We start from the raw sequence: 115343 nt of genomic DNA on the forward strand, positions 1-115343 counted from the left end.
GCATCGCCAGCACCAGGTCGACTTCCTGCTCCCCGGCGGGCGCCTGACCGAGGATGTGCAGGCCGTCACGGATCTGCACGTCCTTGATCTCACACAGCCAGCCGTCGACGTGCAGCAGCATGTCGTCGAAGGTGTCCTCGTCGGGACGTTCCGCCAGGCCGAGGTCGTGGTCCATCTTCGCCGCGCGCATGAGCGTCCAGATCTGCTGGCGGATGGCGGGCAGCTTGGCCGGGTCGAGGGCGGAGATGTTGGCGTGCTCGTCGAGCAGTTGCTCGAGGCGGGAGATGTCGCCGTAGCTCTCGGCGCGCGCCATCGGCGGGATGAGGTGGTCGACCAGGGTCGCGTGCGCGCGGCGCTTGGCCTGGGTGCCCTCGCCGGGGTCGTTGACCAGGAACGGGTAGATCAGCGGCAGGTCGCCGAGGGCCGCGTCGGTGCCGCAGGCCGCGGACATTCCGAGGGTCTTGCCGGGCAGCCATTCCAGATTGCCGTGCTTGCCGATGTGCACCATCGCGTCGGCGCCGAAACCGCCCTGGGCGGCGGGCACGGCCAGCCAGCGGTAGGCGGCCAGGTAGTGGTGGCTCGGCGGCAGGTCGGGATCGTGGTAGATGGCGACCGGGTTCTCACCGAAACCGCGCGGCGGCTGCACCATCAGCACCACATTCCCGAAACGCATTGCGGCGATGACGATTTCGCCCTGCGGATCGGCCGAGCGGTCCACGTAGAGCTCGCCGGGCGGCGGTCCCCACGCCTCGATCACGGCCTCGCGCAGTTCGTCGGGCAGGGTGTCGAACCATGCGGTGTAGGTCCGCGCGCCGATGCGGACGGGATTGCCCTCGAGCTGTTCGGCGGTCAGCCAGTCGGGGTCCTGGCCGCCCGCCGCGATGAGGGCGTGCATGAGCGCGTCGCCGTCGCGCTCCTCGAGGCCGGGCACCTCGCCCGCCTCGCCGAGGTCGTACCCGGCGCGCCGGAGTTCGTGCAGCAGGGCGATGGTGCTGGCGGGGGTGTCCAGGCCGACGGCGTTGCCGATGCGGGCGTGCTTGGTCGGATAGGCCGAGAGCATGAGTGCCAGGCGCTTGTCGGCGGCGGGGATGTGGCGCAGGCGGGCGTGCCGGACGGCGATGCCGGCGACGCGGGCGGCGCGCTCGGGGTCGGGCACGTAGGTCGACAGGCCGTCGGCGTCGAACTCCTTGAACGAGAACGGCACCGTGATGATGCGGCCGTCGAACTCGGGCACCGCGACCTGGGTGGCGACATCCAGCGGGGACAGCCCGTCGTCGTTGTCGTCCCACTGGGCGCGGGAGCCGGTGAGGCACAGGCCCTGCAGGATCGGCACGTCCAGCGCGGCGAGCGCGGCGACATCCCAGGCTTCGTCGTCGCCACCCGCCGAGGCGGTGGCGGGCTTGGTGCCGCCTGCCGCGAGCACGGTCACGATCAGCGCGTCGGCCTGTCCGAGCGTGGCGAGCAGTTCCGGTTCGGCGGTGCGCAGCGAGGCGCAGTACAGCGGCAGCGGACGCGCGCCCGCATCCTCGACGGCCCGGCAGAGGGCGTCGACGTAGCCGGTGTTGCCTGCCAGGTGCTGGGCGCGGTAGTAGACGACGCCGACCGTCGGCACGCCCTCGACCGGCTCCGGGTAGCGGGCCCCGCGCGTGAGTTCACCCCAGCTGGGCAGCTGCACCGGCGGCTCGAAGCCGTGGCCGGTGAGCAGCACGGTGTCGGACAGGAAGTTGTGCAGCTGGCGCAGATTGTCCGCGCCGCCGGCGGCGAGGTAGTTGTGCGCGTCGGCCGCGACACCGCCCGGCACGGTGGAGCACTCCATCAGCTCGGCGTCGGGGGCGATCTCGCCTCCCAGCGCCACCATCGGCACACCGCTGCCGCGCAGCGTGGCGAGTCCGTCCTCCCAGGCGCGCTTGCCGCCGAGAATGCGCACGATCACCAGGTCCGCGCCGTCGAGCAGGCCGGGCAGGTCCTCCACCAGCAACCGGGCCGGATTGCCCAGGCGGTAGTCCGCGCCGCTGGCGCGGGCGCTGAGCAGATCGGTGTCGGACGTGGACAGCAGCAGAATCACGAATGACCTTCCTCGGGTGACGCGCCCATCGGGTGTGGTGCTCGCCGGAGAGGGTCTGGCTGTTCACAGTGGCGCGACCGCACCGGAATTCCACCGGTTTCCTCGACGCCCGCCGAGCACCGGGGATGCTACCCGGCCGGGCTGTCACGGCCCGTACTCTGGGTATGCCATGACGCGAACGACTCCCGATTCCTGCCCCGGTGTACTGCGCCTGCATCAGGCGGCCGACGGTCCGCTGGCGCGCGTGCGCGTGCCCGGCGGCGTCCTGTCCCCGGATCAGCTGCGCGCGCTGGCCGAGGCCGCTGTCGAACTGGGCGACGGCGCGATCGAACTGACTTCCCGTGGCAACGCGCAATTGCGCCGGGTGCGCGACGCGGGCGAGCTGACCGCACGCCTCGAGGCGGCGGGACTGCTGCCCAGCCGCACCCACGAGCGGGTCCGCAACATCCTCGCCTCGCCGCTGTCGGGACGGGTCGGCGGACTGGCCGACGTGCGTCCGCTGGCCCCCGCCCTAGACGCCCGGCTCCGGGCCGACCCGCGTATGGCGGAGCTTCCCGGCCGCGTCCTGTTCACCGCCGACGACGGGCGCGGCGATGTCAGCGGGCTCGGTCCCGACATCGGTGTGCACGCGACCGGCGAGGAATTCGCCCTCCTGCTCGCCGGTTCCGACACCGGCATCCGGCTCGCCCCCGGTGACGTGATCGACGTCGTGCTCGCCGCCGCGCACGGTTTCCTCGACCTGAGTTCCGGTCAGTGGCGGCTGCACGAAATACCGGACGGCACAGCGCGACTGGTCGATCTGCTCGGCCTGTCCCCCACCGCCGACCGGCTCCCGACCGGCACCGCCCCGGAGTCCCCGATCGGCTGGCTACCCCAGGACGACGGCGCCGTGGCGCTGGGCGCGGCGGTCCCGCTGGGCTCGCTGCCCGCGCGGACCGCCCAATTCCTGGCCGCGGTGGAACGCCCGATCATCCTCACCCCCTGGCGAGGTGTCGTCCTCGCCGATCTCGACGAGTGGACCGCCGAGCAGGTCGTGCGTGTCCTCGCCCCCATGGGCCTGGTCTTCGACGCCGAATCCCCGTGGCTGCTGGTCAGCGCGTGCGCGGGCCGCCCCGGCTGCGCTAAGTCCCACACCGATGTGCGGGCCGATGTCGCCGCCGCGATCGATGCGGGCCGGGTCCTGCCCGACGGCGCGGGCACGACCACCTCGGGCTCCTCGCTGTCCGCCCGGCAGCTGACAGTCGCGGGCCGCCAGCACTGGTCCGGGTGCGATCGGCACTGTGGACGACCCCGAGGGCCGGTCGTCGAGGTGACGGCGAGCCCCGACGGATACCTCGTCGACGCGCCGTCGGTCTGACCAGGCCGGCGACGGCACGACCGAACACCGCCGATCGCGCCGAGCCGATCAGCCGAGGCCGAGTCTGCGGATGGATTCCTCTCGCATCTCGACCTTGCGTATCTTGCCCGTCACGGTCATCGGGAATTCGTCGACGATCACGACATAGCGCGGCACCTTGTAGTGGGCGAGCTTGCCGGCCGAGAACTCGCGCAGCGCATCCGCGTCGAGGCTGCCCGCACCCGGTCGCGGCCGGATCCACGCGCACAGCTCCTCGCCGTACCGGCGATCGGGTACCCCGACGACCTGAACGTCCTCGATGTCGGGATGGGTGTAGAGGAACTCCTCGATCTCGCGGGGATAGATGTTCTCGCCGCCGCGGATCACCATGTCCTTGATCCGGCCGACGATCACGCAGTAGCCGTCCTCCCGCATCACCGCGAGATCGCCGGTGTGCATCCACCCGTCGGCGTCGATGGCCTCGGCGGTCTTGGCGGGGTCGTTCCAGTATCCGAGCATCACCGAATAGCCGCGGGTGCAGAACTCGCCGGCGACACCGCGCTCGACGGTGACACCCGAGACCGGGTCGACGATCTTGATCTCGACATGGGGATGCACGGTGCCGATCGTGGCGGTGCGCCGGTCGAGGTCGTCGTCGACCCGGGTCTGGGTGGAGACCGGGCTGGTCTCGGTCATGCCGTAGCAGATCGAGATCTCGGTCAGATTCATGTCGTCGACACAGCGCTTCATGACCTCGACCGGGCAGGGCGAGCCGGCCATGATGCCGGTGCGCAGCGAGGACAGGTCGTAGGTGTCGAAATCGGCGACGCCCAGCATGGCGATGAACATGGTGGGCACGCCGTAGACCCCGGTGCACCGTTCGTCCTGGACCGCGCGAAGGGTGAGCTCCGGGTCGAAACCGGGAGCCGGGATGACCATCGTCGTGCCGTGGGTGACGCAGCCGAGGTTGCCCATGACCATGCCGAAGCAGTGATAGAACGGCACCGGGATGCACAGGCGATCCTCGCCTGTCAAGGCGAGAGTCTCGCCGGTGAAGTAGCCGTTGTTGAGGATGTTGCGGTGGCTGAGCGTGGCGCCTTTCGGGAAACCGGTAGTGCCCGAGGTGTATTGGATGTTGATCGGGTCGTCCGGCGTGAGGACTTCGGCGTGTTCGGCGAGGGTCCGGTCGGCGACAGCGGCGCCCGCGGCGACGAGGTCGTCCCAGTCGCCGGTGTCGATGAAGACCACGTGTTCGAGCATCGGTGTCCGGGCCCGGGACTGCTCGATCATCGCGCGATAGTCGCTGCCTCTGAAGCTGGACGCGGCCAGTAGCAGCCGGAGTCCGGACTGCTCGGCGGCATAGGTGTATTCGTGGGTCCGGTAGGCGGGGTTGATGTTGACCAGGACGGCACCGATCTTGGCGGTGGCGAACTGGACGATCGTCCATTCTGCGCAGTTGGGGGCCCAGATGCCGACTCGGTCACCTCGGGTGATGCCGACAGCCAGCAGCCCCCGGGCTACGCGGTCGACCGTCTCGTCGAGTTGGTTCCATGTCCAGCGCCGCCCGGTCGCGACCTCGACGAGCGCCTCCCGCTCACCGTAGGTGGCGACGGTGCGTTCGAAGCAGGCCCCGATGGTCTCCTCGAGCAGGGGGATGGTCGTGTCTCCCCGGGCGTAGGAGGCCTGGGCGGAAGGGTTCATCGTGGTCATGGCGTTCTCCGAGACGAAACGAGTCGGGTGGGACGGCTCCGGCACCGCCCCGGGGGATCGGTGCCGGAGCCCGGGATCAGGCAAGGAAGGTGTTGATCGATTTCTGTTCGGTGTAGGCATCGATCGCCGCGGCACCCAGCTCACGGCCCCAGCCGGACTGCTTGTAGCCGCCGAAGGGCAGCGCGGCGTCGAAGGCGTTGTGCGCGTTGATCCACACAGTGCCCGCCTTGATCTGGCGGGCGGTGCGATGGGCCTTCGACACATCGCTGGTCCACACCGAGGCCGCGAGCCCGTAGGGCGTGTCGTTGGCTGCCGCGGCGACCCCGTGTTCGGCGTTGAACGGGGTCGCCACCACCACCGGGCCGAAGATCTCCTCGCGATACACGCTGAACGAGGTCTCGACATCGACGAACACCGTCGGCTCGACGAAGTAGCCCTCCTCGCCATGGCGGCGACCGCCGGTCAACGCCCGCGCGCCCGAGCGCAACCCGGCCTCGACATAACCCATGACCCGGTCGAGCTGGGTCTGCGACACCAGCGGGCCGATGTCGGTGGCCGGGTCCAGACCCGAGCCGATCCTGCTGGCCGCGGCGACCTCGGCGACGCCCTGGGTGAACTCGTCGAAGATCTTGTCCTCCACCAGCAGCCGGGTGCCGCTGGTGCAGGCCTGGCCGTGGTTGAACAGGAACCCCGATGCCGTGCCGGGGATCGCGAGATCCAGGTCGGCGTCGGCGAAGACGACCTGGGGGCTCTTGCCGCCGAGTTCGAGGCTGACCTTCTTCAGGTTGCCCTTGGCGGCGTCGACGATGAGCTTGCCCACCTCGGTGGACCCGGTGAAGGCGATCTTGTCGACATCGTCGTGGGCGGCCAGCGCCGCGCCGGCGTCGCCGTAGCCGGTGACCACGTTGAACACGCCGTCGGGCAGACCGACCTCGGCCAGGATCTCGGCCAGACGCAGTGCGGTCAGTGGGGTGTCCTCGGCGGGTTTGAGCACGACGGTGTTACCGGTCGCCAGCGCCACCGGAACCTTGAACGCGGCCATCAGCAGCGGGAAGTTCCACGGGATGATCGCCCCGCACACACCGACGGGCTCGCGCAGGGTGTACGCGTGCCATTGGGTGCCCGGCGCCCACGGCACCGACACCGGGATGGTGCGGCCCTCGATCTTGGTGGCCCATCCGGCGTAGTACTCGAACAGCTCGGCCACCCAGGTCATGTCGACCGCCTGCGCGACAGCGGCGGACTTGCCGTTGTCGAGCGATTCCAGCTGTGCCAACTCCTCGGCGTGGGCGTAGATCGCCTCGCCCGCGCGGAACAGCAGGCGCTGGCGCTGCGCCGGTGTCCACAGCGCCCACTCCCCCTCGAACGCCGCCCGGGCCGCGCGCACGGCGCGGTCGACATCGACGGCTTCGGCGTGGGCCACCTCGGTGAGCACCTGCCCGGTGGCAGGGTCGCGGGTCTGGAAGGTGCGGCCCGAGGCCGCGGCGACCCAGCGGCCGCCGATGAACAGGTTCTTCGGGGTCGACAGCCAGTCACGGACCTGCGGCAGCACCGGAGTCGTGGTGGGATCGAATACTTCGGTCATCGTGTCGCCTCCGTGTCAGGAGTGGTCGTGCACGAGCACGCCACGGATATTCTGGCCGTTGAGCAGGTCGTCGTAGCCCTGATTGATTTGTTCGAGGGTGTAGGTACGGGTGATGAGCTCGTCGAGTTTCAGGTCGCCGCTCTGGTAGAGGCCGAGGATCCTGGGGATGTCCACGGTCGGGTTGCAGTCGCCGAAGAGGCTGCCGCGCAGCTCTTTCCGGAACAGCGTCATGATCGACCCCGGCAGCTGGATGTTGATCTCGTCGAGCTTGTTGAGCCCGGTCAGCACGACCTTGCCGCCCTTGCCGACAGCGTCGAAGCCGGCGCGCACGATCTCGGCGGTCATCAGGTCCGGGATCAGAATGGCCGCGTCGGCGCCCTGTCCGCGGGTCAGGTCGTGGATCGTGGCCAGCGCCTCACCGGCGTCGGCGAAAGCGTGCGTGGCGCCCAGTTCGAGCGCTCGCTCGCGTTTGTTGTGCAGCGGGTCGACCGCGACGACGTAGCGCGCGCCGGCGAAACGCGCGCCTTGCACCGCGTTGATGCCGAGCCCGCCGATGCCGAACACGACCACGACGTCACCGGGCTTGACCTCGGCGGTGTTGACCGCCGATCCCCAACCGCTGGGAACACCACAGCCCACCAGCACCGCCTTGTCCAGAGGCAGCTCGTCGTCGACCTTCACACAGGAGTTCTGGTGGATCACCCCGTACTGGCTGAACGTGCCCAGCATGCACATCGCGCCGTACTCCCCGGCCGGTCCCCGCAGCGGGAAGCGCTCGCCGGGCAGATAACCCTCGAGGATGGTGGCGCCCATATCGCAGATCGACTGCTGACCGTTGGAGCAGTACCGGCAGGTGCCGCAGTTCGGAATGAACGAGCACACCACGTGATCACCCGGCCGGACCCTGGTCACGCCGGGCCCGACCTCCTCGATGATGCCCGCACCCTCGTGACCGAGCACCATCGGCAGCCGTGCTTCGAGGTCGCCGTGGGCGATATGGACATCGGAATGGCACAACCCGCCGTAGAGGTACCTGATCAGCACCTCTCCCTCGCGAGGCTTGTCGAGTTCGAGCTCTTCGATCTCGATCGGTTTGCCGGGCTGGTAGACGACCGCGGCCTTGGTCTTCATGGCGGGTTCTCCTGATCCTCGTCGATTCGCACCATCTGGCGTGACGGGAACCACACTCGCAACGCCGGGCTCTCGCGACTGTTCAGAAATTGGACAACCGTGACCCCGGTCACTGTTGCTACGGTTCAGGCACGGTAATCCGAGGGAGATGGAGTGATCGCGGTGGTGAATACGGTCGAGGGTGAGACCAAGAGGGAACCGATCGCCGCGTCCTGGCATCGAGCGACAATGGCCGGCCTCGAGCCCGGCTCCGCGCTGGACACCATCACCTACGTCGATGTCGACGACGCCAGTCCGCTGATGGCCGCGGCCGCCGCGGTGCTCGACGACCTCAATCAACGACTGGCGGGCACCGACTTCACCACCCTCGTCGTCGACCGGGAAGGCCGCGTCGCGCACCGCTGGTGCGGCAACCGCCGCGCCCAGGAAGCGTTCGACAACCTCGGCGTCGACGTCGGCGCTTCACTGCTCGAAGAAGCGGTCGGCACCACCGCCCCGGGCGTGGTCCTGGAAACCCGCGCCAGCATCGCGGTCAACGGCGACGAGCACTTCGCCGTTCCGCTGCGGCGCCTGAGCTGCTACGGGCACCCGATCTTCCACCCCACGACACGGCGGATCGAGGGCGTGCTCGACCTGTCGGCCGTGGTCCAGGAGGCCAGCCCCCTGCTGCCACCACTGGTCGCCCGCGCTGTCGCCGACATCGAGCAGCGCCTGCTCGACGGTTCCCGCATGTCGGACAAGGAACTGCTCGCCGCGTTCCAGGCCGCGAGCACCCGCCGCCGCGCGGTGCTGGCCATCGGCCGCGACCTGCTGATGTCCAACCAAGCCGCCGCCGATCTGCTCGGCGCCACCGACTTCGCGTTGCTGCGCATGATGGCCGCGGATGTGCGCCGCAGCTCGGTCATCGACCTGACGCTGGAATCCGGGCTGGCCGTGCGCGTCGAAGCGACTCGCGTGGGCGGCCCGGCGGGCGGCACCCTGCTCAACGTCGAACCGAAGGAACAGGCGAGCGTCGCCTACTCCCGTGCGGCGCTGGAGCCCGGTGATCCGCTGCTGGTGGCGGGTCCGCCGGGCTCCGGGCGCTCGCACACCGCGCGCGAACACGCCACCGAGCAACCGGTCACGGTCCTGACCGCCGCCAGCGCCCTGCTCGACGGCAGCGAGGCGTGGGCCCGCGACTTCGCCGCCCTGGTGCGCGCCCGGCAGGGGACGGTCTGCATCGACGGCTTGGACCTGTTGTCCGACAGCCTGATCGATCTCGTCGCCACCCACGTCACGCACCGGCGGATGCCGCGCGTCGTGCTGGTCACCGGCGCGGTGGACACCCTCACCGGCCGCGCCGCCGCGCTGGCCGCGGAATGCACCGACCGCATCGAACTCGCGCCGCTGAGCAACCGTCGCGGCGAGATCCCGGCCCTGGTCGCCGCCATGCTGCGCGACATCGGCGCCGACAGTTCGCTGCACTTCACTCCGGGCGCGTTGACGGCGCTGTCGGCGCACCACTGGCCCGGCAATCTGCGCGAACTGCGCGCGGTCGTCACCGAGGTCATCCGCCATCGGCGCACCGGCGCCGTCGTGCTCAACGACCTCCCCGAGGCCTACCGCACGCAGCAGCCGATCCGGAAACTGGCGCCCATCGACCGCGCGGAACGTGACGTCATCGTCGAGGCCTTGCGCACATTCGAGGGCAACAAGGTCAAGGCCGCCCAAGCACTCGGCATTTCGCGCACCACGCTCTACGCGAAGATGCGCGCGTTGCGCATCACCGTCTACTGACCGTGCCCACCGAACAATCACTGCCACACCGGTGGTTCACTCCGGCGAGGACGACGTGATCCGGCATCCGTGCGTGCCGCCTGCCACCAGCGCCCGGTTCTCTCATCGAATTCAGGACAGGAACTGTCCTGTCTCCGCGACACACTCGAGTCATGAGCGAAACCGAAGCGACTGCGGGACAGCCGAATCAGGCCGACATCACCGACTACAACGATCCGAACGCACCGTGGAACCAGGCATGGGACGATCAGGCCGGCATCGCCCACTGGAACGATGATGTGATCAGGGAGTTCCGGGAGAACTCGGGCAAGGTGGGCGGTGCCTACGCGGGCACTGATCTCATCCTGCTCACCACCATCGGAGCCAGGAGCGGCAAGCGGCACACGACTCCGCTCGGGCCTCTGTACCGGGACGACACCATGTTCGTGAGCTCGTTCATCGAAGACAAGTACCCGGCCTGGTGGTACAACATCAAGGCGAATCCGCAGGTCACCGTCGAGCTCCGGGACAAGACCTACCAGGCGACCGGCACGGTGCTCCAAGGCGCGGACTACGACGAGTTCGCGGCCTGGGTGCTGGCCCACAACCCCCTGCTGGCGGATTTCCAGTCCAAGGTCGACCGACCGATGCCACTGGTCGTGCTGACCCTGGACCGCGAGGGCTGAGCGCCACCAGGAACCTACCGGCCACGGTGGCCGGGTCGACTCGGCCCATCCGGAACGCCGCCGCTCGATCCCGGCCGCACCGGTGGTTCACTCCAGCGAAGACGACATGATCCGGTCGTGGCGCCGGACGAACTCCAGCACCCGGCGCGTCACCTTCTCGGGGATCTGGTTCAGGAGGCCATGTCCCACACCCGGATATATCTCGGTCTCGGCCTGCGGGAGGTGTTCGGCCAGACGGCGCACCGCGGCCCCGGGATCGGTCACGATCGTCTCGGCCGCGAAGATCACCAGCGTCGGAACGCTGATCGAGCGGATCTCCGCATCGGTCAGCAGCCGCGCCCAACCGATCTTCATCCGATAGCTCAATGCCTCCTTGGCATAGGCCGTTTCGAGATCGTCGAGCGTCACCCCCGGTGTCAGCCACTCCGCGATCCGACGCATGTTCTCCTCGGACTTGCCACGCATCCCGAACGACAACATCTTCATCAGCACCCGCCAGGACGGTTTCACGAACACACCGCCGGGTTCGATCAACGTGACACTGTCCAGCCTGCTCGCATCGTGCAGCGCGACAGCGCCGGCATGCCAGGCGCCGTGCGAATAGCCGACCACGTGGACACGCTCGACGCCGAGCCCGTCGAGCACCTCGTTCAGCCACACCGCGAAATCCGCCTCACGCCGCACCGGTGCGGTCTGCACGCTGCGACCGGCAGTCCCGATGGTGTCCGGCGCGTACACGACCCGATCGCTCCCGAACTGCGCGGCGACATCGCGCCAATACAGACCGCTGCCGCCGATCGGATGCAGCAGCACGATCGGCGTCCGCGAACCGCTGCCCCACCGGTGCACATGCGTCGTCCCGAACGAAGTCGGGACATCCACCGTCTGCCTCGGCACCGACCAGGAGGCCGCCAGCGCCTCGTAGGCGCGCATGTACCGCTCCCGCGCCGCGTCGTTCCTGAACCGCCCGATTCCGGCCATCCGTCGACCTCCCCTTCACGTTGTTGATATCACCGTACCATTTATTTGGTATGCCTGTATTAACGAGGTCGCCGCGCAGAGAATCGTCGACGCGCGCCGCGACCACCACGCCAGACCGACGACATCGGGCTCACGCCGTGGCATTCGGCAGCCGCCTCGGCCCCAGCCGCCCACACCAGGCGCTACCGGGTGCTCATCCCCGCGGCGTCCGCCTTCTCGAGCCGTGCCGAATCCACCCGAGGGCGCCCATTAGGGTGGAGCGCATGTCCGACCTGCGTGCCAGCTACCTCACCGACGGGGCCGAGATCTATCGGCGCTCGTTCGCGACCATCCGCGCCGAAGCCGACCTGAGCGGCTTCCCGGCGGATGTCGCCCAGGTGGCGGTACGCATGATCCACGGCTGCGGGCAGGTCGACCTGGCCGGGGACATCGCCTTCTCCCCCGGCGTGATCGCGGCGGCTCGGGCGGCATTACGCGACGGCGCTCCGATTCTGTGCGACGCGAACATGGTCGCCTCCGGCGTCACCCGCAAACGGCTGCCCGCCGACAACGAGGTCGTCTGCCTGCTGCGCGACCCGCGCGTGCCGGAACTGGCCGCCTCGATCGGCACCACCCGTTCGGCGGCGGCGCTCGAGCTGTGGCGCGACCGGCTCGACGGCGCGGTCGTCGCCATCGGCAACGCCCCGACCGCGCTGTTCCACCTGCTCGACATGCTCGACGCGGGCGCGCCTCGCCCGGCGGCGGTGCTGGGTATCCCGGTCGGGTTCGTGGGGGCGGCCGAGTCCAAGCAGGCGCTGATCGAGCACGGCGGCGTCGAATATCTCACCGTCCGCGGCAGGCGCGGCGGCAGCGCCATCACCGCCTCGGCACTGAACGCGATTGCGAGCGAACAAGAATGAGCAGCGAAGTGACCGCCGCGGGCAAGTTGTGGGGCGTCGGGCTCGGTCCGGGCGATCCCGAGCTGGTGACGGTCAAGGCGGCCCGCGTCATCACCGAGGCCGATGTCATCGCCTTCCACAGCGCGCGGCACGGGCGCAGCATCTCGCGGGGGATCGCCGCGCCGTACATGCGCCCGGGGCAACTCGAGGAGCACCTGGTCTACCCGGTGACCACCGAGACCACCAACCATCCCGGCGGCTACCAGGGCGCGATCGACGAGTTCTACGCCGAAGCCGCCGAACGCCTCGCCACCCACCTGAGCGCGGGCCGCTCGGTCGCCCTGCTCGCCGCGGGCGACCCGCTGTTCTACAGCTCCTACATGCACATGCACCGCCGCCTCGCCGACCGGTTCGAGGCCGAGATCATCCCCGGCATCACCTCGGTCAGCGCGGCCTCGGCTGCGCTGGGCACCCCGCTGGTGGAAGGCGAACAAGTCCTCACCGTGCTGCCCGGCACCATGCCCACCGAGGAACTCACCCGCCGCCTGCGCGACACCGACGCCGCCGCCATCATGAAGCTCGGCCGCACCTATCCCGGCGTGCGCCGGGCTCTGGCCGACTCCGGCCGGCTCGATGACGCCTACTACATCGAGCGCGCCAGCAGCACCCGCGAGCGCGTGCTCACCGCGGCCGACGTCGACGACGCCGACGTGCCCTACTTCTCCATCGCCCTGGTCCCCGGCCCGCGCCCGACCACCCCGCTTCCGCGAGCGCGATCCGCCGGGGCGGGGCGACCCGACCCGACGGCCACCACAGCAGCCGCGACCACAAGAACGTCGGCCGTCGGCGGCCCCGGTAACTCGGCACCCGGAATCGGGACAGCCTCGCGCGCCGAGACGAGCGCACCGGGCGACGCGGGCACATCCGGCACCACCGCACCGGCCGCGACCGCACCGGCCGGGGCCGCCGGTGCGGGCTCCGCGCAGATCGACGCCGCCGAGGCCGGACTCGCAGCAGTCGGAGTCACGCAGATCGGCATTTCCCAGGCCGAGGCCGCCGGGACCGGCTCCGCTCGGGTCGGAACCGCTGAGACCAGGCCCGCGCCCACCGGCATCGCACCCACCTGCACCGGCGAGGCCGGGTCCGCCCAGCCGGAGCCCGCGACGGTGACCGGCGAGGTGGTCGTGGTCGGCCTGGGTCCGGGCAGCCCGGACTGGACCACCCCCGAGGTGCGCGAAGCCCTCGCCGAGGCCACCGATCTCGTCGGCTACACGACCTACATCGACCGGGTGCCGGTGCGTCCCGGCCAGCGCAGGCACGCCAGCGACAACCGGGTCGAATCCGAGCGCGCGGCGATGGCGCTGGATCTCGCCCTGCGCGGGGCGAAGGTCGCGGTGGTGTCCTCGGGCGATCCCGGCGTGTTCGCGATGGCCGCTGCGGTGCTCGAGGAATCGGCGGACCCACGGTGGCGGGCGGTGCCGGTGCGGGTCCTGCCCGGCCTGACCGCCGCGAACGCGGTCGCCAGCCGAGTCGGCGCGCCGCTGGGCCACGACTACGCCATGATCTCGCTGTCGGACCGGCTCAAGCCCTGGGACGTCGTGGCGCGCAGGCTGGCCGCGGTCGCGGCGGCGGACATGGCGATCGCGATCTACAACCCGGCCTCGTCGCAGCGCACCTGGCAGGTCGGCGCGATGCGCGATCTGCTGCTCGAACATCGCGCACCGGACACACCGGTGGTGCTCGGACGCGACGTCGGCGGACCGACCGAGAGCGTTCGGGTGGTGCGACTGGCCGACCTCGACCCGGCCGAGGTCGACATGCGCACGCTGCTGATCATCGGCGCGACCACCACCGCGGTCGTGGAATCCGATCACGGCACCCGCGTCTACACCTCACGCCGCTACAGCACCGCCGAGGCCCCTTCCCCGATCCGGTAATATTCCACTATGGAATATCGGATCGGGATCGTCTGACCGAAGGGAGTGCGCGTGCCCGAAACCGCGACCGCACGCAAGTCGCTGAACTCCACGGCCGCCTCGCTGCTGGGTTTCCTGCACGAGGGGCCGATGTCCGGCTGGGATCTGGTCACTCTCGCCCAGGACCGGATCGGCGACTTCTGGACCATCACCCAGAGCCAGGTCTACCGCGAACTGGCCGCCATGGCCGCCCACGGTCTGGTCGAAAAAGGCGAGGCGGGCGCCCGCGACCGCACGCCCTACCACCTGACCGACGCCGGACGGGAAGCATTCCTGGAGTGGGTCGCGCGCGACCCCGGCGCCGAGACCATCCGCGTCCCGCTGCTGCTGAGCATGCACTTCGGCGAGCACATCGCCCCCGAGCGCCTGGCCGTCATCATCGCCGCCAACCGCGAGATCCACCAGGAACGCCTGGCCCGCTACCTCGCCGACGAGGACAAGGACATGCCGGCGCACCGGCGCGCCACCCTCGAATTCGGCGTCGGCTACGAACGCGCGGTACTCGCCTGGTTCGACCGGCTGCCCGAGATCCTGGGGCACTGAGCCCGCCCGAACGCGGTTGTCCGTTCCACGGAGAACGCCGGTCCGTGGGTGCCGAGGGGATTCCGGCAGGATTCAGACCGCGATATCCGACGCCAGCCATGTCCACGCTTCACCGGCAGTTCCGACCACCGCTGTCGAAGCCGATGCCGGGGGCCGGTCGATCATGACGACCGGAATACGCAATTGCCTCGCGGCTTCGAGTTTCGCCTCGGTCTGATCGCCGCCGCTGTTCTTGGTCACCAGGACGTCGATGGCGTGGCGCGACAACAGCGCGATCTCTTCAGCCACGGAGAACGGGCCGCGCGCGAGCAGCAATTCGTGGTGGGGCGGCACCGCGGCGGTGGGCGGGTCGATGGCGCGGATCAGGAACCAGGGCTCGGTCAGTCCGGCGAATGCGCCGACACCCTGACGGCCGATGGTCAGGAATACGCGCGAATACCCCGCGCCGACGGCTCGAGCGGCCGCCGCGAGGTCGGGGACCGCGATCCAGTGGTCACCGGGACCGGCGATCCAGGCGGGACGCAGCAGACGCAACAGCGGCACCGCCGCGGCGGCGGCGGCGTGCGAGGCGTTGGCGCCGATGGTGGCGGCGAAAGGGTGGGTGGCGTCCACGACGCGGTCGATCGCGTTGTCCGACAGCCATGTTCGCAGTCCCTCGGCGCCGCCGAACCCACCGATGCGAACCTCCCCCTCGGGAAGCCGGGGGTCGCGCACGCGTCCGGCGAGCGAGGAGACGATGTCGACTCCGCGCTCGCCGGACGCGATTCGGGCCAGCTCCCGGGCTTCGCCGGTGCCGCCCAATATCAGGACTCTCAGTGGTCCATCTCCCGGTGACCGTGTCTCACTGGCCGCTGAAGTAGGCGCTGCCGGAGTCCAGCAACGCGGGACCACCCGCGACCAGCAGACCGATGACGGCGCCGATGGCCGCGCCGGGGATCACACCGACGACGAAACCGAACAGGCCGATCAGGCCGCCGATGACGGCGCCGACGGCCGCACCGAGCGAGGCGCGCTGCAGCTCGGCGAAGAACCACTGCTGGGCGCTGACGTCCTGCACGGCGATGGCCTCGCCCTGCGGGGTGAGGGTCAGCTTGTTGCCGGACTCGTCGACGGCGGCGACGAGCTGCACCTCGGTGCCGTCGGTGGCCTGACGCGCGGTCAGCGGGATGCGGGTGACTTCCTCGCCCGCGTCGTTCTTCAGCGTCACCGCCGAGCCGTCGGCATCGAGGGTGAACGCCCCGCCGGTGACAGTGGTGACGATGGAGCGGCCCGCGTCGGCGATGACCGCGGAGTACTCGACACCCTTCTCGGCGCCTTCGGCGGCCAGCGGCGCCTCTTCGGTGGCGGCGGGCGGGGTGGCGGGATCGGCGTAGCTGGTGCCGGTGGCGACGCCCATCGCGGCGACGGCCAGCAGCGCGGTGGCGGCGAATTGCTTGTACTTCATGAATCTCCCAGAACTCGATTTTCCGATAACGATCGGATCACGCGCTAGACCCTACCGCCGAATCGCCGGTGTTTCACCCCCGTCGCGTCACCCGGATTTCGTCCATACCCATTGCGCCACAGGCAAGTGCGGACGCCACGCGGTGAATCCGCCCAACGGTTCGGCGCGGTAGATCTGGAATTTGCGCAACTTCCCGCCGTACTGGGCCGCCGAGCGCACCAACAGCGCCTCGGTCTCGGCGGTGACGGCATTGGCGACCAGCCGGCCTCCCGGACGCAGCCGGTCCAGACAGGATTCGAGCAGTCCCTCCTGAGTGAGGCCCCCGCCGACGAATATCGCATCCGGCGTCCCGTCGGAATTCGCGGCGAGTTCGGTCATGGCTTCACCGCGCACCGTCACCTGCGGCACCCCGAGCGCTTCCGCATTCGCCGCGATGGCGGCCCGCCTGCGTTCCAGCCGCTCGAAACCGATCGCACGGCAGGCGGGGTGCGCGCGGCACCATTCGATGGCGATACTGCCCGAACCACCGCCGATGTCCCACAGCAGCTCGCCGGGCGCGGGCGCGAGCGCCGACAGCGTCAGGGCACGGACCTCGGCCTTGGTGAGCTGGCCGTCGCCACCGAAACTCTCGTCCGGCAGGCCGGGAACGCGGGTGCGCCGCGCGGCGCCCGGGCTCGCCACGGTGTCGATCGCGACAATGTTGAGCGGGTCGATGGCGCGGGGATCGATACCGCTCGCGCCAGCACCATCCGCGGACACGCCGGTCGCCTCGACGCTCGGCGCAACCGCGACGGGCTCGGCGGCGCGGCGCCGACCGGCATGACTCGGCTCGCTGCTGTGCCAGACGGAGTCGAGCAGTCCGCCTTCGTTCCGGTCGGCGCGATGCCTGCCCCGACCGGGCCGAACCACGCCGACCTGGTCGGCACGGGGCGGCTCGTCGCGACTGTCGGCGATCGGGTCGAGGTAGAGCGGATCGCCGATCGGCGCGGCCAGTTCCGCGGCTGTCGCTGTGCCGATCCGTTCGGACGGGCCGCCCAATTGCTCCAACACGGTCAGACGTGATCCCTCCAAGCCGTTGGCGCACAACAGCTGCGCCAAGGCCACGGGGGTCGTCTCGTCCGCGCTGAGTACCAGGACACGGCGGCCGTCGGTCAGCTCCGGAAGCACGCCCGCCAGCGGCCGGCCGACCACGCTGACCACCGGGGTGTCGGCCAGCGCCCAGCCCAGGCGGGCGCAGGCCAGCGAGGCCGAGGACGGTTGCGGCAGCACCCGCAGCGAGGCCGGGCCGAACAGCCGGGCCAGCGTGACGCCGATGCCGTAGAACATCGGGTCGCCGCTGGCCAGCACGCACACCCGACGGTCGGCGTGCCGGAGCAGGATGTCGGGCAGCGCGGGGAGCAGCGGCGACGGCCACGACCGGCGCTCCCCGCCGACGCGCGCGGGCAGCAACTCCAGTTGCCGGGCCGAGCCGAACACCACGTCGGCCCCCTCGATCGCCGCGCACGCGCCTGCTCCGAGTCCCGGCCACCCGTCCGCACCGATGCCGACGACGGCGATCGGCGAACCCGGCCATCGCGTCGCCGGGCCGGGCGCGGCGGCTTCGATCACCGCGCCCCCGGTCCGGAACCGATCCGCTCCCGCGCCGGTCACGGCCGATTCGACAGCGCTCGCGCGGCCGGCACCGGCCGCGTCCCTGCGCCGGCCACGGCTGTCGGTGACGCCGACGCTCTCGCCGGCGCGGCTGTCCCCGTCCGTGCGCCCCTCTCCGGTGCGCCCCTCTCCGGTGCGTCGCTCAGCAGCGCGTCGCTCAGCAGCGCGTCCGGTATCAGGGCGGCCGACATCAGTACGACCAACGTCAGAGCCGCCAACGTCAGAGCCGCCAACGTCAGAGCCGCCGACGTCAGAGCCGCCGACATCAGAGCCGCCGACGTCGGAACGACCGATGTCAGAGCGGCTCGCGGTCATGCGCGGCCCGTTCGCGCTCGCCTTGCCAGTACCCGAGCCGGGCACGGCACTCATCGACGCATCCGGGGTCACCGTGGCATCCGGCGCCAGACGAACCGGGGCAGCAGGCGCATGACGAAGAACATCGGCTGCAGCGCCCACGGCACCCACACCACCTCCGAGCGTCGGCGTAGGCCGCGCACGACCGCGTCGGCGACCTGGTCGGGAGTGCTCGACAGCGGGGCGGGGTCCATCCCCTCGGTCATCCGGCCGACGACGAAGCCGGGCCGCACCAACAGCAGCCGCACGCCGCTGCCGTGCAGTGCGTCGGAGAGTCCGCAGGCGAATCCGTCCAGGCCCGCCTTGGCGGAGCCGTAGACGTAATTCGCGCGCCGGACGCGAGCGCCCGCCACCGAACCGAACACGACGACGCGGCCGCTGCCCTGGGCGCGAAGGAGATTCGCGACGGTGGTCAGCACGCTCAGCTGGGCCACATAGTCGGTGTGCACGACCGCGATCGCGTGTGCCGGATCCTGTTCGGCACGCGCCTGGTCGCCGAGGATGCCGAAGGCGAGCACCACCACGCCGAGCGGTCCGTGTTCGGCGGCGATCTTCTCCAGCAGGGCCTGGTGGCTCGTGGTGTCGTCGGCGTCGAATTCGACGGTGTGCACGGCGGCGGCTCCCGCCTCGCGCACCGCGGCGGACTCGGCGGCGAGTTCACCGCTGCGGCGGGCGGCCAGGATCACCGTCCGGCCGGGGGCGAGCCGCTGCGCCACCCGCACGCCCATCTCACTGCGTCCGCCGAGCAGCAGCACCGCGCCGGCATCGATCTCTGCCGATCCCTTGGGCTCTCCCGAACCTCTGCGCTGTCCCGAACCTCTGCGCTCTCCCGATCCCATGCGGCCAGTCTGTCATCCCGTCGCGACGGCGCGATATGGGCGTCACGCGGTCGCCCACAGACATCGGCTACCGTCGACGGATGCCGACCACCACCGCGCAGTTGACGCCCGCCGCCATCGAATTCACCACCGAACGGCATCTGGCCACCCTCACCACCCTGCGCGCCGACGGCACCCCCCACGTGGTCGCCGTGGGATTCACCTGGGACGCCGAGGCCGGTATCGCCCGCATCATCACCAACGACGGTTCGGTGAAGGTGCGCAATGTGCGCCGCTCGGGATACGCGGCGGTCAGCCAGGTCGACGGCCCGCGTTGGCTCACGCTGGAGGGCCCTGCCACCGTGCTCGACGATCCGGACAGCGTCGCCGAGGCGGTTCGCCGCTACGCCGGTCGCTACCGGCAGCCTCGCGAGAATCCGACACGCGTGGTGATCGCCGTCCAGGTGCGCAAGGTGCTCTCCTCGAGCACCTTGCGCTGATCGGGCGTCCCCGCCGAACATCTCCGGCTACCGGATGCCGGGCGGCGTCCTTCCCCTGCGCGGTCACCGCAGCGCAATCCCCGCACATCGTCAGCGCCCGACGAGGCCGCAGCGCCATGCCGTCGGCCGGTTGCGGTAGACCGCCTGCTGGGCCGAACCAAGCCGGCTCCGCCACCGCTCACCGGCCGTCGAACATCCCGAGCCGCTCATCGGCGGGCCGAACACGCCATAGGGCGAAGAGCTCACCGCCCGGAGCGAATCACAGAACCGTGAGCCCGTGCGGGCGGTTGTTGACCGACTCGCAGCCGTCCTCGGTGACGATGACGATGTCCTCGATGCGCGCGCCCCACGAGCCGCGGAAGTAGATGCCGGGCTCGATGCTGAACGCCATGCCGGGGCGCAATGTGAGGTCGTTGCCCGCGACGATGTAGGGCTCCTCGTGCACGGACAGACCGATGCCGTGCCCGGTGCGGTGCACGAAGGCGTCGCCGACCCCGGCCTCGGTCAGCAGGTCGCGCGCGGCGGCGTCCACCGATTCGGCGCTCACGCCGGGACGCACGGCGGCGACGGCGGCGGCCTGGGCCCGCTCGAGTTCGGCCATGCGACCCGCGATCTCCGGTGACGGCTCACCGAGGGCATAGGTGCGGGTGCAGTCGGAGAAATAGCCGGGTTCGACGGGGCCGCCGATGTCGACGACCACCACGTCACCGCGCTCGATGCGCCGGTCGGAGACCCCGTGGTGCGGGTCGGCGCCGTGCGGTCCGCTGCCCACGATGACGAATTCGGCCGAGAGATGGCCTTCCTCGATCAGCGCCGCCTCGATGTCCGCGCCGACCTCGGCCTCGGTGCGCCCGGCCCGCAGGAATTCGCCCATCCGGGCGTGCACGCGGTCGATCGCGGCGCCCGCGCGGCGCAGCGCCTCGATCTCGGCGGCGTCCTTGATCATCCGCAGTTCCCGCAGCACCGGCGTCGCGGAGGTGGGCAGCCCGCTGAACGCGGCGGCCAGCGGAACGAGATGCAGCGCGGGCATGGCGTCGGCGACGGCGACCCGCGAGCCGGCGTGCAGGCTGGATTTCACGATCTGGTACGGATCGACCCCGTCGACCCAGTCCAGAACGCGCAGCCCGAGTTCACCCGCGGCCGAATCGGCCAGGCCGGGTAGTTCCAGCTTCGGCACCACGACCGACGGCGTCGCGCCGTCGGAGGTGATGACCAGGCAGGTCAGCCGTTCGAAGGACTGGGCCGCCGAACCGATGAGGTAGCGCAGATCCGGTCCGGGGGTGATGAGCAGTGCGTCGAGGCTGGCGGTGCGCATCGCGGTCACCGCGCGCTCGAGCCGGTCTCGGTAAACATCCGCCGCGAACCTGGCATGCGTGTGCGAACTCATACCAGCCGACCCTACCCGCAGCGTGGGACCGCGCCGAGCACGTCACGAGGCGGGATCGTCGGTCCCGGGCGGTAGCCTCTGGCAGGTGACGTCTGCTGCGACTCCCGGCGGCCCGCTGCTGCTGCTCGACGGCGCCAGTCTCTGGTTCCGCGCCTTCCACGCCATCCCCGACAAGCTCACCGCCGAAGACGGCCGCTCGGTGAATGCGGTGCGCGGTTTCACCGACATGGTGGCCTCGCTGATCACCCGGTTCGGCCCGAGCAGGCTGGTGGTCGCCCTCGACCTGGACTGGCGGCCCCCGTTCCGGGTGGAGTTGGTCCCCTCCTACAAAGCCCACCGGGTGGCCGTCGAGGGACCACCCGACGCCGAGGAGGTGCCCGACCGGCTCACCCCGCAGGTCGAGATGATCCTCGAGGTCCTGGCCGCGGCGGGCATCGCCACCGGCGGCGCGCCCGGTCTGGAGGCCGACGACGTGCTGGGCACCCTCGCGCACCGCGAACGCGACGACGAGGTGATCGTCGTCAGCGGCGACCGTGATCTCCTGCAACTGGTCCGCGACGACCCCGCTCCCCCGGTCCGGGTGTTCTACGCCGGTCGCGGCCTGGCCAAGGCCGAACTGTTCGGCCCCGCCGAGGTCGCCGCCAAATACCATGTCCCTCAAAAGAACGCGGGCCCGGCCTACGCCGATCTCGCGACCCTGCGCGGCGACGCCTCCGACGGCCTGCCCGGCGTGGCGGGCATCGGCGAGAAGTCCGCGGCGACACTCATCGCACGCTTCGGATCACTGGAGGCGCTGCGCGCGGCGGTCGCCGACCCCGCGGCCGATCTCGCACCCGCCGCACGCGCGAAACTGATTGCGGCAGCGGACTATCTGGATGCGGCGGCGCCGGTGGTGCGCGTGGTCCGCGACGCGGAGATCGCACTCTCGCGCTCCGACCGCCTGCCCGCCGCACCCGCCGATCTCGACCGGCTGCTGGCCCTCGCCACCGCCTACAACGCCGAGAGCCCCGTCCAGCGGCTCGTCAAAGCTCTGGCGGCGCCACGCGGCTGACCCCAGCGGGCGTATCCGGTGTCGCCGTCGCGACAGACTGACGGGCGGACCCGCGGCCACGACCGGTACGCAACCACCGTCGGTCAGGGCGACCCGTGCGCCGGTCGGGGCAACCGCCGGGCGCACCCACAGCCGGTCCGGAAACAGAACGAGCCCGCGCGGAGTTCCGCGCGGGCTCGTTCACCCCCCCCGATGTCGTACCGAGCGACCGTTACCGAATCGCCCAGCGGGAAGGCACTAGCTGGGGCGGCCGACCTCGTAGGTGCCGTCCTCCTTGGTGACCTTGATGTTGACCTTCTTGTCCTCGCCGTTGACCTTCAGCGTGCACTGGAAGGTGTGGTCGATCTCCACCTTCTGGTCCGCCGGGCAGGAGACGTCGGCGACGTCGGTGATGCCGTAGGAGTCCTTCAGCACCGACGAGACGCCGTTCTGCACGGCGTTCTGGTCCAGCTTGTCGGTGGCGGTGAGCAACAGCACCAGCGTGACGATGCCGCCGAGAACGAGCACGCCGACCACGGCCAAGCCGATGATCAGGCCGGTCTTGCCACCGGAGCGCTGTGGCTGCTGCCCCGGGGCCTGCCCCCACTGCTGCTGAGGTTGCGGCTGACCGGGCGTCTGGCCCCAGGATTGTTGCGGCTGTCCCGGGGTCTGCCCCCACTGCTGCTGAGGCTGCGGCTGACCGGGCGTCTGCCCCCATTGCTGCGCTGGCTGCGGCTGACCGGGCGTCTGACCCCACGGCTGCTGGGGCTGACCGCCGGTCTGGCCCCACTGCTGCTGCGGCTGGCCCCACTGCTGCTGAGCCTGATTCGGGTCGGCCCACTGCTGGGTCGGCTGGACGGGCGGAGTCTGCCCACCCCACTGCTGGGTCGGGCCCGCGGCGCCGGGCGGCTGCTGGCCACTCCACACCTGGGTGGGATCGTTGCGTCCCTCCCCCGCTTCGTTCGGTCCAAACGGGCCGCTCATTGGTTGCCTCCACTCGCATCGTTACTCATACGGTAGCCCCCCGACAGGGTCCGGTCGCACAGCACGACAGCTCCGCCACAGTCGGTACGCGAAAGAAATCAAAGCACAGACGTACCCACTACGCGGCGTCCACCGCCACGACACCCCGCCGGATGGCGCGCACCGCCTTGGCCGCCGTGGAAGCCACTTCGGTGTCGTCGGCGGTGTTGTGGATCTGGTCGAGCAGGTCGATCACCTGCCTGCACCAACGGACGAAATCGCCCGCCGACAGCGGGGTGCCCTGATCACCTCCCGCCAGCAACGCCTCGGCCAATCCGTCGCCGCGCGCCCACAGGTGGACACCGGTGACGAAGCCGAGATCCGGCTCCCTGGTGGGCGGCAGTTTGTGGCGGGCCTCGTCCCCGCGCAACTCGCTCCAGATGTCGATCGTCGCGCCGACGGCCCGCTTGACCGGCTGCGTCGGACCGGCCGGACCGAGATAACCGCCTTCCTGCCGGGATTCGTAGACCAGGATCGACACCACCGCGGCCAGCTCGGCCGGACCCAGCCCGCGCCACACGCCGCGGCGCAGACATTCGGCCACCACCAGATCACTCTCGGCGTAGATGCGCGCCAGCCTGCGCCCGTCGGCGGTGACCTCACCCTCGTGCACGAAGCCGCGTTCCTCGAGCAGGCCGAGGATGCGGTCGAAGGTGCGTGCCAGCGAGTTCGTGGTGGCGGCAACCTTCTGGCGCATGCTCTCGGTCTCGCGCAGGATCCGGTTGTAGCGTTCACCGATGCGACTCATCTGCTCGCGATCCGGACGCTTGTGCGCCGGATGCGCGCGCAGGGTGCGCCGCAGCGTCTCGAGTTCACGGTCCTCGGCGGCCTCGGAGCGCTTGCCCCGGCGCGCGTGCCCCGGCGCGCTGATGCCGGTACTGCGCAGGGCCGAGGCGAGATCGCGACGGGTGCGTGCGGTGCGGTGATCGACCCGGCGCGGCAGCCGCATGTGCCCGAGCGTCTCGGCGGGCACCGGGAAGTCGTGCACCGAGACCCGGCCCGCCCACTTGTCCTCGGTGAGCACCAGCGGACGCGGGTCACCCGGGGTGGCATCGGGTTCCAGGACGACAGCCAGGCCCATGCGACGCCCGGACGGGATCGCCACGACGTCACCGCGGCGCAGCGAGACCAGCGCCTGCACCGCCTGCCCGCGGCGATCGGACCGGCTCTGCTGGAGCAACTGGCGTTCGCGCTGCTTGATCCGCTCGCGCAGCGCGATGTACTCCAGGAAACCGCCCTCGGCGCCGCCGAGCTGATCGCGCAGACCGCGCAGCTGTCCTTCGTTGCGTTCGATGCCCCGCACCAGCCCGACCACCGAACGATCGGCCTGGAACTGGGCGAAGGACCGCTCGAGCAGCGCCCGCGCCTCGGCCGCACCCATCCGGTCGATCAGATTGATCGACATGTTGTAGCCGGGCTTGAAGGAACTGCGCAGCGGATAGGTGCGGGTGGAGGCCAGACCGGCCACGGCGCTGGTGTCGACCTCGGGCTGCCAGAGCACCACCGCGTGGCCCTCGACGTCGATACCGCGCCGCCCCGCCCGCCCGGTCAGCTGGGTGTATTCGCCAGGAGTCAGTTCGGCGTGCGTTTCGCCGTTGAACTTCACCAGCCGTTCGAGCACCACCGTCCTGGCGGGCATGTTGATGCCCAGGGCGAGGGTCTCGGTGGCGAACACGGCGCGGACCAGGCCGCGCACGAACAGTTCCTCGACGGTGTGCCGGAAGGCGGGCAGCATGCCCGCGTGGTGGGCGGCCAGCCCGCGGTGCAGCGCCTCCCGCCACTCCCAGTAACCGAGCACCTCGAGATCACCCTTGGGCAGATCGCCGGTGTGCTTCTCGATCACCGCGTCGATCTCCGCGGCGTCGGCGGACCTGCTCAGATCCAGCCGCGACCGCAGGCACTGGGCCAGCGCGCCGTCACAGCCCGCACGGCTGAAGATGAAGGTGATCGCGGGCAGCAGCCCTTCCTCGTCCAGCTTGGCCAGCACCTCCGGGCGCGGCAGCGGGCGGAACATACGCCGCGGCCCGCCTCGACCGCGCGGCCCGCCCCAGCTCTCCATCCGGTCGGCTTCCTCGCGGTGCTTGATGTAGCGCACCAGTTCCCCGTCGACGACCACCTTCTGCTGGCTGGATTCGCTGTCGAACAGGTCGAACATCCGCCGCCCGACCATGACGTGCTGCCACAACGGCACCGGCCTGGTCTCATCGACCACCACGGTGGTGTCACCGCGCACCGTGCCCATCCACGCGCCGAACTCCTCGGCATTGCTGACCGTGGCCGAGAGACTGACCAACCGCACCTCCTCGGGCAGGTGCAGGATGACCTCCTCCCACACCGCGCCGCGGAACCGGTCGGCGAGGAAGTGCACCTCGTCCATGACCACATACGACAGCCCGCGCAGCGCGTCGGAGGAGGCGTAGAGCATATTGCGCAGCACCTCGGTGGTCATCACCACCACCGGCGCGCCCGGGTTGATCGACTGATCACCGGTGAGCAGGCCGACGTTCTCACGGCCGTGGCGCGCGGTCAGGTCGGCGAACTTCTGATTGGACAGCGCCTTGATCGGCGTGGTGTAGAAACACTTGCCGCCCGCCGCCAAGGCCAGATGCACCGCGAACTCCCCGACCACGGTCTTGCCCGCGCCGGTCGGCGCGCAGACCAGCACCCCGTGCCCGTCCTCGAGAGCCGCGCACGCCTCACGCTGGAAGGGATCGAGGGTGAAGCTCAGCGCCGCGGAGAATTCGTCCAGCTCGCTCGTTCGCGACCCCAGGTTGTTCACCTGTCCGAGGGTATCGGAGGACGCCGACACCGGTCGCCCGGATTTCGCGACGCCGCCCCTCGTACGGCCGGGTGTAGGCAGGGCCGCCGTCAGTCCGCTTCGATACCTCTGATCGAGGCCGCCAGTTCGACCACACGACGGTCCTGTTCCCCGTAGCGAATCGCCATCTGGCGGTAGAGTCGCCGCAGCCTCGTCACCGCGGCACTTCTGTCACCGAGGTTCACTTCGCACGCAGCCAACCTTCGTTGACAGAACATCACCTGCTCGTCGTAGGGACCACGTTCAGCGGTGAGTTCTTCGACGAGATCGCGGTACGCAGCGGCTGCCGCGGCATAGGTCCCGTTCTCGAAGCGTAGGTCGGCGAGCTGCAGGCGGGCTTCGATGATGTCCGCATCCCGGGAGCCGAACAGTGGCACAGCTACGTCCAGCACAGTTTCCAGCGCGTGTAGTGCCGGGGCGTAATGCGAGTCGTCGGCCAGATCGCGTGCTCGCTCGATGGCACGGTGCAGATCGCCACGACTGATGTCGTCTTCCATCAGGAGATCCGCTTGCTCCGCCGCGACAGTGACAGGACGTGCGGATGCGCCGTCTGCCGCATCCCTCGGGGATATTCCTGTCACACCGACAGCTCGGGCATACAGGAACGCCGGACCGGACGCGTCACCGATCTCGGCCAGCCCATCCAGCCCGGTCGCGTGTCGGAGCAGGACAGCATGCACCGTGGTCGCGTCGGCGGGCCGCTGGTCGGGTGATTTGGCGAGCATGCTCATGATGAGCTCGGCCATATCGGCTGGGATCTCGGGGCAGCTCTCGCGAATGTCCGGGGAGGGACGGTGAACTTGGTTCTGCCACACCGTGTACGGCGTGCTGCCGATCATCACCCGATCCCCGGTGAGCAGTTCGTGCAGTACCAGGCCGAGGGCGTAGAGGTCGGTCTGCGCGACCACTGGTCGACCCTCGACCTGTTCGGGTGCCATGAACGCGGGGGTGCCGAGGGTGCGGCCGGTGCTGGTGTAGCGGGTCATGTCGGTGTCGAGGACGACCGCGAGCCCGAAGTCGACGACTTTCACGGTGCCGTCGGCGCACAGCATGAGATTCGACGGTTTCAGATCCCGGTGGTAGATGCGGTGCCGATGGGTCGCCGCGAGTACGGCCGCGACCTGCGCCCCCAGGGTGGCGACGACACCGACCGCGAGCGGACCGTGCCGATCCAGGAGTTCGCCGAAGGTGATTCCTTCGATGTATTCCATCACCAGGTAGGGGCGCTCGGGATTGCCCGGGACCGTACCGGCGTCGTGGATCACAGGCATGCCGGGATGGTGCAGCCGCGCCATGACTTCGGCTTCACGGAAGAACCGCTTGGTCCAGTCCGGATCGCCGTCGAGGCTTTCATGGGTGAGTTTCACGGCTATCCGCCGCTTCAGGTGGCGATCGAATCCTTCGTGGACCTGTCCCATTCCCCCCGCGCCGATCTGCCCGACCAGTTCGTATCGACCTCCGACGACCTGCGGTTGCACTGCCGCTACCTCCGTGAATCCCTGGTCGGTCACCTACCGCGGCGGTCGTCGAGGGCGGGCCGCAAGGTTCCTGTGGCAAGTCCTCCGATGCCCGCGCGCATCACACCTTCGATGCTCGCACGCCGACGCCGCCAGGACGACTCGAGCTCGACAAGCCCCAGGAAGGCGGCGCCGCGGCGGCGTTGTTCGGTGAGCGGGATGCGCGGGACTCGGACCTGGTAGAGATCGAGAGGTCTCCCCTCGGCGGCCTCGAGCGCACCTCGCAGCACGCAGGCGAGGAACCAGGCGTCCAGCGTTTCCGGGTGGCCGCGGAGAAGGTGGATTCCGGGACCGAGCAGCACACCGTCCTGCGAACACACCCCGACCGCCGCGTCCGCTCCCATGACGACCGCGACGTCACCCGCGCGGACAGTGACGGCTCCGGGCGTGTCGGCCGAACCCCAGCGGGAAGGAGGCCGGTCGAGGCGAACGTCCTTCGCTGTCAGCAGCGCGACCGTGCCGCCACCTACCCCGACCGTCGGCGGCGACTGGTGGACCGACAACGCCGTGGCCCCGATCAGATCCTCGATGGCGACGGCACCCCGAGTCGTCGCGTCCGCGATCAGTTCGGGCGGTGTCACGAGCGGTTCTTCGAGCAAGGCGGACCGGAGTGCGGCGTAGTCGTCTCGACGGTCGGTCATTCTCGGCCCGCCATGTTCGACTCCCCCGGCGTGAGCGCACCGGCGGTCAGGCCGGTGGTCATGAGTTCTGTGACATGTTCGGCGACACTGAACGCCGTTCCAGCGGTGGTGCGCAGCAGAAAAAGCTGCCGGAAGACCGCCCCGTACTTCTGCTGTTCCGGCAGCGCCACGACGGGGACGCGAAGCCGCGAGGGGTCGAAGCGCACGGTCGATGTCCTTGTGGCGGAGACATTTTCGTCTCCGGTGAGGAACCCGGCCACGAACCACGGATCGAGCTGACTGCCGTCGAGGCGCAGGGCGTGGATGTGCGGGCCGAGGAGCGCACCCTGGTCCCGAGGACCGGCGACCCGCGCGGCGCGGGCGCCGCTGCGATCACTGCGTACGGCGGGGATCAGGACATCGCCGGCGCGGACCTGAATCTCTTCGGAGGGCCGCACGGATTCCATGGTTCCCGACGGCGGTGCGCCGGTGGCGACGTCGGGAGCCGTCAACACCGGCCGGGTATCCCCGGCCTCCGCGCGCTCGGCGCTTGCCGGTCGGGCCCGGATCCATTCCAGCTGACCGTGTGCGGCGAGATCGGCCACGGTCACGAACCGCCAGGCAGCGCCGCCCGCCTCGTACCATCCCGTGACTCGCGCGGCCATCGCGGTCAGCTCCGATGCCGCCGCACCGAGTGCGCTCAGAGCGTCACCGAGTTGGCCGGCGATCGCGCCGCCGTCCAGTGCGGACCGCACGTAGCGAGCGGGGGTGAGGTCCACCTCGTCATCGAGCACATCCACGAGCCGGACCACGGCGGCCACACCGGAGGTCTCGGCGCGATCCGGCTGACCGTCGTCGAACGCTCGCCACAGCGGGAGGACATCGGCGGCGAGGCGGTCCCAGTCGATCCGGTCCGCACCGACAGCGGGCAGCGCCGTGGTGTCGACGAACAGCAGCGCATCGGGCACATCGGCACCGGGCGCGGGTCGCCGCACGATCCAGATCTGCAAGCCGACATGCCAAGGCAGAGCCGCTCCGGGTGGCAGACCGATTACGGCGCGCAACGCGCCGGTCCGGGCGAGGTTGGCCCGGATCTTGCGCCCCCCGGCACGGGTGGCGACCGCCGGCGGTAGCAGCAGCACGGCGTCCGCACCGGGACGCAGATGGGCGACGGCATGCTGGACCCAGGCCAGTTCGGGTTCGCCCCGCGGCGGTAGGCCGTAGTCCCAGCGACTGTCGAGGGCGAGTTCGCTCGAGCCCCAATCTCGTTGCCCATAAGGCGGATTGCACAACACCGCATCGAATTGCCGCCGGTCGAAGGCATCGGCCGGCAGGCTGTCGCCCTGCCGGATCTCGGTGGTGAGCGCGGGATGGGCGGTGAGCATCAGACGGGTACGTTCGACCTGCACCGGCACGAGATCCTGCCCGCACACCTGCGATGCGCCCGCCTCGACAGCAGCGAGCAGTAGCGATCCGCTTCCGCAGGCGGGGTCGAGCACCTGCGATCCCGGCCCGACCGCCGACAGTTTCGTCATCAGGTCGGCGACGTCCGGCGGGGTCGCGTACACGCCCGTAGCGGCGGATCCTTCCATCGCTCGTTCGGCGAGGGTGTCGAAAGCGATGCGCGCACCTTCCGTCGCGACCGTCCGCGTCACCGACCGCGCGACCGCTGCCGCGAACTCCGCGTCGGTGGTGTCCGAGACCGAGGCCTCCCAGCCGTCGCCGGTGCGGCGCAGGGCTCCCATCACCTCGGCGACGACCTTGGGCTCGCGGGATCTGACGAGGGTCCGCAGGTCGGTGGCCGACGACTCCGACACCTGGATTCCGTGCTCGGCCAGCCATTCCCGCACCTGGTGCAGGTCGAAGAGCGGACGGGCGTCGGTTCCGGCGACGGCCCCGGGGAAGTCGTCGTACCGCCGCCGCCAGTTGCTGACCGTCGCCCTGGTGACGCCCGCGAGCCGTGAGATCTCGGACGCGCTGATCTGCGACATGCCCTCTCCTCTCCTGTCGCCCGAGGCCACCCTGACCCAGACGTGAACAAAAAGCAATTGCCAATTCGTTTGACATTGCTTTCGCAGATTTCTACAGTCTTACATCACCGATCCCGGCCGACGCTCGAAACCAACGCCACATCGAGGAGTCCCCATGAACACCGAACCCGAAGGACCGCTCGACCTGTGGAAGTCGGCGCCCGTACCGCCCGCGGTTCCCACCGCCCCCTCCGATCGGCACCCGCTGCAGGCGCGGCCCACGCCGCCGCCCGCGCCGGTCGCGGAACCACGGAACCTCTACCCCCACCCGCAGCCCCCGGTGCCCCCGCAGTACGCGCAGCCCGTGGCGGGACCGCAGTACCCGCCGCAGTACCCGCCGCAGTACGCGCCGCCGTATCCGCCGCAGCCGACCGCATATCCGTTGATGAACGTCGTGCAGAACAACGTGGGATACGGCGGCCCGGTCGTGCGGCGCGCCTTCCCGCACGGACTGCACCTGGTCCTCTCGCTCATCACCTGCGGCCTGTGGCTGCCGATCTGGCTCATCCATTACCTCGTGGCCGGCAACCGCTGAAAGCATCGAAGGATCACTCGATGGTCGCGAAACAGAATCCCGGCGTGCGCCGATCCACACCATGGCCCCGCGCCGGATTCCTCGCCCGGATCGGCGAATCATCCGACGTGTTGCGGGGGCAGGCTAATGTTTGCAGCTACGGGTGGGCACGGCGGTCGTGACCGCCCGTGGTGAATTTTTCGCACCGATGGTGCGGAGATCGCACCGTCTGTCGCACGCGCGGGGGGCGGGTGGTCGACGCGACGACGAGAACAGGACTGCGCAGCGTATGGACGAGGGTCGGTGGACGACGGTCACCGAGTCGAGTTTCGAGCACGAGCGCCGGGGGCTGGAAGCGATCCGGAAGCAGTTGCCGAACGCCGACCCATGGTTCGCCTGGTCGAATTTCACCTTCACCGCGCGCACCGGCCATGTGCGCGAGGTCGATCTGCTGGTGGTCGCCCCGAACGGCGTCCTCATGATCGAACTCAAGGACTGGAGTGGCAGGCTCTCCGGTGAGGGCGGCGACTGGGTGCAGACCACCACTCGCGGTGAGCGTCGCTTCCATCGCAATCCGCTGCATCTGGTGAACCAGAAGAGCAAGGAACTCGCGGGTCTGCTCGGCGACGCCAGCGCGCGCGTCTTCCTGAGTGCGGCGGTGTGCCTGACGAACCCGGATCTGCGATTCGACCTCCCGGTCGGTGACCGCGCGAACACCCACACGATCCGGGAGCTGCTGGAGCGGCTGAACGCGCCGGTGCGCGATGCCCGGCACACGATCAGCACCCAACGGGCGCGGGCGATCAAGAAGGCGCTCGAACAGGTCGGCATCCGGCGCAGTGGCGCGGAGTTCACCGTCGGCCCCTATCTGCTGGAACGCAAGCCCATGGATGCCGGACCGTCCTGGCAGGATTATCTGGCGACCCATACCGAACTGCGTGAACGGGCGCGTGTACGCATCTACCTGCGCGAACGCGGCACCGACGAGGAGGCCCGCACATCGGTGGACGCGGCCGCGCGCCGCGAAGCCGCGGTACTGCGCAGATTCCGCCATCCCGGCGCGGTGCAGTTGGAGATGTTCGACCCGTCCGGTCACACGGCGGGTCCGGCGCTGATCTTCCGCTACCACCCCGAGACCCTGCACCTCGACGACTATCTGACCCGCCACGGTGATGCACTCGATATCGAAGATCGTGTCGCGCTCGTCCGCCAGCTTGCGGAGGCCCTGCGCTCGGCGCATTCCGGACGTCTCTATCACCGGGCGCTGGCCGCCCGTTCGATCCATGTGATTCCGCGTCCCGGCACGAGCGAAGCGCAACGGTGGCGCGCTCCGCGCCTGCAGATCTCCGATTGGCAGGTGGCGACCCAGCGGTCGGGCGGCACGGCGGCGACGATGACCCGGCACGCCCCGACACTGCTGTCCGCCCAGCACCTGTCCGCCGGCTCGGACGCCTATCTCGCACCGGAAGTGTCGGCCGCCGCACCCGATCCGGTCGCCATGGATGTGTTCGGCCTGGGCATGCTCACCTATCTGCTGGTCACCGGCAAGGCGCCGGCCACCTCGCACGCGGAACTGCTGGCCCGCCTGGAAGCCGACGACGATCTCCGCCCCAGCGCACTGGTCGACAATCTGCCCGACGATGTCGATCTGCTGGTGGCGGCGGCGACCGATTACCGCCCGTCCAGGCGACTGCCCTCCATGGACGACTTCCTGGAACTGCTCGACGACGTCGAGAAGGCCCTGACCACCCCCGACGAGGAAGAAGCCCCCGCCGACGACAAGGACCCGCTCGAGGCTGTCCGCGGCGATGTGCTCGGCGCTCGCTGGCTGGTGCGCCGCCGCCTCGGCACCGGTTCCACGAGCCGCGCGCTGCTGGTGCGCGATCTGCACGCCGACCCGGCCAAACGCGGCGCTCGCACCTATGTGGTGTTGAAGGTGGCACTGTCCGAAGACCGGTCGGAACTGCTCGAACGCGAGGCAGCTGTCCTGCGCGGTCTGCGGCGGCACTCGGGTGTGATCGATCTGGTCGATCCCGGTGTGCTCAGCCTCGGTGGCCGCACCACCCTCGTCCTCGAGTACGTGGGCGACGAACAGGGCCTCGACAGCGACACGAACAACCGCACCGAGGAGACCGTGGCCCGCGAGCTGCGCGACAACGGCCGCCTGCGGGTAGGACGCCTGGAAACCTATAGTGACTACCTGTTCGCCGCCGTCGATTTCCTCGAGGGCGAGGGCGTCTGGCACCGCGATCTGAAGCCGGACAATATCGCGATCCGGGTGCGCCCCAACCGCACTCGCGAACTGGTGCTCATCGACTTCTCGCTGGCCGGCTATTCGGTGCAGAACACCGAGGCGGGCACCGACGGCTATCTGGACCCGTTCATCGGCACCTTGACCCGCAGCGTCTACGACGCCGCCGCCGAGCGCTACGCCCTGGCGGTGACCCTGCACGAGATGGCCTCCGGTGAGCTGCCGCGCTGGGGTGACGGCAGTGTGCTGCCCCGCCAGCTCGACGCCGCCGAGTTCCCGTATCCGACGGTGGCCGCCGACGCCTTCGATCCCTCGGTGCGCGACGGCCTGATCGCCTTCTTCCGCACAGCGCTGCATCGTGATGTGGCGCAACGGTTCCCGGATCTCAAGCCGATGCGCGACGCCTGGCGCAAAATCTTCCTCGACATGTCGCGTTCGGTGCCGGCGCGTCCGCTGAGCAGCCATCCCGAACCGGCGGCCGATGTCGATGTGGTCACGCCGGAAGAGCAGCGCAGGCGCATCGCCGAAGAAGCCACCCTCGAGACGCACCTCTCGCAAGCCGGTCTGACCACCGCCACCGAACAGTTCCTCTACGGCCTCGGTGTGAACACGGTCGCCGAATTCCTGGAACACGGCCGCGGCAAGCTCATCAACGCGCCCGGCCTGGGCGTGAAAGCCCGCCGGGAGATCCAGGACCGGCTGCGGGAGTGGGGCCGCCGCCTCGGCAAGGACGAACCCGCCCCGCTGGCCCCGGCGGCACGTAAGGAGGCCAAGGCCGAACTCGCCGCCGCCGAAGCCGATCTCGGCACGGGCCTGCTGCGCACCCTGAGCCTGGACACCCTGGCGACCCGTTTCGTGCCCGAACGCACCAAGACCAACGGCAACAAGGTCGACGCGGTGGCGCGGGTGCTGCGCATTCCCGGCGCGGGTGATCTGCCGGAACTGGATGCCTGGCCGACGCAGACGGCGGTGGCCGAAACTCTGGATCTCACTCCCGCCCGGATAGCGCAACTGCTGAGAGCGCAACGGCAGCAGTGGAAGAAGGATCCGGCGGTGCAGGCGCTGCGCGAGCAGGTCCTGGAACTGCTGGAGGGTTTCGGCCGGGTCGCGTCGGCCACCGAACTCGCCGACGCCTTGATCGCCCGGCGCGGCACCCGCCTGCACGAGCGCGCCCAGCGCCGCGCCCTCGGTCTGGCGGCCGTGCGCGTGGTCGTGGAGGTCGAGCAGCTCGCCCCGGACGAGGCGGCGTTCCTCGCCGTGCAGAAGCGCGAATCCGGTGCCGACCCGGTGGTGGTGCTGGCCCTGGAGGTGAACGAGGACACCGCTCCCGACACCCCCGGCGGTCACGCACTGGCGGATTACGCACTGCGCCTGGGCCGGACCGCGGACCTGCTGGCCGCTCAGGAAACCCTGCCGACCGCCGGAACCGTGCTCGAACGGCTCGGCGCGCTCACCCCGCCCCCGGGCGCGCTCACCCTGGACGAGCGCCGTCTCGTGCAGGTGGCCGTCGCCGCGTCCCGCCACGCCGCCGTGACGCCCCGGCTCGAGATCTACCCGCGTGACCTCCCGCTCGTGCGCGCCGTGCGGCTCACCCAGGCCGGCCTGCTCACCCTCACCCCCGACCTGCCGTTGAACCAGCAGCCCGGCCTGCGCGCCGAGCGCGTGTTCGAACGCATCCTCGCCCGCTTCCCGGAACTGGAGATCGCGGGCAGCGACCGCGATATCCCCACCCCGGAACTCACCCGGGCATTGCGCGAGGCCGGTTTCGACCTCCTCGTCGCCACCCACGCCGAGACCCGCGTGCAGCGCTACCTGCCCGAGCACGCCGACCAGCAATCCAGCCTCACCGCGCCCTCCCGCCACTGGTCGACGGTGGTCAGCACCCACGCGGCAGGCCGCTATTCCGACGACCCGAATGTCGCCAAGGTCGCCCGTGCCGAGGAATTGCTGACCGGCGCCGCCGTGCGCGACGGTTTCCGGGTGCTCACCGCCCCCACCCACCCCACCACAGCCACCGGTGAAGCCGTTCGCGAACTGCGGGAACGTTTCTCGGCGCGCCCGGTGTCGGCGACGTCGCTGTTCCTGGCGAACATGCACGATCTGGTTCCCCCGGGCACCAAACCCACATGGGAAACGATCCTGCGCGCCGACATCGCCGAACCGGGTTCACGCGCGGCCCTGAAGTTCCAGGAGTACGCCCGTACCGCATGGGGCCGCCTCGAAGCCGAGATCGCCGACATGATCGCCGGTGACGGCCCTCTGCTGCTCACCGACACCGTCGTCTTCGCCCGCTACAACGCCATGGGGGTGCTGAGCCGCCTGGCCGAGCATGCCCGCCGCGGCAAGGGCGGCCTGTGGTTGCTGTGCCCGCAGTCCGATCCGCTGCGCCAACCGCACCTGGGTGCGGAGGCCGTGCCCTACCAGTCCGCTCTCAACGAGTGGATTTCCCTGCCCGAAGCCTGGATTCGCACCGTCCACCGCGCCAGCCCCACGACCGACACAGGAGTTACCGCATGATCGACCGTGCCGCATTGCTCGCCGACCTGAAGAAGCAGGTCACCGCGGTAGAGGCCGATCTGAACAAGCAGTTGCGCGCCCTGCCCGAGGTGAAGGCCCGCCTGCACGACGAATGGGCCCAGGCCAAGAAACTGCAGCGCACCGCCGCCACCGAGAACTCCTGGCTCGACGAACGCATCACCCAGGTCGCCGTCGCCTGGGTCCTCGGCACCGTCTTCGTACGCTTCTGCGAAGACAACCACCTCATCGCCGACCCCTACCTCACCGGCCCCACCGACGACCGCCGCGAACTCGCCCAGGCCCGCTACGACGAGTACGTCGACTCCGACATCGACCCCACCTACCGTGGCTGGCTCCAGTACGCCTTCGTCGAACTCGGCGCCGGCCAAGCGGGCAAACTCCTCTTCGACCCCAACCACAACGCCCTCTACCAAATCCCCCTTTCCCACGATGGCGCCCGCGAACTCATCGAATTCTGGCGCACCCGCGACGAACACGGCACCCTCGTCCACGACTTCACCGACCCCCTCGACGACGACGGCATCACCGGCTGGGACACCCGCTTCCTCGGCGACCTCTACCAAGACCTCTCCGAAGACATCCGCAAGAACTACGCCCTGCTCCAAACCCCGGAATTCGTCGAAGAATTCATCCTCGATCGCACCCTCGAACCCGCCATCCGCGAATTCGGCTACGCCGACATCAAGCTCATCGACCCCACCTGCGGGTCAGGGCACTTCGTCCTCGGTGCGTTCCGACGGCTGACGCGGCGGTGGGCCGACGACCACCCCACCAAGGACCGGCACGAACGGGTCCGCGCCGCACTCGACTCCGTACATGGGGTCGACATCAACCCGTTCGCCATCGCCATCGCCCGCTTCCGGCTCCTCGTCGCCGCCATGGCCGCCGCCAATGTGCGAACACTCGCGCAGGCGGCACGGTATGAATGGCCGATCAAGCTGGCGGTCGGGGACTCGCTCATCAAGGCGCGGCAGTTGGAGTTGACCTTCGATGGGGATCAGCATGATCCGCTGGCGGAGCACTCGTATGCGACCGAGGATGTGCACGAGTATCCGGGGATTCTGGAGCCGGGGCGGTATCACGTCGTGGTGGGGAATCCGCCGTACATCACGGTCAAGGACAAGAACCTCAACGAGATCTATCGAGGGCTGTACAAGGCGTGCTCCGGGAAGTACGCACTGTCGGTCCCGTTCGCACAGCGGTTCTTCGAGCTCGCAAAGCTCGGAGATGCCGACGGGCACGGGTTCGGACGGGTCGGACAGATCACGGCCAACTCATTCATGAAGCGGGAGTTCGGTAGCAAGCTCATCGAGGAATTCTTTGCACACTCGGTGGAGCTGACCGAGGTGATCGACACGTCAGGTGCCTATATTCCCGGTCACGGCACGCCCACAGTCATCCTTGTCGGCACACGACGCTCGGGCAGGAGCCGCGCATCAACAATCCGGACCGTCCGGAGTGTGCAAGGCGAGCCGAAGGCACCGCCCGTCCCCGAAGAAGGGCTTGTATGGCGTTCCATAGTTGGGCAGATCGACAGCACCCCGAGCGTTAGCCAATGGGTCTCAGTCGAAGACCTCGATCGCGAGCGGTACTTCAGCAAGCAGCCATGGGTTCTTCTCGACGGCGGTCGCGAAATGATCGAACAGATTGAACAAGTCGCGACCACATCGCTGCGCACATCCATATCCCGCATCGGATTCTACGGAGTAATGGGCTCCGACGATGCGATGACGGCGGAGCGAAGGGTTTTCGATCGAATTAACGGCGAGGAGACGTATCGTCGACGACTGGTGGTCGGCGATGAGGTTCGCGATTTCACCTTCGCCGAAGGTGACTACGCATTTCACCCGTACGATTCAAAGCGCAGCCTCCAAACACTTGATCACTATCCTGCGCTGGCGAAGTACCTGTGGCCCTCCCGCACCGAACTCGGAAACCGAGCGACTTTCTCTCGCGGCACGTACTTCACAGACGGTCGGCCCTGGTATGAGTGGCATCAGATTCCGAAGGATATTGGGGCAAGCACATGGTCCATTCCCTTTGCCTTCGTGGCGACCCACAACCATTTCGTGCTGGACCGGGGCGGGAAGGTGTTCAAACAGTCCGCGCCGGTGATCAAGTTGCCGGAGGGGGCGAGCGAGGAGGAGCATCTGCGGCTGCTCGGGCTGCTCAACAGCTCCACCGCCTGCTTCTGGCTCAAGATGGTGAGCCACAACAAGGGCAGCACTGTCGATTCGAAGGGCGCACGCCAGTCACGGGTACCCTTCGATGACTTCTACGAATTCACGGGCACCAAACTTGAGCAGTTTCCGCTGCCCAGTCGATACCCCACCGAGTTGGCAACCAGAATAGATGAACTATCGCAGCAAGCCACAGCGGCATCGCCAGCTACGCTCAGGGCTGGCAATACTCCAACTGCTTTGACGCTCCGCGACTGCCAGAAGGACTGGCAGACCATCCGCGCACAAATGATCACTGCTCAGGAGGAGCTTGACTGGCAGGTCTACTCGATCTACGGACTGCTCCCCGGCGACGAACTCAGCGGTGGACACGAAACCCCAGAAATCGTCTTCGGCGAACGCGCATTCGAGATCGTTTTGGCTCGCCGGGTTGTCGAGGGCGAAGCACCCGACGACTGGTTCACTCGCCATAACGCCGAACCTATTACTGAAATCCCTAGCCACTGGCCGGACTCCTACAAGCAGGTCGTCCAGCGACGTATCGAAGCTATCGAGTCCAATCGCGCCATCGGCATGATCGAGCGCCCCGAGTACAAGCGCCGCTGGGCCACCGAGGGCTGGGATGCCATGCAGGAGAAGGCCCTCCGCTCCTGGCTCCTCGACCGGATGGAATCCCGCGACATCTGGTTCGACGACAACTCCCAACCCCAGATCCTCACCCTGTCCCGCCTCACCGACCGCCTCGCCGCCGACGCCGATTTCGTCTCGGTGGCCGCCCTCTACGCCCCCCACACCGACCTGGCGAAAGTGGTCGCCGACCTCATCACAGACGAACACGTCCCCTTCCTCGCCGCCCTCCGCTACAAGCCCTCCGGCTTGAAGAAGCGCGCCGACTGGGAACACGTGTGGGACATGCAGCGTCAGGAAGACGCCATACCCGACGGCCACGAGAAGAACACCTTCCGCGACTCCATCCCGGTGCCGCCGAAGTACAACTCCGCCGACTTCCTGCGCACCTCGTTCTGGCAGGCGCGCGGCAAACTTGATGTGCCCAAGGAACGGTTCATCTCCTACGGCGCCGCGAACGTCGCCACCCCCGGCCTCTACGGCTGGGCCGGGTGGGATCACCGCGAGCAGGCGATGGCGATCGCCATCCATCTGGCCGAACACAGTCTCTCGACTGAGGAGATCACCCCGTTCCTGGCGGGGCTGCTGGAGTTGCAGCCATGGCTGGATCAGTGGCACAACGAGGTCGACCCGAATTTCGGTATCGCACCGTCGACCTTCCTCGCCGGTGATCGCCGCGACCGGCAGGACGAGCACGGACTCACCGACGAGGCGCTGCGTGAGTGGCGACCCCAGCCCGCCGCACGGGGTCGGCGCACCACCACGCGCACGACGAAGAAGAAGGCCGCTGTGGCGGAGGAGAACAACTGATGGATCAGCCCCCACTCCTGCGCGACCTCATCGACATCAAGGAGCATGTCGCCGGGTCGGACTATGTGCTCACTCTCGCCGACGCGGTCACCGAGGCCGGGTCGACGAAAGCGGTGCAGGACTATGTGCTCACCGACCGGCTGCTGGAGAATTTCGATCAGGCGCTCGCGCTGATCAAGTCGGCGCTGGACGGGAACACCTCGAAGCCGGCGTTCCTGCACGGCTCGTTCGGTGCCGGTAAATCGCATTTCATGGCGGTGTTGTACGCGCTGCTGTCCGGGAACCCGGCGGCACGGGCGCGCACCGAGTTCGATTCGCTGATCACCGCGCACGAGTGGCTGCTGTCGGACGGCAAGAAATTCCTGATGGTGCCGTATCACATGATCGACGCCAAGGCGATGGAGCAGCGGGTGCTCGGCGGCTACGTCGATTTCGTGCGCGCGAAGCATCCCGAGGCGCCGATTCCGCCGGTGTATCGCACCGACGCGCTGTTCACCGACCTGTGGGCGCTGCGCGAATCCATGGGTGAGCAGCGGTTCCTGGAGATCCTCAACAAGGGGCAGACTGGTGACGAGGACGACGAATGGGGTGAGACCGCCGCGTTCTGGACCACCGAGAAGGTCGACACCGCGTTGTCCGCCTCGGAATCGCACGACGGCGGCGCGCTCAACCTGGTGCACCCCAGCACCCCGCCGGAACTGCGCGCCAAACTCGTCAACGACGCGGGCACCCACCTGCTGCCCGGCTTCGCCGCCCGCGCCGCCGAGGACGAGAGCGGATTCATCTCCCTCGACGCCGGGCTGAGTGTCATTGCCGCGCACGCGAAATCGCTCGGCTACGACGGCATCATCCTGTTCCTCGACGAGCTGATCCTGTGGCTGGCCAGCCTCATCCACGACGAGAAGCGGGTGGCTCGTGAAGCCAGCAAGATCACCAACTTCCGTGAAGGCGGTGACGCGCGGCGCGCGATTCCGATCGTGTCGTTCATCGCCCGCCAGCGCGACCTGCGCGAACTCGTCGGCGAGGAACTCGCGGGCGCGGCGGAATCGGCGATCCAGGATGCGCTCAACCACGCCTCGGGCCGCTTCGACCTGATCAGTCTCGAGGACCGCAATCTGCCGCAGATCGCGCACGCGCGCCTGCTGAAGCCGCGCGACGCCGAGGCCGCGGCGGCCATCGATGCCGCGTTCGAGAAGACCAAGCGGCTCGGGCCGAAGGTGTGGGACACCCTGCTCGGTTCCGACGAGAGCACCACCGGCGCCGACGAGGCGTCCTTCCGGTTGAGCTACCCGTTCTCCCCCGCCTTCCTCGACACCCTCGTCCACATCTCGGCGGCATTGCAGCGCTCGCGCACCGGCCTCAAACTCATGGGGCAGTTGCTCGCCGACCACCGCGACGACCTGCGTCTCGGTGACCTGGTGCCGCTGGGTGACCTGTATTCCCAGCTCACCCGTGGCGGTGACCGGCCTTTCGTCGCCGACAAGAAGGTGCTGTTCGACGCCGCCGACAAGCTCTACAAGACCCGGCTGCGCCCCTACCTGCTCAGCACCTGCGAGGTCACCGAAGACGACGTCGACACCTACCTGCACAGGCGCGACACCATCACCGACCCCAAGCTCGCGGGCAACTGCAAGAAGTTCGTCGGCCAGAACCGGCTCGCCTGCACGGTGCTGCTCGCGGCCCTGGCCCCGAGCGTTCCGGCGCTGCGCGACTTGACCATTCGCCGGCTCGGCGCGCTCAACCACGGCTCGATCACCACCATGATTCCCGGCCGGGAAGAGGGCGTGATCAAGGATATGGTCGGCGAGTGGGCCGCCCGGTTCCCGGAGATCAAACTCACCGGCACCGACGCCAATCCGGGTGTGCGGCTGGAACTCTCGGGTGTCGATGTGGAATCGGTGCTCGCCAACGCGCAGGTCAACGACAATCCGGCCAATCGGCTCGCGCTGGCCCGCGATCTACTCGCCGAGGAATTCGGGCTCGACCGCGCCAACGGCCGCTTCGACGCCGACGAACTGCGTTTCGTGTGGCGCGGCTCGAACCGCGTCGCCGAGGTGGTGTTCGGCAATGTCAGCGACGAGGACGCGCTGCCCAACCACGATCTGCAACCGGCCATCGAGGGCCGCTGGCGCATCGTCATCGACCTGCCCTACGACGAGGGCATTCTCGGCCCGGTCGAGGACGCCGACCGCATCCGCCGGTTGAAGGAGGAGCAGGGCGGCAATCATCCCCGCACGGTGGCGTGGCTGCCCTCGCACCTGACCAAACCGCGCTGGGAGGATTTCCGCCGCCTGCTGGTGGTCACCAAGGCACTCGCCGACCAGGCCCGGTTCGACACCCAGTACGCCCAGCACCTCAACCCCGACAATCGGGCCAGCGCGAAACAGTTGCTCGAATCCCAGCGCGAGACCCTGCGCAAGCGGGTGCTGGCGACCTTCAAACAGGCCTACGGCCTGGCCGAACGCAAGCCCGACGATGTCACCAACGAACTCGACCAGCTGTTCTATCCGCTGCCCGACATCGACGGCCTCACCGTCTCCATCGGGCAGTCGATGCACGACGCCATCCGAGGGCTCGCGGGCAAGCTGCTCGCCCACCAGTACCCGGAACACCCGAATCTCGATCCGGACAACACCGGTACGGCGGTCAAACCCGCCGACGCGAAAGCCGTGCTGGCCCAGGTGAAGGGGGCCGCCGAAGCGCGCGACAACCGCGTGGAGGTACCCGCGAAGGACCGTGCTCTCATGCGCCGCATCGCCGAACCGCTCGGCCTCGGGCAGCAGAAGGAAGCCTATTTCGAGCTGTCGAAGCGCTGGGCCGACCACTTCCGCAAATCGGCCCAGAACGCCGGAGAGACCGGCGACCTGTCGGTGATCTCGCTGGGCGACTGGATCGACCTGCCGCAGCCGCGTGGACTGGAAGCCCACGTCGCGAACCTGGTGATCGCCTCGTTCGCCGAAATGGACGACCGGATCTGGGTGCGCGGCGGCGTGCCCATCGACCCACCGGACCTCGCCAGGATCGCGCATGGTGACGCCCTGCGCACCCAGCCGCTGCCCAGCGAAGCGGACTGGGATGCCGCGCGCAACCGGTTCGAGGTGATCTTCGGCGACAAGCCGCCCACCCTGCGACGTGGTGGTCCGGTGCAGTCGTTCGCCCGGCAGATCGGCACGGTTGCCGCGAAGTACCAAGACACGGCGGCCCGGCTGGTCGAACAGTTGGAGAAGCACGCCGAGTTCCTCCAGCTCGACGACAGCGCCCCCGGTGAACGGCTCGCGCTGGCGCGCCGATCGCTGGAACTGCTGTCGGTGCTCACCTCCGGAGGTGGCGGGTCGGCCGGTGCGAAGAAGACGGTCGAAGCACTCGCCGGATTCGACCTCGGCGACGTCAGCGCCGACCGGCTGGCCACCTCGATCAAGTCGGCCGACAAGGTGATTGCCGCGCTCACCCACGCCGCGTGGCACAACCTCGAACAGGCGAAGCTCCTCGGCCCCGAAGGCGCGACCCTGCTGGACTCGTTGCGCAGCACCGCCCGCGCCGACCAGCGCTCCGGGGATCTCGCCGAGGCGTTGCGTGTCACCGATGCCAAGATCACCGCGCTGACGAGCAGGAGACTTCGCGAGGAAGCCGAGCGGCGGGCTCGGGAAGAGGCTGAGCGGCGCGCCAGCGCGGAGGCCGAACGCAACGCCCACGAGGATGACGACCGGTCGACGGTGACACCGGCACAGCGGGTGGCGGATCGGTCCACCGCCTCGGGTGGCCGGGCCGATGATGTCGACCTCGGGACCCCCACCAGCAATCCGCCGCTGGACGGCACCACGCCGGGCCCCAAGGCCACCTCGGGCATCTACACCACCACCGCCGGGGAATCGATCGCGAAGCTCCGCGCCGAACTGGCCGCGCTGGAACCCGGTGTCACCGTCGAGGTCACCTGGAAAGTGGTCCGATGACCGGTGCCACCGCCGCCACCGCGCTGCGCCTGTCACGAACGACCGTCGCCCAGTACCTCGCCGCGCACAAACGGCTGGCCGAAGCGCTCGGCACGCCCGGCGATCCGGAGACGCTGCTGCTGCGCGGCGAACCGGAATGGGAGGGCGAGGCCGTCCTGACGCTCGCCGACGGGCGGCGGGCGCGGGTATCGACCGCCGCCTCACCGCTCGCGGTGCACGAGACGGTGCTCACCCACGCGTTCGAGATCGACCCGGACCCGCGCGTACTGGTGGTGCTCACCGATGTCGAGGAACACGACCTCGATCCGGCCATCCTGGTGCGCACCCACCGGGGTCGCATCCACACCGTGGACCGGTGGGACATCGTGCGGGAAACCTTCGGCGCCATCGATCTCGATCCGCTGCTCAAGCGCGCGGGCTGGGCCTGTGAGGCACTGCTGGACGCCGGCGGAGCACAAGGGTGGCCGACCACGCTGGCAGGAGGGGTCCTGTCGCGGGTTCCCGCCCTCACCGCCTTGACCGTCCGGCGGCTGGGCATCGCCGGCGATGTGGACCGGATCGACCCGCTCGCGCTGCTCGACTGGTCTCAGCGGCCCGGCGGACCTGAACTGCTGCTCGACCTGCGCGCGCCCGAGCGCGACGGCATCGTCGAATTCCTCGGCGAGCAGGAACAAGCCGGGGCGACCGGCGCCGTGGTGACCACGCTGGCACGCACCGGGCACGGCTCCGAAGCCGTCGCCTACGGGCTGGTGTGCGCGGCGCTGTGGACGCACGCCGGTCGCGACAGCGCGGTGTATCAGGCGCGTGGTCGCGTCGAACGCTGGCTCGGTGATCACCCGCCCGCCGTCGGCGAACGCCTCGACCGCATGCTGGAGACCTTCGGCCGCATCTGCGAGGACTACCTGCGCGACCAACTGGTGAAGGCGCGTTCGGCCGCCGACCCGCACGACGAGACCGATGAATTCGCGCGCAACGCCCGCAAAGTCGCCGACACCGTTCTCGCCCGCGCCGACCTGCTCGTGCGCCAGTTCGGCGCGGGCATCGCCGCCCAACGCAGTCCCCTGCTCACCGCGGGTCTGGCAGCCCGCTTCACCGCCGCGGGCATCGCCCTCGGACGCGGCGTGATCGAGGAGATCGACACCGCCGTCACCGCCCTGCGCGCCCACGAACTCGCCGCCGACCACCGCGTGCGCGTCGGCCGGGTGCGCATGGCCCAGCGGCTCACCCGCTGGTTGCTCACCGAGCCCGATCCCACCTGCGCCAATGTCGCCGCCGCCCTCGACCGTCAGATGCGTGACACCGCCTGGGCCGACCGCGCCATCGACTACCTCGACGCGGGCGGTGACGACGACCCCGCCCTGCGCGTCGCCTTCGACACCATCGCCACCCGCGCTCGTGCCCTGCGCCGCGAGTTCGACCGTGAGTTCGCGAAAAACCTGGCGGTGTGGACCGAATCGGGGACCTCGCCGGGCACGATGCTCACCGTCGAGAGTTTCCTGCACCGGGTCGTCCGCCCGGTGGCCGCCGACCACCGGGTGCTGCTGGTGGTCGTCGACGGCATGAGCGCCGCCATCGCCACCCAGCTCGCCGGGGAACTGCGCGGCTCCTTCGGCGAATACGACCCCCTGCCCGGATCGGGTGAGCCCTACCGGCGCAGCATGGCCGCCGCCCTGCCCAGCCTCACCGCCGTCTCCCGCACCTCACTGTTCGCGGGCAAACTCATGAAGGGCGATCAGAAGACCGAACAGCGCCTCTTCCCGCAACACCCGTTCTGGGGCGGGAAACGCGCCGCGGTGTTCCACAAGAACGACCTGCGCAGCGGGCCCGGCGAACGCTTCGGAGCCGACCTCGGCGCGGCTCTGGCCGACCCCGACTGCCACGTCGCGGTCGTGCTCAACACCATCGACGACCGCCTGTCCAAAGAAGCCAAACTCGACGACGCCGACTGGCAGACCCGCGAGATCGGCGACCTGCGCGCACTGGTGTCGGTCGCCACCGCCCAGAACATGGTCGTGCTCATCACCAGCGACCACGGGCACGTCATCGACAGACACGGCGTGCCGGTCGAGGCGAGCACCGCCGAATCCGCCCGCCACCGTCTGCCCACCGGCGAATTCGACCGCCGCGCCGACACCGAGATCGCCCTGCGCGGCCCGCGCGTCGTCTGGCCCGAACCGGGCGCCTCGATCGTCGCCCTGTGGGACAACGACTCCCGCTACACCGCCCAGAAGGCGGGCTACCACGGCGGCGCGTCCCTGGCCGAGATCACCATCCCCGTGCTGGCCTTCCTGCCGTTCGTCGCCACTCCTCCCCCCGGCTGGCGCGAACTCGGCGAGCAGCGACCCGACTGGTGGCGCGACGACACCGACACACTGCCCCCGCAACCCACTCCCGCCGTCGAACGCAAGGCGCGCAACCGTGTCGCCAAGGCTGCCGAGAAATTCACCGACCAGATCACCCTCGACCTTCCCCTGCCCGTCGAGACCCCCGCATCCGCACCGACCGATGCCACCGACGACCTGGTCACCGGTCTGCTCGCCTCCGAAGTGTTCGCGACCCAGCTCGAACAACTGGCGCGCAGGCCGGGGACCGGCAAATTGGAGAAGGCGATCCGCGCACTGCTCAACGGGCCGCAATCGACCACCGCCCTCGCCCAGCGGGTCGGCGACCCCCCGACCCGCGCCGCCGGATTCGCCGCCATCCTCGGGCAATTGCTGAATGTGGACGGCGCCCAGGTGCTCGAGACGCTCGCGGACGGCCGGACCCTGCGCCTGCACGTGGGACTGCTGCGCACCCAATTCGGCCTGCGGTGACCGAGATTGCACCGCACGCACGTCTCGTGAAGTCGATCAGCACCGGTCCGCTTCCTTCCGCTCCCGCCATGCAGGACCGCGATCGGCTACTCACTCGCGCGATCAGAAGTCGTATGCGGGCTCGGCGTCAAGGATCCTCGTGAACATCGCGATGAGCCCTTCGAGGTCGGATTCGGCTCGCGCGGCATGGCAGGCACCATGCAACTCGACCAGGTCGGTCTTCTCCCAGTCGAGCCCGGCACCACGTTCGGAAAGGAGAAGGTCGAAGAACTCGCGGGTCGAGCGACCATTGCCCTCCCGGAAGGGGTGAGCGAAGTTCACATAGTCGTAGAGGTACGCGACGGTACGCGCAAGCTCTGCCTCGGGAACAGCCTCGAGCTGCTCTAGGCGGTGAATCTCGGCGGCCACATGGTTCATCGGCTGGCTGATGCTATTGGGCGGACAGAAGGACTCGTCGCCCTTCTCGATGCCGACGGTCCGCACCTGTCCGGCCCAGACGTACACGTCTTGGAAGAGCTGGTAGTGGATCGCTTTCAGGTAGGCAAGATCATATGAGCGGTCACTCAGAAGATCGGGAGCCTCGCGAAGTTCGATCACACGTGCCTCGACGAGATCATTCTCCGCGTCCTGCAGTTCTTCGGCTGTCACAGCACCGACGCGATTACTCAGGATGCTCGTGCCAGGGACGAAGTAGCCCTGCCAATTCCGTTCGGGATCGCCGACGTCCCAGGGGTGCGGCATCCTTGACGCGGTTACTGGACGTTGTACCGGCGGCGGACGCGAGCGCTCAGCTCGGCCGCGGTGATCGTCCCCCTGGCATAAGCGAGCTGGTCGGCACGGGTGGCGTTCGTGCTGCGTGAACCTTCGAGTTCAGTGCTGCGGCGGATGGCCCTTACCACCTTGATCCGTCGCTTGGCCTTCTGCGCCTCGCTCACCTGGACACCACCTTCAGTCGAGTACCTTCAGAGTAGTCTACGGAGCTGACATCGCGTCGATGCGCTGTCCGAACTCGGTCGACGCCTCTTTGCCTGGATCCGCCGGAGGCGAGCGCGGCCCGCAGCGCCTCCAGCTCGGACGGTTCTCACCCTGTGACCCGAGAAGACCGGCTATCGACGCCCCTCACCGCTCTGACCTGGACAGACGGCGAACAACTCATCCGCTGCCTACGCGTCGTCATGACTCCAGGCACCGACAAGATCCGGGTCAAGGGCGGATGGTGGTCGCACCGACTGTCTATCGCTCCGTGCGAGACTGTCCAGGTGAGTACCCGGTCACCCCAGGTCAGCGCGGCCCGCCGTCGCGCCGTCATCGACGCACTGCGTCGCGGAGCGGTTCCCGAGAGCGGGCTCGACCTGCTCGCCACCGGCCTCGACCGATTCGAGGCCGCGTTGGACGCGGAACTGGATGTGGTCGAATCCGGTGGGTCGGTGTTCAAGGCCGTGCGCGGCGAATACGGGTCGGGTAAGACGTTCTTCGCGCGGTGGCTCGGTGAGCGTGCGAAGCGGCGCAACTTCGCGGTGTCGGAGGTACAGATCTCCGAGACCGAGACTCCGCTGCACAAGCTGGAGACGGTGTATCGGCGGCTGACCGAACGGCTGACCACGGCCAGTTTCCCGCCGAGCGCGCTGCGATCGGTGGTCGATGCCTGGTTCTATGCCCTCGAAGAAGACGCCTTGGCCGCCGGCGCCGAGGACGACACGTTGGTCGCGGCAGTCGATGAGCTCATGACGGCGCGCTTGATCGAGGTATCGCGGCACGCACCCTCGTTCGCGACGGCGCTGCGCGGATATCGCACAGCACTCGTCCGCGGGGACGAGGCGACCGCTGCGGCAATCCTGGCATGGCTGGGCGGCCAGCCGAATGTGGCTGCCGCGGCCACACGGGCCGCAGGTGTGCGCGGCGAACTCGATCACTTCGGGGCGTTCGGGTTTCTCCAAGGACTGCTCACCGCACTGCGTGACAGCGGCCACCGAGGTCTGCTGCTGGTGCTCGACGAGGTGGAGACCCTGCAACGGGTGCGATCCGATGCCAGGGACAAGGCGCTCAACGCGTTGCGCCAGCTCATCGACGAGGTGTATTCGGGCCGCTTTCCCGGCCTGTATCTGCTCATCACCGGCACACCCGCCTTCTACGACGGTCAGCAGGGTGTGCAGCGCCTGGCGCCTCTCGCGCAACGCCTCGCCACGGACTTCACCACCGACCCGCGCTTCGACAACCCTCGGGCCGTGCAGATCCGACTGCCCGGATTCACCATGGAATCGCTGGTCGCGCTCGGTGTCACCATCCGCGATCTCTATGCCGACGGCAGTGAGCACCCCCAACGGATCCGCGAGGTCGCCGACGATGCCTATATCACCGACCTCGCACGAGCGGTTGGCGGAACACTCGGCGGCAAGGTCGGTGTCGCGCCTCGGTTGTTCCTGAAGAAACTTGTCGGCGATGTTCTCGACCGCATCGACCAGTTCCCGGACTTCGATCCGCGCGTGCACTACAAGCTCACCGTCGACAGCGCCGAGCTGACCGACGCCGAACGCAATCTCGTGCGCGCCGACGACATAGACCTGGAACTGTGACCGAGGATCCGTGGGATCGCCTCGACCCGGTGGTGGTCCACCACATCGTCAACAGCCTCGGCTGGCCGGGATTGCGGCCACTGCAACAGCAGGCCATCGACCCGCTGCTCAACGGCGCGGACGCTGTTCTGCTCGCCCCCACCGCGGGCGGGAAGACCGAGGCGGCCTGCTTTCCGCTGCTGACCGCGATGACACAGCAGCACTGGACCGGCATTTCGGTGCTGTATCTGTGCCCGCTGAAAGCCCTGCTGAACAACCTGGTCACCCGGATCGACGCCTACGCCCAGTGGCTGGGCAGGCGCGCCGCGCTCTGGCACGGGGATGTCAGCGACTCCAAGCGCAACCGTATCCGCCGTGAGCATCCCGACATTCTGTTGACCACTCCGGAATCGTTGGAAGCCATGCTGATCGGCACGAAGACCGATCACCGGGAGTTGCTCGGCAACATCCGGGCGGTCGTGGTCGATGAGGTGCACGCCTTCGCCGGTGACGACCGTGGCTGGCATCTGCTCGCCGTCCTGGAAAGGTTGCAGCGGGTCACCGGACGGCCGATCCAGCGGATTGGGTTGTCGGCGACAGTCGGCAATCCCGCCGACCTGCTTACGTGGCTGCAGGGATCGGGGGCGGGTTCTCGGCGTGGTCAGGTAATCGCGCCGGATGTCGTTTCGGCGTCGGCAGCGCAGCCCGGCGGCGCGCCGCAGGGTGAGGTCGAACTCGACTACGTCGGGTCGCTCGAGAACGCCGCGAAGGTGATAGCCGCGCTGCATCGAGGTGAGAAGCGTTTGGTGTTCTGCGATTCCAGGCGGCAGGTCGAGCAATTGGGGGCCGCGCTGCGGGAGCGCGAGGTCACCGTGTTCCTGTCCCATTCGTCGCTGTCGGCCGACGAGCGGGCGCGTGCGGAACAAGCTTTCGCCGAAGCCCGCGATTGCGTGATCGTGTCGACCTCCACGCTCGAACTCGGCATCGACGTCGGCGATCTGGATCGGGTCATCCAGATCGACGCTCCCACTACTGTCGCGTCGTTCCTGCAGCGCATCGGTCGCACCGGCCGCCGCGCCGACAGCACCCGCAACTGCCTGTTCTTGGCCACCAGCGACGATGCCCTCGTACAGGCGGCCGGGCTGCTGCTGTTGTGGGGCCGCGGCTGGGTCGAGCCGATCACCCCACCACCTGAACCGCGCCATCTCGTCGCCCAACAATTGCTCGCTGTCACATTGCAGCACCATCACATCGGCGACCGCCTGTGGTCCGATGAATGGAATGGGCTGTCCCCCTTCGATGAATCGGCGGAGCCCATCCTCCGGCACCTGCTCGATCAGGGGTACCTCGACGACGACGGCGGACTGCTCCACATCGGTCCGGCCGCCGAGAAACGGTTCGGTCGCAGACATTTTCTCGATCTGACAGCCGCTTTCACCGCTCCGCCCCAATTCACTGTGCTCGCCGGACGCCAGGAAATCGGCCATACCGACCCTTCGGTGCTCACCGATGACACACCCGGGCCGCGACGACTGCTGCTCGCCGGACGAAGCTGGCAGGTCACCTTCATCGATTGGCAGCGGCGGCGCGCATTCGTCGAGCCGGCGGAGCACGGCGGCGTCGCGAAGTGGTCGAGCATCGGCTTGCGCGGCTTGTCGTTCCACCTCGTCCGCGCGATCCGCGATGTGCATCTCGGCGAGAATCCGCCTGTCGCGCTCACCCGTCGCGCCCTGACCCAGCTGTCCGATATTCGTGCCACCGAAGGCACCGCGACCGCGCGCGCGGATGCGACAGTCGTGCACCGCGACGGCGAACGGGTGCACTGGTGGACCTGGGCCGGCTACCGCGCCAATGCCACACTGGCAGCATCACTTCCGGACATCGCCTACCCCGACCAGCGGCCCGACGACTTCAGCATCCGGATGCGATCTGATCTGACCGCCGACATGTGGCGGACGGCGTCGGCCGCCCGGCGAGCACTTCTGCCGACACTCGAACTGCCACAGATCGACGAGCGAGCCGCACGCGGACTGAAGTTCTCCGACGTCCTCCCCGACCAGGAAGCCATCGCCACCGTGGCCGCGCGCCTCGCGGACCCGGTCTCAGCACGCCGAGTGATGGAGGAGAAAGTGCATTTCTCCATCGCCTGAAGCGACCAGGTGTCCGGCGGGTGGACGCATCGGCTGAGCGGGCACCCCGGGCAATGCGGCTACCGGACTCCAACGGGACTGGCAGTGGGACGACCAGCGGCTCCGCGAGCTGATCGCCACCATCACAGTCCGGCCCGGACAACCCGACACTGTGGCCGAAGTTCGAAGCGATCGTCCACAACGTGCGGTCCTTCCTCATCCCGATGATCCGCCTGGATGCCGCAACCACCCCCGATGCCGTGTGCTCGGTCTTCGAACGGGTGAACACGACCTCGAACCGGACACCCTCCCCCAGCGCCGAAAAAGCTTCTGTGAACAGCGATCCATCCGGGATGAGCGGGCGTCGACTCGGGTCGTCGCGTCCCCTTCCCGCCGATGGGTACCCTGGATGCCCTGTACGGTGGGTTGCCGGGCATGCCCGGATATCGTGACTGAACGATTGTCGATGCTCAGGGGAGGGAACATGCGCACTGTCCGCGCCGTCATCGCCGCAACCGCCGTCCTCGCGACGACCGCCGGGTGTAGCAGTACCGAGGCAGGCACCGCCACGCCGACCACGCAGGCGATGGACAACCTACTCAACCCTTGTACCGACGTGCCCGACGAATGGCTGATCGAAACCGGACTCGACCCGGCCACCGAGCAGAACAGCGTCAACCCCACCGAGGTCTCCTCCTGGCGCATTTGCGGATGGGACGCCATGGACCTGCCCTACATGGTGGACCTCATGTCCAGCAGCAAGACTCTGGAAGAGACCCGCAACAGCACCACCGTCATCATTCTCGGCGACACCACAATCGGGGCCAGACCCGCCCTGATCACTCGCGTGAAGTCAGACTCCGCCGACAAACGCACGTGCTATGTAACCTTTCCCGCCGAGCAGGGTTCGTTCACGATCTCGCTCGGCTGGCGTGCTTCCCGTCCGATAACAGCCGATCGTTGCGAACTGGCGATCAAGCACGCCACAGACCTCGAACGACACTTGCCGAAGTAGCCGAAAGCATTGGGAGGGGCGCGCTCATGGCGGACTCGCAAGAGCAACTGAAGACATGGCAGACGTTCAAGCAGCAGGGGATCAACGGGGAGTTCACACTGGACGAGGACATCGGGTCCGCACTGGCTGCACGCTGCGAAACTCTGCTCACCTCGCTCGACGGAATGCTGAAGAAGGCGGAAAACCTGGAGTTCCTTTCCGGCTACGGCGGGCTCCCCTCCGCTCAGCAACTACAGCAGAAATTCCAGCAAAAAGCGGTCGGCGGGGCCACCCACGATCCCAACGACAACGCGATTTCTCGCATCAAGCTGCACATCGAGATCGTCACCACGATGCGCGACGCCTACCTCGCCGCAATCGGTCAGCTCCAGAACGTCGACCAGAGCAACAGCCAACAGATGAACGATCAGACCGAGCAGACCGGCTGACACTCGACACCCGCCCTCCGGCGGGCGGCGTGTGATCGGTAGACCGCGAAGTTCAGCAGATGTCCATAGGTCCTCTCCCATGCGGCCTGGCCGACGGCCTCGAACGTGCTGGTCGTTGTGGTGGCGGGCACCGGGGCTTTCACCACGGGCTGCCCACCCCTGTGGGGAAGCCGGTGCGCCGTGTGAAGGGGCCGTGACGACGCTTCCGGTGCCGAGCGCCGCAGCAACCATACGAGCGCCGATCCGACTGCCTCGAACGTGAATCCACCAACCCTTATCGGGATATAGGCGATCCGTATATCGCGCCGGGCAGGTGCGGTTCCCACCCAGGATGGAGTCCGATCGACGCCAATGCGCTTCCACGACAACAGAACCGGGGGGGATCAGTGACGACCATGTCCACGGGTGAAGCCATCCGCCGAATACGCAAGTCCTACGGCATGACCCAACGCGAACTCGCCACCCTCATGGGCTACACCCAACCGGTCGTCTCCCAACTCGAGAACAACGCCCCCTGCGTCCACGACGTGCGAATGCTGCGCCGAGTAGCCCGCGCGCTGCGGGTTCCCCTTGCCATACTGGTGGTGGACTCGGACGAGGAGGCAGACATGGATCGCCGCAACTTCCTGAGAGCAAGCGCATTCGGCGCGGGAACAGCCGCTGCGAGCGGAGCATTCACCGAGAACGCTGCCGCGACTTCATCCGGCAGCATCCGGGTCGGGGCGAGCGAAGTCGCCGACATCGTGGCGGGCACCAACCAGATTCACGAACTCGACCTGCTCGTCGGTGGCGATCGGCTGTGCAGGGTGGCGGTGAACGGTGTCCGCTACGCCCGCCAACTGCTCGATAAAGGCACCTACACCGACACCGTGAGCCAAGCCCTCACCAGCGCCACCGCCGAAATGATGACCGCCGCCGGATGGGTCCACTTCGACGCCGGACGAACCAGCCAGGCACGCCGCTACTACGCCGAAGCGGCACAGACCGCCACCGCGGCCGGGGACGACATCACCGCGGCCCACGCCCTGATCAACGCCAGCCTGCTCAGTTACGGCGGCAGCTTCTCCCCCACCGAGCTTCCCGAAGACGCACGGCCACGCGAGAGCGTCAACCTCGCCGAGGCCGCCTCCACAGCCGTCCGCCATCAGGGCGGACCTCGGCTTCGCGCTCTCGCCGCGATATATGAAGCGACCGCCCACAGCACGACGGGCAACAGTGGCTCGACGGAAGACGCCATCAAGCGAGCACACCGGGCCTACGAATCGAGCCATGGCAACGATCCGGAATGGGTCTATCTTCCCGAAGCCGCACTTGCCGGCGACACCGGCTGGGCATACATGCGCATCGGCAACCACCGGAAGGCAACAGAACACTTCCAGGCCGCCGTCACCGGCACCAACGCCTGGCCGCGCGAAAACGCCGGCTGGCGAATCAAACTGGCGGAGAACCACATCCTCGGCGGCGAAATCGCTGAAGGATGCCAAATGCTGATCGACCACTTCGACCAGATCAACAGCGTCACCTCCACACGCCTGCGCGCCACCCTCGACGCCATCAGCGACGACCTCCGCCAACACGCCGCGGTGCCGGAAGCGCGGGAGTTCCTGGGAAGGCGCGCGGCGCGGGTGTAGCCGCTGGAACCGTGCGCTTCATGACGCTCACACGCCGCACTCGCTGCGGTGCGGCGCACGGCCGGAGCGGCGCACTGTAGGCGTCGACGGCCGAGGAGTTGCTATCGCCCGCGCTCGCGCTCCCTGTCGATGCCACGTTCGCACTCCCGGTCCCGGTGTCGATCCGGGCTCATCTGTGCCGAGGCGACCATCCGCGACCGCACTGCGTCCTCGACCGGAGCCGCGTGGCTTCGCGCCAACACTTCCCGGGTCAGTACTTGCTCCACCGACCGCCCCTGGTCGACATCGCGCACCATCTCGGCCAGGCGTCTCTCCGGCGCATCGTGGCCACCGCGAGTGCGGGCTTGTCGGGCCGTTCCTAGGCGTGCGTCTTCCCGGCGCTGCGGTATCCCGCCTCGCGGCCGTCACGAACCGCTCGGAACTTCTCCAGATCCAAGCCGGCCGTGCGCTCCGGCGTGATCATCAGGCGCTCCACCTGTCGGCCCGCCTGTTCCAGCGCACAGTCCCGCTCGAGTCCTGCACGGCCCTGGAGCCGCGCCCGCACAGCCCGCACATGCTCGACGCCCAGCTTCCGCACCCGCTCGTTGTGCTCGCCCGCGATCTCGTGCCAGTGCGCCCGCTCGACTTCTTTCCCAATCGTCTCGAGGCCGCTCACCACGTCTTCGCGGCCACGCTCCCGTTCTTCCTCTTTGATCTGTTCCACGGTCCGCAACTGGTCCGCACTCAGGCGCGAACCGAGGGATTGCAGCAGGCCACGCGCCTGCCTGCGCTCGGCCTCTCTGATGTTCTCCAGTCTCTTGGTCAGCCGCTCGTGCTTCTTCTGAAGAGTTTCGGCATCGGCTGGTGGCGTCCCGGCTTCGGCGCGCTCAGCGATTTCCCGGACCTGTTCGCGCACCTGTTCGCGGTGCCGCTCCCGCTGGACCGCCAGATCCTTACCTACCTCGAGCGCCTTCGTGAACGCGCGCTCACGTCCAGGGTCCTCACGTTTCAGAACCTGTTCCCGGGCCTTCTCGCGGACCCCAGGGAGTTCGAGCTGTTCGCGCCGTTCTCGAACACCCGCCCCTGCGTATTGTTGTCGACTGCGTCGCGATCCCTGTCGTATCCGTCCACGGCTACGCCCACCCCCAAATTGTGAAACGGCACTGCGAAAGTTGTCGTGACTACACGTTATTCAGTCGACGAAGCTTCCTCGCGGCGTTTGTCGTCGTGGTAGCCCGAATACTCGCGAAGCGCTGACGCGAAGTACGAGAACATGCCGTCATCCACTTCGGGATCATATTTCTGCATGTCTTTCACGAGCACCCACATGCCGAGTTCGTCCTCGTCCGAGGTATCGCACTCGACGGCGGGATTCACGTGGTCGTAGAAGGAGTTTTCGTCGTCCCAGGAGTGCCAATCGACCCAACGGGCGCCCGCGAACCGAATAAAGCACTCACCCATGAAGCACACGAAGGCATCGACCAGGTCATGGTTCTCGGGTTTCATCGCGGCATCCATATCCGGAAGCCATTCGGCGAGGGCCGCGTCGAGTCGCTTTACCTCCGAGGACCCTTCCGGCCACGGCCCGGCGGGAATGCCCCCCAGCCCGGCGTAGTCCAAGAATTTCCGGACCTGCGCCGCCCGCCGGTCCGGATCGACCCACGTGCCCCATGCGGTCCGCTCGACTTCGAAATCGAGACCCAACTGTTCGTTGCTCTCCACGGCCCCTCCTCGCTCGACGACTCGAGACAGTATGGCCCGTTCGTCCGACGTGGCTGGGGTAGCCGACACACGGCGGAGATGCGCGTCGTCGAGAGTCCGCCGGGCCGAGAAGGTGGCCGTGCGAATCACGGATTCGGTGTCCATCCGGGGATTCGCGGGATGACGGCATCGGGCACCACGAGTGCGCAGGACAGCGTCAATGCTCGGACCGCGCAACCGAAGTGCGCCAAGCCGGGTGCGAGGATCGTGGCCGCGCGAGTGGTGTGCGCGGTGTGCGCGATCAGGGTGGTCGGCATATAGGTGTTTTCGTCGATGGTAAGCACGGTGGTGAGGTGGTAACCGTGGCGGGCGGCGAGTTCGTGCAGGGTCGCCCGATCGGCGAGCGGGGATTCGCTGAGGTCGAGATTCAGCAATCCGAGTGCGGTGTCCATGATTGCCTTTCCGCGCGGCCGGACATGCGGTCGCGGAAGTATCGGTAGTCGTCGTCGCTGACGATCTGGGCGGCGACGCGAGTGGAGCAGTGCCACGGACAGTCGCCGTGCATCTCCAGTGCGTTCGCCGCGTCGGCCGGTGAGCGGACGGGCCAGTGTGGGTTGTCGTGGCGGAGCTTGTCGGCGTGCGCCTGGCGGCGGATGCGGCCTGCTCCATCGGGATGATCACACCGTTCGGCCCGGCCCGGCCAGGCCCTGCGGGGTCAGCGGCCACGGCGACCTCCACTGCTGTCGCGCCGCCGTGTCGACCCGTCCGTTCCGGTGCTCCGTGCCGTCACGGCACGGACTCCGGCGCGCCGGCATCGGCCGGTCCGTCCAGGTGGACGGGCAGGTGTAGGTGGCCGTGGGAGATGAAGCTGGGCAACGGTTTCAGCTCGTGCGGCGCGGCGGCGAGGGTCAGGTGGGGGAAGCGCCCGAACAGGGCGGGCAGCGCCACGGCCGCTTCCAGCCGGGCCAAGGGAGCCCCGAGGCAGAAGTGCGGGCCGTAGCCGAAGGACAGGTGCTCTTTGTGCTTGCGGGCCGGGTCGAACTCGTCGGGGTCGCCGCCGTGCAGGTGCGGGTCGCGGTTGGCCGCGGCGATGCAGGCGAGCAAGGCGTCTCCTGCCTCGATCCGCCTGCCCGCGATGTCGATATCGACGACCGCGTAGCGAAGCGGCAGGTTGGCGACCGGTGGCGCGTGGCGCAATGTCTCTTCGATGATGTTCGACCAGGTGAGAGCGCCGACGCGCAGTCGGCCCAGCAGTTCGGGACGGGTCAGTATCGCGACGGCGGCCTGGTCGATGAGGTTGACGGTGGTCTCGTATCCGGCGCTGATCACCAGCAGCAGGGTGTGGATCAGTTCCTCTTCGGTGAGCCGGTCCGCGTGGTCGTCGCGGTGGCTGATGAGCAGGCTGGTCATGTCCTCGCGCGGTTCGGCGCGGCGGCGGGCCACGAGTGTGGTCAGGATGGCCACCATGTCGGCGAAGGTGTCGTGCGGATCGCGTTGCGGGGAGGTGGAGAAGATCTCGTGCACGCACGCGCGCAGCCCGGCTCGCAGGTCGGTGGGGACACCCATCAGGGTGGCGATCACCCGCAGCGGAACCTGGGCCGCGTACTCCTCGCGGAGATCGATCACCGCCCCGTCCGGACGGGCGGCGAGACCGTCGAGCAGGTCGGTGACGATCCGCCGGATCTGCGGTCGCAGCGCGTCGACGCGGCGGGCGGTGAACGCGGGGCCGACGAGCTTGCGCAGGCGCTGATGGTCTTTGCCGTAGGCGGTGAGCATGTTGCGCACCGACACCCAGGAGATCAGCGGCCAATCGGGCGGCACCTTCCCGGCGATGAAGGCCGGCCAGTGCTGGTGGGCGTCCTTGGATACCCGCCGGTCGACAAACAGATCTCTGAGCACCTGCGGATCGGTGATCGCCCAGGCGCGAATCCCGCCGGGCAATGTCACGGGGACCAGTGGTCCTCTTTCGCGGAGGGCGATGGCCGCACCGGGAATGTCGAGCCCGGTGGGGTCGAGCACGACGGGAGTAGGAGCAGCGACGGGGTGCGGATCGGTCATCGGTGATCGCCTTCGTATTCAGCGGGAAACAGTCGGTGGCGGGACGGGAGTGAAGAGGACGGGCAGCTCTTCGAGGGCCCGGTGGAACGGCCCCGGCCGCCACCGCAACCGCTCGTGCGGCACGGCCGGCGTCATCTCGGGCAGCACGTCGAGAAGCTGGTCGATCGCCTCCCCGGCGATCAGTTCGGCCAGCGCCCGCGCGGGGCAGCGGTGCGGTCCGGCCCCGAGTCCGAGGTGGGACTCGTTGCCGCGGATATTGCCGCCCACGACGGCGGGGTCGTTGTTGCACGCGGCCAGGCTGATCACCACCGGCCGATGCGCGGGCACCCACACCCCGTCCACCAGCTGCGGCTGACGCGGATAGGACATGCAGAAATTCGCGATCGGCGGGTCGCGGAACAGCACATGCGTGAGCCCGTCGCGGGTCGACATCGCACCGCCGACGACCTCGCCGCCGAAGTCGGGGTGGGTCATCATCCACGACACGGTGTTGACGATCAGGTTCGTCAGTGGCTCGCTCGCGGCACCGTAAAGGGTGACCAGCTGGTGGACTGCCTCTTCGTCGGTGAGGGCGGTGGGATGGGCCAGCAGCCGAGAGGTGATGTCCTCCCCCGGCCTGGCGCGTTTGCGACGGACGAGTTCGGCCAGCGCCGCCACCATCAGCTCGTTGCCTGCGGCGACGTCGGTGGTGTCGAAGATCATCGCCATCCCTGTCGCGGCCCGGCCGCTGATATCGGGATCGCAGCCGAGGAGTTCGCTGATCACCTCGAACACCAACGGCGAGGCGAAATCTCGGATCAAGTCGGCCCGGCCACTGCTACAAAACCCGCCGATCAACACCACAGCGATCCGCTCGACCACCTGGCGGGTCCTGTGCAGTTCCACCCTGGCGAGGGCGTCCACAGTGGCCGATCGATAACGCGCGTGCTCGAACCCACTGCTGCGGAGTGCATTCGGACGCCACTGCATCATCGGCCGCACCGGGCATTCCGGCGGGATGCCGCGCTGCCAGACCCGTGGATCGGCCGGGAAATGCTCGGGGTCGTGCAGGATTCTCAGGGCGGTCCAGTAGCCGATCACCAGAGTCGCCGGTACGCCCGGCGCGAGCCAGATCGGCGCCAGTGAACCGAACTGCTCGCGCATGTGGGCGTAGGCGGCGTGCGGGTCGGCGGCGAACTGCTCGGTGTAGATCGGGACGCGGAAATCGTTGTCGGCGTCGTGCGGTGAGCCACGGCCCACGAGGTGCCGAACAGAATTAGCGGAATGCGCTGTAGGCAACGTGATACTCCGGATCGAACGGAATGCGGACGATGCGCACCCACCACGGCGACACTGTTCGCGACTCGCTGATGATGTCGAACTCGTGTGGTGCGGAGCGGCTACCGGTAGCTCGGGCGAACATCCCAGCACAGCGCCTCCTGTGGGGTCGTTGAAGTGGAAGGCACTCGGCACCGGGGCTTTCGCCACCGGCTTCCCTCCTCTCCGGGGAAGCCGCCGCGCCGTGTGAGGGTGAGGACAGCGTCACCCGGTGCCGAGCGCCGGAGCGACCATATGGGCGCGGATTCGGGGGCGCCGAGGGTGAATTCGCCAAGCGTTATCGAGATATGCGCGATTCATATGAGGTGCACGAGCGGATGGGGAACCATCCCTGGCGCCGAGATTCCGATCGCATCGATCAGCCTCCGAGCCAATGGAACTCGGAATGCTTGCGATGACCATGATGCCGGGCGAAGCAACCAGCGAATACGCGAATCCTACGGCATGCCCTGGAGGCGGACACGATGATCGAACGGACTCGTGCCGGACTGGCGCCGTGATTCCATGTCGGGAGCCACTGACGAGGAGATCAATCTTTTCGCTGCTGAGCAGGGCGCGAAAGAGTTGCCGGCGGGCGCATGAGATCCGTGATCCTGAAGGGATGTTGGTGCTGACAGCCCACCAAGGCTATGTATATCAGTTCATCGATTGATCCGATCTCGGTCAGGATGACCCGCCAGCCTGGGAAGCGGAGGAGGATACGGGAGTCAACGGGAGATGGTTTCGGGTATCGAACTGGTTCGAAGGAACACGCCCCAGCGTGGTGGGATACCTGGAGCACATGGCTGCGAGGAAGGAAGCGGGATTAAGGGTGCCACCCTTGCCGCCTGATATCGAATTGCGATGATAGTCATATGACGGATCGGCCGGACATAGCGACAGGAGGCGCGGACCGCAGCGAAAACCGGGTCCTGAACTTCAGTCTCGCCCATGTGATCGACAGCTGGGGCAACTGGCGAGCGTCCGACTCGGCACTCGTGGTATTGCAGGACTATTTCCTTCGGAATGTATCCAAAGCCGACAATTCTGCAGAAATGAAAATCGGAATGGCGTCACTGGATAAGGCAACTCAGTGGATACAGTTTCGAGGAGGGATACCGAGCAAAGTTGGCGTGAAGGGAGGCTGTCGCCGAGGCGGTGATGGATGTAATGGTGATGGATGTAATATTGAATGGGCCCAACGCCTCCGAACCCGCAAAAGTGCTGTACAAACTACTCATGGAATCGAGGATGGCAGAGTGATCGAGCCGCGGTCGAAACCGGATCGGGCAACACAGCAAGCCAGGTTCGAGGCCGCTCTGGCGAGCGCCATGGCAGGCGAAGGGGTCAGCGTCCACGCTGGCGTAGACAACCGAACCTTCAGGGCTCTTGGGAGGCTTACTGGTAGGTCCCCGAATCCGCCGAGCGAGTTGATCGATGCTGCGTACGAGGCTTTCGCGGGTCAACTCGATGGGTCCAACGCCAGAGCCGAGGATACGAAGCTGCCCTGGTTTATGCGCGAGGGCGACGAGACAAATTTGCCCTGACATGTTGATTGCGGAATCGTTCTGGTGGAGGGGAATCCCAGTCATCGGCCTGCCCGATGGCAGTCGCACTCGTCGCAAAGGGCTCCGCAGTGTTCCCGGACCAGCCGCCTTGCAACCACCGGACGCCGCTGGACAGGTTTTCCGACGCCACGAAGTCATCGAAGCCGAGCTGTCGAATCCGACTGCCCACCGCCTCCAACCTCTCTCAATTCCGACGATCGAGCCGCCTAATTACTGGAGGAAACTGTTGATCCGGGCACCATCCGGTCAGTCCGGTGCAAATCCGTTGGTTTCGAATGAGATCACCATAGCAGCAACTGCGGCCGAACCCAGAACGAAAACTACCGTGGACACCAGCGCGAAGACCCGGAGTTGACGCCAGAAAGACAATGCCAATCCGATGGGAATCACGACAAGTATCGGAATCATCCACGTTGCCCAGTACCACATCGATATTGGTTCCGATTCGCCTCGATATTTTTTGGGAACCGGTGTGAGTTCGGGAACATCAAAAACGTTCTGCAGCCACGCAACCGCAGGGAAATAGACGATCACCGCCAGTATGCCACCAGTGACGACACCCACGATCGAGGGCATCAGCGCGTTTTCCGACCCGCTGCTCTTGTCAGTCATGCCTCTACCTACCTCGAGCCCGACCATGCATGTACCGAACTCTCCCCTTGCACAAAGAACGGCTTGGCAAGTCCGAGTTGCTCGCTCTGTGCCATTGTATTCACCGCAGACTGCGCCATATCTCCGTAGTCGGGGTCGGTGCGGGCTGATCGTATCGGCTGACAAGGGAAATGGTCAGAGCCATCCACGTGCTTCAAGACCGCGAACTTCGCGCTGGTCTCGCCCACCTGGAGACTGTACGTCGAGAGATCAGCAGCGTGGTGGGATACCTGGCGCGTATGGAGGCGCGGTAGAGACTGGGGTTGGAGGTGCCCTCCCCTTGCCGCCCGATATCGAATCGCGTTGACTGTGATGTGACGAAGCGGCTGAAGACATAGGAGCGTGCCCTGCCCAAGATTTCGATCAGAGACCTGTTGTACACCGACTTCGACGGCGAATCCGTGGACGACAGTGACGGCACAATACTTGATGCCCTCGACGATCCTCGCTATCAACAACGCGTACCACCACTGCGCGCCCTACTCGAAGACCCGTCGAGCAGCACCCGGTCTCACCATCTATTGGACCGAAGCGGTCATAGCGTTGACGCCTGTAGATGCGGACCCTCAGCGGCATACCTACCACCCCGCGCCGACGCCCACGAGTCCAGAACTCGAATAGAATATTCAGCGGGCCACCCTGGAGCAGCACTTCACGACCGGCCCTGCACTCGACTGTGCGCTCCGCAGTGGGCCTGAATGGGGTGGGAACGCGACCACGTATCTGCACGAAGGCGCGCCGGTCTTGGTGCGGTCGGCATCTACAAGTGGTTGATGGAGGATCGCCTGGTTCGGCGCGCGCACCCGGTTATCTGTCTCCAGGCAACAGCGTGACACTTGTTCAGAGGACGCTTTCCCACCGCGCCTGCGACCCTGCGCCCCCAAGTTCCCCACGGGTGTCGGGGTGATCGGCGTAGTAGACGAGGAAGCGGTAAAGCCGGTGAGGGTCAACCGCGAACTTCCGGAGTTCCAGCCGGATGACGCCATTGTGTGACGCCTTGTCCAGTGACCAGAGCGGCCGGGGGTCGATACCGAACGGCAGCGTCGGCGGCGTGGAATCCTCGCTCCAACGCGCACCCGTCACGCCCGTGATCGAAATCAAAGGTATCTGTTCGTACGCTGGGCCGACCCGCAGCACATCGCTCCATGGGATCTGCACACGCGAGCTCCACCCTTCGTAAACGATCTGCTCGGCTGTCAGCACGATCCGCCCGCGTCGCAATCGCCCGAAGACCGCCAGGATCGGCCCCGAAAGGCAGAACACACCGAGGACTGCGAACACCGCCGTGAGCGGCCAGTGTGTCCGCCAAGCGACACCGGCGATCTCGACCGCACCTCCCAGGAACATGAGTCCGAAGCATGTCCAGATCATTTGATAGGAAACAAAACTCGATGCCGACCCTGGAACGACAGTCGCAGCACGGCCTCGAATCTCAGTGACTACGATTCCCGTCGGGCGGCGCGTGGTGAGCGTTGGAGAAGCCCCCATCGCAACGATCGCCACCATCGCCAGGCCGAACACTGCCATATATTTGGCGAGGGCGCGAAGCGCGCCATCATCGCTTCGCCACATCGCGGTTGCGGCGGCTATACATAGGATGGCCAGAATGAGCAGTACAACGAGAGACCACGCGCGCTTACGGGCGACGCCAGAATATTCACGCCATTCTTTCGGGTAGTCCATGGCCTCAGAAGATCGCATTCCACGCCTTCGAAATTCCGCCACCGATCGTCTCGCCGGTCGATTCCACCGCATCCCACCCGCTGTTGACAGCACCCCCCACGCTCAAACCATCCTCATACAGTGAGTCCACCGCACCTGACGTGAAGATCCCGACCGCGGCACCGACCACGGTTCCAGCAGCGGCGCCAACCAGATTTCCAGGGCCGGGAACAACAGTGCCGATCGCCGCGCCGACACCCGCACCTGCTGCGACGGAAGCGCCGAAACCGGCCAGTCCGGAGACAACAGCCTGCTCGGTAGGCTTCCCATTGTAAATATCGTAAGCAATGCCTGCTGCCGCAAGCGCTCCTCCGACCTTGAATCCGATTCGTGCGCCTCTACTCTTGGCATTGTCAGCTTCGTCGAGCAGTTCACCGGCCTTGAGCGTTTGCTGACGCGACCAGTCCATATCGCGATACACTACTTCGCGAGGAGTTCCTACTGGAGCATTCTTGGCTTCGATCAAGGCCTTCAGGGCCTCGCTGGACGCTGCAGCGGCCCCCTGAAGCAGCATTGACGAATGCTTAATGGCCAGCGCTCCTGCCGCACCGTTGATCATATCGCCGATAACTATGAACCATTTATCTTTGACATCGTTTTGCATATTCTTCCAGGTCGACGCCCAGAAAGTTTCTCGCGAGCGGACCTGTTCCGCCGCAAGCGCGGCAGTGTTGTATGCCGATATCAGGTCTTCGGAAGCACCTGCGGGCTCGGCAATGGAATCATCCGCGACGGATAGACCCGCAGCCGTCGCCTCCGTTCTGATGTTTGCCATGTCGACCTGCGCTTGCTCCACCATGTTGGCCAAGCTATCGATCTCCGTGGCGTAGCGCTGTACTTCAGTGACGAGATCGTGGGACTTGTTGGAGGTATTGCGCACTTTGATCGTAAACGCTTCACCTGCTTCGCCATCCCAGCCGGATTCGGCAAGCACCTTGACTCTGTCGAGGTCTCCCGACGAAACTGACAATTGGCTGGCGAGCGAGTCACGTAGCCAGCTTGCCGCTGCTCGTATACTTGTCGGATCGCCATCGATTTTGGTATCTATGCTCATCGGTCAGATCATGTTCCAAGTTTGACGAATAAGCGCATCGGCACTTGTGTCGTCTTGCTCTTTGTACTTCACCGCGGACTCTGTGACTGCTGCACTACTTGCTGCCATGCCGACCACCAGCTGACCTGCGCTGTCCATCAGGACCGACAGAACTGCCAAAACGGAGGGTGTCGCGGTGCCGGCGTTCAACGTCTCAGGCGTCGCACTGTTAGTGGCATCCAGTTCCGCGCTCGATGTGGACAACGTGCTGGCGATCGTAGCCAGAGTCTCTTGATCGATATAGAGCTCCGCCATCGCTCAGAACTTCCGCTCGGATTGTGGAATGAAAATATCGAGAAGCAAAAGATCGAAGGGCTGCGATCGCTGGAGGGCGTCCAACGCAACCGTCGGCGTCCACATCCACGGCTGCGCTTCCCCGCAACAGGCGATGAGGCGATCCAGCGCGGAGTAGGCAAGACAGGCGATTTTTCCTTCTCGGGTTCGGCGCAACATGATGTGCGCATCGTCGGTGTTCTGCACCCGCTCCATGATCGGCAGGTAAACGACCGGTGGAAAGTTCTTCGGAAGCGGGGTCCGTTCCGGAATCATATTTACGTCACTCCGACAATTGGCTATTGTATGACCAAGGTGCATGTAGACGACTCTCTGCGCAGTCAAGAATTTCTGATTGCAGATCTCGAAATCACCCATGCTCTGGACACTATGGATACCACCATCACCCCCCTTCGGTGCAACGCTCGATTGCAGAGTGACGCTACTCTAGCAAAGGCAATGGCAAAGCAGACGCTGAACCTGTGCCAGGGCCTCGAAGTACCCGGGTATCGGCAGGTGAGGAGTAGTTCTACGCATACGCGCGGCGGCGCTACAGAGCGAAGTCTCCGACTACATCGTCCCCGGGTTCACTGATCAGGTCGGAGAGACGACGAAAGCCAGCTGGTGGTCCAACGAAAACCACGCCTGCGGAAGATCTCAGCCGCCGCCAGCGTGACAATGCAGGCACCTCGTGTCCACGACTAGCGGATCGAACCGGAAATCGGCCGCGGCAACGGCCTTCCTCGCCATTCTGTCAGCCTGGGCGCGCAAGTCGCCGCAGACAAGCGAGGTGTCGCCGCTGCTGTAACCGCGCGGTCTGTCGCCCGACGACTTCGGCCCTGCGCTGGAACGGTTCTCGGCCAGCAGTGCCGAGTTGTCGCCACCGGAGATCACGCAGCAGACGGATCACCGTCGGGATGAGGCTTGCGCATTCACCGGCCGCGATCTCGCCAGCATGACCACGCGTATATGTGAGTCGACGGCATCCACCTGCGGCTGCGACGCGCAGTCTATGCTGGCGCTGGTGGCGGACCGAGCATGGCTGTCGCAGCCGAGTTCGATTACGAAAGGCACTCGACATCGAACTCGGCCGCGCTCGATGTCGACCAGCATTCAGGCCGTGATCAGGCCCGCTGACGCCGCACGACGCAACTTGCCCGACGGCGTCTTGGGCAGCGCTCCCTTGCCGACAATGGTCACCACAGCGGGGGCGATCCCGACGTCGTCATATACCGCGCGGGCGACTTCCTTGCGGATGCGCTCGGACTCCTCCGCATCGCCCGCCGCATCGGATTCGGCGATGACCGCGATGCCCTCACGCGCCATCGGCGGCAGCTTCACCGCGAGCGCCGCCACGCCGCCCGCGCGCACGCCCGGGATCACGCCCGCGGCGCGCTCCACCACGACCGGGGAGATATTGCGGCCCGCGACGATGATGATGTCCTTCTTACGACCGCTCACCACGGCTTCGCCGTCGGCGGTCAGGTAGCCGAGATCGCCGGTGTCGAGCCAGCCTTCGGCGTCGTTGGCCGCGACGAAACCGTCCGGGCCGAGGTAGCGGCGAGTGACGGCCTCACCGCGCACCTGGAAGGTGCCGATGTGGTCGGCGGGCAGGGTATTGCCTTCCTCGTCGACGACCCGCATCTCGAGGCCGGGCACCGGCGGGCCGAGCCGCACGACGGTCCGTTCGCGCCCGATGTCCTCGCGGGCGGCGATGTTGTCGCGTTCGGCGCGGTCGGCGTCGATGACATCGACGGTGTAGCGCTGGTCGTGGGCGCTGAACGACACCGCCAGCGTGGTCTCGGCCATGCCGTAGGCGGGCATCATGGCTTCCGGCTGCAGCCCGAAACGCGCGCCTTCGGTGAGGAATTCCTCGACCGCTCCGGTGTCGATGGCTTCGGCGCCGTTGACCGCGACGCGCAGCGTCGACAGGTCGTAGGCGCCGTCGGGCGCCCGGCGCAGGCGGCGGGCGAGCACGGAGTAGGCGAAGTTCGGGGCGGCGGTGAAGGTGCCGCCGAAGCGGGTGAACAGCTCGGCCCAGGACAGCGGGTTCTTCAGGAAGGCCATCGGCGTGGTGATCACCGTGGTGGTGCGGGCGAACATCGGGGTCATCAGGGTGCCGATCATGCCCATGTCGTGGTAGAGCGGCAGCCAGCTGACCACGACATCGTCGGCGCCGAGGTCCGCGGCCTGCACCATGGCCCGGTGGTTCGCCCACAGGTTGCGGTAGGTGATGGCGACCGCCTTCGGGACACCGGTGGTGCCGGAGGTCAGTTGCAGCACCGCGAGGTCTTCCTCGTCGGTGCCGACGGCCTCGATCTGTGCTGTCCCGGAGCGGATTTCGTCGATCGAGACGATCGGCGCGCCGAGGTCGAGTTCGCGCACGGCGTCGAAGAAAGGCTGCCCTACCGCGACCGCCCGCGAGCCGAGCATCCGCACCACCTCGCGGCAGTCGGCGAGCCAGGTCTCGAGGTTGGTGCGCGGCGTGGGCTGGTGCAGCATCGTGAACGACGCGCCGCGCATCCAGCTCGCCTGCACCGTCACGGTGACGTCCTCGGCGCCGCCGGCGAGGATCGCGACCGAATCACCTGGCACCACACCGGCATCGGCCAGGCCCGCGGCGGCCGTTGCCGCCGCCGACCGCACCTGCGCCCAGGACAGGAACGACAGCTCCGACGAGCTCTCACCGCTCCACAGACCGGTGTCCTCGGGTGCGGGCTGCCGGAACAACAGGTCGGTAATTCTGCTCATCGGTACATTCTCATCTCAGTCTGCGGAAGAGGCGGGGATCGGCGGGCGCGGTGCCGTGTTCAGGCCGTCGGCGCGGCCTCGGCCAGCACGCGATCGAAGGTCTCCACGAAGGTGGCGGCGTACCCATCCGACAGCGCGGCGGGGTCGGTGACGACGCCGAAGGAGGTGCGGTTGCCCAGGATCAGGCTGGTCATCGAGAACGAGTAGCCGACCAGCGGGGAGATCGGGGTCAGTTCGGTGATCTTCTTGCCCAGCACGGCCCTGATCCGGGAGAAGCCGGGATTGATGCCGATGTGGATGTCGGGGGCCATCCGGGCCATCGAGGCGATGGTGATGGCGCGCTGCAACGGCCACGGCGCCTTGGGGCCGTTGTCGGTGGCGGCCAGCGACAGGTGCGGCTTGCGTTCCTCGATGAATGCCAGTTCGGCGCGCGCGCGTTCGATCTGGGCGGTCAGGTCGGTTTCGGTGCCCGGCAGGTTGAGCAGCGACACCAGCACGGCGTTGCCGGTGTGCCGGAACGTCTCGTCGTGGGTCACCGGCAAGGTCACGCGCAGGATCTCCCCACCTGTCCTGCCCGGCGGCGGGGTGAGGCTCAGCGCCCGGCCCGCCGCGGCGAGCACGAACTCGTGCACGGTCGCGCCGTTGTTCTTGGCGGTACGCCGCAGATCGCGGGTGGACAGCCCGGTCGTCGCGACCTCACGGCGACCGCTCTTGGTGAGCTTCGGCCAGCCGCGCCCGGCCTGACCGGCGGTCCACTGCTCGCCGAAGGCGGCCTTGGACGCCGCGAACTGTTCGGGCTCGATCTCGGTGATCCGGTAGCGCGGGCTGGTGGCGAAACGCTCGAATTCGGTCAGCTCCTCTAGCGTTCCGTCGGCGACCAGTGCGGCGAACGCCGCGCCCGCGATGCCGTCGGAGACGCTGTGGTGCACGCGCAGCACGATGTATTGGGCGCCGGACGCACGCGGGGTGAACAGCGTGATGTGCCACATCGGCGCGGGGCGGGGCAGCGGCTGCTCGTGCAGCACGGCGATCCGCCGGAACAGGTCGGCGTCGTCGGTGTACTGCGCGTGCCCGACATGGGCGTGCACGTCGACCTCGGCGGCCAGCTCGACCTGCGGCCTGCGCCAACGGCCTTCGCGGATGCCGAGCCGGAACAGGTCGAACAGCGTGCTGCGCGCACGCACCCGATCGCGCAGATCGCCGATCGACACCTGCTCGCCGTCCTCGGCGAGTGCCATCACCATCGCCCAGTGCATCGGAGCGGACTTGGTCTCCAGATGCAGATAGGTGTGGTCCGGCGGGGCGAGTTCGACAGGACTGGTCACTGTGGCACCTGACTGTTGTAGAGCTTCTCGTAACGTTCGTTGTCGGGCTTCATGCCCGCCGCGACCAGTTCCCACAGCACCTCGTCGGTGCCGCCGCCGACGCGGGCCAATTTCATATCGCGCCACCAGCGCCCGACCGGGGTCTCGGACTCGAGATAGCCGGAGCCACCGAAGATGTGCAAGCATTCCGAGGCCACCTCGACGCCGAGATTGGCCGAGGTCGCCTTGAGCGCGGCGGCGGTGCGCAGGTTGATCTTGCCCTCCAGGGCCACGCCTGCCAGGCCGTAGCGCAACAGGTCCACCCGCGATTGCAGGTCCGCGATGCGCAGACGCAGGGCCTGGTGGTCGAACAGCCGCTTGCCGAACTGGCTGCGGTGCATCATCCGTGCCAGCGTCACGCCGATCATGGCCTCGCAATTGGCCGCGATCTGGCCGGCGACCGAATAGCGTTCGTGCGCCAGGCCCCAGCTGATCACGGCCAGGCCGGTGCCGGGACGCGCCAGCAGGTTCTCCGCGGGCACCCAGGTGTCGATGGTGACCGGGGCGGTGTCCAACGGTCCCGCACCGAGCTTGGCGTAGGGGGTGCCGATCTCGACCTGTGCGGTGGGCACGATCACCAGCGCGACATTGCCGTGGGCGACAGCGCTTTCCGCACCGTCGGCATCGGCGCCGTCGATATGGCGGCAGACCACCATGATGTAGTCCGCGATCGGCGAGAGCGAGACGAACTTCTTCACGCCCCGCACCCGGTAGCCGCCGTTCTCGGCTTCCAGAGTGGTCGCGACGTTCTGCAGATCCGAGCCGCCGGATTCCTCCGAGGCCGCGATGCAGAGCACCTGCTCGACGCTGATCGCCTGCTCGGCCAGCGTGCGTTGGAAGTCGTTGCGCGCGAAGCGGCGCAGCATGGCGATAGCCGAATCGTGCAGGCTCACACCGACGGCGATGCCCGCAGACTGCAGGGAGCCGAGTCGCTGCGCCAGGGCGAAGTGCATGCCCAGGTCGGTGAGCTTGCGGTCTTCCCACTTGCGGGCGAACACGCCCACCGCGCCCAAGTGCTCGAGCAGTTCCCGGGGGAACTTCGCCTCCCGCTCGGCTTGCTCGGTCCACGCCACGACGCGATCGTCGAAGGCTGTGTCGAGCAGCTCCTCGTAGGTCTGCGCGGGTGTTTCGAGGTTCATGTACGAAGGTTCCTTATCCGGCGCCGCGCGGGCGTCACTTCGCGACGCTGCCCGCCTTCGAGCGGATGAGATCCTCGAGATCGCCGACCGAGGCGGCTTCGGACATCTCGCGCTCGCTCAGCTGCACGCCCAAGCGCTCCTCGATGGCGACCACGCCGATGGCGAACGCGACGGAATCCAGCCCGAGATCCTCGATCAGCAGCGACGAGCGATCCAGTTGCGCGAGCGGCAGGTCGAGGTCCTCTTCGAGGATGCTGTCGAGCGTTTCACGGATATGGTCGGACATTCGAGAACTTCTCCTTCACAGGCGAACCCGGATACTCCGGGAGCCGGACACTGCCGGGGCCGAGGGAACACTAATCGACACGCGGATTGTCAGGCAAGGCAAACCTAACTCAATATGCGGGAGCGGGTGACCACCGGCCGCCCGCCAGAGCACGGGCTACTCGGCGGCGCGTTCCCCCACCACGCCGATCTCCTCCGCGACATCGTCGCCGTCGGCCGCGAAGCTCGTGAACGCGGTATTGCGCTGCAAGCGGTAGACCTCGCGACCGAGCACCGCGTTGAGGATCTTGGCATTACGCATCGCGCCGATGTCGAGGTTGGGCGCGGAGACCCCGACCGCGTGCGCCTCGGCATTGACCACGAACAACCGGTCCGCCAGCGCGCCGTCGGCGGCCACCGCGTGATTCGCCTCGACGACCAGCCGGTCACGGGAATCCCGGTGCAGCCGATCGGCCAGCGGCGCCAGGAAATCCGGCTTGCGCTGCTGGTAGCCGGTGCAGGCGATGACCAGATCGGCGGTCTGCGCCAGCGCCTTCCCGGTGTCCAGGTGCTGACCGCGCACCCGCAGCCGGCCGTCGCCCAGGGTGTCGACGCCCTCGACCGCGACGCTCTGACGCAATCGCACCGGCCGCAGCTTCTCCAGCAACTGCCTGCGGTAGAGCAGGTCGTGCAGCCGCTCCAGGGTCTGGGTGGAGATGCCCTTGTGGAACTGCCAGTGCTGCGCGCGCACCCGGTCGCGGGCGTCCTCGGGCAGCGAGTGGAAGTAGTCCATATAGGCGGGGGTGGTCATCTCGAGGGAGAGCTTGGTGAAGTCCAGCGGCGCGAACCACGGGGTGCGGGTCCACCAGGTGACCGCCGGGCCGCCGCGCAGGTTCTCCTCGAGCAGGTCGATGACGATCTCGGCGCCGGACTGGCCGGAACCGATCACCGTCACCGAGTCCGCGGCGTGCGCGGTGTCGGCGTGGAACAGGTACTGCGAGCTGTGGATCAGCGCCGGGGACTCGCCGCGCAGCGCGGGCGGGATCACCGGCTCGGTGCCGATGCCGACCACCACGTGTCGCGCGTGGATCACCGAGGCGGCGCCACCGGAGGTCACCGAGACCTCGAACACCTCCAGCTCGTCGTTCCAGCTCACCTGCTCGACGGTGGTGCGCCAGCGCAGCGAGTCCAGCCGCGAAACGACCCACAGCAGATATGCCTCGTACTCGCGCCGGGTCGGGAAGAAGTCCTCGCGCACCAGGAACGGGTAAAGCCGGTCGACATCGGCCAGGTAGGCCAGGAACGACAGCGGGTGACGCGGATCCACCAGCGAGACCAGGTCGGACAGGAAGCTCACCTGGAGCTTGGCCTCGTCGAACATCAGGCCGGGATGCCAGCGGAACTCCTCGGCGGAGTCCACCACCAGCACGTCGGCGTCGGCGACCGTCGACGCCAGCGCCGCCAGACCGAGGTTGAACGGGCCGCAGCCGATCGCGAGAATGTCTACCGATTCGATGTCACTCATGGACCTTCACCATTTCCTCGACACTGTGTTCCAGACCTTCTGATTCCACTTCCAGGGCGATGCGCAGGATGTCGTCGAACAGCGCGTCGATGTCCTGCTCGGTCGTCTCGGGATTGAGCAGCGTGAGCTTCAGGCAGGTGCGCGGCTCGCCCTCGCCGTGCACGCGCACCTGGGTGCGCCCGATGAGTGCCTTGCCCGAGTCGATCAGGCGTCGGCGCACCTCGCCATTGACCTGATCCAGATCCAGGTCCTCGCAGCGGTAGCGGAACACCACCGTGGTCAGGGTGACCGGGGCGACCAGGTCCAGTTGCAGTTCGGTGGCGATCCGGCGCTCGGCGTGCAGAGCGAGTTCGTGGCAGGTGTCGAGCATGCGGCCCAGTCCCTCGCGGCCGTAGGCCAGGAAGGTGGCGGCGACCTTGAGCACGTCGGGGCGACGGGTGGTCTGCAGCGTCTGGCCCAGCAGACCGCCGTAGCCGGCCTCGACGTCGTCGTCGGGATTGAGGTAGGCCACCGAGCGGTTCAGCGAGGCGAAGCGCTGCTGGTCGGCCAGCAGCAGCACGCTGGCCGCGGCCGGTTGCCAGCCGACCTTGTGCAGGTCCAGCGTGATCGAGTCGGCGCGTTCGACACCGGCCAGCAGACCCGAAAGCTTGTCGGAGAACAGTGAACCGAAGCCGTAGGCGGCGTCGACGTGCATCCACACGTCGTGCCGGGCGGCGATCTCGGCGATGGCGGGCAGCGGGTCGATGCTGCCGAAATCGGTGGTGCCCGCGGTGGCGACGATCGCGATCGGGGTGTGATCGGCGCTGTAGCGCTCCAGCAGTTCCTCGAGTGCCCCGGGGATCATCCGATGGTCGGAGTCCACCGGCACCGGGATGGCCGCGGCCTCGCCCAAACCCAGTGCGGCGCAGGCGCGATGCACGGAGAAGTGCGCCACCCGGGAGCAGAACACCACCGGTCGCGGCAGCGCGCTGACCCCGTTCTGGCGGACATCCACACCGCGCCGCGCCGCGCCGTGGTCACGGGCGACCAGCAGCGCCAACAGGTTCGAGTACGAACCGCCCGGACCGAAGACGCCGCCCGCGGTCTCGGTGAAACCGGCCAGCCGGGCCAGCGATCTGATGGTCCACTGCTCGATGCCCAGCGTCGCCGGGCCCGAGTCGTAGGTGTCCAGCGAGGCGTTGGAGGCGCTGGCCAGCGCGTCGGCGACCACGGACACCGTCAGCGCGGGCGGCTGCAGGTGCGCCGCGCACTGCTTGTGGGTCAGATCGAGGCCGTAGCGGGCGACCAGGTCGGCCACCTGCTCGAGCGCGGCTTCCTCACCGATCCCGACGGCGGGAATCCGTTCGGGACCCATCGCGTCCGCCACGGCGGCCAGCACCGTGGCGGGATCACCTGCGGGCAGCGGGAATCCATGATGGCGGCCATCGACTACGGCGGCGACGCGGGCCAAGCCGGCGCCGACCTCCGCCCAGCCGTCACCCGGGCGGGAGAACTTCGACGATTTCGCCCACGGGAAGGCAATTTCTTGTGACACGGACAGCCCCATCAGGTAATTCGGACAGAAGACGGTCGAGCAGTACCGAACGGTCGCTCAACCGGTGGTAGCGGCGGGAGTTCCCGGCCCCGGCAGGCCGGACATATGCCGTGGTGATCGCGTGTTCGAGGCCGGGTCGGCTAGCGCTCGCGGACAGCCGAGACCAGCTGTCCCACCTCGGTGTCGAGGCGGTCCGGGATCCGCTCGATCAGCCCGGTCAGCAGCGCAGCGGCGCGGCGGGCGTATCGCTGGTCCACCACATCGGTCTGGTAGTCCACCTCGAGGCGCACCTGCTCGTCGGCGCCGATCTCGAAAGCGAAGGTGAGCGGGTAGTTGCCGATCCCGTTGAACACCGACCGGCACGACACCGAAGCGCCCTCGGGAACCGGTATGCCACGCAACGGCGCGTTGCGCACCGAGGCCATGATCTCGGCGACCGGGAATCGCCCGCCCGCACCGCGCAGCGCGGTGAGGACGGCGCCGTAGTCGACCGTGGAGTACTCCATCGCCGCGTAGACCGCGGACACTCCCGAGCGCAGCGCCTCGCGCAGGTTCGACGTGGGGTCGAAGGTGAAGCGCATCGGCACGATATTGCCGCTGTAACCGACGCGGTCGGGTGTGTCACCGGGCCTGCGGTTGTCGGCGGGCACCAGCAGCACGTGGTCGGCGGCGCCGGTGAGCGCGTAGACGCCGAGCGCGCAGATCGCGATGTAGAGCGCGTTGCTGGTGGCACCGACCTCGCGCGCCACCGCGTCGAGCGCCGCGTGGTGCTCGGGGGCGACCGGCGCGTGCAGTTTCGCACCGGGGCACTCGTCCATCGGCGACAGCCAGCTCTCCTCGGCGCCGATCGCGGGCAGCTCGCCCGACAGCGGGAAGCGCACATCCTCGGCCGCCCAGGTGCGTTGGGCGTGGCGCAGCGCGTCCTCGACGGCGGCGACCGGGCGATCGGCGGCCGGTTGTCCGGATGTCCCGGCACGCTCGGGCCACGCCCCGGTGGTGAGGGTGCCCAACAGCGCGGGCCAAGAGGTGTCGTCGACCGCGAGGTGATGCACGACGAGGATCATGGTGACACCGCCGTCGGCGCGGGGATACAGACGCACCCGCAGCGGCGGTTCCTCGGTCAAGGCGAACGGGGACTTGGCCAGCACATCGGCAGTGGCGAGCACACCGTCGCGATCGGTGCGGCCGTCGTAGGCGGGCAACGTGCCGTACTCCCACACCCGGCCGGGATCGGCCCAGCGTCCGCGCACGCCGCTGGGCGTGCGGCGGGCCAGGCCGTCCTGGCCGACGGTGACGATCGAGCTCAGCACCGCGGCTCTGGCGATCATCAACTCGGTCGAGGCGGCGAGAGCGTCCGGGGTGTAGGTGTCACCGAAATCCAGCACGAGGGCGATGTTGTGGGAGACCGAGTCCCGGTCGAACTCGTAGATCCGCCACATCCGGCGCTCGGCGACGCCCAGCTCACCGGTCTCCGGCTGCGCCGGGGCGGCGGTCACGGACGTCGGGCGCTCGCCGGCGATCCCGGCCGCGGCCATCCGGTGGCGCAGCAGGGCCAGTCGCGCGTCGGTCAATGCGTTCATGCTTCTCCCGGCATCGAGTCGTCGGTGGACTGTGGTGGTGCCGCCTGCTCGGCGCGGGCGAGCGCGAATCCGTCTACGGGGCCGACGGATTCGGTGGACTGCTCGGGAACGCGGGTGAAGACGTCCACCTTTCGCGCGTGCGCGCGCAGCGTCTGCCAGTCACCGACGAGGCCGACGAGGTCGCCGCGCGCCCACAACGGGGCCTGGTCCTGGAAATGGTCCGAGCGTGGATCGCCGCTGACGCCCAGCGGCACGATCCAGCGGCTCGCGTCGCGGTCGGCGAGATCCCAGATGTATCGCGCGGCGGAACCGAGGCTGCACGCGTGGGAGAAGCCGATGGCGCTGGCATTGGCCATCACGCATTCGCCGTCGCCGCCCAGCGGCAGCCGGGCCGGGCGGATCTTCGCCGACAGTTCCGGGTGCGCCGGGGTGGCGCCCATCAGGTCCATGCCGTGGATCGGTTGCAGCACGTGCACGCTGCCCCAGGTCGGTGCGCTCTCCTGCTCGGCCAGATGCGCCGCGACGGCTTCGAGCGCCTCGGCCGCGACCGTGGTGATATCGACGCCCACGGAGGGAGCGTGGCGCAGCACCGAATCCAGCGCGGCCCCGAGCCGGGTCTCGACCACGAACCACGGGTCGAACATGCGCGGGAATCCGTGCGGGCGCGCGAGTCCGGCGAGCGCTTCGTGCCGGGCGATCGCCGAAACCAGACGGGTGCGGACCTCGGCGAAGACGTAGGCGTCGGTGCTCTCGGCGGCCATGGTGCGATCCCAGGCCAGCAGACGCGCACGTACCCGCTCGGCGGTCGGCGTCAGGCCGGTCAGCGAATCCAGCAGCGACAGCAGGGTTTCCGCGCCCTCGGACACGACATCGCGGTGGATGTCGGCGCAGTCGTCGACGGTGACCGTCCCCGCCTCGGCGGTTCCGGCGGGCTTGAGCGCAGCCGCCCCGCCGTCGGGAGCGGTGATGTCGGCTCGCCATCGGGCCGACTCGGCCGCGGCGGTCGCGGGAGCGCAAGTCCGGACCGTGCCGACTTGTGCCGCGGCGGACTCGATCCCGACAACTCGGTCCGCGTCGGCACGGTCCACGTCGGCCCGGCCCACGTCGGCCCGGCCCACGTCGGCCCGATCCACGTCAGCCCGATCCACGTCGGTACGGCCCACGTCGGCTCGATCCATGTGGGTCCGGTCCGAGGTGAGCAGCGCTCGGTCGAGCAGAGCTGCGATGCGCTGCGCGCGATCGGGGGCCGCGCACTCGGTGGTGACCGGCTGCAGCGGGGCGGCGTCCGAGACGCGCTGGTTGGCGATGACCGCGTACGAGCCCACGTTCGCGTCGAAGGCGGTATCCGACACCGAGGCGGTGGCCTGCCCGCGCCAGCGGTAGCGGGCGTCCCAGCCGGGCACCGGCAGCCAGTAGTTCTCCGGCGCGCGCACGGGCACGGCTCCGACCACGTGCCGGGTGAGCCTGCCCTCGGCGTCGGCGACGACGATGCGGTTGGCCGGTTCGACCCAGCCGATGAGCGCCTGCTCCACCTCGGGGACCGAGCGCGCGAACAACAGGTCCAGCGCGGCATCGAAGGTGGCGTTCGCGTCGTCGAGCAGCGGGGTGCGCAGGCTGAGGGCGAACGGTGCCTCCGGCCCACCGAAGACAACCGAACCGTTGCCGGTGCCGATGATCTCCACCGAGACCGGGTCGCCGTCGCGCACCAGGATGTCCTCGCGGTGGGTAGTCGCGACGCGCGGGCCGTCGGCCGACTCGGCGAGCACATCCGTACCCCGGCGGGTCAGGCGCTCGAAGAACAGATCCTGATAGTCGCCCATCGCATTGGTGATGCCCCAGGCCACCGGGCCCGCGTGTGCGAAGTGCGGCACGGCGGGCACACCCGCGAAAGCGAAACCCACGACATCGAATTCCGGGGCCGCCAGGTGCACCTGCTGATAGATGCCGGGCAGTTCGAGGAACCGATGCGGGTCGCCCGCGATCAGCGGGGCGCCGCCCGCGGTGTGCGCGGCGGCCACACCCCAGGCATTGCTGCCCGAGAGCGGTTCGCCGAAGGAGGTGCGATCCGGCTGCCCGGCGCCCGCGACGGCGCCGAACTCGGCGAGCACATCGGTCAGAAAGGCCTCGTCCGGGAGCGCGGGCACGCTGTCCCATGACTCGTCCACGCCCTCGCAGTCGAACAGGCGCAGCGCGTCCCGGCCGAGGGCCTGGCAGGCGTGCAGTCGCCACAGTTTCGTGGTGAAGCGGCCGAACAGGATGTGGTGGACGATGAAGATCGAGATCGGGGTCCACGGCTGCCACGGGGTGGGCCGGTGGTCGAACTCGGTCAACTCCAGCGCGTCGGCGGTGTCGAGGCTGCTGTTGACCCCGTCGACATACGCTCGGACCAAGCTGCGCGTGCGCTCGGAGGAGGCCTCGAAGATCCGCCGGGCGGCCGCGTCGATGCGGGCGCGGCGGGCGAACTCGTCCCAGCTCACACCGACCGCGCCGACGATCTCGGCCGTGCGGCCCTCGGCGCGCAGCCGCAGGTACTCGATCTGCCAGGCGCGATCGACCCCGCAGGCGTAGCCCTGGCCGAACAGCGCGCCGGCGGCCGAATCCGCGCTGATGTGCGGAATTCCCTGTGCGTCACGAATGATCTCGACAGCGGGAGCGGTGCTCACGAGACCGACACCTCCGCTCGGCGGGCAGCACGGTCGGCGGCGGGCCGGAACACCGCGATGGGGTTCACCAGTTCGTGATCGGAGTCGGTCAGCGTCGCGTACGAGTCGCCGAGGTTGACCATGCGACGGTTGTTCGTCAGCTGCAGACGGTTCATGTGGATGGCCTTGAAGGTGGGCGCGAACAGATCCCAGCGCCGGAATCGCTCGTCGAGATCGGGGTGCCTGTCCTGGAATTCGACGACGCTCTCGGCCACGACCGACCAGAACGTCTCGTCGGTGACCAGACCGGCCGAATGCAGGATCGCCGCGAGATGGCGCAGGTAGTCGTCGAAGACGTCCGAGAGCACGCCCATATTGCGGATCTCGTCGGGTTCCCGCGATACCGCCCGGCGGCAGTTCTCGGGCACCTCTTCGGGATCACAGAAGATGGTGACCTCTTCGCCGATGTCCTTGAGGATCGCCCGGACCGGGACGCCGGAATCCAGGACGAGGATCAGGTTCTCGCCGTGCGGAGAGAATTTGAACTCGTACTTGTAGAGCAAGTAGATGATCGGGTGCAGATAGCACCGGAGGTAACGGGCCAGCCACTGCTCGGCGGGAACGCCCGAGACGCGGATGAATTCCGCGACCAGCGGCGCGCCACGATGGTCGATGTGCAGCAGGGCGGCCATGGTGGTCAGCTGCTCGTGCGGCTCGGCCAGCGGCACGGGGCTCTCCCGCCACAGTGCCGAAAGCAGCTTCCGGTATTCCGAACCGGGCCGGGTGAGCGCGTCGAGCGCGGTGTTGCGGTAACCGATCGCGGCGGTCTCGTAGATCATCTCGAAACCGATGGACGCGAGATATTCGTCGCCGCCGACCCGATTGCGGATGTAGTCGTTGATCAGCGGGGTGGTCCGCATGTAATCGGCCGACATGCCGCGGGTGAAACCCATGTTCACGATCGACAGCGCCATCTTCACGTACCGGCGCTCGGGGTGGGTGGTGTTGAACAGAGTCCGGATGGACTGCTGCGGCTGGTACAGATCCGGGCCCGCGCCGACCTCGACGATCTTGCCCTCGGCGATGTCGAGAGCGTAGATCCGGGCGACCTTCTGTGCCCACTGCCAGGGATGCACCGGCATGTAGTAGTACTCGGCCGGCTCGAGACCGCGGCCGGTGAGCACCGCGTCGAAGCGGGCGAGCGTCTGCTCGCCGAGTTCGGCCCGCACCAGGCTGTCGTAGTCGACTCCGGTGACGGCGGCGAATTCGGAATTCGCGCGCAGCACGGCCACCCAGGTGAGCGGGAAGCGATTGCCCTGTTCGGGGGCATAACGGGCGATGTCGTCGACGCTGAATCCGAGCCGGCCCGCATTGGCGACGATGCAGGGATGTCCCTCGGTCATCGTCGCCTCGATGGTCTGGAAATCCGAGACCGCGAGCTCCGCGGCGGTGATGCGGCGGGAATCGTGCCTGCCCGCGCTGATCACCAGGGTATTGGTGAATTCCTCCAGGTACTCCGGCAGCGTTTCGCGCGGAATACCCAGGAAGTCACCGAGATCGACGATCAGTTCCAGCGCGTCGACGGGCAGCTGCTCGCCGTCGCGCACGCGTCGCATCGACCATTCGTCGATGGCCCAACTGTCCAGGGACAGGATCTCGGCGCGGAAATGATATTCGGTGCGCCGGTCACCGGAATGGATCACATACTCCCCCGGCGCCACCTCGACGGGCAGGATGTAGCGCTCGTGGCAGAACTCGGAGAGGATCTTGCGGGCGATGCGCAGGTGGTAGGCCGGCCAGAACGACTGGCCTTCGATGAATCGCGTATCGCGTACGGCTGGGGAATGGCTGACTGCTCGGGTACTCACACTCTGCTCTCTCGCGAATGGATCTGCGCCGGTAGCGTGACGATCCGCCCGTTGTCGGTCGCGCGCAGGAAGTCCTCCCGCGTGCAGTAACTCAGGCGCGCGATCTTGTCCGCCACCGGGAAGTCACCGGCGACGACGAAACCGACCGCGGCATTGAGCCGCTGCACGTCGAGATTGCGCACGTCCGGCTCCACGACGACCCGCCGCGCACCCGATTCGAAGAACGCGGTCCGCATGATGTGCAGCATCACGTTGGCGGTGAAGCCGGGCAGGCGCTTGTCGCTGGGCGAGACCAGCAGGTGCATCCCGATGTCGCCGGGCACATAGGTGTACCCGGTGCCGGGCGCGGCCAGATCCCCCACCGCCGGGTTGTAGAGCTCGAAGAAGAACGAGCGCTCCCCCTCGTGAGTGCCCATCCGCAAGCCGAATTCCGGCGAGCCGCCGACCGTCGCGCTGTGCCGGATCAGTTCGGCCACCTCGGCGACGGTGCTGTCGAGCATCCCCCAGTAGGCCGACTTCGGATGGGTCAGCCACTCGTGCGCGATCACCGTGTCGAGCTCGACGGTCATCCGCCGGTGCTCGAACTCGTAGGTCGGCAGCACGCTGGTCGCGGGCGATTCGGCTGCGGCGAGTTCGGCCTCCACCTGCGCGTCGGACAACCGCGCCACCTCCAGGAAGAGCGCGGCGACCCGCTCGGCGCGCTCGCCGTCGAGTTCGGTGAGCCGCTGAGCGAGCCCCTCGAGGGTGCGGCGGGCGAAGATCTCGGCGACCGTCAGCCGGGGCACGTCCAGCCAGCGGCGGACTTTCGCGACGAACGCGGTGGCCAGCACCGAATCGCCGCCCAGGTCGAGGAAGTCGTCGCCGACACCGATCGGGCGAGTGCTCAGGACGGTGCCCAGAATCTCCACCAGCGCCGACTCGACGGGGGTACGCGGGGCGAGAGCCGTCGATCGGTCCTCGGCGACGACCAGCCGCTGAACCTTCGCGCGGTCGTATTTGCCGTTGGAGGTCAGCGGCAACTGCTCCACCACGGTGATCGAGCGCGGAATCATATGCGCTGGAAGCACTTCGGCGAGCTGCCCGCGCAGGAAGGTGCCGGTGGCCCGGCCGGTCGCGGTGACCGCGGCGCGCAGATCCCTGCCGTCGGACCAGGCCACCGCGCCGGTGACCGCGTCCAGTCCGAGCAGGCCCGCTTCGACCTCACCGAGTTCCACCCGGTAGCCACGGATCTTCACCATGTGGTCGGCGCGACCGAGGAAGTCCAGGAAGCCGCCGGGCAGATAGCGCACCATGTCGCCGGTGCGGTACCAGCGCACGCCGTCGACGGTCACGAACCGGTCCGCGGTGCGCTCCGGATCGCCGCGGTACCCGTCGGCCACCCCCGCGCCGCCGATCCACAGTTCCCCGGGGATTCGGTCGGGCCGGTCCCGGCCGACGGCGTCGACGACGCGGCAGCGCACGCCGTCCAGCGGCACGCCGTAGGGCACGAAGGCCGCGCCCGCGGGCACGTCCGGCGCCTCGCACACCGTGGAGTGGATGGCGGTCTCGGTGGTGCCGCCGAGGCCGGCGACCCGGCAGCCGGGCAGTTGCGCGCCGACGCGATGCAGCAGCGAGACGTCGACCTTGTCGCCGCCCATGATGATCACCCGCAATGCGGGCGGCAGCGGGGCGACGTCGAGGAGCATGCCGAGAATCGAGGGAACGCAGTTGAGCACCGTCACCCGCGCGTCGCGCAGCAGGCGGGCCCAGGTGTCCACCTTGGTGTCCGCGTCGTCGGTGGGCACCACGACCGCTCCGCCCACGGCGAGCAGGCCGAAGATGTCGAACACCGACAGGTCGAACTCCAGTGAAGAGACCTGCAGGCTGCGGTCGTTCGCGCCCAATTCGTAGCGGCGTACCAGATCGGTGAGAGTCGCCACGGCGGCACGATGCGGCACCTGCACGCCCTTGGGCAGACCGGTCGATCCGGAGGTGAACAGCACATAGGCCAGTGCGTCGGCGGACACCGCCACCGGCTCGGCGGGTGCGGCGGTGCGCGCGGCGGTCGGCTCGAGCACGACGGCGGCCGCATCCGCCCAGCGCTGCGGGCGATCGGTGACGACGGCGGCCGGGGTCGCCACCGCGGCGATCCGCTCGCGGCGGGCCTGCGGCTGGCCGGGCGCCATCGGCACATACGCCGCGCCCGCGGTGAGCACGCCGAGGGCGGCCACGACCTGCTCGCCCCCCTTGGGCAGATCGACGATCACGGTGTCACCGGTTCGCACGCCCGCGGCCAGCAGGGCGCCGGCGACCCGGCGGGCCTCCTGCGCCAGTTCGGCATGACTCCAGGTGCGGGCGTCGCTGATGATCGCCGGTGCGTCGGCGCGCTGTTCGGCGCAGGCGAGGAAGTGCCCGTGCAGTGTGCCGTCGAAGAACTCGGTGCCGGGCAGCGGCCGTTCGACCGAAAGTCGCTGGGCGCGCATCTCGTCGGAGACGGGATCGGGGGCGGGCCGGTCCCAGTCGTCGGCCATCAGCAGATCGAGCAGCCGGACGTAGTAGGCGAACATCTCCCGGGCGGTGCCGATGTCGAGGTCGGATGCCCGCACGTCCCAGTTGAGCAACAGACCGCCCGCGACCTCGGTGACCTGGGCGTCGAGCAGCACCTGCGGGCCCTGGGAGACGATCCACGACGGCTCGCCGAGCACCTCGGTGACCGCGGGCGAGAACAGCTCGCCCAGGCCGAGCGCACTGGTGAACACCACCGGCGACACCACCGGTTCGCCGCGCTGCCTGCTCAGTTCGCGCAGCACATCCAGGCCGCCGAAGCTGCCGTGCGCGGCCGCCTCGTGCATGGCCACCCGCATGGCCTTGGCGCGCGCGGCGAGGGTGAGCTCCTCACGCAGGTCGACATCGACGATGAGCGAGGACGTGAAGTCGCCGACCACCTTCTCGACATCGGGATGCACCGGGTCGCGGTCGAACAGCGGCACCGTCAGCAGGAAGCGAGGACCGGCCGCGTACGCGCCGACGGCCTCGGCGAACACCGCGGCCACCGCGGCGGCCGGGGTGACGCCACGCTTGTGGGCGTATTCCTCGAGACGCTTGCGGTCGGCGGCGTCGACGGCGTGGTGCAGGCGCACGGTCGCCGGTGGCACGTCTGCGCGCGCGCCGGCCTCGCGCACCGGGAGTTCCGGGGGGCCGGGCAGATCCGCGATCCGTTCGCGCCACCAGGCGATATCGGCCTCGTCGGCGGTGCGGGCGGTGCGCGCTGCCGACAACGCGGGGAAGTGCACACCCAATCGGGGCAGCTGCTCGCCGCGGTAGATCCGGGCCAAGTCGTCGACCAGCACGCGGTAGCTCATGGCGTCGGCGGCGATCATGTCGACATCGAGGTGGACGCGGCTGCCGCCGCCCGGCAGCAGGCTCAGTTCCACACGGATGACCGCGCCGTCTTCGATCGGCAGCGCGCGATGAGTTCCCTGCTCGCGACGGCGCGCCAGGATGTCGGCGGTCGACTCCGGGGACTCCTCGCGCAGGTCGTGGATGGCGATGGCCTCCGGGTGCGGGGCGCCGACCAACTGGGTGCCGTCGGGTAGCACCCGAATCCGCAGCATGGGGTGGCGTAGCAGCAGTGTCGTGACCGCGTCGCGGAAGCGCTCCGGTTCCAGGTCGCCACCGTCGAATTCGATGTAGAGGTGGGCCGCGACAGCACCGTAGGCGTGGCTGTCCGAGCGCCCGATCCAGTACGCGTGCTGCATCGGGGCCAGCGGGAACGCGGCGCCGAGATCGGTGGCCGGGACGCCGATCCGCTCGGCGGGCGCCGGGTTCGCGTCCACATCCGAGTCCTCGGCGGCGTCGCCGCACAGCAAGGCCGTCCACGCCCGGATGGTCGGCTCCCCGGACATCCGCGCGAAATCGATGTCGTACCCGCGCTTACGCCACTGGCCCGCCAGCCGCATCATCCGCAGCGAGTCCAGACCCTGGGTGATCAGGTCGCCGTCCACATCGAGTGACTCCGGCGCGATACCCAGAGCCGATCCGACTTCTGCCCGGATATCGACATCCGCCCTCGCCTCGGGACGAGCAACCACCATGAGAACGCCTCTCCAGATCGGAATTTCGAAGTTAGCCTACCCTAACGAAGTTAGCCTACCCTAATAAATTAGGTAACGCTAACCAGCTCCGCTACCGGTCGATCGCTTCTTCGAAGGCATGGGCGTCACTCCGGGAAAAACGCCGCGCCGAGCAAGATCGACTCTCGATGGTTAGGTTATACTAACCTCACAACAACTTGTCCAGTTCGCCCCCGAGTACCCTGAACCGAACGCCTCTCCGGCAGCGAAATGCTCTGGGGCACAAATGTTTTGACGCACAACAAAGACGCCCGCCACGAGTCGCTCATGGCGGGCGTCTTCCGGGTCGAAGTGTCAGTTTCCGCCGACCGACACGGCCTGCGAGGTGATCCGCCAATCGGTGGCATCGGTGCGGTGCCGCCAGAATTCGGCGAATCGTCCGTCCGCGGAGAGCAACTCCGCGACGGTGCCGTCCTCGATCACGCGGCCGCCGTCGAGGAACAGCACGCGATCGGCACCGGCGATGGTCGAGAGCCGATGCGTTACCACGATGCGGGTGCGCTGCCGGGGGTCCTCACCGATGGCCGTCACGACCGCGGCCTCGTTCTCCGCGTCCAGCGCGCTGGTGCCCTCGTCGACGAGCAACACCGACGACGGCTTGAGCAGCGCGCGAGCGATCGACACCCGCTGGCGCTCACCGCCGGACAAGGCCGTGCCCGCTTCCCCGACGACGGTGTCCAGGCCGTCGGGCAGTCGCCGGGCGAACTCGTCCACGCGCGCCAGCTGCAGCGCCGCGGCCACGTCGTCCTCGCCTGCGCCGGGATTGCCCGACAGCACGTTCTCCCTGATGGTCCCGGCGAACAGGTACGGCTGCTGGAACACCACGCTGGTCACCGTCGAGCGGTGCGCCGCGTCCAGCTCGCCCAGATCGACGCCACCGACGACGACGCTGCCCGCGTTCGGCTGCTCGAGCCCGGCCACCAGGCCGAGGACGGTGCTCTTGCCCGCGCCGGACGGGCCGACGACGGCGGTGACCTCACCGGCGCGGAACTCCACGTCCAAGCCGTCGAGCACCGGTGGTTCGCTGTCGTCGCCGTAACCGAATCGCACGCCGCGCAGTTCGACCGCGGCGGCCGTGGTCGCGAGTTCCGTGGTCGCGCCCCCGATTTCCGGCCCCGGCGTGTCGATGACGGTGCGGATGTCCTTCAGGGTGGAGCGGCTGGTCTCCATGGCCGGGGCCAGATCGCGGATCGAGGTGAACGGCTCCACGAACCGCACCACGACCACGATCAGGGCGATCGCCTCGGGAATTCCGAGCGATCCACGCACCGCCAGCCACGCGGTGGTGCCCGCCATCGCCAGCAAGGCGATCTGCGCGGCCACGGTGAACAGCAGCTGCCCCGGAATGCTGAGCAGCAGCAGCCGCAGGGTGGCGCCGTGCTGGGCGGCCAGCGCCGCACCGGCCTGACTGCTCGCCGGTTCCACCCGGCGGGCAGCGCGCAAGGCGGACTGGGTGCGGGCGAATTCGATGATGCGCGCGGTGAGCTCGCTGTTGGCGTCCGCGGCCACCCGATCGGCCTGCTGACTGATCCGGTTGGCACCCCACAGCGCGCCCAGCAGCAACGGGACCGCGACCAGCGCGACCAGCCCGAGCTGCCAGGCGATCGGCACCAAGGCCACCGCGATGGCGATCGGCAGCAGGATGCCCTGGATCAGCGGGGTCAGCAGGTATCCGACCAGCCCGACCAGATCCGGGCCGGTGCTCGCGATGGCGCGACGCGCGGTCGCCGAGTTCTCGTCGGTGAACCAGCGCAACGGGATTCGCGCGACCTGAGCGGCCACCGAACGCTGCGCGCTGTCCAGGATGCCGAAGCCGAGATCGAAGCCGATGCGGTAGCCGATCGAGTCGACCACCCAGCCGATCGCCACCGCCAGGGTCAGCAGACCGACCCAGCGCCAGGCGGCGCCGGGGTCGTCGCCGAAAAGCTCCGTCACCAGCGGAACCACCAGCACGACCGCGATCGCCCGCACGATCGTCGAGACGACGTTCAGCGCGAGATAGCCCGCGACACGGCCGCGCTGCTCGGCGGGCAGCAGGCTCAGCACAGTCCGGAACATCAGACGTTCTCCTTCGCATGGATGCCGGCGCCGAGACTCGCTCCGGCTGTCGGCACACTCGCCTCGTCGCCCGCACCGGCCTCCCACAGCTGCCGGTAGCGACCATCGACCGCGAGCAGTTCGTCGTGCGTGCCCGTCTGAGTGACCCGGCCGCCCTCGAGCACGACGATGCGGTCGGCGTGGGCAACGGTACGCAGCCGGTGCGCGATCACCAGCACGGTGCGACCGGCGGTCAGGCGATTGATCGCCTGCTGCACCAGGAATTCCGACTCCGGATCGGCGAAGGCGGTGGCCTCGTCGAGGATCAACACCGGAGTGTCGGCGAGCAGCGCCCGGGCGATGGTCAGTCGTTGCCGCTCACCGCCGGACAGCGTGGCGTTCGCGCCGAGCACGGTGTCGTAGCCCTGGGGCAGCCGCAGGATGCGTTCGTGCAGCTGAGCGTCCTTCGCCGCCTGGACGACCGCCTCGTCGGAGGCGTCCGGGACGGCCAGGGCGATGTTCTCCCGCACGGTGCCGTGCACCAGCTGGGCGTCTTGGAAGACGAACCCGACTCGGGCGTACAGCTCGTCCGGGGTGAAGGTCGTGATATCGCGTCCGCCGATCCGGATCGCACCGGCGTGCAGATCGTGGAAACGCGCCAGCAGCGCGGCCAGCGTCGACTTGCCCGCGCCGGACGGACCGACCAGCGCGGTCACCGTGCCGGGCGCCAAGGTCAGCGAGACGTCCTGGACCACCGGCGCCTCGGCGCGGTATCCGAAGGTGACGCTGTCGAACTCGACGTGGCCGTCGGCCGCCTCGAACCGCGTTCCGCCGGTGCGGACGTCGAGTTCGTTCTCATCCAGTGCGGCCTGGATGTTCTGGGCGGCCGCACGGCCGTCGCGCAGGCCCATCAGGCCGTAGCCGATGCCGAGCAGCCGGGATCCGAACGTGGTGCCCAGGAACAGGAACGGCAGCAGGTCCACCGGTTCGAGACCGCCACCCGCCACCAGGGCGGTGCCCGCGATCAGGATCAGCCACAGGAAGGTGACCGGACGAGTGATCAGGTCCATCGTCGCCTTCTTCCCGACGAAGGGCCGCTGCCAGCCGTCGAGGAAGGCGATGTAGTCGTCGAGGCTGCGCCGGAACGGCGAGGCCGCCGAACCGCCGAACACCCGGATCACCGGCTGACCCTCCATGTAGGAGGTGGCCTCGCCGTTCATCCGCTCGGCCCAGCGCTGCGACTGCATCGTCTTGGGACCGGAGGTGGCCATCATCGTCATCATCGTGATGATGTAGGCGAGGATCGGCACCAGCAGCAGCAGACCGAGTCGCCAGTCCACCCAGATCAGGTAGATCAGCACGGCGATGGGCGCGACGACGGCGGCCACCGCGTCGGTCACCGCGTGCGTCACCAGGTAGTGCAACGAGAGCGTGTCGCCGGTGACCAGCTTGTCGATCTGGCCGGAGGTACGCGCGGTGAACCAGCCCAGCGGCAGGCGCGCCAGTTTGCTCAGCAGACGGCCACGCAGATCACGGCTGAACCGGGCGTCGACGGTGTGCAGCCACAGTTGCAGCGCCGCCTCGAGCACGGCGCTCAGCGCGAGCAAGCCCACGGCCCACAGGCCCAGGGTCCACAACGTCGAGTTCTCGCTGCCCTTCAGCAGATGCCGGGCCAGCTCCACGAGCAGCACGTACGGCGCGAGTTGGAGCAGGGTCAGCAGTACCTGCAGTACGCCGGCGACCACGAATTTCGGCTTCAGCTCGGCGAAGAGCTTGCTGCCCGCCTGCGAACGCCAGTTGCCCCTGGTGGGTGCGACGGTCGACGCGGCGGGAGTCGTCGGCGGCTCGATGACCTTCTCGGTCGCCGCCGCTTCGGGCGTCTCGATGGTTGCCGTCGTGGTGGTCGCGGTGTCCTCGGTCTCGGAGCCGTCGCGCTCCTTGCCCATCGCACGCCCGATCGCCCAGTACGCCTGCTGGTAGAACTCCGACTTGGGGAAGCCGAAATCCTCCTTGACTCTGGCTCGGATGTGCTTGAGCGCCTTGGACTCCGGTCCGGCCCAGCAATACCAGTTCGACCAGTCGCGGGTCTCGAGCGCGGCGGCCATCGCCTGCTCGGAGGTCCGCGGCACCCAGCGCACGCGCGCGAGCGGGTGTTCGGCCAGCGGGATGAGCAGGTCGTCGTCGTGGTGCTGTTCGAGATACACCTCGACCGACACGTGCCGCGGGAGCGCGCGCAGAATGGAATTGATCGCCGGGATCGAGGCGGAGTCGCCGATCAGCAGATAGCCCGCGGGCAGGTCCTCGGGGATCGCGAAACCTCGGGAGCCGAAGGAGGCCACCTCGATCTCTTCGCCCGCCTGCACCCGCTGCGCCCAGGCCGAGGCCGGACCCGCCGGTTCGTGCAGCACGAAGTCGACAGCGAAATCGCCCGTCTCGGAGTTCACTTCGGCGATGGTGTAACCGCGCTGGAACTGTTTGTCCGAGCCGTCCGCGGCGGGAAACCAGATCCGCAGCCAGGCGGTGGGTTCGATATCGATCTCGGCGAACAGCGTCGGAGCGGTCAGCCAAACCCGACGCATCCGGGGCGAGGTCTGTTCGGAACCGACGACCGTGGCGGTGTGATACTGGATGCCGTAGGCACGAAGCATCGCGCCGGTGAATCCTCTGCGAGCCATTCAGCCATGTCCTCTCGCGTGCGACTTTGGTTAGCCTACACAAACTTCCGGCGTCACAAACGCCGTGCCACCGAATCGGTATGCCTCGGATCAGTTGTCGTTCTTCAGATCGGTGAGCGACAGGCGCAGCACGCCCGCCACGAACAGCACCACGCACAGCGCGCCGAAATACAGCAGCGAACCGTTCTCCCCGCCGAACAAGCTCTCGAAGGTCGCCAGCTGGCCGACGCCGAGCTCGCCGTTCTTGAACGGCATCAGGCGTTGCACCAGCATGCCCACGTCACCGGGGATGAAGTTGACGAACACTTCCACGCCGAATTTCCACAGCAGCACGATCATCACCACGAAGCCCGGTTTGGGCACCAGCGCCGCCAAGCCCAGCCCCAGGGCGCAGACCAGCACGGTCAGCAGCGGGATGCCGAACCACAGCCGCAGTCCCTCGGAGGAGAACACGTCCACACGACCCCAGACATCGGGCAGCAGACGCGGGAACCCCCACAGGATCACGAAAGTCGTCACCCACGCGGTGAACGCCGCGATCGCGCCGAACACGATCAACTTCGCGACGGGCAGCAGCCAGCGGCGCGTCTGGATACCGAAGACGATCTGGATCGTGGTGTCCTTGAACTCCGAGCACAGCGAGGAGACCCCGCCCGCCATCAGAATGAAGGTGGAGAACACGATGATCCAGTAGGCGGCGTTGTCGGTGTCCATACCGCCCGCGCCGTCGAACTTGTTCGTCTGCACGGCCATCGCGATCCCGTAGTTCAGCAGGATCGGGATCAGCACGGCCGCGGGCACGATCGTGTACCACAGGGCATTGCGCCAGGACAATTTCGCGCACTCGCTGCGCACCGACCTGATCAGGTACGTCACGGCGCTCACCGCGCTGCCTCCTTCGCGGCGTATTCGACACTGTCTCTGGTGATCTCGAGGTAGGCCGACTCGAGCAGGCGCGGCCCGCTGCCGCGCGCGACGGTGTCGTCTCGGCTCGCGTCGGAGAGGACTTCCCCTCTGCCCATCACGGTGATCCAGGTGGCGGTGATCTCCACCTCGGTGAGATCGTGAGAGGCCACCATCACGCACTTGCCCTCGGCGGCGAGACCGGTGAGCAGTTCACGCAACCACAGCGTGCCCTCGACGTCGAGGCCGTTGGCCGGCTCGTCGAGAACGACGGTGCGCGGATCGCCCAGCAACGCCGAGGCGATGCCGAGGCGCTGCAACATGCCGTAGGAGAACTTGCCGACCGGGCGCCGGGCCACACTCGCCAAGCCGACGCGCTCGAGCACCGGACCGACCGTGCCGTCGGGGATCCCGCCGAGGCGGGCCTGCCAGCGCAGATGTTGCTCGGCGGTGTGTTTCGGGTTGCGGGAGAACGCGCCGAGGCTGAAACCGACCTCGCCGATGGTGTTCTCGAGTTCCCGCAACGGCCTGCCGTTGATGGTGATCGTCCCGGAGTCCGGGGTGATCAGACCGGCGACCATGCGCATGAGGGTGGTCTTGCCCGCACCGTTGGGCCCCAGCAGGTAGGTGATCGCCCCGTCTTCCGCCGTGAAATCGACCGCCCGGACGGCGGGTTTGTCACCGAAGCTCTTGGAAACGCCCTTGACGCTGATCATCGCTGAAGTCCGTACCTCTCCACTGCCCTCCCGTGCCGTTGGCGGCGCCGGAGAGCTCTCCGCAGCACTGGAGCGACCCCCGTGGGATCGGGGATCGCTCCAGTGGGGACATCCGATCGTCAGTAACCGAAGCTCGGGTTACCAGCGCACTGCATCTCCTGGCAGATCGACTTCCAGTCGAACTTCCACAGGCCGCCTTCACGGATCCAGTGGTAGACGGTGCTGGTGGCCGGGAAGCCCGCCATCAGCCCCTGCACCGAGACCGACATGTGGTTGCCGGAAATGTTCACCGGACCGGTCGCGCGCCCTTGGATGGAGAAGAAGTCCATGGTCCGGCTGTTCTGCATGACCTGCTCGAGCGCGGCGCGGGCGCCGGGACCGTTGTAGCTGACCTCGACCTTGGGGTCGATGCCGATGTTCGGGTTCCAGAAAGCCGCGAACTGGCGCTCGATCTGGTCGAGGCCGGGGGTCTCGGAGCTGACGTAGAGATCGTTCACCGTGGAGTTGCGGATCGAGACGTCGGCCGAAGCGGGCGACGCGAGCCCCAATGCGAGCAGTGCGGCGAACGCACCGGCGATGACGACCTTGAGGATTTTGGACATGACACCCTTCTCGACTCGACCCGGGGGAGGTCCGGCCGAGCCGGACTCGCGCGAGACGTCCACGCCTCCCCGCCGTTGCGCGCCTCGGACATTCGAGGGCAGCGCGTGGCGTGAGAAACCATAACCGCGAAAGTTAGGTGAGTCAAACCTAACTAGCGATCGGACCGGCATCGCTGCACGGGTCGGTACGGGCCGCCCGTCCGCGCGGCGGTGGGTGGTCGGGTCGGGTGCCGGTACTACCCGGTCGTCACAGGGTGTCGGAGAAGTCCGCGGCCGAACGCGAGGAATGCGGAGTCAGATCCGGGTACTGCGCCGCCGGATCGACCGGCTGGGGCATCTCGATCTCAGAGGCTTCGTCGTCGCGCAGCGCCGCGGCCGCTTCCCGCTTGGCGCGGCGGGCGTCGGTGATCCGGGCGATCTGCACCGCGACCTCGAACAGCACGGTCAGCGCGCAGGCCAGCGCCAGCATCGAGAACGGATCCTGTGGGGTCACCACGGCGGCGAAGACGAACAAGCCGAAGATGATCCCGCGCCGCCACGCCTTGAGCTTGACGTAGGGCAGCACCCCGACGGCGTTCAAGCCGACAACCAGCAACGGTGTCTCGAAGCTGACGCCGAAGATGATCAGCAACTGGATGATGAACGAGAAGTACTGCGAACCGCTCAGCGCGGTGATCTGGGCGTTGTCACCGATCGAGAGCAGGAAGCTCAACGCGTGCGCCACCACGACGTAGGCCAGCACCGCGCCGGTGACGAACAGCACGCTGCCCGCGCTGACGAAACCGACGGCGTACCGGCGTTCCTTCGCGTAGAGACCGGGAGTGATGAACGCCCACAGCTGGTACAGCCAGATCGGCGCGGCCAGAACCACGCCCGCGGTGAAACCGACCTTCATCCGGAGCATGAATTGCTCGAACGGAGCGGTCGCCAGCAGGCGGCACGAGCCGTCGGGCGTCAAGGCCGCCCGGGCACTGGCGGGCAGAGAGCAGTACGGCCCGGTGAGCATCTCACCGAGACTGGGCACCATCCAGAAGGAATGCGCGTACCAGAAGAACCCGAACACCGTGGTCAGCAGGATGGCCGCGATGGACTTGAGCAGCCTGCTGCGCAACTCTTGCAGGTGTTCGACCAACGACATGGTGCCGTCGGGATTCGTCCTGCGCTTGCTGCGCCGAGGATCGAACGGGATTCGCATCGTCGTGGTGTGTCCCTGTGCTCGCGGGCCGCGGAGGCGGAGGCTTGTCTCTACCACCGAACAGCACTGATCGGGGCGAGCGTGCGCTCACCCCGAGGGAAGCGATCGGCTCAGGCCGACTTCTGCTCGTTCTGGGTAGCCTGCGGTGCGGCGGCCTGCTGCGCGGGCGGCGTGGCCGAAGCGGCGGGCAACTGCTGCGCGGGCTGCTGCACGGGCGCGGCGGCGGACTGCTGCGGCGTCTCGTTCTGCATCTGGCTGACCTCGCTCTTGAAGATGCGCAACGAACGCCCGAGGCCACGCGCCGCGTCGGGCAGTCGCTTCGCACCGAAGAGCACCACGAACAGCAACGCGATGATCAGCAGGTGCGACCAGCTGAACGTGCCTGACATGTGTACCTCCCGAGAAAGTGGTGTCTCCGATGCTACCGGACCTGCTCGGCGCCGTTTCGGCGCTACGGGGGTAGCTGGGAGTAGTCACCGAGCCGTCGCCCTACGGCAACCGCGTGGTCCCCTTGCCGCCACGGTCGGCCGCCGCCCGGAGCTCGGCGAGCAATGCCGCGCCGGTCCATTGCCGCGGGTCGCCCCGTTCGGCTTCGTTGATCAGTTGGATGAGCCGCTGGTTCACCGGCGTCGGCACCCCGGTCATCGCCCCGAGATCCACCACTTCCCCGCACAGCCACGTGATCTCGGTGCGCCGCCCGGCGGCCAGGTCGTCGGCCATCGAGGACCGCGCCAGCGGGTCGATCGCCAGCACCCGCGCCGCCAGCAGGCGGAACAGCCAGGTGGGCACGGTCAGCACCGAGGCCATCAGTTCCGGCGGCAACGCGGTCAGGCGAGCGGGGTGGATGCGCGCCCGACGCATGACCCCGAGGGCCTCCTTCTGCGCGAGCGCCACGCAGCGGCGGTAGTCGCGGTCGGCGAGTTGCTCGCGCAGCGGCAGGCCCGACAGGGCGTTGACCGGGTTGTTCAGGTTCAGCAACAGTTTGGCCCACTGCACCGGGCGCAGGTCGTCGTGGCGCTGCAACGGCAGGCCCGCGCGGTCGAACAGGTCGAGGTAATCCCCCAGCGCGGGATCATCCTGCACCGCGAGCCCACCCTCGGTGCCGCGATGGAAGTGGCCGGGAGCGCGACGGACCACGTTGAACATGACCATGCCGGGCAGCACGACGCACGAGGAGAGGATGTCGCGCAGCACGGTGTCGTTGCCGATCCCGTTCTGCAGGCTCAGCACCACCGTGCCGGGCCGGATTCGGCCCGCCAGCGCGCGGGCGGCATCGACGGTGGCCCCGGATTTCACTGTGACGAGTACCAGGCCGGCCTCGTCGACGTCCTCGGGCTCGGTCGCCACCCGGAACCGCTGCGGAGCGACCCGGTGCGACGCGCCGTCGAGGTCGGTCAGGTGCAGGCCGTCGGCGGTGATCTCGTCGAGCATCCGTTGCCTGCCGACGAAGGTCACCTGCGCGCCCGCACCTGCCAGCAGCCCACCGACGTACATGCCGATACTGCCCGCGCCGAACACCATCACCCGAGGCGGTGACCCGGTCGCCTCGCTCACAACGCCCCCACTTCTTCCAGGCCCGCGTCCCGGTACGCCGACAGCGCCGCCTCCGAACGCTCGCGCACCGCGGCGACCAGTTCCACCGGCCCGAGTGCTCGCACGCCCGCGCCGAAGCCGAGCAGCAGCCGCGCCATCCAGTCCAGGGTGGCGAAGCGCATGGTGGCTTCCATCGAACCGTCGGCCCGGGTGGCGACCCGGTGCATCGGGTACTGGTCGAGCACCCAGCCGTAGTCCGGACGGATCAGCAGACGGGCCAGCGGGACCGCGGGATCGTCCTGGAACAGGTCGAGTGCCGCCTCGGTCGATACGTCACGTGGCGGGCGGGCCCGCTCGTCCAGTTCGGTGGCGGCTTCCATCCGGTCGAAGCGGAACAATCGCACAGCTTCGGCCTCCCGGCACCACGCCTGCAGGTAGCTGTTGTCGTCGACGAGCAGGATGCGGATCGGATCGACCACCCGCTCGGAGACCACATCGCGACTGGCCGAGTAGTAGACCAGGCTCAGCGCGCGCCCACCGGCCAGCGCCGAGCGCACGGTGGTCACCGCGGGCGCCTCCAGCGGGGCGAACGAGACGGGCTGCGCCTGCTCGGAGTCGGTCGCCCCGTCGGCGATCGCGGATTCGATCTTGGCGATCGCGGCGTGCGCGGCCGTCGGATCGACCATGCCCGGCATCTCGACGATCGAGCGCAGCGCCACCAGCAGGGCGGTGGCCTCGGTCGAGGTCAGCCGCAGCGGGCGGTCGATGCCCGCGGAGAAGGTGACCTCGATGCTCTCCTCGGAGAACGACAGGTCGATCAGGTCGCCGGGGCCGTAACCGGGCAGCCCGCACATCCACAGCTGATTCAGATCGCTCATCAGCTGTTTGGTGCTCACGCCCAGGTCGGCGGCAGCTTCGGCGGCACTGATACCCGGGTTGGCGATCAGATACGGGATCATGTTGAGCAGCCGCGACAGCCGCACCGAGAGTCTGCTGGTACTCATGCCGAAGCCTCCGGGCTCTCCGAGACGGTGACCTTCACGCCCGTGGCCTGCGACACCGCGAGTTCGGAGACCGCGCGCAACCGCGCCATCACATCGGCGCGCAGTTCCGGCGGTTCGAGCACCAGCGCGTCCGGCCCGAGGCCGGTGACCAACCGCGCGATCCAGTCCCAGGAGCGAACCGGCACCTCGAGCACCACCCCGGAACGTCCGGCGAGCACCTTCGGCTCCCGCACCGACGCCAGCCTGCGCAGGTCACGGCCGCGACCGTCGGCCACCCAGATGACCGCGGTCCCGGTGACCGGGCTGCTCCTGGTGACCCGGGCGACGATGTCGCGCAGATCCACGCCCTCGGGTTTGCGCACGACATTGCGCGGCCCGTACGCGGTCACATCCGCGGCGATCCGTGAGAGCCGGAAGCTGCGGACCGCGTCGCGGTCCCGGTCGTGCCCGACCAGATACCACCGGCCACGATGGGTCACCACGCCCCACGGTTCGACATCGCGCATCCGGTACGGTTCGCCCACCGAACCCCGATGCTCGAAACGCACCGCCTGACCGGCGTCGACCGCGGCCAGCAGCTTGCCCAGCACCGGCTCGGAACCCCGGGTGCGGGCGGGCACCGCGGGCACCGTCGCCACCGGCGCCTCGGTCTCGACATGGATGCCCGCCGCGCGCAGCTTCAGCAGCGCGCCTTCGGCCGCGGCAGCCAGCTCAGGAGACTCCCACAGCTGCACGGCGACCGCCACGGCGGCGGCCTGCTCGTCGGTGAGGTCGATGTCGGGCAGGGCGTAGGCGTCGGGGTTGATCCGGTAGCCCTCCAGCGCCGAGAACCGCCCGACCGGCCCCACCTCGAGGGGAATGCCCAGGTCACGTAGCTCGTTCTTGTCGCGCTCGAACATCCGGCTGAACGCTTCGTCGCTGACCGATTCCTCGTAACCCGCGACGCTTTCCCTGATCCGCTCCGCGCTCAGGAACTGACGGGTCGACAACAGCGCGATGACCAGATTCATCAGCCGCTCGACCTTGGATATCGCCACCCGATAGAGGGTAATCCGCCCGCCCGCCCAGGTGTGCGTCGGCGCGCGAAACCCGCCGCACGCACCGGTGCGGCGGGCTCCGGCCGAACACCCGACCTGGAGGCGCTACATGGAGGCGATCAGTCGTTCCACCCGCTCGTCGACCGACCGGAACGGGTCCTTGCACAGCACGGTGCGCTGGGCCTGATCGTTGAGCTTGAGGTGCACCCAGTCCACGGTGAAATCGCGCCCGGCCTCCTGGGCGGCGGTGATGAAGTCACCGCGTAGCTTGGCGCGCGTGGTCTGCGGCGGGGTTTCCACCGCGGCGTCGACGGCCTCGTCCTCGGTGATCCGCTTGGCCAGCCCCTTGCGCTGCAGCAGGTCGAACACGCCGCGACCGCGCTTGATGTCGTGGTAGGCCAGGTCGAGCTGGGCGATCTTGGGATCCGAGAGCTCCATGTTGTAGCGATCCTGGTAGCGCTGGAAGAGCTTGCGCTTGATCACCCAATCGATCTCGGTGTCGACCTTGGCGAAGTCCTGCGCTTCCACCGCGTCGAGCGTGCGGCCCCACAGGTCGACGACCTGGTCGATCTGCGGATCGCGATCCCGGTTGCGCAGATGTTCGACCGCGCGGGAGTAGTACTCACGCTGGATGTCGAGCGCACTGGCCTGCCGCCCGCCCGCCAGGCGGACCGGCCTGCGACCGGTGAGATCATGGCTGACCTCCCGGATCGCGCGGATCGGATTGTCCAGCGCGAAGTCGCGGAAGGAGACGCCCGCCTCGATCATCTCCAGCACCAGCGCCGCGGTGCCCACCTTGAGCATCGTGGTGGTCTCGGACATGTTGGAGTCGCCGACGATGACGTGCAGGCGCCGGTACTTCTCGGCGTCGGCGTGCGGCTCGTCGCGGGTGTTGATGATCGGGCGCGAGCGGGTGGTCGCCGAGGAGACGCCCTCCCAGATGTGCTCGGCCCGCTGCGAGAGGCAGAAGGTGGCGGCCTTGGGCGTCTGCAGCACCTTGCCGGCGCCGCAGATCAGCTGGCGGGTGACCAGGAACGGCAGCAGCACGTCGGAGATCCGGGAGAACTCCCCGGCCCGCACGACCAGGAAATTCTCGTGGCAACCGTAGGAATTGCCCGCCGAATCGGTGTTGTTTTTGAACAGATAGATGTCGCCGCCGATGCCCTCTTCGGCGAGACGCTGCTCGGCGTCGATGAGAAGATCCTCGAGCACCCGCTCACCGGCCCGGTCGTGGGTGACCAGCTGATGCAAGCTGTCGCACTCGGCGGTCGCGTACTCGGGATGCGAGCCGACGTCGAGGTAGAGGCGAGCACCGTTGCGAAGAAACACGTTCGAGCTACGGCCCCAGGACACCACCCGGCGGAAGAGGTACCGGGCAACTTCGTCGGGGGACAGCCGACGGTGACCGTGGAAGGTGCATGTCACACCGAACTCGGTCTCGATCCCCATAATTCGTCGCTGCACTCTTCGAGGTTACAGCCAAGTGGGGTTGTCGCGGGGCGGTGCGGACAACAGCGGGGCACACGGCTTCACAACGATTCGGGTGATTCGACCGTTTCCGACCGGAAACACGAGCCGGGGAATTCCGACGGGAAACAGGGCGGGTCCGTGTGCGAACCGATGGTTCGCACACGGACCCGTCGAGTGACATTCGTCCCGTTGCTCTAGGTGGAACCGCCCGACTCTTCGCTGGAATCGTCCGGCAATTCCACCGTAGTGGTCGGTTTCTTCGCCGCCTCGTCCGACGCGGGCTCACCGTCGCCCGCGGCCAGGAGCTGTTCGAGCGCCGACGCGGCGACCCGGCGGAACGCCCGGCGTGGCCGAGCCTGTTCCAGGGTGGCGACCTCGAGCTGCGCGACGCCGATGGCGCGCTTGTCCTTGTCGCCTTCGGGGATGGCGGCCTTCAGGGCTTTCACCGCGATCCCGATCGCCGCGCCGAGCTCCAGCCCCGGCTGGTAAGAGCTCTTCAACGCCGTGATGATGGGCTCGGTGGTGCCGCCCATGACCACGAACTCGCGCTCGTCGACGATGGAGCCGTCATAGGTGATCCGGTAGAGCACCGCTTCGGGCGACTCTCCCGCGTAGCCCACCTCCGCGACACAGATCTCCACCTCGAAGGGCTTGAGCTGGTCGTTGAAGATCGATCCGAGGGTCTGCGCATAGGCGTTGGCCAGCGCCCGGCCGGTGACATCGCGCCGGTCGTACTGGTAACCGCGCAGATCGGCCTGCAGGATGCCGCCGCGGCGCAGGCTCTCGAACTCGTTGTACTTGCCCACGGCGGCGAAGCCGACGCGGTCGTAGAGCTCGCTGACCTTGTGCAGCGTGGCGGAAGGATTCTCCGCCACGAACAACACGCCCTTGTCGTAGGTCAGCACGATCACGCTGCGACCCCGAGCGATGCCCTTACGGGCGAGCTCGGTCTTGTCGCGCATGATCTGCTCGGCAGACGCGTAGTACGGCAGCGTCATGCGAGGGCACCCCCTTCCTGAGCCGCGGTGCGATCGGCCACGATGCCGCGGGCGACCTCGGCCAGCCGATCCTCGGCCACCTCGAGCGCTCCCTCGGCATCGATCACGACCGCGGTCGGATAGATGCCGCGCAGCAGATCCGGCCCGCCGGTGGCGGTGTCGTCGTCGGCCGCGTCGTAGAGCGACTCGACCGCGATACGCAACGCCCGATCCTGGTCGATTCCCTTGGAATACAACTTCTTCAACGAGGTACGGGCGAACATCGACCCGGAACCGACCGCGGTGTACCCGAAGCGCTCCTCGCTGCGCCCGCCGACCACGTCGAAGGACACGATGCGACCGGTCCGGTCCGGGTCACCGGCGCGCTCGTCATAGCCGACGAGGACCGGCACCACGGCCAGGCCCTGCATCGCCGCGGGAAGGTTGTCGCGCACCATCTTCGACAGTTTGTTGGCCTTGCCGTCGAAGGTGAGCGGGACGCCCTCGATCTTCTCGTAGTGCTCGAGCTCGACCGCGAACAACCGCACCAGTTCCACGGCCATGCCCGCGGTGCCCGCGATGCCCGCCGCGGAGAAGGTGTCGGTGATGTACACCTTCTCCATGTCCCTGCTGGCCAACAGGTTTCCCTGGGTGGCCCGGCGATCGCCGGCGATCAGCACGCCGCCGCGGTAGCTGACCGCGACGATGGTGGTGCCGTGCGGAGCGATGTCCTTCGCGGCGGCGCCACCGGCAGAACCGGTGGCGCCGTCGATGGCCGAGAACCTGTGTGGCCACAGCAATTCCGGAGCGTGTTGCCGCAGGTGTTCGGTGAAAGAGGAAAGCGCGTGCCCCGGGTGGAGACGCATCGGGTCACCCGCAGTCACTGGCCGCCCTTCTGCACGTAGGCGCGGACGAAGTCCTCCGCGTTCTCCTCGAGCACGTCGTCGATTTCGTCGAGCAGGTCGTCGGTCTCCTCCGCGAGCTTCTCGCGGCGCTCCTGCCCTGCGGCATCGGGGCCGACGGAACCTTCGTCCTCGTCGCCGCCCCCGGTGCGCTTGGTCTGCTCTTGTGCCATGGCAGCCGACCTCCTGTGTTCTCATCACGACCGGACCCAGAGGTGAGCACGGTTCCGATCATGCGCAATGTGCGTGCTCGTTCTTCAACACTACCCAGCGACCCCGACACCATGTCGGATCTGTTGCCTTTTCGTGCGGTCTGTCCGTGTGATCTCTCCCGGCGGTCAGTGGGTGAGTTCGCGCACCAGTTCGGCCGCGCTGTCCACGCCGTCCAGCAGTTTCCCTACGTGCGACTTGGTGCCCCGACGCGGCTCCAGGGTGGGGATGCGCACCAGCGAGTCGCCGCCCAGATCGAAGATGACCGAATCCCAGCTCGCCGCCGCGATATCGGCGCCGAAGCGGCGCAGGCACTCGCCGCGGAAGTACGCCCTGGTATCGGTGGGCGGGTTGGTCATGGCGTCGAGCACCTGCTGTTCGCTGACCAGCCGCTTCATCGACCCGCGCGCCACCAGCCGGTTGTACAGGCCCTTGTCCAGGCGCACGTCGGAGTACTGCAGGTCCATCATGTGCAGCTTGGGCGCGGCCCAGTTCAGGCCCTCCCTGCTGCGCATCCCCTCGAGCAGGCGCAGTTTGGCCGGCCAGTCGAGCAGGTCGGCGCATTCCATCGGGTCGCGCTCGAGCAGATCGAGCACCATCGCCCAGTTGTCCAGGACGTCACGGGCGCGCGGGTCGTCGTTGCCTTCCCGGTCCATGAACTTGGCGACCTTCTCGTGGTAGAGGCGCTGCAGGGCCAGGCCGGTGAGTTCGCGCCCGTCGGCCATCGCGACGGCCACCCGCAGCGTCGGATCGTGGCTGATCTGGTGCACGGCGGTGACCGGGCGGGCCAGCTGCAGATCCGACAGGTCCTCGCCCGCCTCGATCAGGTCCAGGACGAGCGCGGTGGTGCCGACCTTGAGGTAGGTCGACATCTCGGCCAGGTTCGCGTCGCCGATGATGACGTGCAGCCTGCGGTACTTGTCCGCGTCGGCGTGCGGCTCGTCGCGGGTGTTGATGATGCCGCGCTTGAGGGTGGTCTCCAGGCCGACCTCGACCTCGATGTAGTCCGAACGCTGGGACAGCTGGAAGCCGGACTGGTCGCCGGACTGGCCGATGCCGACCCGGCCGGATCCACATACCACCTGGCGGGAGACGAAGAACGGGGTCAGACCGACGATGATCTGGTTGAACGGCGTGTCCCGGTTCATCAGGTAGTTCTCGTGGGTGCCGTAGGAGGCGCCCTTGCCGTCGACGTTGTTCTTGTACAGCTGTAGCCGCGGCGCCCCCGGCACGCTGGAGGCATGCCTGGCGGCGGCCTCCATGACCCGCTCGCCCGCCTTGTCCCAGATCACCGCGTCGAGCGGGTCGACGACCTCGGGCGCGGAGTATTCCGGATGCGCGTGGTCGACATAGAGCCTGGCACCGTTGGTGAGGATCATGTTCGCCGCACCCACCTCGTCGGCGTCGATGACCGGGGCCGGGCCGTTCATCCGGCTCAGGTCGAACCCGCGCGCGTCGCGCAACGGCGACTCCACCTCGTAGTCCCATCGGGTCCGCCGGGCGCGCGGCACGCCCTCTGCCGCCGCGTACGCCAGGACCGCCTGCGTGGAGGTGAGGATCGGGTTGGCCGACGGCTCGGTGGGCGTCGAGATGCCGTATTCGACCTCTATTCCGATGATGCGCTGCATGCCTCGAGCCTAGGCGACGCGCGCCGTCGCGGCGGCCGTACCCGTTCGCGCCCGTCCGATCCGGCTCTCGGGCGATGTCGTCGCGGGTGCGTTCGGGGTGGAGATCGTCCGCGATGGGTACCCCGGATGGTTCTCGCGGGTGACGACAGCGCGGGCGCCCGCGCCGGATAGTGGCGAGGTGACCGAACAGATCGCCGATCCCGCGCGGAACCCGGCCCCCGGCGCGCCGGTCCCCGCGCCGGGCCGATTGGCCGCCCTCGATGTGCTGCGCGGTATCGCGATACTCGGCACGCTCGCGACGAATGTCTGGATCATGACCGATCCGGAGGGCATGATCGGCTACCTCGACCACGTGGGCTCCGCGAACGCCGGGTGGGCCGAGCGCGTCCTCCAGCAGCTCGCCCAGGGGAAGTTCCTGGGACTGCTCACGATCATGTTCGGCATCGGCCTGGCCATCCAGCAGGCCTCCGCCACCCGCGCCGGACGCCGATGGCCGGGCGGCTACCCGTGGCGCGCGGTGCTGCTCCTCCTCGACGGCCTGCTGAATTTCGTTCTCGTCGCCGAATTCGACGTGCTCATGGGCTACGCGGTCACCGGTCTGGTGGTGGCGTTCCTGCTCGCGACGAGCGAACGGGCGCGACGGCGATGGCTGATCGCCGCGACGGCAGTGCATCTGACGCTGCTGACACTGGTGGCCGCGGCTCTGGCTACCGCGCCCGCGGCCGAATCCGCACCGCGAGATCCACTCGACCCGAACCCGTACGCGGACGGCTCCTTCTGGGATCTCGCGCTGTTCCGGCTCGAGAACGCGGGACTGTTCCGGATCGAGCCGGTGGTGATCTTCCCGATGTCGGTCGCCTTGTTCCTGACCGGCGCCCTGCTCTTCCGGCGCGGCGTTTTCGGCCCCGAAGGCGTGCGGCTGCGCCGACGGCTGATGATCGTCGGGGCGGTCGCCGCCGTCGTCGATCTGCTCGCCGGTGTGCTGGGCGGCGGCGACGCGCTGATCTTCACCCGCTACGGGACCGCTCCCCTGGTGTCCTTCGGCCTGCTCGCGCTCGTCGCCGGGTTCTACGCGCACGGGCGCCGGACCGGATTCGCCGGCCGCAGGCTCGGCGAGGTCGGCCGAACCGCGCTGTCCTGCTACATCCTCCAGAATCTGGTGGCCTCGGCACTGTGCTACGGCTGGGGGCTGGGTCTGGCGGCGCGGGTCGGCGACGCGGGTCGCGTCCCGTTCACGGTCGGGGTGTACCTGCTGGTGTGCGCAGTCGTCGTGGCGGCCGCGCACCTGTGGTTGCGCCGATTCGACCGGGGCCCGGTGGAATGGCTGTGGCACACGAGTTATCGGCGGCTGGCCGGCGAGCGCTGACGACGATCGCAGGCCCCACCGATGTCGGTCGCCGCTCGGCGGGACCGACTCGCCGAAACGGCCACCGTGAGGGCGTGTCGCCGGATATTCTCGTGTGGCGAGCCCGAATCCGGACTCGCAGTTGCGCGGCATGCGGGAGCGTCGGATGGAGAAGACCCTGGTCGTCGACGAAAAGCCCCGCTGGGCAACGGCGCTGCTACGCCCAGGCATCCTGGCCTTCGGCGGACCGATCGAGCCCTCGGCACTGCACGCCCACCACACCGTCCAGATGCTGGTCGCCCGGACCCCCGTCACCGTCATGGACGCGGGCGGCGTGCGCCATCAGGGCACCCGGGTGATCGTGCCCGCCGACGCGCCGTACCGGATCGAATCGGCGGCCGAGGGCGCGACGCTCTATCTCGACCCGGAGACCGCCGTGGGCGCGGCCGCGGCGGCCGACGCCCACCGCGGCGGCTGGGCGGACGACCGAAATCCGTTGCCCGCGGCCATGGCCGACTCCCCCATCGCCGAACAGGTCGCCGTCATCGTGCAGACCTTGCGTTCGACGCCGCTCACGGCCCCGCACCGGCACGCCGCCGTCACCGAGGCACTGCAGCTGCTGCCCTCCCTGGTCCTGGACCGCAGCATCCGTGGCGCGGATGTCGCCAAGCGGGTCGGCCTGTCCCCCGGCCGCCTGTCCCACCTGTTCACCGAACAGGTCGGAATCCCCTTGCGTCCCTATATCCTCTGGCTGCGACTGCGCATCGCCATCGGCCGCTTCCGCTCCGGCGACGATCTCGCCGCGGCGGCCGACGCCGCCGGCTTCGACGACAGCACCGATCTCACCCGTACATGCAGGCGCACCTTCGGTCTCACCCCGGACGCCCTGCACCACGCCGCCCATTGGGATCTCGGCGACGAGGTGCGCTGATCCCTCGCCGGTCAACGGTCGATTCCGGATCAGCACGCCCGACGAGGTGATGCCATCGCCGACCGGGGACGTGCTGCCGACGTCGGCGAGGGCCACAGCACCGTCGCCATCGGTTTCACCGTTGATCGCGGCCCGGTCGAGTCGGCCCGTGGCCCCGGTTACTGCCCACGCCGGGGAGCTGTGCGACGTCCCGCGGCTCGGACTCCTGTCGGCGTCGTGGCTGTACGGCGAGCCGATGGGCATCGGAACTCAGCTGACGACCGGATCTTCCACTGCTCTGGCGCGCAGGTGATACCGCGCGCCGATGGTCTTGAGCGCCTGCCGCACACCGGGCGGAGCCCACGCCGCCGACGCATCCTCGAGCACCTCGGGCTCGATCAGCCGCACGGTGTGGTTTCTCAGACGCAGCTCGAATTCTCCTGCGGCCATGACGTTCTTGAGCCAGTCGACATCGCGGCCGTAGGTGAGCGCGATACGGTGCACCGGCCCGTCGGCGAACGCGAGCACCGGCGTCTCGTAGGACCGGCCGGAGTGGCGGCCCTTGTGCAGGACGACGGCCAGCGGTCGCACGCGGCTCGCCAGCGGACCGGCGACCCGATTGGTGACGCGGCGGTTGAATGTGGCCAGGGAATGTGGAAGTACCATGTCGCCCTTCTCAGCTCGAGGATGCCACCGAAGCGGCCCACGCGGCGAACGCGCTCGGATTGCGGGTCTGCAGCAATACCCGGCCGGGCCCGATGAAATCGAAGACGAAACCCTCACCGGATTTCAGTGACTGGATCGACCGGCCCGACACCGCCCGGCGGATGGTGAAGTTCATCGTCAGGTCGTAGGCGACGACGTGCCCGGTGTCGATGGTGATCGGCTCCCCCGGCGGCAGGTCGATGACATCGATCGCACCGTACACGCCGACCACCGCCTCACCCTCGCCGTGGGCTCGCAGACCGAAGCCGCCCTCACCGCCGAACAGGTTCGCGAACCCGCCCCACTTCCCCTCCACGGTAACCCCGTGAGAGTTGGCGATCCAGCCGCCACGATTGATGTAATACGGCCGGTCCGGCGTGATCGTCAGGCTCAGCATGTCACCGGGCAGCGCGGGCGCGACATCGACCCAGCCACCCTGCGGCGGCGCGGTGAAGGTGGAGATGAAGAAGGACTCCCCGGCCAGCACCGACCGCTTCAACCCCGCCAGGATCCCGCCTTCGGCCTTTGCTTGCAACGTCACACCGGCCGAATGGGCGAGCATCGCACCGCTCTCGACCCGCATCGGCTCCCCGCCCGCCAGATAGCAGCGAGCAACGGTCGAGGCGGGATTGTGGCGCAGTTGTACCTTCATGTTCCCGGACCCTACCGCGAGGCCACGCTCAACGCTGTCCCCCGCGAACTCGGCGGGCCCCTTCGGCGAATTCGTCCAGAGCGCGCACGATCTCCTCGGCCGCCCAGATACGGTTGCGCGCTCGTGCCTTCGGAGCCCGCAGCACGCCGGCGTCGACCAACCGGTCGATCGCCCGCTGCGCCGCCACATCTGTCACGCCGAAGGTCTCTCGCACGTAGGCGTTGCCGACGACCGGCTGCGCGGCGAGCCTGTCGATCAGCGGCCACACCACCGAGTCGCGGCGAGCGGTGACGGCGGCGCGGTAGCCGTCGCGGATCTCGCACAGCCGCGCCACGAGCCGATCGCCGCTGTCCACGGCGAAGAAGGTGGCATCGACGAACTGTCGGACTATCGGCACCGGATCTCCGGCCCGGTACCTGGTCAGCGCCTCGAAGTAGGCGGAGGTGTCGACGAGCAGCCCGGCCGACAGCGGCACCGTGACGTGGCGGATGAGCCCGCGGCGGTGCAGCATGGCGTGCACCAGGGCCCGGCCGGTCCGCCCGTTGCCGTCGGTGAACGGGTGGATCGTCTCGAACTGGGCGTGCGTGAGTGCGACGTGCACCAGACCCGGCACGTCGGTCCTGGCGACGAAATCGAAGAGGTCGGCCATCGCCGTGGGCACCCGAGTGTGATGCGGCGGCACGAATACCGCACCGTGCGGACCGAGCGCGGAACCGCCGATCCACACCTGCTGGTCCCGCCATCGTCCCGCATTGCCCGGATCGGATTCGGACAGCAGGGCGTGGTGCATCGCCGGCACCGAGGACTCGTCGATCTCACGGCTGAGCGCCAGTGCCGCTTCCATCGTGCGGACATTGGCGGTGACGATCCGCGCGTTGCGGTTGGTGTACTCGCCGAGTCCGGCCAGCGCGAGCTGACGGGCCCCCACGGTGAGATTCTCGATCTGCGAGGAGGCCGCGCTCTCGGTACGCAACAGCACCGCGCTCATCGGGCCCGCTTCGGTACCCAGCGCGCGATGCGCGTCGAACGGCGATGACCCGAACGACGCGCGACGAACCGGTCAGCCGAGTTCGCGCAGCGCTTCCTCACTGCGGGCGACGATCGCGCGGCCGTCGCCGGTGAGCACGATGGGCCGCTGGATGAGCTTCGGATGCGAGGCCAGTGCCTCGATCCAGCGCTCGCGGTCGTCCGGGGTGCGCCCCCACTGCGCCAAACCGAGGTCCTTGGCGGGCTGCTCGCCGGTGCGAGTGATGTCCCACGGCTCGAGGCCCAGACGATCCAGTACCGCGCGCAGTTCCTCGGCGGTGGGCGGCTCGTCCAAGTAGTTGCGAATGGTGTATCCCCCGGCCTGCGCGTCCAGGTGCGCGAGCGCTGCTCGGCTCTTGCTGCACCGGGGGTTGTGCCAGATCTCGGTCTGCCCTGCGGTCATCGCCCCAGCCTAGTACTGGGGCGCATCGGCTCAGGATCGCGCCACAGCCGAACAACGGGCTGCCCATGGCCGAGGAAGACCCGGCGCAAGAAGGGCGGGGCTCACACGGGAATCGGCGCCTTCGGAAACACGAACGAGAAAAGAACCGACCACAGCGGCGGTCTCCGCCCAGCGACGAGCAGCGCCATGCGTTCCAGCGAATGCTCGAGCGAGAGGGCTTCGACCCGCCTCACCGCGGCGGCACCCCGCTCGCTCAAACCCCGCACCATGACATCCACCTCACAACGGACCAGTGTCCCGGCCGGAGCGGGGTCGAGCGTGTAGCTGACCAGCCGTTCGTAATCGACACCGACCCGCCGTTCGGCTCCGGGCCGCGCATCGCGGTATCGACGAACCACCCGGCGTGGCTCGTCGACCAGAACCTGGCCGTACACAGTGGTACTCATCGACGAACTGGTCCTCATGGTGAACACATACAGACCACGCTCCTCGGCGAGCCGGATATGCACCTTGCCGCCGAGCGCCCACGTGCGTATCGAGTCCGGATCGGTGAGACAGCCCCGCACCCGATCCGGCGGGGCGGGCAGTGACACCTGCCCCGAGATGCGGTAGTGACCGTCGCCGAGAGATTCGCCGACCATCCTGGCCTTGTCCGCCGCAGGCCTCGTCATCGACCACCTCCCATGAAGCGACCACCGGCCGCGATCCCGATGCGGGATCGCGGCCGGTGGTCCGCCTCGTCCTTACAGGTACTGGCCGGTGTTGGACTCGGTGTCGATCGCCCGGCTCGCACTGGCGTTCTTGCCGGTGACCAAGGTCCGGATGTAGACGATGCGCTCGCCCTTCTTGCCCGAGATCCGCGCCCAGTCATCGGGATTCGTGGTGTTGGGCAGGTCCTCGTTCTCGGAGAACTCGTCCACGATCGAATCGTAGAGATGCTGGATGCGCAGGCCCGGATTGCCGGTGTCGAGCACCGCCTTGATCGCGTACTTCTTGGCCCGGTCGACGATGTTCTGGATCATCGCGCCGGAGTTGAAGTCCTTGAAGTACAGGACTTCCTTGTCACCGTTGGCGTAGGTGACCTCCAGGAAGCGGTTGTCCTCGCTCTCGGCGTACATCCGGTCGACGACCCGCTCGATCATCGCTCGGACGCAGGCCGCCTTGTCCCCGTTGAACTCCTCCAGGTCGTCGGTGTGCAGCGGCAGATCCTTGGTGAGGTACTTGGAGAAGATGTCCTGCGCGGACTCCGCGTCCGGACGCTCGATCTTGATCTTCACATCGAGACGGCCGGGACGCAGGATCGCGGGGTCGATCATGTCCTCGCGGTTGGACGCGCCGATCACGATGACGTTCTCGAGCCCCTCCACACCGTCGATCTCCGAGAGCAACTGCGGCACCACGGTGGTCTCCACGTCCGAGGAGACACCCGAGCCACGGGTACGGAAGATCGAGTCCATCTCGTCGAAGAACACGATCACCGGCGTGCCCTCGGACGCCTTCTCGCGAGCCCGCTGGAAGATGATCCGGATGTGGCGCTCGGTCTCGCCCACGAACTTGTTGAGCAGCTCGGGGCCCTTGATGTTCAGGAAGAACGACTTGGCTTCCTTGGCATCCTCACCGCGCGCTTCGGCGATCTTCTTGGCCAGCGAGTTGGCCACCGCCTTGGCGATGAGCGTCTTACCGCAGCCGGGCGGACCGTAGAGCAGCACGCCCTTGGGCGGGCGCAGCTCGTATTCGCGGAACAGGTCCTTGTGCAGGAACGGCAACTCGACCGCGTCGCGGATCTGCTCGATCTGCCTGCCGAGGCCGCCGATGTCGGTGTAGTCGACGTCGGGCACCTCTTCCAGCACGAGGTCCTCGACCTCTGCCTTGGGGATGCGCTCGAAGGCGAAGCCGGCCTTGGTGTCGACCAGCAGCGAGTCGCCCGGCCGCAACCTGCGGATGGGCGAATCGGGATCCTCCAGGTCGTCGACCTCGGCGACCTTGGCCAGCGGACCCGCCAGCCAGACCACCCGCTCCTCGTCGGCGTGGCCGACCACCAGGGCCCGGCGGCCGTCGTCGAGGATTTCGCGCAGGGTGCCGATCTCACCGACCGCGTCGTAGTCGGTGGCCTCCACGACCGTGAGGGCTTCGTTCAACCGGACGGTCTGACCGTAGGCCAGCAGGTCGGTGTCGATGTTGGGTGAACAGGTCAACCGCATCTTCCGACCGGAGGTGAACACGTCGACGGTCTGATCCTCGTGCACGCCGATCAGCACGCCGTACCCGCTCGGCGGCTGGCCCAGCCGATCGACCTCCTCCCGCAAGGCGACCAGCTGCTGACGTGCCTCTTTGAGGGTGTCCATCAACTTGGTGTTGCGAATGGTCAGCGAATCGATGCGGGCTTCCAGTTCCCGTGCCTGATCCGGCGAGTCGGCCAGTTGCCTTCGGAGCGCAGCCACCTCGGCGCGTACCGCCTCGAGCTCTCTCCAGGCCGCCGAATCCGAATTCTCGATGGGGCTCATGTGCTGCTCCTCCCAGTCCCGGTCTTACAACGCTACCGGGCGCGAACCGTTCTCGCCCTGCGACATTGTTTCTTCGTGATCACATCTGCCTTGCGATCGGCGGCGGAACTACCATGTTAGCCTCCCCTAACCCGCCCGGGGAGACAATCCCCCGCACCGCCGAAAGGTTGCTGAACATGCACCGTCCCACCCGATCGCTGCGCGCAGGCATCGTCACCGTCACCGCCACCGCCGTCGTCGCCCTGACCGTCGGACTCGTCGGCTGTTCGGACGACGAATCCAACAATACGGCCGCGACCGGCAGCGCGGTGGCGACCGGTGCGGCATCGGCCACCACCGGCGCGGGGGCAGGCACCGGCACGGACCAGGAGGGCCACTCACACGACGCCCCCGCCCCCGCGGAACTGCAGGCCACCCTCGACCAGTTCACCGACCCGGCGAAGCCCGCCGCCGAGAAGACCGGTCTCGTCGTCGACGGTGACAAGCGCGCCGCCAATATCGAGGCCATGAACGCCGCTCTCGGCGGCTACGGCACGCTGAGCTTCACCGTCGGCGATGTCGTTCTCGAAGGCGAGACCGCGACCGCGCAGGTCGTCATCACCTCGCCGCACGGCCCCGCGCCCGCGATGCCGCTGACCTGGCAACACGAGGACGACCGCTGGAAGCTGTCGGACGCGAGCGCCTGCACCCTGCTCGGCTTCGCCAAGGCACCCTGCCTCGCCTGAGGCGATCCCGGCGGGCCCGGGTCATCTCCGTGCCGGGGCCCGGCGATCGTCCTCAGCCCTTGGAGGGGCGCCGCTGCGGCTTGGGGGTGACCACCCCTTCGGCCAGGCGCCGCGCGCTGACCAGGAACGCGGTGTGCGCCTGCATCCGGTGCTCCGGGCGTACCGCCAGTCCCACCACGTGCCACGGTCGCACCATCGACTCCCACGAGCGCGGTTCGGTCCAGCACTCCTGCTCGCGCAGCGCCTCCACCACCTTGGACAGCTGCGTGACCGTCGCCACATACACGATCAGCACGCCACCGGGGATCAGCGCCTTGGACACCGTCGGCAGCGCGTCCCAGGGCGCGAGCATGTCCAGCACCACCCGGTCCACCGGCTCGCCGTCGTAGTCGGCCACGTCGCCGATGGTCAGCGACCAGTTCGACGGCCGCTCGCCGAAGAACCGCTCGACATTGCGCACCGCGTGCTCGGCGTGGTCCTCGCGGATCTCGTGCGAGATCACCTGGCCCTGCGGCCCCACCGCGCGCAGCAGCGAGCAGGTCAGCGCACCCGAGCCCGCGCCTGCCTCGAGCACCCTGGCGCCGGGGAAGATGTCGCCCTCGTGCACGATCTGCGCGGCGTCCTTGGGGTAGATCACCGCCGCGCCGCGCGGCATGGACAGCACGTAGTCGACCAGCAGCGGCCGCAGGGCCAGGTACGGCGTGCCGTTGGTGGAGTTCACCACGCTGCCCTCGTCCGTCCCGATCAGGTCGTCGTGGGAGATCGCGCCGCGATGGGTGTGGAACTCCTTGCCCGGTTCGAGGATGACCGTGTGCAGGCGTCCCTTCGCATCGGACAGTTGCACCCGGTCCCCGATGGCGAATGGCCCGGTCCGTCTGGCCGTCATGAAACTCCGTTCCCTGTGATGTCAGTGCCGCCGGATAGCCTGCCAGGTATGTCAGCGCCCGCCTCCACACCCCCTGCCGAGCCCCATATGTCGCCACCCGCTCGCGCCCGCAGGCCGGCACTGTCGCCCTCGCGGGCAACGGATTTCAAGCAGTGCCCGTTGAAGTACCGGTTGCGTGCGATCGACGCGATCCCCGAACCGCCCACGCGCCGAGCGGTGCGCGGCACGGTGGTGCACGCGGTGCTCGAAGACCTCTACGGACTACCCCAGCACGAGCGCGCCCGCGCCCGCGCCGACGCGCTCGTCGAACCCGCCTGGATGCGGGTACTGGCCCAACAGCCCGAGATCGCCGAGGTGCTCGCCGCCGAGAGTACCGAGCCGTTCCTGGCCGAGGTGCGGGCCCTGCTGGACAACTACTACCGGCTCGAGGATCCCACCCGCTTCTCCCCGGAATCGCGGGAGGCGATGGTCGAGGTGGAATTGGCCGACGGAGTCCCGGTGCGTGGCTTCGTCGACCGTATCGACGTGGCGCCGACCGGGGAACTGCGGGTGGTCGACTACAAGACCGGGCGCGTACCCGGCCCGACGCAGGAGACCAAAGCGCTGTTCCAGTTGAAGTTCTACGCCCTGGTAGTGCTGCGCACCCGCGGCATCCTGCCCACTCAGCTCCGGTTGCTCTACCTGGCCGACGAGCAGATCCTCACCTATACCCCCGACAGCGAGGAACTGGATCGTTTCGAGCGCACGCTCGGCGCGCTGTGGGCTGCCATCCTGGACGCGGGACGCACCGGCGACTTCCCGCCGAACGTCAGTTGGCTGTGCGGCTATTGCGACTACAAGCCGCTGTGCCCGGCCCACGGCGGCACCCCGCCGGCCTATCCGGGCTGGCCGGAGACGGTCGGCGAGTCCTTCGAACAGGTCGAGGCCGAAGCCGTCTCCGACTGACCTGCGCCGGACCGGACGCCGAAGGTACGCGAGAGCAGCACCGACAGCCCCGGGCCACAACAGGATTCACCGCCGACGCCGAACCGGACACCGGACGGGGAAGGTCAGAACGCGCGGCAGGAACGGATGTCGGTGGCCAGGATCGCCTTGGCGCCCAGATAGGCCAACTCGTCCATGACGTGGTTGGACTTGTTGCGCGGCACCAGTGCCCGCACCGCCACCCATGCCTCGTCGGCCAGCGGCGAGACCGTCGGCGACTCCAGACCGGGCGTGATCTGCACGGCCTTGTCCAGCAGGTTCTTCGGGCAGTCGTAGTCCAGCATCAGATACTGCTGAGCGAAGACCACGCCCTGGATGCGGGCGATGAGCTGGTTGCGGGCGCGGTCCTGCGCGTCGGAGCCGATCCGTTCCACGAGCACGCCCTCGGAGTCGCACAGCGACTCACCGAAGGCCACCAGATTGTGCTGGCGCAGCGTGCGGCCGGAGCCGACCACATCGGCGATGGCGTCGGCGACACCGAGCTGGATGGAGATCTCGACCGCGCCGTCGAGGCGGATGACCTCGGCCTCGAGGCCGCGCTCACGCAGGTCGGCGCGCACCAGGTTCGGGTAGGACGTGGCGATCCGCTTGCCCGCCAGATCGTCGACCTTCCATTCGGGGCCCGCGGGGGCCGCATAGCGGAAGCTGGAGCGCCCGAAGCCCAGGGCGAGGCGTTCCTGGACCGGAGCGCCGGAGTCGAGGGCCAGGTCGCGGCCGGTGATACCGAGGTCGAGTTCGCCGGAGCCGACGTAGACGGCGATGTCCTTGGGCCGCAGGAAATAGAACTCGACCTGGTTCTGCGGGTCGAGGACGCTCAGTTCGCGCGAATCGGTGCGTTTGCGGTAACCGGCTTCGGAGAGGATGGAGGTCGCCGATTCCGACAGCGAGCCTTTGTTGGGGACTGCTACGCGCAGCATGGGGAACAGTGTCCTTCCGGAAGGTGGAGGTATCGAGCGGAGAACGCGACCGTCACAGATGTCGGTACACGTCGTCGAGCGTCAACCCCCGGCCCACCATCAGCACCTGGACCCAGTACAGCAACTGCGAGATCTCCTCGGCCAGGGAATCGTCGCTCTCGTGTTCCGCGGCCAACCAGACCTCGCCCGCCTCCTCGAGAACCTTCTTACCCTGGGTATGCACGCCGGCGTCCAGGGCGGCCACGGTGCCGGACCCCTCGGGACGAGTGGCGGCACGATCCTGCAGCTCGGCGAACAGGGATTCGAAAGTCTTCACGGGTCCACATTCTCTCAGATCCCGGCATCCGCCCCGCACACGCCACCGGGTTCACTCCGCGGGCACGCGCGCGCCCGGTCCCTCGCCTCGGGAATCGGCGGCGGACCGGGCGCGGGTGAGCCTCAGCGCGCCGGTGTCACTGCGGCGCAGCCAGCAGCGCGGCCAGTTCACTCACCGCGATCCGCAGCTGATCGGCGAAGGCGTGCATCTGATCGGCGACCGCGGTCGGGGTGGCCAGGTACAGGTTCCAGCGATCCGGCAGCAGCACGTAGGCGATGCCGATGCAGCGTGGGCTGGTGGAGCCGAAACCGAAGTACTCGATGTTCACCGACGGCGCCGAGCTGGTGCTCAGGTAGTCGTCGCGCATGATCGTCCAGCCGGGGCTGTCGTAGAGCGCGATCGGCTCGGTGACGCCGAGTTCCGCGCCGCGGCGGCGCTGGATCCACTGCAGCTCCCACAGGTGCTGCTCGGGTGCGTCGCCGGCCTGGCACTGCTGGGCCCGGGCCACGTGCGCGTCGGCCGCCGTGCGGGCTGCGGCCAGCTTCGTCTCGTGATCGACGTCCGGGTCGACCATGGCGTCGACGAAGGCGATCATCTCGGGGGTGATCACACGCATCGCCTCGGTACGGCCGTTGCGGTACTGGCGGGTCGCGATGGACTCGTAGGTCGCTCCGGTCAGGCCCTTGCTGCGGCGGTGCGCGAGCTGGTAGGCGAGCTGGGCGAAGGCGTCCGGGGAGATCTTCAGCTTCTTGGCCTCGGCGGTGCCGAACTCGGGGAAGCTGACCGTGGTGGTCGCGTTGGCGGCCGCGTAGTCGGCGAAGTCCTTGGCGGCGGCCTTGATCCGCTGACGCAGTTCGGCGTCGAGGGTGAACTCGATCGGCGCCACCGCGGGCGTGCCCTGTGACCGCGCCCCCGCCGCCTCGGCGTGGTCGGCGGCCGTGCGCTCGAGCAGGGTGTCGACGAAGGACAGGATGGTGGTGCCGTCCAGCCCGCAGTGCTCGACATTGATGCCGGCGCTGCCGTCGGCGAAGACGATGAACGACACCGACTTGTCGAAGTAGCGGTTGGCGCTGTCGCCGTGCAGCAGCTGATCGCAGGCGTGCAGGGAGTCGCGAGGCGCGAAGTCCTCGAGACACACACAGAACAGCGCGGTCTCGATGGTGTCGAGCGCGGCGGCGTCGGCCGGCTCCGCCCGCAGCAGTTCCCGATCGGCGGCCCATTCGGCGCGAGCCTTGGTGGTCAGGTGTCCCACGGAGGTGTCGGCCTCGGCTGCGGTAGCGCCCGCCTCGAGCACCGCGCGCACACCCTCGCCGAGCTCGTCGAGGGTGTGCGGCACACCCTCCGGACCGATCACCTCGAGCCGGAAGACGTTGCCCCGATGGAAGACAGCGATATGGCGTTCCTGCGACGGGCCCGGCCACTCGTCGGTGTAGGGAACCCGCACGGAGTCCTGCTCGGCGCCGGGGATGCGGGTCTCGGAGAACAGGTACTTGTTCTGCCACATCGACAGCCGCTTGCCACGCTGGGTCGCGGGCGGGATCTCCTCGCGGTCCAGCGCCAACTTGTAGTCGAGGGCCGCGAGCACGATGGCGGCCGCGCGCGAGACCTGATCGGAGGCGGTGGAAGCGGCCAGGGTGGTGTCGTCGCGGAAGAGGAAGAAGAAGTTGGCGTTCAAGGCGATCCGATCACGCCTGCCCAGGTAGCGCGAGGGCCAGAACTGGTCGAGCCAGCTGCCGACGCCGGGGGTGGCGTCGTATTCGGCGAGCGCCGCGTGCAGTGTGCGTCCGGGCCCGTCGGCGCTGAGCAGTTCGGCCACCGCCGCCTCGGTGGTGGCCAGTTCCTCGGCGGTCAGCAACGGCGAGCACCACTGCAGGAAACGCTCGGCGCTGGCCTCGAGCGTGGGCAGCGGAACGCGGGGCAGTTCGTCTTCGGCGGCGAAAGTGCGTTCGGTCAACTCGGTTCCTCGTATCGGGGTGAGTGCGCCGCGCCACGGGTGCGCGGGCGGGTCTACGGAAGGGGTTCACTCGTGCCGGGAATCACGCTTGTCCACGATCCTCGGTCACGCGACGGCGTTTCGCCAACCGCCTTCGAGCGGGTCCGCGCTCGGGCGTGGCGCCCCGGACGGTGACCGGGGCGCGGCGTGGGCAGTTCTGATCTCAGAAGCGGCGATCGGGGTCGGGCCGGGAGAGGAACAGGCGAGCGCACAGCCAGCCTTCGCTTTCGTGTCGCGCGGTGTCGATCCCGTTGTCGGCCAGCGCGGTCAGCACGTGCTGCTGCTCGACGGGTGAGGCGAAGCGCCGTTGCTTGTACAGGCCCGGGGCCTGTTCGGTGCGATATCCGAGCGCGTCGAGTTCGGCCGCGATCGGCGTGAAATCGAACATGCGCAGCACGAAATGCGCCATCCACGGCAGCCGGTCGGGCCGCGCGGCGGCGATCCTGGTGATCGTCTTCTCGGTGACGTAGCCGATGCATCCGGTGGAGACGACCAGATCGGCCCCGGCGAGCACGGCCCGCTGTTCATCGGTGGGGTCCGCGGCCTCCAGGTCGGCGTGCACCGCCTCGTGCAGCAAGCCCGCCTGCTCGGCGTACTCGAGGGCCGGGCGGGAGGCGTCGATGCCGAGGAAACGGACACCGGGCCAGGCGTCTCTCGCGGCGAGCCGGGCACGGTCGCGCTCGACGAGCGCGGCACGATCGGCCTCGCCCGCCGAGCGGTAGTGCTCGGCCAGTTCGGCGATGGTGGTGTCGAAGCGCAGGAGCGCGGCGTTCACACCATAGGAACAGCCGATGTCGAGCACCGTGACCGGTTCGGCGGCCTCCGGGGAGCCGTACGTCGCGGCGCGGAACTCCCGGATCTGCTGTTCGAAGAAGGGCTTGGCCAGTTCCGGAATGCGATAGTCCAGTTCGGACATCCGGGCGTAGTACTCGCGGGGATCGGGACGGTCGTAGATGTCGTCGAACGAGGCTTTCCCGGTGGTGTGCAACGGCACTGGCACGTGTCTCGGTTTCCCTTCGGGTCGGAACTTGCTCAGTCGAGTAGTCGGTCGCTCCGGACCGCCTCGGCCGCGGCGATGTGATCCGGCAGAACGCGCCCGAAGAGCTGACGGGTGCGTTCGATGGTGCCGATGACGCCGGGCCGGTCGGTGTAGGCGAAGATCGCCGAATGACGTTGCGTGGCACCGGAGACCGTGGAGACCCGGTGCAGTGAGTAGCGGCCCTGGAACAGCTGCAGATCACCGGGGCGCAGATCCAGCCTGCGCACGAGGTGGTCGCCGGAATCGGTGAGCACGGCGCGCACGTCGTCGAGATGTTCGTCGTCGGGTGTGCGGATGTTCGGGCAGTACTCGAAGATCCCGCCGTCGTCGGGCCCCCTGGTCAGCATGCTGACCGTGAATTCGTTGGTGTCGAAGTGCCACGGGTGCGACATGCCGGGAGCCACCACGTTCAGGCACAGCCCGGCCAGCGGATCGGCGTATTCGTGCAATTCGGCACGGCCGAAGCAGTCGGCGACGAACCGCTGGAAGAACTCGTCCACGTAGAGGCGATGGATCAGCGCGTCGGCGGGGATCCGGTCGCGCGGCACGAAGGCGTTGCCGCGCTCGAGCACGATGCGGCCGGGATGCCCCTCGGGCAGTGCGGCATCGAGCGGGATGTTGTAGGCGTTGACCTGTTCGGTGCGGTAGTAGGCGTGCGGCGCCATCTGCTCGCCCTGCTCGCGCAGGGTGTCGACGAGCTCGGGCCGGATGAATGCCCGCAGCACGGTGCAGCCCGACTCCGCGAGTTCGGCGCGCGCGGCCGAGACCGCCGCCTGCCACCGCGCACCTCCCGGCTCCCGCAGCGGATACCTTGCGGTGTCGACGATTTCATCCAACACGCCGATCGATGCCATATCGACATTGTTATGCACGGCGTGTCGAACACGCCCGGGTTTCGGAAAGATCATCGGTGAATACCGTCACAGCGGTGATATTCCAGCTATCCGGCCCCAGATGCCTTGCCATGCAGTCGGTTCCATCTCGGCCGACCGCGGATCTCATCGGGTGAGCAGCAACGCCTCGTGCAGGTGGTCCACGGTCAGGCCGACGAGGGATTCGCGCAGCACCCGTCCCGGACCCGCGGGCACGGGGATCTCGCAGGGCACCACGATCACCGCGCAGCCCGCCGCGGCCGCCGCCCGAGCGCCGGTCGGCGAATCCTCCACGGCCACACAGTGTCGCGGGTCCACGCCCAGCAACTCCGCGGCACGCAGATAGGGATCGGGTGCGGGCTTGCCCTCGGGCACCTCGTCGCCGCAGACCGAGACGTCGAAGTGGTGCCTGCCGATGGTGTCGAGACCGAACTCGGTGAGCGAGCGCACGGTGTTGGTGACCAGCGCCGTGGACACCCCGACCGACCGCACCAGTGCCAGCGCGTCGGCCGCACCGGGACGCCACGGGATCGGGCCGGTCATCAACTCACCTACCCGCCACTCCAAGAACTCGGCGGCCTCGGCCAGCGCCCGCGGAGTCGGATCGGCGCCGAGACCGTTGAACACGATTCGCAGCGCGTTCGGCCCGGACGCACCGATCAGCGCGTGCCGCAGCTCGTCGGTCATCACGCCGCCGAGTTCCACCGCGAGCTCGCGCACCGCGATGTCCCACAGCTTCTCCGAATCCAGCAGCGTCCCGTCCATATCCCACAGGACCGCGG

The 115343-nt window shown here is 68.3% G+C and carries 87 protein-coding genes (2 of these 87 running past the window's edge); 23 read left to right on the forward strand and 64 right to left on the reverse strand.

What is annotated here, in order from left to right; translation table 11 throughout:
* On the reverse strand, nucleotides 1-2065 hold the 5' portion of the coding sequence (gene cobN / locus IU449_RS05435) for a cobaltochelatase subunit CobN (RefSeq protein WP_195000825.1). It extends 1568 nt beyond the left edge of the window; 2065 of the gene's 3633 nt are visible here — the first part of the coding sequence; it begins with the start codon at nucleotides 2063-2065; its stop codon lies off the left edge, out of view.
* A 169-nt stretch (nucleotides 2066-2234) separates the two neighbouring features.
* On the opposite strand from cobN, the gene cobG reads away from it, so the two are divergent.
* The gene (gene cobG, locus IU449_RS05440) at nucleotides 2235-3422 is read left to right on the forward strand and encodes a precorrin-3B synthase (protein ID WP_195000826.1); all 1188 of its coding nucleotides are present in this window, start codon (nucleotides 2235-2237) and stop codon (nucleotides 3420-3422) included.
* Nucleotides 3423-3470: 48 nt separating this feature from the next.
* On the opposite strand, the gene IU449_RS05445 is transcribed toward cobG, so the two are convergent.
* The 3 genes from IU449_RS05445 to IU449_RS05455 all read right to left on the reverse strand — a co-directional run bounded on the left by IU449_RS05445 (nucleotide 3471) and on the right by IU449_RS05455 (nucleotide 7827).
* Nucleotides 3471-5111 carry an AMP-binding protein gene (locus tag IU449_RS05445; RefSeq protein WP_195000827.1) on the reverse strand — a complete coding sequence of 547 codons (1641 nt, stop codon included), beginning with the start codon at nucleotides 5109-5111 and terminating at the stop codon, nucleotides 3471-3473.
* 76 nt (nucleotides 5112-5187) lie between these two features.
* The gene (locus IU449_RS05450; protein ID WP_195000828.1) at nucleotides 5188-6696 is read right to left on the reverse strand and encodes an aldehyde dehydrogenase family protein; all 1509 of its coding nucleotides are present in this window, start codon (nucleotides 6694-6696) and stop codon (nucleotides 5188-5190) included.
* A gap of 15 nt (nucleotides 6697-6711) precedes the next feature.
* A complete protein-coding gene (locus tag IU449_RS05455; protein WP_195000829.1) occupies nucleotides 6712-7827 on the reverse strand; it encodes an NDMA-dependent alcohol dehydrogenase in 1116 nt (371 codons plus the stop codon).
* Nucleotides 7828-7989: 162 nt separating this feature from the next.
* Between IU449_RS05455 and IU449_RS05460 the strand changes: the two genes are divergently transcribed.
* Both IU449_RS05460 and IU449_RS05465 read left to right on the forward strand, forming a co-directional pair.
* Nucleotides 7990-9603, forward strand: a complete 1614-nt coding sequence (locus IU449_RS05460) for a sigma-54-dependent Fis family transcriptional regulator (RefSeq protein WP_324188101.1) — start codon at nucleotides 7990-7992, stop codon at nucleotides 9601-9603.
* Nucleotides 9604-9755: 152 nt separating this feature from the next.
* Nucleotides 9756-10268, forward strand: coding sequence for a nitroreductase/quinone reductase family protein (locus IU449_RS05465; RefSeq protein ID WP_195000830.1), 513 nt, complete (start codon nucleotides 9756-9758; stop codon nucleotides 10266-10268).
* Between the two features lie 87 nt (nucleotides 10269-10355).
* Here IU449_RS05465 and IU449_RS05470 read toward each other — a convergent pair whose 3' ends face one another.
* Nucleotides 10356-11249, reverse strand: coding sequence for an alpha/beta fold hydrolase (locus IU449_RS05470; RefSeq protein WP_195000831.1), 894 nt, complete (start codon nucleotides 11247-11249; stop codon nucleotides 10356-10358).
* 263 nt (nucleotides 11250-11512) lie between these two features.
* On the opposite strand from IU449_RS05470, the gene IU449_RS05475 reads away from it, so the two are divergent.
* From IU449_RS05475 to IU449_RS05485, 3 genes are read left to right on the forward strand one after another with little or no spacing between them, the layout of a single operon-like run.
* Nucleotides 11513-12148, forward strand: a complete 636-nt coding sequence (locus tag IU449_RS05475; protein WP_195000832.1) for a precorrin-8X methylmutase — start codon at nucleotides 11513-11515, stop codon at nucleotides 12146-12148.
* Nucleotides 12145-14064, forward strand: coding sequence for a precorrin-2 C(20)-methyltransferase (locus IU449_RS05480; RefSeq protein WP_195000833.1), 1920 nt, complete (start codon nucleotides 12145-12147; stop codon nucleotides 14062-14064). Before IU449_RS05475 ends, IU449_RS05480 begins: the two co-directional genes overlap by 4 nt.
* A 51-nt stretch (nucleotides 14065-14115) precedes the next feature.
* Complete coding sequence (locus IU449_RS05485) at nucleotides 14116-14646, forward strand: PadR family transcriptional regulator (protein ID WP_195000834.1); 531 nt, start codon at nucleotides 14116-14118, stop codon at nucleotides 14644-14646.
* A gap of 72 nt (nucleotides 14647-14718) precedes the next feature.
* On the opposite strand, the gene IU449_RS05490 is transcribed toward IU449_RS05485, so the two are convergent.
* From IU449_RS05490 to IU449_RS05505, 4 genes are all read right to left on the reverse strand, one after another.
* Nucleotides 14719-15447: a cobalt-precorrin-6A reductase gene (locus tag IU449_RS05490; RefSeq protein ID WP_228803723.1), complete on the reverse strand. Its 729-nt coding sequence runs from the start codon at nucleotides 15445-15447 to the stop codon at nucleotides 14719-14721.
* A 40-nt stretch (nucleotides 15448-15487) separates the two neighbouring features.
* A complete protein-coding gene (locus IU449_RS05495) occupies nucleotides 15488-16090 on the reverse strand; it encodes a hypothetical protein (protein ID WP_195000835.1) in 603 nt (200 codons plus the stop codon).
* 87 nt (nucleotides 16091-16177) lie between these two features.
* A complete protein-coding gene (gene cbiE / locus IU449_RS29625; protein WP_416382101.1) occupies nucleotides 16178-17740 on the reverse strand; it encodes a precorrin-6y C5,15-methyltransferase (decarboxylating) subunit CbiE in 1563 nt (520 codons plus the stop codon).
* Between the two features lie 383 nt (nucleotides 17741-18123).
* The gene (locus IU449_RS05505) at nucleotides 18124-18933 is read right to left on the reverse strand and encodes an SDR family NAD(P)-dependent oxidoreductase (RefSeq protein ID WP_195000836.1); all 810 of its coding nucleotides are present in this window, start codon (nucleotides 18931-18933) and stop codon (nucleotides 18124-18126) included.
* 80 nt (nucleotides 18934-19013) lie between these two features.
* On the opposite strand from IU449_RS05505, the gene IU449_RS05510 reads away from it, so the two are divergent.
* Complete coding sequence (locus IU449_RS05510) at nucleotides 19014-19412, forward strand: PPOX class F420-dependent oxidoreductase (RefSeq protein ID WP_195000837.1); 399 nt, start codon at nucleotides 19014-19016, stop codon at nucleotides 19410-19412.
* A 259-nt stretch (nucleotides 19413-19671) separates the two neighbouring features.
* Here IU449_RS05510 and IU449_RS05515 read toward each other — a convergent pair whose 3' ends face one another.
* Nucleotides 19672-20799: a M24 family metallopeptidase gene (locus IU449_RS05515; RefSeq protein ID WP_195000838.1), complete on the reverse strand. Its 1128-nt coding sequence runs from the start codon at nucleotides 20797-20799 to the stop codon at nucleotides 19672-19674.
* A gap of 85 nt (nucleotides 20800-20884) precedes the next feature.
* Between IU449_RS05515 and IU449_RS05520 the strand changes: the two genes are divergently transcribed.
* Nucleotides 20885-21850: a 5'-3' exonuclease gene (locus IU449_RS05520; protein WP_195000839.1), complete on the forward strand. Its 966-nt coding sequence runs from the start codon at nucleotides 20885-20887 to the stop codon at nucleotides 21848-21850.
* A 237-nt stretch (nucleotides 21851-22087) separates the two neighbouring features.
* Here IU449_RS05520 and IU449_RS05525 read toward each other — a convergent pair whose 3' ends face one another.
* The 5 genes from IU449_RS05525 to IU449_RS05545 all read right to left on the reverse strand — a co-directional run bounded on the left by IU449_RS05525 (nucleotide 22088) and on the right by IU449_RS05545 (nucleotide 29798).
* Nucleotides 22088-22813, reverse strand: a complete 726-nt coding sequence (locus tag IU449_RS05525; protein ID WP_195000840.1) for a DUF4333 domain-containing protein — start codon at nucleotides 22811-22813, stop codon at nucleotides 22088-22090.
* Between the two features lie 118 nt (nucleotides 22814-22931).
* Nucleotides 22932-25661 carry a DEAD/DEAH box helicase gene (locus IU449_RS05530; RefSeq protein WP_416382102.1) on the reverse strand — a complete coding sequence of 910 codons (2730 nt, stop codon included), beginning with the start codon at nucleotides 25659-25661 and terminating at the stop codon, nucleotides 22932-22934.
* 59 nt (nucleotides 25662-25720) lie between these two features.
* Nucleotides 25721-27148: a serine/threonine-protein kinase gene (locus IU449_RS05535; RefSeq protein WP_195000842.1), complete on the reverse strand. Its 1428-nt coding sequence runs from the start codon at nucleotides 27146-27148 to the stop codon at nucleotides 25721-25723.
* A 29-nt stretch (nucleotides 27149-27177) separates the two neighbouring features.
* Nucleotides 27178-27828, reverse strand: a complete 651-nt coding sequence (locus IU449_RS05540; protein ID WP_195000843.1) for a hypothetical protein — start codon at nucleotides 27826-27828, stop codon at nucleotides 27178-27180.
* Entirely contained in the window at nucleotides 27825-29798 is a 1974-nt protein-coding gene (locus tag IU449_RS05545; RefSeq protein WP_195000844.1) for an N-6 DNA methylase, read from the reverse strand. The genes IU449_RS05540 and IU449_RS05545 overlap by 4 nt, the downstream gene beginning before the upstream one ends.
* A 154-nt stretch (nucleotides 29799-29952) precedes the next feature.
* Between IU449_RS05545 and IU449_RS05550 the strand changes: the two genes are divergently transcribed.
* The 5 genes from IU449_RS05550 (at nucleotide 29953) to pglZ (ending at nucleotide 45520) form a co-directional block, all read left to right on the forward strand.
* Complete coding sequence (locus IU449_RS05550; protein ID WP_195000845.1) at nucleotides 29953-30372, forward strand: hypothetical protein; 420 nt, start codon at nucleotides 29953-29955, stop codon at nucleotides 30370-30372.
* 268 nt (nucleotides 30373-30640) lie between these two features.
* Nucleotides 30641-35119, forward strand: coding sequence for a BREX system serine/threonine kinase PglW (gene pglW / locus IU449_RS05555; protein ID WP_195000846.1), 4479 nt, complete (start codon nucleotides 30641-30643; stop codon nucleotides 35117-35119).
* The gene (gene pglX, locus IU449_RS05560; protein WP_195000847.1) at nucleotides 35116-38757 is read left to right on the forward strand and encodes a BREX-2 system adenine-specific DNA-methyltransferase PglX; all 3642 of its coding nucleotides are present in this window, start codon (nucleotides 35116-35118) and stop codon (nucleotides 38755-38757) included. Before pglW ends, pglX begins: the two co-directional genes overlap by 4 nt.
* On the forward strand, nucleotides 38757-42707 hold the full coding sequence (gene pglY / locus IU449_RS05565; RefSeq protein WP_195000848.1) for a BREX-2 system ATPase PglY: 3951 nt from the start codon (nucleotides 38757-38759) through the stop codon (nucleotides 42705-42707). Before pglX ends, pglY begins: the two co-directional genes overlap by 1 nt.
* On the forward strand, nucleotides 42704-45520 hold the full coding sequence (gene pglZ / locus IU449_RS05570) for a BREX-2 system phosphatase PglZ (protein ID WP_195000849.1): 2817 nt from the start codon (nucleotides 42704-42706) through the stop codon (nucleotides 45518-45520). Before pglY ends, pglZ begins: the two co-directional genes overlap by 4 nt.
* Before the next feature lie 102 nt (nucleotides 45521-45622).
* On the opposite strand, the gene IU449_RS05575 is transcribed toward pglZ, so the two are convergent.
* The gene (locus tag IU449_RS05575) at nucleotides 45623-46261 is read right to left on the reverse strand and encodes a Fic/DOC family protein (RefSeq protein ID WP_195000850.1); all 639 of its coding nucleotides are present in this window, start codon (nucleotides 46259-46261) and stop codon (nucleotides 45623-45625) included.
* 11 nt (nucleotides 46262-46272) lie between these two features.
* Nucleotides 46273-46455 carry a hypothetical protein gene (locus tag IU449_RS05580; protein WP_195000851.1) on the reverse strand — a complete coding sequence of 61 codons (183 nt, stop codon included), beginning with the start codon at nucleotides 46453-46455 and terminating at the stop codon, nucleotides 46273-46275.
* A 324-nt stretch (nucleotides 46456-46779) separates the two neighbouring features.
* Here IU449_RS05580 and brxD point away from each other — a divergent pair, with 324 nt between their 5' ends.
* The 6 genes from brxD to IU449_RS05610 all read left to right on the forward strand — a co-directional run bounded on the left by brxD (nucleotide 46780) and on the right by IU449_RS05610 (nucleotide 54410).
* Complete coding sequence (brxD, locus tag IU449_RS05585) at nucleotides 46780-48093, forward strand: BREX system ATP-binding protein BrxD (protein WP_195000852.1); 1314 nt, start codon at nucleotides 46780-46782, stop codon at nucleotides 48091-48093.
* On the forward strand, nucleotides 48090-50222 hold the full coding sequence (locus tag IU449_RS05590; protein ID WP_195000853.1) for a DEAD/DEAH box helicase: 2133 nt from the start codon (nucleotides 48090-48092) through the stop codon (nucleotides 50220-50222). Before brxD ends, IU449_RS05590 begins: the two co-directional genes overlap by 4 nt.
* A 463-nt stretch (nucleotides 50223-50685) precedes the next feature.
* On the forward strand, nucleotides 50686-51216 hold the full coding sequence (locus IU449_RS05595; protein ID WP_195000854.1) for a DUF3558 domain-containing protein: 531 nt from the start codon (nucleotides 50686-50688) through the stop codon (nucleotides 51214-51216).
* A gap of 26 nt (nucleotides 51217-51242) precedes the next feature.
* A complete protein-coding gene (locus IU449_RS05600) occupies nucleotides 51243-51644 on the forward strand; it encodes a hypothetical protein (protein ID WP_195000855.1) in 402 nt (133 codons plus the stop codon).
* 395 nt (nucleotides 51645-52039) lie between these two features.
* A complete protein-coding gene (locus IU449_RS05605) occupies nucleotides 52040-53275 on the forward strand; it encodes a helix-turn-helix domain-containing protein (protein ID WP_195000856.1) in 1236 nt (411 codons plus the stop codon).
* 553 nt (nucleotides 53276-53828) lie between these two features.
* On the forward strand, nucleotides 53829-54410 hold the full coding sequence (locus tag IU449_RS05610; protein WP_195000857.1) for a hypothetical protein: 582 nt from the start codon (nucleotides 53829-53831) through the stop codon (nucleotides 54408-54410).
* A 32-nt stretch (nucleotides 54411-54442) separates the two neighbouring features.
* On the opposite strand, the gene IU449_RS05615 is transcribed toward IU449_RS05610, so the two are convergent.
* From IU449_RS05615 to dop, 34 genes are all read right to left on the reverse strand, one after another.
* A complete protein-coding gene (locus tag IU449_RS05615; RefSeq protein ID WP_195000858.1) occupies nucleotides 54443-54976 on the reverse strand; it encodes a hypothetical protein in 534 nt (177 codons plus the stop codon).
* A gap of 125 nt (nucleotides 54977-55101) precedes the next feature.
* On the reverse strand, nucleotides 55102-55407 hold the full coding sequence (locus tag IU449_RS05620; protein WP_195000859.1) for a hypothetical protein: 306 nt from the start codon (nucleotides 55405-55407) through the stop codon (nucleotides 55102-55104).
* A gap of 334 nt (nucleotides 55408-55741) precedes the next feature.
* The gene (locus IU449_RS05625; RefSeq protein WP_195000860.1) at nucleotides 55742-57013 is read right to left on the reverse strand and encodes a cytochrome P450 family protein; all 1272 of its coding nucleotides are present in this window, start codon (nucleotides 57011-57013) and stop codon (nucleotides 55742-55744) included.
* 18 nt (nucleotides 57014-57031) lie between these two features.
* Nucleotides 57032-58252, reverse strand: a complete 1221-nt coding sequence (locus IU449_RS05630) for a cytochrome P450 (RefSeq protein ID WP_195000861.1) — start codon at nucleotides 58250-58252, stop codon at nucleotides 57032-57034.
* 1871 nt (nucleotides 58253-60123) lie between these two features.
* On the reverse strand, nucleotides 60124-60489 hold the full coding sequence (locus IU449_RS05635) for a hypothetical protein (RefSeq protein WP_195000862.1): 366 nt from the start codon (nucleotides 60487-60489) through the stop codon (nucleotides 60124-60126).
* Nucleotides 60490-61368: 879 nt separating this feature from the next.
* Nucleotides 61369-62211: a hypothetical protein gene (locus IU449_RS05640; RefSeq protein ID WP_195000863.1), complete on the reverse strand. Its 843-nt coding sequence runs from the start codon at nucleotides 62209-62211 to the stop codon at nucleotides 61369-61371.
* A gap of 4 nt (nucleotides 62212-62215) precedes the next feature.
* On the reverse strand, nucleotides 62216-63304 hold the full coding sequence (locus IU449_RS05645) for a hypothetical protein (protein WP_195000864.1): 1089 nt from the start codon (nucleotides 63302-63304) through the stop codon (nucleotides 62216-62218).
* A 3-nt stretch (nucleotides 63305-63307) separates the two neighbouring features.
* Entirely contained in the window at nucleotides 63308-63598 is a 291-nt protein-coding gene (locus IU449_RS05650; RefSeq protein WP_195000865.1) for a hypothetical protein, read from the reverse strand.
* Nucleotides 63599-63601: 3 nt separating this feature from the next.
* The gene (locus tag IU449_RS05655; protein ID WP_228803727.1) at nucleotides 63602-63994 is read right to left on the reverse strand and encodes an SAV_915 family protein; all 393 of its coding nucleotides are present in this window, start codon (nucleotides 63992-63994) and stop codon (nucleotides 63602-63604) included.
* Nucleotides 63995-64729: 735 nt separating this feature from the next.
* Nucleotides 64730-66367: a long-chain-fatty-acid--CoA ligase gene (locus IU449_RS05660; protein WP_195000866.1), complete on the reverse strand. Its 1638-nt coding sequence runs from the start codon at nucleotides 66365-66367 to the stop codon at nucleotides 64730-64732.
* A 59-nt stretch (nucleotides 66368-66426) separates the two neighbouring features.
* A complete protein-coding gene (locus tag IU449_RS05665) occupies nucleotides 66427-67692 on the reverse strand; it encodes a wax ester/triacylglycerol synthase domain-containing protein (protein WP_195000867.1) in 1266 nt (421 codons plus the stop codon).
* Nucleotides 67689-68870 (reverse strand): acyl-CoA dehydrogenase family protein, encoded by a 1182-nt coding sequence (locus tag IU449_RS05670; RefSeq protein ID WP_195000868.1) that lies wholly within the window; start codon nucleotides 68868-68870, stop codon nucleotides 67689-67691. Before IU449_RS05670 ends, IU449_RS05665 begins: the two co-directional genes overlap by 4 nt.
* Before the next feature lie 34 nt (nucleotides 68871-68904).
* The gene (locus IU449_RS05675) at nucleotides 68905-69156 is read right to left on the reverse strand and encodes an acyl carrier protein (protein WP_195000869.1); all 252 of its coding nucleotides are present in this window, start codon (nucleotides 69154-69156) and stop codon (nucleotides 68905-68907) included.
* A 156-nt stretch (nucleotides 69157-69312) separates the two neighbouring features.
* Nucleotides 69313-70659 (reverse strand): lysine N(6)-hydroxylase/L-ornithine N(5)-oxygenase family protein, encoded by a 1347-nt coding sequence (locus tag IU449_RS05680; protein ID WP_195000870.1) that lies wholly within the window; start codon nucleotides 70657-70659, stop codon nucleotides 69313-69315.
* On the reverse strand, nucleotides 70652-72193 hold the full coding sequence (locus IU449_RS05685; protein WP_324188102.1) for a pyridoxal phosphate-dependent decarboxylase family protein: 1542 nt from the start codon (nucleotides 72191-72193) through the stop codon (nucleotides 70652-70654). The genes IU449_RS05680 and IU449_RS05685 overlap by 8 nt, the downstream gene beginning before the upstream one ends.
* A 140-nt stretch (nucleotides 72194-72333) precedes the next feature.
* Nucleotides 72334-73773, reverse strand: coding sequence for a condensation domain-containing protein (locus IU449_RS05690; RefSeq protein ID WP_195000872.1), 1440 nt, complete (start codon nucleotides 73771-73773; stop codon nucleotides 72334-72336).
* Nucleotides 73770-76436 carry a penicillin acylase family protein gene (locus tag IU449_RS05695; protein ID WP_195000873.1) on the reverse strand — a complete coding sequence of 889 codons (2667 nt, stop codon included), beginning with the start codon at nucleotides 76434-76436 and terminating at the stop codon, nucleotides 73770-73772. The genes IU449_RS05690 and IU449_RS05695 overlap by 4 nt, the downstream gene beginning before the upstream one ends.
* Nucleotides 76433-78283, reverse strand: a complete 1851-nt coding sequence (locus tag IU449_RS05700) for an IucA/IucC family protein (RefSeq protein WP_195000874.1) — start codon at nucleotides 78281-78283, stop codon at nucleotides 76433-76435. The genes IU449_RS05695 and IU449_RS05700 overlap by 4 nt, the downstream gene beginning before the upstream one ends.
* The gene (locus IU449_RS05705; RefSeq protein ID WP_195000875.1) at nucleotides 78280-82356 is read right to left on the reverse strand and encodes a non-ribosomal peptide synthetase; all 4077 of its coding nucleotides are present in this window, start codon (nucleotides 82354-82356) and stop codon (nucleotides 78280-78282) included. The genes IU449_RS05700 and IU449_RS05705 overlap by 4 nt, the downstream gene beginning before the upstream one ends.
* Before the next feature lie 333 nt (nucleotides 82357-82689).
* Nucleotides 82690-84453, reverse strand: a complete 1764-nt coding sequence (locus IU449_RS05710; protein WP_195000876.1) for an ABC transporter ATP-binding protein — start codon at nucleotides 84451-84453, stop codon at nucleotides 82690-82692.
* Nucleotides 84453-87107, reverse strand: coding sequence for an ABC transporter ATP-binding protein/permease (locus IU449_RS05715; RefSeq protein ID WP_228803729.1), 2655 nt, complete (start codon nucleotides 87105-87107; stop codon nucleotides 84453-84455). Before IU449_RS05715 ends, IU449_RS05710 begins: the two co-directional genes overlap by 1 nt.
* Before the next feature lie 90 nt (nucleotides 87108-87197).
* Nucleotides 87198-87992, reverse strand: coding sequence for an ABC transporter permease (locus IU449_RS05720; protein ID WP_324188103.1), 795 nt, complete (start codon nucleotides 87990-87992; stop codon nucleotides 87198-87200).
* Nucleotides 87989-88726: an ABC transporter ATP-binding protein gene (locus IU449_RS05725; RefSeq protein ID WP_195000877.1), complete on the reverse strand. Its 738-nt coding sequence runs from the start codon at nucleotides 88724-88726 to the stop codon at nucleotides 87989-87991. The genes IU449_RS05720 and IU449_RS05725 overlap by 4 nt, the downstream gene beginning before the upstream one ends.
* A gap of 119 nt (nucleotides 88727-88845) precedes the next feature.
* The gene (locus IU449_RS05730; RefSeq protein ID WP_195000878.1) at nucleotides 88846-89328 is read right to left on the reverse strand and encodes a hypothetical protein; all 483 of its coding nucleotides are present in this window, start codon (nucleotides 89326-89328) and stop codon (nucleotides 88846-88848) included.
* Nucleotides 89329-89575: 247 nt separating this feature from the next.
* Entirely contained in the window at nucleotides 89576-90523 is a 948-nt protein-coding gene (gene tatC / locus IU449_RS05735; protein ID WP_195000879.1) for a twin-arginine translocase subunit TatC, read from the reverse strand.
* A 110-nt stretch (nucleotides 90524-90633) separates the two neighbouring features.
* Nucleotides 90634-90912 carry a Sec-independent protein translocase subunit TatA gene (gene tatA, locus IU449_RS05740; protein WP_195000880.1) on the reverse strand — a complete coding sequence of 93 codons (279 nt, stop codon included), beginning with the start codon at nucleotides 90910-90912 and terminating at the stop codon, nucleotides 90634-90636.
* 100 nt (nucleotides 90913-91012) lie between these two features.
* Entirely contained in the window at nucleotides 91013-92044 is a 1032-nt protein-coding gene (locus IU449_RS05745; protein ID WP_195002341.1) for a 2-dehydropantoate 2-reductase, read from the reverse strand.
* A 29-nt stretch (nucleotides 92045-92073) separates the two neighbouring features.
* Nucleotides 92074-93060 (reverse strand): helix-turn-helix transcriptional regulator, encoded by a 987-nt coding sequence (locus IU449_RS05750; protein ID WP_195000881.1) that lies wholly within the window; start codon nucleotides 93058-93060, stop codon nucleotides 92074-92076.
* A complete protein-coding gene (locus IU449_RS05755; RefSeq protein WP_195000882.1) occupies nucleotides 93057-94097 on the reverse strand; it encodes a helix-turn-helix transcriptional regulator in 1041 nt (346 codons plus the stop codon). Before IU449_RS05755 ends, IU449_RS05750 begins: the two co-directional genes overlap by 4 nt.
* Nucleotides 94098-94202: 105 nt before the next feature.
* Entirely contained in the window at nucleotides 94203-95561 is a 1359-nt protein-coding gene (gene pafA / locus IU449_RS05760; protein ID WP_195000883.1) for a Pup--protein ligase, read from the reverse strand.
* A 200-nt stretch (nucleotides 95562-95761) separates the two neighbouring features.
* A complete protein-coding gene (prcA, locus tag IU449_RS05765; RefSeq protein ID WP_195000884.1) occupies nucleotides 95762-96565 on the reverse strand; it encodes a proteasome subunit alpha in 804 nt (267 codons plus the stop codon).
* Complete coding sequence (prcB, locus tag IU449_RS05770; RefSeq protein WP_195000885.1) at nucleotides 96562-97410, reverse strand: proteasome subunit beta; 849 nt, start codon at nucleotides 97408-97410, stop codon at nucleotides 96562-96564. Before prcB ends, prcA begins: the two co-directional genes overlap by 4 nt.
* Before the next feature lie 14 nt (nucleotides 97411-97424).
* Entirely contained in the window at nucleotides 97425-97619 is a 195-nt protein-coding gene (locus IU449_RS05775; protein WP_195000886.1) for a ubiquitin-like protein Pup, read from the reverse strand.
* Between the two features lie 165 nt (nucleotides 97620-97784).
* On the reverse strand, nucleotides 97785-99284 hold the full coding sequence (dop, locus tag IU449_RS05780; protein WP_195000887.1) for a depupylase/deamidase Dop: 1500 nt from the start codon (nucleotides 99282-99284) through the stop codon (nucleotides 97785-97787).
* Between the two features lie 190 nt (nucleotides 99285-99474).
* Between dop and IU449_RS05785 the strand changes: the two genes are divergently transcribed.
* Together IU449_RS05785 and IU449_RS05790 are read left to right on the forward strand one after the other, a co-directional pair.
* On the forward strand, nucleotides 99475-100650 hold the full coding sequence (locus tag IU449_RS05785) for a DUF418 domain-containing protein (RefSeq protein ID WP_416382153.1): 1176 nt from the start codon (nucleotides 99475-99477) through the stop codon (nucleotides 100648-100650).
* Nucleotides 100651-100744: 94 nt separating this feature from the next.
* Nucleotides 100745-101560 carry a helix-turn-helix domain-containing protein gene (locus tag IU449_RS05790; RefSeq protein WP_324188104.1) on the forward strand — a complete coding sequence of 272 codons (816 nt, stop codon included), beginning with the start codon at nucleotides 100745-100747 and terminating at the stop codon, nucleotides 101558-101560.
* Between the two features lie 249 nt (nucleotides 101561-101809).
* Here IU449_RS05790 and IU449_RS05795 read toward each other — a convergent pair whose 3' ends face one another.
* The 6 genes from IU449_RS05795 to arc form a co-directional block, all read right to left on the reverse strand.
* Nucleotides 101810-102205 carry a nitroreductase family deazaflavin-dependent oxidoreductase gene (locus tag IU449_RS05795; protein WP_195000888.1) on the reverse strand — a complete coding sequence of 132 codons (396 nt, stop codon included), beginning with the start codon at nucleotides 102203-102205 and terminating at the stop codon, nucleotides 101810-101812.
* A 10-nt stretch (nucleotides 102206-102215) separates the two neighbouring features.
* Entirely contained in the window at nucleotides 102216-102896 is a 681-nt protein-coding gene (locus IU449_RS05800) for a TIGR00266 family protein (protein ID WP_195000889.1), read from the reverse strand.
* Between the two features lie 28 nt (nucleotides 102897-102924).
* Entirely contained in the window at nucleotides 102925-103884 is a 960-nt protein-coding gene (locus IU449_RS05805; protein WP_195000890.1) for a Fic family protein, read from the reverse strand.
* A gap of 72 nt (nucleotides 103885-103956) precedes the next feature.
* On the reverse strand, nucleotides 103957-104325 hold the full coding sequence (locus IU449_RS05810; RefSeq protein ID WP_195000891.1) for an arsenate reductase family protein: 369 nt from the start codon (nucleotides 104323-104325) through the stop codon (nucleotides 103957-103959).
* Between the two features lie 101 nt (nucleotides 104326-104426).
* Entirely contained in the window at nucleotides 104427-104996 is a 570-nt protein-coding gene (locus IU449_RS05815) for an SRPBCC family protein (RefSeq protein WP_195000892.1), read from the reverse strand.
* 72 nt (nucleotides 104997-105068) lie between these two features.
* On the reverse strand, nucleotides 105069-106829 hold the full coding sequence (arc, locus tag IU449_RS05820; RefSeq protein ID WP_195000893.1) for a proteasome ATPase: 1761 nt from the start codon (nucleotides 106827-106829) through the stop codon (nucleotides 105069-105071).
* Nucleotides 106830-107005: 176 nt separating this feature from the next.
* On the opposite strand from arc, the gene IU449_RS05825 reads away from it, so the two are divergent.
* Nucleotides 107006-107554, forward strand: coding sequence for a hypothetical protein (locus tag IU449_RS05825; protein WP_195000894.1), 549 nt, complete (start codon nucleotides 107006-107008; stop codon nucleotides 107552-107554).
* 52 nt (nucleotides 107555-107606) lie between these two features.
* On the opposite strand, the gene IU449_RS05830 is transcribed toward IU449_RS05825, so the two are convergent.
* A complete protein-coding gene (locus IU449_RS05830; protein ID WP_195000895.1) occupies nucleotides 107607-108440 on the reverse strand; it encodes a tRNA (adenine-N1)-methyltransferase in 834 nt (277 codons plus the stop codon).
* Nucleotides 108441-108488: 48 nt separating this feature from the next.
* Between IU449_RS05830 and IU449_RS05835 the strand changes: the two genes are divergently transcribed.
* Nucleotides 108489-109385: a RecB family exonuclease gene (locus tag IU449_RS05835; protein WP_195000896.1), complete on the forward strand. Its 897-nt coding sequence runs from the start codon at nucleotides 108489-108491 to the stop codon at nucleotides 109383-109385.
* 104 nt (nucleotides 109386-109489) lie between these two features.
* Here IU449_RS05835 and hisG read toward each other — a convergent pair whose 3' ends face one another.
* The 6 genes from hisG to IU449_RS05865 all read right to left on the reverse strand — a co-directional run.
* On the reverse strand, nucleotides 109490-110341 hold the full coding sequence (gene hisG, locus IU449_RS05840) for an ATP phosphoribosyltransferase (protein WP_195000897.1): 852 nt from the start codon (nucleotides 110339-110341) through the stop codon (nucleotides 109490-109492).
* A gap of 52 nt (nucleotides 110342-110393) precedes the next feature.
* A complete protein-coding gene (locus tag IU449_RS05845; protein ID WP_040796837.1) occupies nucleotides 110394-110657 on the reverse strand; it encodes a phosphoribosyl-ATP diphosphatase in 264 nt (87 codons plus the stop codon).
* A 136-nt stretch (nucleotides 110658-110793) separates the two neighbouring features.
* Nucleotides 110794-112611: a choline/carnitine O-acyltransferase gene (locus tag IU449_RS05850; protein WP_195000898.1), complete on the reverse strand. Its 1818-nt coding sequence runs from the start codon at nucleotides 112609-112611 to the stop codon at nucleotides 110794-110796.
* 202 nt (nucleotides 112612-112813) lie between these two features.
* Nucleotides 112814-113650: a class I SAM-dependent methyltransferase gene (locus IU449_RS05855; protein WP_195000899.1), complete on the reverse strand. Its 837-nt coding sequence runs from the start codon at nucleotides 113648-113650 to the stop codon at nucleotides 112814-112816.
* A 32-nt stretch (nucleotides 113651-113682) separates the two neighbouring features.
* Entirely contained in the window at nucleotides 113683-114543 is an 861-nt protein-coding gene (locus tag IU449_RS05860; protein WP_195000900.1) for an arpA protein, read from the reverse strand.
* A 144-nt stretch (nucleotides 114544-114687) separates the two neighbouring features.
* Nucleotides 114688-115343: the 3' portion of an HAD family hydrolase gene (locus IU449_RS05865; RefSeq protein WP_195000901.1), read on the reverse strand. It continues 16 nt past the right edge of the window; the window shows 656 of its 672 coding nt (coding positions 17-672); its start codon lies off the right edge, out of view; the stop codon is at nucleotides 114688-114690.

This window comes from Nocardia higoensis (assembly GCF_015477835.1).
GTDB classification, from domain to species: domain Bacteria; phylum Actinomycetota; class Actinomycetes; order Mycobacteriales; family Mycobacteriaceae; genus Nocardia; species Nocardia higoensis_A.

Bases quoted from the DNA above. Each gene is read 5' to 3' on its own strand.
- cobG (WP_195000826.1), top strand. From the start codon at position 2,235: ATGACGCGAACGACTCCCGATTCCTGCCCCGGTGTACTGCGCCTGCAT.
- IU449_RS05445 (WP_195000827.1), bottom strand. From the start codon at position 5,111: ATGACCACGATGAACCCTTCCGCCCAGGCCTCCTACGCCCGGGGAGAC.
- IU449_RS05450 (WP_195000828.1), bottom strand. From the start codon at position 6,696: ATGACCGAAGTATTCGATCCCACCACGACTCCGGTGCTGCCGCAGGTC.
- IU449_RS05455 (WP_195000829.1), bottom strand. From the start codon at position 7,827: ATGAAGACCAAGGCCGCGGTCGTCTACCAGCCCGGCAAACCGATCGAG.
- IU449_RS05465 (WP_195000830.1), top strand. From the start codon at position 9,756: ATGAGCGAAACCGAAGCGACTGCGGGACAGCCGAATCAGGCCGACATC.
- IU449_RS05470 (WP_195000831.1), bottom strand. From the start codon at position 11,249: ATGGCCGGAATCGGGCGGTTCAGGAACGACGCGGCGCGGGAGCGGTAC.
- IU449_RS05475 (WP_195000832.1), top strand. From the start codon at position 11,513: ATGTCCGACCTGCGTGCCAGCTACCTCACCGACGGGGCCGAGATCTAT.
- IU449_RS05480 (WP_195000833.1), top strand. From the start codon at position 12,145: ATGAGCAGCGAAGTGACCGCCGCGGGCAAGTTGTGGGGCGTCGGGCTC.
- IU449_RS05495 (WP_195000835.1), bottom strand. From the start codon at position 16,090: ATGAAGTACAAGCAATTCGCCGCCACCGCGCTGCTGGCCGTCGCCGCG.
- IU449_RS05505 (WP_195000836.1), bottom strand. From the start codon at position 18,933: ATGGGATCGGGAGAGCGCAGAGGTTCGGGACAGCGCAGAGGTTCGGGA.
- IU449_RS05510 (WP_195000837.1), top strand. From the start codon at position 19,014: ATGCCGACCACCACCGCGCAGTTGACGCCCGCCGCCATCGAATTCACC.
- IU449_RS05515 (WP_195000838.1), bottom strand. From the start codon at position 20,799: ATGAGTTCGCACACGCATGCCAGGTTCGCGGCGGATGTTTACCGAGAC.
- IU449_RS05525 (WP_195000840.1), bottom strand. From the start codon at position 22,813: ATGAGCGGCCCGTTTGGACCGAACGAAGCGGGGGAGGGACGCAACGAT.
- IU449_RS05540 (WP_195000843.1), bottom strand. From the start codon at position 27,828: ATGACCGACCGTCGAGACGACTACGCCGCACTCCGGTCCGCCTTGCTC.
- IU449_RS05545 (WP_195000844.1), bottom strand. From the start codon at position 29,798: ATGTCGCAGATCAGCGCGTCCGAGATCTCACGGCTCGCGGGCGTCACC.
- IU449_RS05550 (WP_195000845.1), top strand. From the start codon at position 29,953: ATGAACACCGAACCCGAAGGACCGCTCGACCTGTGGAAGTCGGCGCCC.
- pglW (WP_195000846.1), top strand. From the start codon at position 30,641: ATGGACGAGGGTCGGTGGACGACGGTCACCGAGTCGAGTTTCGAGCAC.
- pglX (WP_195000847.1), top strand. From the start codon at position 35,116: ATGATCGACCGTGCCGCATTGCTCGCCGACCTGAAGAAGCAGGTCACC.
- pglY (WP_195000848.1), top strand. From the start codon at position 38,757: ATGGATCAGCCCCCACTCCTGCGCGACCTCATCGACATCAAGGAGCAT.
- pglZ (WP_195000849.1), top strand. From the start codon at position 42,704: ATGACCGGTGCCACCGCCGCCACCGCGCTGCGCCTGTCACGAACGACC.
- IU449_RS05575 (WP_195000850.1), bottom strand. From the start codon at position 46,261: ATGCCGCACCCCTGGGACGTCGGCGATCCCGAACGGAATTGGCAGGGC.
- IU449_RS05595 (WP_195000854.1), top strand. From the start codon at position 50,686: ATGCGCACTGTCCGCGCCGTCATCGCCGCAACCGCCGTCCTCGCGACG.
- IU449_RS05600 (WP_195000855.1), top strand. From the start codon at position 51,243: ATGGCGGACTCGCAAGAGCAACTGAAGACATGGCAGACGTTCAAGCAG.
- IU449_RS05605 (WP_195000856.1), top strand. From the start codon at position 52,040: ATGTCCACGGGTGAAGCCATCCGCCGAATACGCAAGTCCTACGGCATG.
- IU449_RS05610 (WP_195000857.1), top strand. From the start codon at position 53,829: ATGCTCGACGCCCAGCTTCCGCACCCGCTCGTTGTGCTCGCCCGCGAT.
- IU449_RS05620 (WP_195000859.1), bottom strand. From the start codon at position 55,407: ATGGACACCGCACTCGGATTGCTGAATCTCGACCTCAGCGAATCCCCG.
- IU449_RS05625 (WP_195000860.1), bottom strand. From the start codon at position 57,013: ATGACCGATCCGCACCCCGTCGCTGCTCCTACTCCCGTCGTGCTCGAC.
- IU449_RS05635 (WP_195000862.1), bottom strand. From the start codon at position 60,489: ATGACTGACAAGAGCAGCGGGTCGGAAAACGCGCTGATGCCCTCGATC.
- IU449_RS05640 (WP_195000863.1), bottom strand. From the start codon at position 62,211: ATGGACTACCCGAAAGAATGGCGTGAATATTCTGGCGTCGCCCGTAAG.
- IU449_RS05645 (WP_195000864.1), bottom strand. From the start codon at position 63,304: ATGAGCATAGATACCAAAATCGATGGCGATCCGACAAGTATACGAGCA.
- IU449_RS05650 (WP_195000865.1), bottom strand. From the start codon at position 63,598: ATGGCGGAGCTCTATATCGATCAAGAGACTCTGGCTACGATCGCCAGC.
- IU449_RS05655 (WP_228803727.1), bottom strand. From the start codon at position 63,994: ATGGGTGATTTCGAGATCTGCAATCAGAAATTCTTGACTGCGCAGAGA.
- IU449_RS05660 (WP_195000866.1), bottom strand. From the start codon at position 66,367: ATGAGCAGAATTACCGACCTGTTGTTCCGGCAGCCCGCACCCGAGGAC.
- IU449_RS05670 (WP_195000868.1), bottom strand. From the start codon at position 68,870: ATGAACCTCGAAACACCCGCGCAGACCTACGAGGAGCTGCTCGACACA.
- IU449_RS05675 (WP_195000869.1), bottom strand. From the start codon at position 69,156: ATGTCCGACCATATCCGTGAAACGCTCGACAGCATCCTCGAAGAGGAC.
- IU449_RS05680 (WP_195000870.1), bottom strand. From the start codon at position 70,659: ATGAGTGACATCGAATCGGTAGACATTCTCGCGATCGGCTGCGGCCCG.
- IU449_RS05690 (WP_195000872.1), bottom strand. From the start codon at position 73,773: ATGAACGCATTGACCGACGCGCGACTGGCCCTGCTGCGCCACCGGATG.
- IU449_RS05705 (WP_195000875.1), bottom strand. From the start codon at position 82,356: ATGGTGGTTGCTCGTCCCGAGGCGAGGGCGGATGTCGATATCCGGGCA.
- IU449_RS05710 (WP_195000876.1), bottom strand. From the start codon at position 84,453: ATGTTCCGGACTGTGCTGAGCCTGCTGCCCGCCGAGCAGCGCGGCCGT.
- IU449_RS05715 (WP_228803729.1), bottom strand. From the start codon at position 87,107: ATGGCTCGCAGAGGATTCACCGGCGCGATGCTTCGTGCCTACGGCATC.
- IU449_RS05725 (WP_195000877.1), bottom strand. From the start codon at position 88,726: ATGATCAGCGTCAAGGGCGTTTCCAAGAGCTTCGGTGACAAACCCGCC.
- IU449_RS05730 (WP_195000878.1), bottom strand. From the start codon at position 89,328: ATGTCCAAAATCCTCAAGGTCGTCATCGCCGGTGCGTTCGCCGCACTG.
- tatC (WP_195000879.1), bottom strand. From the start codon at position 90,523: ATGCGAATCCCGTTCGATCCTCGGCGCAGCAAGCGCAGGACGAATCCC.
- tatA (WP_195000880.1), bottom strand. From the start codon at position 90,912: ATGTCAGGCACGTTCAGCTGGTCGCACCTGCTGATCATCGCGTTGCTG.
- IU449_RS05745 (WP_195002341.1), bottom strand. From the start codon at position 92,044: ATGGTGTTCGGCGCGGGCAGTATCGGCATGTACGTCGGTGGGCTGCTG.
- IU449_RS05750 (WP_195000881.1), bottom strand. From the start codon at position 93,060: ATGAGTACCAGCAGACTCTCGGTGCGGCTGTCGCGGCTGCTCAACATG.
- prcA (WP_195000884.1), bottom strand. From the start codon at position 96,565: ATGACGCTGCCGTACTACGCGTCTGCCGAGCAGATCATGCGCGACAAG.
- prcB (WP_195000885.1), bottom strand. From the start codon at position 97,410: ATGCGTCTCCACCCGGGGCACGCGCTTTCCTCTTTCACCGAACACCTG.
- IU449_RS05775 (WP_195000886.1), bottom strand. From the start codon at position 97,619: ATGGCACAAGAGCAGACCAAGCGCACCGGGGGCGGCGACGAGGACGAA.
- dop (WP_195000887.1), bottom strand. From the start codon at position 99,284: ATGCAGCGCATCATCGGAATAGAGGTCGAATACGGCATCTCGACGCCC.
- IU449_RS05795 (WP_195000888.1), bottom strand. From the start codon at position 102,205: ATGGTACTTCCACATTCCCTGGCCACATTCAACCGCCGCGTCACCAAT.
- IU449_RS05800 (WP_195000889.1), bottom strand. From the start codon at position 102,896: ATGAAGGTACAACTGCGCCACAATCCCGCCTCGACCGTTGCTCGCTGC.
- IU449_RS05805 (WP_195000890.1), bottom strand. From the start codon at position 103,884: ATGAGCGCGGTGCTGTTGCGTACCGAGAGCGCGGCCTCCTCGCAGATC.
- IU449_RS05810 (WP_195000891.1), bottom strand. From the start codon at position 104,325: ATGACCGCAGGGCAGACCGAGATCTGGCACAACCCCCGGTGCAGCAAG.
- IU449_RS05815 (WP_195000892.1), bottom strand. From the start codon at position 104,996: ATGACGAGGCCTGCGGCGGACAAGGCCAGGATGGTCGGCGAATCTCTC.
- arc (WP_195000893.1), bottom strand. From the start codon at position 106,829: ATGAGCCCCATCGAGAATTCGGATTCGGCGGCCTGGAGAGAGCTCGAG.
- IU449_RS05825 (WP_195000894.1), top strand. From the start codon at position 107,006: ATGCACCGTCCCACCCGATCGCTGCGCGCAGGCATCGTCACCGTCACC.
- IU449_RS05830 (WP_195000895.1), bottom strand. From the start codon at position 108,440: ATGACGGCCAGACGGACCGGGCCATTCGCCATCGGGGACCGGGTGCAA.
- IU449_RS05835 (WP_195000896.1), top strand. From the start codon at position 108,489: ATGTCAGCGCCCGCCTCCACACCCCCTGCCGAGCCCCATATGTCGCCA.
- hisG (WP_195000897.1), bottom strand. From the start codon at position 110,341: ATGCTGCGCGTAGCAGTCCCCAACAAAGGCTCGCTGTCGGAATCGGCG.
- IU449_RS05860 (WP_195000900.1), bottom strand. From the start codon at position 114,543: ATGGCATCGATCGGCGTGTTGGATGAAATCGTCGACACCGCAAGGTAT.